This is a genomic window from Methylobacterium sp. J-026, assembly GCF_022829585.1.
Taxonomy (GTDB): Bacteria; Pseudomonadota; Alphaproteobacteria; order Rhizobiales; family Beijerinckiaceae; genus Methylobacterium.
Map to the genome: position 1 here is coordinate 1 of NZ_JAKSYC010000241.1, position 111,394 is coordinate 111,394.

Sequence of the window (111,394 nt, forward strand, 5' to 3'; positions counted from 1 at the left end):
TCTGCCCTTTGCGGGGGAGGGTGGCCGCCGAAGGGGAGCGGGAGAGGGGAGCGACAGTGCAGGATAGGACTGTGCCCGTCATGCCGGTCGCGCCGTTTTCGGAGCCTGAGTTCCCCTCTTGCGGGACTTCGTCCCGGCCCGACCCCTGCTGACGCAGAGGGCGCCCATTGGGCCGCCCTCGCCCGCCGGGGGGGCAGGGCTGCGCCTCCGGCCGGCCCCCTGGTCCGAACCTTGCTGTGGGCGCGGCGTGCGCGCCGTTTGCCGAGGCGCGGTGTCGGGTCTAAGCCTCAACCACCGCGCACGCGGGGCGGCTTGTGCTCAACTTCGACGGTCCTGGAGTTCCGATTGTCCCGTTCAGCCCTGAAGACCCTCGTCCGCGGCGTGTCCGCGGCGGCGGTCGCGACCCTCGCGCTCGCCGCGCTGCCCGCGCAGGCCGCCAACGTCTTCCGCTTCGCCTTCCAGGGTGATCTGAAATCCCTCGACCCGTACTCCCTCAAGGAGAGCTTCACCGAGGGCATGCAGCAGGCGGCCTACGAGTCGCTCGTCACCCTCGACAAGAACCTGAAATTCGCCCCCGGACTCGCCGAATCCTGGGAGACGCCCGAGCCGACCCGCTGGCGCTTCCACCTGCGCAAGGGTGTGAAATTCCACGACGGCTCGCCCTTCACCGCCGACGACGTGCTCTTTTCCGCCCAGCGGGTCCGGGCCCCGGGCTCGAACTTCACCACCAACGTGCCGGCCGACGCCGAATTCGTGAAGGTCGACGACGCGACCGTCGACATGGTGCTGAAGAAGCCGAACCCGATCGCCATCGCCCAGTTCCCGACCTGGCTGATCATGTCGAAGGCGTGGTCGGAGAAGAACGGCGTCGTCCAGCCGACCCCGCCCAACGCCAGCAGCCCGAGCTACGCCACCCTGCACGAGAACGGCACCGGCCCGTTCGTGGTCGCCGAGCACCAGCCCGGCGTGAAGACGGTGTTCAAGAAGTTTCCCGGCTACTGGGGCAAGGTCGAGTCGAACCTCGACGAGGCGGTGCTGACCACCATCGCCAACCCGGCGACCCGCGTCGCCGCGCTGCTCTCCGGCGAGGTCGACTGGATCGATCCCGTGCCGCTGCAGGACCAGCAGCGGGTCAATGCCAGCGGCACCGCCATCGTGATGGCCGGCCCCGAGCTGCGCACGATCTTCCTCGGCATGGATCAGGACCGGGACGAGCTGAAGGATTCCTCCGTCAAGGGCAAGAACCCGTTCAAGGACATCAAGGTGCGCGAGGCCTTCTACCTCGCCATCGACGAGGACACGATCGCCAAGCGGGTGATGCGCGGGCAGGCGGTGCCCTCGGCCCTGATGATCGCCCCGAGCCTCTACGACCGCGGCGCCGAGTTCAAGCGTCCGGCCACCGACCTCAAGAAGGCCAAGGATCTGATGGCCCAGGCGGGCTACCCGGACGGGTTCTCGCTCACCATGGATTGCCCCAACGACCGCTACGTCAACGACGAGGCGATCTGCCAGGCGGTGGTCTCGATGCTCGCCCGCATCAACGTCAAGGTGAACCTCAACGCCCAGCCGAAGGCCAAGTACTTCGCCAAGGTGCTGGCGCCGGCCTACGACACCTCGTTCTACCTGCTCGGCTGGACCCCGTCGTCGCTGGACAGCCACAACATCCTCTACGAGATCGTCGGCTGCCGGAAACCCGGCGACAAGTCGGGCCGCGGCAGCTGGAACCTCGCGGGCTATTGCGATCCGAAGATCGACGCCATCGCCGACAAGGTCGAGGCCGAGACCGATAGACCTAAGCGCGACGCCCTGATCAAGGAGGGGTTCGACGTCCTGAACGCCGACTGGGGCTACATCCCGCTGCACCAGCAGGCCCTGGCCTGGGGCGTCTCCAAGAAGGTCCACCTGACCCAGCGCGCCGACAACCTGCTCCTGCTCTACTGGGTCTCGAAGGATCCCCAGTAGGGGCCGGGCGTGCTCGCCTTCCTGCTGCGCCGGGTGATCCAGGCGGCCGCCGTGCTGGCGGTCGTCGGGCTCATCGCCTTCGCGATGTTCCGGTTTGCGGGCGATCCCGTGAACCAGATCGTCGGGCCCGACACCACCGTGGCCGAGCGGGCCGAGATCCGGACGAGCCTCGGCCTCGACGATCCGGTGCTGGTCCAGTTCGCCCGCTACGCCGGCCGCGTGGCGCGGGGGCAGTTCGGCATCTCCTACCAGTTCCGGCAGCCGGTCTCGCAGCTGCTGGCCGAGCGGATGCCGGCGACCCTGGAACTCGCCTTCTGCGCCACGCTCTTCGCCCTGGTGGTCGGCGTGCTGATGGGCGTGTACTGCGCGCTCTACCGCGAATCCTGGCTCGCCGGGCTGTTCCAGGCGGTCTCGCTGATCGGGATCAGCCTGCCGACCTTTCTGATCGGCATCCTGCTGATCTACCTGTTCTCGGTGACGCTGGGCTGGCTGCCCTCCTACGGACGCGGCGACACGGTGCGGCTGGGCTGGTGGACCACCGGCTTCCTCACGACCTCCGGGCTCAAGGCCCTGATCCTGCCCTCCGTGACGCTGGGCCTGTTCCAGATGACCCTGATCATGCGGCTGGTGCGCGCCGAGATGCTGGAGGTGCTGCGCACCGACTACATCCGCTTCGCCCGGGCCCGCGGCCTCTCCACCCGGGCCGTCAACCTGCGCCACGCCCTCAAGAACACCCTGGTGCCGGTGATCACCATCGCGGGTCTCCAGCTCGGCTCGGTCATCGCCTTCTCGATCATCACCGAGACGGTGTTCCAGTGGCCCGGCATGGGCCTGCTGTTCGTCCAGGCGGTGCAGAACGTCGATATCCCGATCATGTCCGCGTATCTGCTGCTGGTCGCGCTGATCTTCGTGACCATCAACCTCGTGGTCGACATCCTCTACACCGTGGTCGATCCGCGCCTGCGGCTCTCGTCCGCGCGCACCGCGTGAGGGCGGCATGAGCGGATACGACCTCGACGCGGGCGATGCCCCGCCGGTCCCGCTGCCGGAGGCGGCGCCCTCGCGCATCGCGCGCTGGCGCGACTCCGACCTGCTGGCGAGCTTTCTGGGCTCGAAGACCGCCGTCGCGGCGCTGATCGCCACGGTGCTGATGGTCGGCCTCGCCTTCGCGGCGCCGCTGGTCTCGCCGCAGAACCCCTACGACCCCGCCCAGCTCGACCTGATCAACTCCAACCTGCCGCCGATCTGGCAGGCGGACGGCCAGGCGCCCTACTATCTCGGCACCGACGACCAGGGCCGGGACGTGCTCTCGGCGGTGCTGTACGGCCTGCGCCTGTCGCTGATCGTCGGCGTGCTCGGGGTGGTGACCTCCGGCATCCTCGGCATCGCCCTGGGATTGGTTGCCGGCTACGCGGGCGGAGCCGTCGACACCCTGATCATGCGGGTCGCCGACGTGCAGCTCACCTTCCCGGCGATCCTGATCGCCCTGGTGGTGGACGGCGTCGCCAAGGCGAGTTTCGGCAGCGCGCTCGATGTCGGGCCGCTGATCGGGCTGATCGTGGTCTCGATCGGCCTGTCGTTCTGGGTGCAGTACGCCCGGACGGTCCGCTCCTCCGTGATGGTCGAGAAGGGCAAGGACTACGTCCAGGCGGCGCGGCTGATCGGCCTGTCGTCGCCGGTGATCCTGGTCCGCCACGTGCTGCCGAACGTCACCGGCCCGGTCTTCGTGATCGCCACGATCAACCTCGCGCTCGCCATCATCACCGAGGCGACCCTGTCGTTCCTCGGCACCGGCCTCCCCGAGACCATGCCGTCGCTCGGCACCCTGATCCGCACCGGCAACCGGTTCCTGTTCTCCGGGGAGTGGTGGATCGTGGCCTTCCCGGGGGTGGCGCTGGCCGGGCTGGTCATCGCCATCAACCTGCTGGGGGATTGGCTGCGCGACGCGCTCAATCCGAAGCTGCAGTGATGGTGTTGAACCACGGCGTTTCCCGAGCTCATCCCACCCTCCACCTCATCCTGAGGCGCCGCAGCGGAGCGGAGGCCTCGAAGGAGCCCTCCAGGGATCGCGCGCCGTCTGGAGGCCTCCTTCGAGGCTCGCTGCGCTCGCACCTCAGGATGAGGGTGCGGGTGGGAGTAAGCTCGGCTGCCGGACCCGCCGCCTCATGACCGAAACAATCCTCTCCGTGCGCGACCTTTCGGTCACGTTCGACACCCGCCGCGGGCCGCTCACCGCCATCGACCGGGTGTCCTTCGACATCCACCGCGGCGAGATCCTGGGCGTCGTCGGCGAGTCCGGGGCCGGCAAGTCGGTGACCGGCTCGGCGGTGATCGGGCTGATCGACCGGCCCGGCCGGATCGCCGGCGGCGAGATCCTCTTGCGCGGCGAGCGCATCGACACCCTCTCCCCCGAGGCGATGCGGCGGGTGCGGGGCCGCCGGATCGGCATGATCTTCCAGGACCCGCTGACCTCCCTGGACCCGCTGTTCCGGGTCGGCGACCAGATCGTCGAGACTCTCCGCACCCACACGGACCTGTCGGGCCGGGCCGCCCGAACCCGCGCCATCGACCTGCTCGCCGAGGTCGGCATCCCGGCCCCCGAGCGGCGGATCGACGGCTATCCGCACGAATTCTCGGGCGGCATGCGCCAGCGGGTGGTGATCGCCCTCGCGCTCGCCGCCGAGCCGGAGCTGATCATCGCCGACGAGCCGACCACGGCGCTGGACGTCTCGGTCCAGGCTCAGATCATCACGCTGCTGAAGCGCCTGTGCCGGGAGCACGGCACCGCGGTGATGCTGGTGACCCACGACATGGGGGTGATCGCCGAGGCCGCCGACCGGGTCGCGGTGATGTATGCCGGACGGGTCGCCGAGATCGGCCCGGTCGCCGCCGTGATCGCCAAGCCGCACCACCCCTACGCGGTCGGCCTGATGGGCGCGATCCCGACCTTGTCGCAGGAGGCCGACCGGCTGAGCCAGATCCCCGGTTCGATGCCGCGGCTGACCGCGATCCCGAAGGGCTGCGCCTTCAACCCGCGTTGCCCGAAGGTGTTTGCGCGATGCCGCGTCGAGCGGCCGGAGCCGCAGGCCGTGGAGGCGAGCCGGGTGGCCTGTCACCTGTACGATGCGGCCGCCGCTCTCCCCTTCCCCCTGCGGGGAGGAGCCAAGGGTGGTGCAGACGGCACCATCACGCCCGATCCTGCACCACCCCCACCCTCGATCCCTCCCCGCAAGGGGGAGGGAAGGATCGCACGATGACGGCCTATGTCGAGGTCACCGACCTGCGCCGCCGGTTCGACGTGTCGAAGCCCTGGCTCAACCGGGTGCTGGAGCGCGAGCCCCGGAAATTTCTCACGGCTGTCGATCAGGTCGGCTTCGCGATCGAGAAAGGCGAGACCTTCGCGATCGTCGGCGAATCCGGCTCCGGCAAGTCGACGGTGGCCCGGATGGTGGTCGGCCTGCTGCCGCCCTCGGCCGGCGAGGTCCGCATCACCGGCATCTCGATGACCGATCCCCGGGAGGCGGCGGCCCGGCGGCGCCTGCGGTCGCGCATCCAGATGATCTTCCAGGATCCCTACGCCTCGATGAACCCGCGCTGGCGCGTGGGCAAGATCATCGCGGAGCCGATCCGGGCGTTCAACCTGATCCAGGGGGAGGGGGCGATCCGCGCCCGGGTCGGCGAGCTGCTCGGCCTCGTCGGCCTCCACCCGGACGATTCCAAAAAATACCCGCACGAATTCTCCGGCGGCCAGCGGCAGCGGGTCGCCATCGCCCGGGCGCTGGCCAGCCAGGCCGAGTTCCTGGTGGGCGACGAGCCGACCTCGGCGCTCGACGTCTCGGTGCAGGCGCAGATCCTCAACCTGATGCGCGATCTGCAGGACCGGCTCGGGCTGACCTACCTGTTCATCTCCCACAACCTCGCCGTGGTTCGCCACATGGCGACCCGGGTGGGGGTGATGTATCTCGGCCGCCTCGTCGAGGTTGCGGCCGCCCGCGACCTGTTCGCGGCGCCCCGCCACCCCTACACGCGGATGCTCCTCGACGCGGTGCCCGACCTCGCCCATGTCGGCCGGGCCCGGGTGCCGGTCTCCGGCGAGATCCCGAACCCGATCGACCCGCCCCCCGGCTGCACCTTCAACCCGCGCTGCCCGCTGGCGAACGACCGCTGCCGCACCGAGGTGCCGGCGCTCCGCGACGGCGTCGCCTGCCACGCCGTGCAGGAGGGGCGGGCCTAGAGCCTCGTCCCGAAGCGAACCCCCGCCTCCGGATGGGGGGCGGGTTCGCTCCGCCCTGGCGTGCGGTAAACCCGGTCGCGACGGTCACGTCCGGCCGGACAGGAATGCTGTTTCTGAAACCTTGCGCGGTTGCGCGGTACAGAAATCAGGTTCATACGCTGATGTGATGCATAATATCTTCACCACGGATCAAGTACAAGAGGGGGACCGATTCAGACACTGGCGGAATGTCAGTGAAGAGCGTCTGGTTCCGATGGATCAGGTCTACATCGGAGACGGACCGTTCCATGCCAGAGTCGACGCCGCAACGATCGGAAACTTGGAGTTCACCAAATTCTCGATAAGAAACCTGAGATCGAATTCGACGCCGCGTTCGTTTCGACACGAAAACAGTAAAACGGACGTGCTTTTCGTCAGCTTGGTGCTCTCAGGGTCGGTATCGGCGGATCAAAATGATCACGTCAGCACGGAAAATGCTGGCGACTTTAGTATACGAGACCACAGCATGCCCTGGACGATCGAGCACGCTGGATACAGCGAGATGCTGGCGATCCAGATCCCGCGGGATCGGCTGGAGGGCATGCTGGGGACATCCCGCCGCTTCACCGGACTGACCGTGGACGGCACCCTGCCGACCGCGACCCTGACCCGGTCGTTCCTGTGCAACCTCGCGCGCGTGGGCGAGGACCTGGCGCCCCACGCGGCCGAGCGGATGGTCTCGGTGGGCATCGATCTCATCATCGCCTGCTTGGCCGGGCGCATGGCGAAGGAGCCGCCCAAGGCCCTGCACGGGACGCTGACCGTGCAGCGCGCCAAAGCCTACGTGGCGGCGAACCTCGGCGACCCCAACCTCGATCCGTCGCAGGTCGCCGCCGCCATGGGGGTCTCGCTGCGCCACCTGCAGGCGCTGTTTCGCGCGGACGGGCGCAACATCGCCGGCTGGATCTGGCAACGGCGGCTCGAAATGGCCGCGCAGCGCCTGTCCGATCCCGCCTGCCTCAACGTTCAGGTCGGCGAAGTCGCCTATCGTTGCGGTTTCGCCGACCAGGCTCACTTCTCCCGCCGCTTCCGGGACCGCTACGGCGTATGTCCGCGCGAATACCGCCACGCGGCGCTGTCTCAGGCCGCGCCCTGACGCGGGAGGCCAGCCCCGGAACGTCGCCGCTTGGCCGGATCGCCGCGTCGATTGCGGGTGCCGCCGCTGAACCCATCCCGGGGCGACGGCGCGGAAGTCCGGCCCGCGCGACGGATCCGTCATGGCGTACCGGATCCCGATGGGGTGCGCCTGACTCCTTCGGTTCGGATCCGGACGGTCGGGCCGGTCCGCCGCGGCGATTCGGGACAAACGGGCCCGAGCGAATACCCCGAGCCGAGATATGATTTCGTCGCTTAATATTGATCTACACAAATCAAATTTCGATGACCGTTCTTACTACGGCTCGTAAAGTCGATATTCCGGTCGATCTTCTACGAACACAGATTATAGCGCGTATTGATTGAAAGACTTGACGGGCTTGCGCGGATCACGCTATGGCCAGTCTAATATCTCTCCTGTGCGAGATGTGGCGCAGAGGATCTGGAGGCACGATCCGTGATCCTGAAAAAGATCACGCCGGGGTCGGGTTCGATCTTTGCCGAGCGCAATCTTGATGCCTCTTCCACATGGACTTGAGCGGGTCCGGATGGACCGGGTGCCGGCGACGGGGATGCACGTTATCGGCGTCGTGAATTCCGGGCTACGATCAGGGGACGGGGTTCGCGAGTCGCGGCTTCGGGGTCTCGGCTCCGGAACCGGAGCGCGTCCGCTTCTCCCCGTCGGGCAGGGACGGCGGTTTCTCGGTCCCGCGATCGGCGCGGCGGCCGGACCCAGAGCGACAGGTAGGGTGCATGGATCCTGAAGGATCCGGGACTGGGCCGGGGGCCTCGCCCCGACGGGCCGACCGGCCATTGCGGATCCTCGCCGTCGCCGTCCAGAAGGGCGGCACCGGCAAGACCACGCTGGCCGCATCCCTGGCCGTCGCCGCCGCGGAGGCCGGCGAACGCGTGACCGCACTCGACCTCGACCCGCAGAATTCGCTGGCGGGTTGGGGCACCCTTCGGACGAACGGCTCCGTCGCGGTCGACCGGGTCCAGCCCTGGGAGATCGGGCAGCTCACGGCGATTCTGGACCTGCTCGCCGCGCAGGGCACCACGCTCGCCGTCCTCGACACCGCCGGCAGCGCGACCGGGCTCGCCCCGGCCCTGAAGACCGCCGATTTCGTGCTGTTGCCGGTGCGGCCCTCCCGGCTCGACATCGTGGCGGCCCGCCCGACGCTCAAGGCCCTGGTCGGCGTCGGATTGCGCGGCCGGCTGGCCCTGGTGCTGAACCAGTGCCCGCCGCCACCCTCGCCACGCACCACCACCTATGCCGACCAGTTGCGCGCGCTGGGGGTGCTGGCCGAGCCCGGTATCATCCACCGGGTCGACCATCAGGACGCCCTGGCCACGGGGCTGGGCGTGACGGAATACGCCCCCGGTGGCCCGGCCGCGGAGGAGATCCGCGCCCTCTGGGGCTGGATCGACGTGAAGATGCGGGCGACGGCCGCGCGCTGATCCCAGCGCTGGTGATCTCAGCGCTGCTGATCTGAGCCCTGGCCGAGGGCCGCCAGGATCCGCGCCCAGGAGCGCGTGCCCTTGTGGAAGCTCGTCAGGTCGTACTTCTCGTTGGGCGAGTGGATGCGGTCGTCGTCGAGGCCGAAGCCGATCAGCAGGGTGTCGCGGTCGAGGAGCCGCTTGAAGTCCCCGACGATCGGGATCGAGCCGCCGGCGCCCACGGTCACGGCCGGCACGCCCCATTCCTCGGCGAGCGCCGCCTTGGCGGCCCCGAGCTGCGGCATGTCGAAGGGCAGGCTGATCGCCCGCGAACCCTTGTAGGTGATCACCGCGACCGTGCAGTCGGAGGGCACCCGCTCCCGCACGAAGGCCTCGAACGCCTGCGCCAGCACCTTCGGATCCTGGTCGTCCACGAGGCGGAACGAGATCTTGGCCAAGGCCGTGGAGGCGATCACCGTCTTGGTGCCCGCGCCGGTATAGCCGCCGATGATGCCGTTGGCGTCGCAGGACGGGCGCGACTGCACCAGCTCGATCGGCATCCGCCCGCGCTCGCCCGCGGGCTCCTTCAGGCCGATCGGCCCGAGCAGCGCCTCCGGCGTCAGGCCGAGGCCGCGCCACTGCTCCAGCACCTCGGGCGGGCGCTCATGCACGCCCTCGTAGAAGCCCGGGATGGTCACCCGCCCGTCCGAATCGTGCAGGTCGGCGATGATCCGGGCAAGCACATGGATCGGGTTGCGGGCGGCGCCGCCGAAGAACCCCGAATGCAGGTCGCGGTCGGCGCAGGTGACCTTCACCTCGAAATAGGCGAGGCCGCGCAGCGACGCGGTGATCGCCGGCGTCCGCCGGTCCCACATCCCGGTATCACAGACGAGCACCACGTCGCAGCCGAGTTTTTCGCGGTTGGCCGCGACCCATTCCGGAAGCCCCTGCGAGCCGCTCTCCTCGGCGCCCTCGATCAGGATCGTGACGCCGCAGGGCAGCGCGCCGCTCATGGCGATATGGGCCCGGCACGCCTCCACGAAGGTCATGACCTGACCCTTGTCGTCGGAGGCGCCGCGCCCGACGATTTTTTTGCCACCCCGGCCGTCCTCGGCGATGCGCGGCTCGAAGGGCGGCGTCGTCCAGAGGTCGAGCGGGTCGACCGGCTGCACGTCGTAATGGCCGTAGAACAGCACGTGCGGCGCGCCGGGCTTCGGCTTGGTCGCCAGCACCACGGGATGGAGCGACGTCTCCTCCACGGCGGTCTCGAAGCCGAGCGCTGTGAGGTCCTGGGCGAGCCAGGCGGCGGCGGCCCGGCAATCGCTGGCATGGGCGGGCTCGGTGGAGATCGACGGGATCCGCAGGAAGGCGAACAGCCGCTCCAGGGCGTTCTCCAGGTCCGTGTCGATGTCGTTGAGGATCGCGTCGAGCGCGGCCATCGGGATCTCCGGGATGCGGCGGGGATTTCTTCGAGACGAGGGTTACTCGAGGCGAGGCGGGCGCGGCAACGCCCGCCTCGCCGATCGCTGAGACCGATCGTCCTCGGAACAGGCGCAGATTGGAATGGTTATCGACGGATCTGGCTGCCCGGCCCATGCCGCTGCCACCCCGGACTGATCCATTTCCTATCCGGCCCCGCGGCCGGCCCAGATCGTGGACACACCATGCTGTTAGAAAAAAGCCCGCCGGTGCGGGCCGATACCGGCCTCGCCATCACCCTGACGATCAACGGGCAGCGCCGCGAACTCCACGTCGCGCCCTGGACCACGCTCCTCGACCTGCTCCGCGAAAAACTCGACCTCACCGGCACCAAGAAGGGCTGCGACCACGGCCAGTGCGGCGCCTGCACGGTGCTGGTGAACGGTACAAGGGTGAATGCCTGCCTGACGCTGGCGGTGATGAAGGACGGCGCCGAGATCACCACGGTCGAGGGTCTGGCGGGCCTCGGCGCGAGGGCGGGCAGCAACGCCCTCCACCCGATCCAGGAGGCGTTCATCGAGCACGACGCCTTCCAGTGCGGCTACTGCACCCCGGGCCAGCTCTGCTCCTCGGTCGGCCTGCTGAACGAGGGCCATGCCCACACCCGGGACGAGATCCGGGAGGCGATGAGCGGCAACATCTGCCGCTGCGGCGCCTACACCAACATCGTCGACGCCATCGAGGACGTCCTGCAGGGAGCCGGCGCATGAACCGCTTCGACTATGTCCGCGCCGGCACGGTGGCGGAGGCGGTGCAGGCCTATGGGGCGGGCGCGCGGTTCATCGCCGGCGGCACCAACCTGATCGACCTGATGAAGTACGAGGTCGAGAAGCCCGGCCGGCTGATCGACATCACCCGCCTGCCGCTGGACCGGATCGAGGACCACGCGGGCGGCCTGCGGCTCGGGGCGCTGGCTACCAACGCCACGGTCGCCTACGACGAGAGGGTCGCCGAGCGCTATCCGCTCCTGCGCAACGCCATCCTGGCGGGGGCCTCCGCGCAGCTGCGCAACGCCGCCTCCACGGGCGGCAACCTGCTCCAGCGGACCCGCTGCTACTACTTTTACGATACGGCCACGCCCTGCAACAAGCGCGAGCCCGGCTCCGGCTGCCCGGCCATCGGCGGCGTGAACCGCATCCACGCGATCTTCGGGGCGAGCGAGAGCTGCATCGCCACCCATCCCTCCGACATGTGCATCGCGCTCGCCGCCCTGGAGGCGACCGTGCAGGTGAGCGGTCCGCAGGGCGATCGGACGATCCCGTTCGCCGAGTTCCACCGGCTGCCGGGCGACACGCCGGACCGAGACACCACCCTCGCCCCGGGGGAGATCGTGGTCTCGGTCGACCTGCCGGAGAGCCGGTTCCCGCAGCACTACACCTATCTGAAGCTGCGCGACCGGCTGTCCTACGCCTTCGCGTTGGTCTCGGTGGCGGCGGGTCTCGAACTCGATGGCGACACGGTGAAGACCGCCCGGCTGGCGCTCGGCGGCGTCGCCCACAAGCCCTGGCGCAACCGCGAGGCCGAGGCCCTGCTCGCGGGCAAGCCCGCCACCCGCGAGAGCTTCCAGCAGGCGGCCGACCTCATCGTCGCCGAGGCCAAGCCGCAATCGGAGAACGGCTTCAAGATCGATCTCGCCCGGCGGGCCATCGTGCGCGGCCTCGAACAGGCCGCCGCCGGCACGCCCCAGTCGCTCAGCGACAAGCGCATCCAGTAGGCACCCCCCCGATGACCCAGACCTTCAGCTCCACCGGCCGCCACACCTTCGTGGGCAGCCCGCGCAGCCGCATCGACGGACCCGCCAAGGTCACCGGACTCGCCAAATACGCCGGCGAGTTCGCCGCCCCCGATCTCGCCTACGGCTATGTCGTATCGAGCACCATCACCAAGGGCCGGATCACCGCGATCGATGCCAGCGCCGCGGAGGCGGTGCCGGGCGTCCTCAAGGTGATCACCCACGAGAACCGGCCCCGCACCGCCTGGCGCGACAAGAACTTCCAGGACGCGGTGGCGCCCCCCGGCTCGCCGTTCCGTGCCCTCTACGACGACCTGATCGTCTATAGCGGCCAGCCCGTCGCCCTGGTGGTGGCCGAGGATTTCGAGACCGCGCGCTACGCGGCTTCGCTGGTTCATGTCCGCTACGAGGCCCAGGACCACGCCACCGACATCAAGGCCCTGCGCGGCGACGCCTACGATCCGCCGGAGAAGCGCAGCGGCATCAAGCCGCCGCCCGAGCCCTGGGGCGACGCCGACGCCGCCTTCGGCCGCGCGCCGGTCCGCATCCAGGGCGACTACCGGATCGCCAACGAGCACCACAACCCGATGGAGCCCCACGCCTCGACCGTCGTGGTCGAGACGGACGGGACCTACACGGTCTACGACAAGGTCCAGGGCGTCTCGAACAGCCAGCAGTACCTCGCCGGGGTGTTCGGCCTGAAGCCCGATCAGGTGCGGGTTCTCAATCCCTATCTGGGCGGCGGCTTCGGCTCGGGCCTGCGTCCGCAATACCAGCTGTTCCTGGCGATGCTGGCCGCCCAGGAGCTGAAGCGCTCCGTCCGCGTGACCCTGACCCGCGACCAGATGTGGTCCTTCACCTACCGGCCCGAGGCGCTCCAGACCATCGCCCTGGGGGCCGAGCGCGACGGCACCCTGACGGCCCTCCGGCACGGCGCCGTGCAGGGCACCTCGCATTACGAGGACTACCAGGAGGTCGTGGTGAACTGGTCGGGCGTCCTCTATCGCTGCGACAATGTCGCCCTGACCTACGCCCTGGCCAAGCTCGACACCGCGACCCCCGGCGACATGCGTGCGCCGGGCGCGGTGAGCGGGGTCTTCGCCATCGAGACCGCCATGGACGAGCTCGCCTATGCGACCGGGATGGATCCGATCGCCCTGCGGCTCAAGAACTACGCGGACTCGGATGCCACCGCCGGGGGCAAGCCGTTCGGCTCGAAGGAGCTGAAGAGCTGCTTCGCACAGGGCGCCGAGCGCTTCGGCTGGGCCAAGCGCAGCCCTGAGCCCCGCTCCATGCGGGACGGGCGGGAGCTGGTCGGCTGGGGCGTCGCCACCGGCGTCTGGGAATCGATGATGATGCAGTCGAGCGCCATCGCGACCCTGACCCCCGACGGGCGGCTGACGGTGGGCAACTCCACCGGCGATATCGGCACCGGCACCTACACGATCCTCACCCAGATCGCCGCCGACACCCTCGGCCTGCCCATGGAATCGGTGACCACCAAGCTCGGCGACACCCGCCTGCCCGAGGCTCCGGTCGCGGGTGGCTCCTGGACCGCGGCCTCCTCCGGCACCGCCGTGATGAAGGCCTGCCGCAACGTCGGCGAACAGGTGTTCAAGCGCGCCCGGGCCATGGAGAACTCGCCCCTGGCCAACGTCGATTTCGACCGCGCCGTGTTCGCGGACGGCCGTATCTCGGTCGCGGGCGATCCGGGCCGCAGCGTCGCCCTGGTGGAGGTGCTGAAGGCGGCCGGACTCGACAAGGTCGAGGCCGTCGAGGCGGCCGGGCCCGACAAGGACTTCAACAAGACCTACGAGGCCTACACCCACTCGGCGGTCTTCGTGGAGGTGAAGGTCGACGAGGAGCTGGGGCAGGTCCGGGTGACCCGCGTCGTCTCGGCGATCGCGGCCGGCAAGGTGCTGAACCCCAAGACCGCGCGCAGCCAGATTCTCGGCGGCGTGGTGATGGGGATCGGCTCGGCGCTGGAGGAGGAGTCGATGCTCGACCACCGCGTCGGCCGGTTCATGAACCACAATCTCGGCGAGTACCACGTGCCGGTGAACGCCGACATCTACGATATCGACGTGATCTTCGTGGACGAGGAGGACAAGGCCAACCCCCTCGGCGTGAAGGGTCTCGGCGAGATCGGCATCGTCGGCACGGCGGCGGCGATCACCAACGCGGTGTTCCACGCCACCGGCAAGCGGGTCCGTGACCTGCCGATCACGATCGACAAGCTGTTGTGAGGAGGGGCGGCCGATGTTTCACGGGAAACATCGGCCGCCTGTGAGCCTTGCGATTCGGTACGCGAAGGCCATCTTGGGCACCGAGCGGCGATCGTCCCGCACGAGATCCCCGTGAGCCACCTCTTGCAATCCTGGCGCTTCTGGGCGCTCGCCGCCGCGGGCTTCGCGGCGCTCACCGCGATCCTCGCCAAGGTCGGGGTCACGGGCGTCCAGTCCGATGTCGCGACCTTCGTGCGGACCGCGGTGATCCTGGTCTTCGCCGGGGCGATCGTCCTCGGCTCCGGTCAGGCCGGGGGCCTCGCGCAGATCTCCGGCCGCAGCCTCGTCATCCTGGTCCTGTCGGGGCTCGCCACCGGGGCGTCCTGGCTGTGCTACTTCCGGGCGCTGTCGCTCGGCGATGCCGCCCGGGTCGCGCCGATCGACAAGCTCAGCGTCGTTCTGGTGGCGATCCTCGGCACCACCCTGCTCGGCGAGACCCTGAGCCTCGCCGCCTGGGCGGGCGTCACGCTGATCGCGGCGGGCGCCGCCCTCGTCGCCTCGGGCTGGTGAGGCCGCGCACCGATCCGTTAACCCGATCCGCGCATGCTGCAGGTCCCTCGCGAAAGGGGACCATCATGGATTGGGTCTACCGCGGCTTCGAGACCTCGCTCCTCGGTCTCGCCCTGGGCCTCGGCCTCGCCGCCTGCCTGACGCTCGGCACCGGGCGCATGCCGGCCGACACGCCCTCCGTCACCCTGCCGATGCTCACGGTGACCGCCCCCGCGCCCTGAGGCGGGGGGCGGCCGGTCGTCAGGCGGCGCTCGGGACGGCGCGGAACATGAAGCTCCGGGCCTCGGCGTCCATCTCCGCCTTGAACGTATGGCGGCCCTTCAGGGCCTCCGCGGCCTGGGCGGCCGGCCGGGCATTGACGGCGTCGAGGTGGCGCTTGACGTTGGGCAGATCCGCGAAGGCGCTCTCGCCAAGGATGAACGGCACCATCCGGGCCCAGCCCCAGACCGCCATGTCGACGATCGTGTAGGTCTCGCCCAGCATGTAGGCGCGGTCGGCGAGCCGCCGGTCGAGGATGTCCCAGTGGCGGCGCGCCTCGAACGCGTAGCGCTCGGTGGCGTAGGCGCCGCCGTCCTGGGCGAAGTGGCGGAAATGTACGCACTGGCCGGAGAATGGCCCGATGCCGGTGGCCACGAACATCAGCCAGGACAGCATCTCGCTCCGCACCGCCTCGCCCTCGGGCAGGAACCGCCCGGTCTTGCCCGCGAGGTAGAGCAGGATGGCGTTCGAATCGAACACCGTCACGTCGCCATCGGCGATCGTCGGCACCTTCCCGTTCGGGTTGAGCGCCGTGTAGGCGGGCTCGAACTGCTCGCCCCTGCGCGCATCGACCGGAACCGGCTCGTAGGGCAGGCCCATCTCCTCCAGGCAGAGGGCGACCTTCATCGGATTGGGGCTGAGATTGTAATAGAATCGAATCACGGCGCTCTCCCTGAACGACCCCGGCAGGATGTCCGGAGTCGGGTCCCGCACAAGCCGCGGCCGCGCAGGACGGCTATTCCGTCACGATCTTGTAGCTGCGGCCAGGCACCAGCGCGGCGCCCCGCTCCAGGCCGTTGAGGACGAGGAACCGGTCGAGCGCCCGGTCCGGTACCGCCATGCGGCGGGCGAGATCCTCGGCGGCGGTCGAGGTCGCCGGCACCACCTGCAGCCGCAGGGGCCGCAGGATGGCCTCGTCGGGCGAGATCGGGCCGAGGGTCTCGATCCAGCGGCGGAAGGCCGGCTCCGGATCGGCGGCGCCCTTGGCGGCCATGATCATCCGGTAGGTCGAGTCGCCGATCCGGATCGCCGCGAGGCGGAAGGTCCAGTCCTTGCCCCGCGAGAGCGCGAAGGCCGCCGGGTGGCCGGACACCTCCCGGGTCTCGAAGCCGGCCGGATCGAACGCGTCGTTCCAGCTCGCCTTCAGCACCGCGTCGAGGGGCTGACCCTCCTTGGCCTCGATCTGGTCGAACAGCAGGCGCCGGCTGCCGTCCGGGGTCGTGCCGAGCACCGCCGAGCGGGTGTTCTCCAGGGCGAAGCCATCCGGCACCTCGAAGGCGATGCCCAGGCCCGGATGGATGAAGCGGTGGCCCCGCACCGCGCCATCGCGGGGGTTGTCGCCGTAGGCGAGCCCGTCCACCGCGGCGAGATAGGCGGCGCGGTCGTCGGTGCCGATGCCCGGCGCGCCGATGCGGCGGGCCGCCCGGGTCACCTGGGTGACGCGCTCGGCGGTGCCCGGATGGGTCGCCAGCATGTCGGGCTCGTTGGCGCTGCCGGCCGCCTTCAGCCCGGTCGAGCGGTTGAGGGCGGTGAGGAAGCGGCCGGCCGCGAACGGATCGTAGCCGGCCTTGGCCAGGGTGCGCACGCCGGTGGCGTCCGCCTCCAGCTCCTGCTCCCGGGAGAAGCGGGCCAGCGCGAAGCGCGACTGGTTCTGCAGCTGCACCCCGGTGGCCGGGTCGTTCAGCACGTCCGCCACGACCCGGCTGACCAGGGCCGAGCGCAGTTCCAGCTCGCTCCGGGCCGTGGCGTGGTTGAGGGTGACGTGGGCCATCTCGTGCGCCAGCACGGCCGCCACCTCGGAGGTGTCGCTCGCCAGCGCCACCAGCCCGCGGGTGACGTAGAGCCGGCCGTTCGGCAGGGCGAAGGCATTGACCACGGGGGAATCGAGGAGCGTCACCACGTAGGCCTGGTCGGGCCGGTCGCTCGCCTTCACGAGCCGGTCGGTCACCTCGGTGAGCATCCGCGTGACGTTGGGCGCGCGTGCCTCGCCCCCGAAGGAGGCCACCAGCTTGAGGTGGTCGGCATCGGCGACGCGCTCGCGGCCGGTGGTCCGCGGCGCCTCCGCGGGCACCCGGATCACGGCCGGCTGCACGGTCGCGGCGGTCTGGTCGGCCACGCAGGCGCCCAGGGCGAGGCCCAGGACCGCGCACACGGCCAGGGCCCCGGCCCGGGCCGCCGCACCGGGCGGGAACCGTCCCGCCACCCGAAACACCCCCGTGATCCCGCCCATCGCGATCAGCGCCGCAGCCCCCCGTCCGCCTCCGGCCCGGCCTCCGGCCGGTCCGCCTCGCCCAGAACCTCGATGGCGTCGGCACCGGCCTCCAGGGTCGGCCCGCGCCGGACGTCCAGGATGCCGCGCACCCGCACGGGCCGGCCTTCGAGCGAGGCCGCACTCAAACCACGGGCGCGCACCATTCGCCAAGTGCGTTTCGATACCGTGACCGTGAGCCCGTCCGCGCCCCGGGGCGCGAAGTCGAGATAGGTCCGGGCGCCGCGCTCGCCGACATGGCGCAGCCGGCCCTCCACCACCGCGAAGTGCCCGGCGAGGGCCCGCAGCGCCGGACCGTCGGTCGCGGCCGGAACCGGCGCGCCCCACAGGCCGAGCCCGTTCCTCCGCGCGGCGGCCTCGACCAGGCGCAGGGCCGGGCGGCAGAGCGAATCGGCCTCGTTCGCGTCCGCGAAGGCGAGGCCCGCGCCGATCAGGCCGCCCGCGAGGTCCGCGTCGCCCTCCGCGCCCTGGATGTCGGCCCGCCTCCGGTCCCAGCGGTCGGGCGGCCCGCGCGGCGTGACCACGAGGGCGGCACCCCGCCGGGCGTCGAGCCAGGCCCGCGCCGCGGCGGCGGTCTCCGGCGCGTCCGGCCACCGCACCGAATCCAGCACGACCCGGGCGCCCGACGCGAGGCGGATCTCGCCCCGGAGCCCGATCCCCTCGAGGATCTCGGCGCGCGCCGGTTCCGCCAGGCACTCCGATGCCCCGGCCCGCGGCGCCGCCCGGGCCGGCAACCCTGCCAGGAATGCCGCCACGAGGGCCGCCATGAGCGCCGCTATGAGCGCCGCCGCCAGCGTTCCCCCGATCCGCCCCGCCGATCCCGCATGTCCGCGCATCGAACACCCCGGGACATCATGCGCCCTGAACGCGCCCTGTCCACCGGGCGTGTTGGCCTGCGGCGGTGAGGATGCTAAGGAGACGGCGGTTGTCTCCGTAGCTCAGCTGGACAGAGCGCAGGTTTCCTAAACAGGCTCAATTGGGCGTCGCGCCGGGAAACCGCGCGGCGGATCCGCTCAAAGTCGGGGAAAGCTTCCGGCGCCGGCGCTTCGTCGTCCGGCACCCTGCCGATCCCGAGCCAAGCCCGCGCGGCGCGTCCGCGTCCCGCGGGAAGGTGTAGAGACTAGACGGGCGGCACCTACCGGCCGGGCGCGAGCCCGGCCCAGGGTGAAGGGATAGTCCAGGCCACGAACGCGGTCCTCGGGGCGCGGCGGCGAAAGCCGAAGTGGTATGAAACCTGGGGTCGCAGGTTCGAGCCCTGCCGGGGACGCCATCATTCGAATCCGGGGATGCCGCAGGTTCCGGCGGCCCGGGCCGATCGTCATCCGCATCGACGGCGTACCGGTGACAAGATCCCTGGTCCGCGCTAAGCTTCGCTGCCGAGAATCAGGGCAGAGGGGGTGGGCGAGCACTTCATGGCGGGTCAGAAAACCGATCAGCGCGACGTTTATGTCGGACAGCGCATTGCCGAGCAGCGGCGGAAGGCATCCCTGACGCAGCGTCGCGTTGCGCAAAGCTTCGGTATGTCTGCGGCTCAGCTCCAGAAATACGAGAAGGGCACCAACCGGATCAGTGCCGTCCATCTCGATATCTTCTCGCGGATGACCGGAGTACCGATGGATTACTTCTTCAAAGGCATGCCGCGCACGGATGACTTCATCGCGCCGGGTTTCGGCGAGCGGGAGCAGGCGTCCCTGTCCGAAGGCGGCCTGAAGGGATTGGCCGAGGTCGTGGGACGCCACATCACGGAGAACTTCACCGAGGAGACCCGCCGCGACGTCGCCGACGCCATCCGGGCGCTGGAGAGCAAGCTCGGCGGGTAAGTGGTCGACCGCAGGGCGGGCGTTTTTCCACTCATATCGTCCGTTATAGCGGATCCGTTCGGCGATCCGGCTTGACCGGGCTCGGACCGGGTGCGAGAACCGCGGCCCCAAGAAGGGTCAAGCGCCGCGATCGCGCCGGCGTGCTCTGCAGCCGAGGGCGTCCGATGCCGCGTTCCAACTACCTGTTCACCAGCGAGTCCGTTTCCGAGGGGCATCCGGACAAGGTCTGCGACAGGATCTCGGATACTGTGGTCGATGCCTATCTCTCGGCGATGCCCGAGGCGCGGCTCGGCGTCGAGACGCTGGCCACCACCAACCGCATCGTGATCGCCGGCGAGGTCCGCGGGCCGGACTCGGTGACCTTCAAGGATCTCGAGGCCCTGACCCGCGAGGCGGTGAAGGATATCGGCTACGAGCAGTCGGGCTTCCACTGGAAGAACAACGACGTCGCCATCCACCTGCACGCCCAGTCGGCCGACATCGCCCAGGGCGTCGACGCCGCCGGCAACAAGGACGAGGGCGCGGGCGACCAGGGCATCATGTTCGGCTACGCCGCCGACGAGACCCCCGAGCTGATGCCGGCGCCGATCTTCTACGCCCACCGGATCCTCAAGGACCTCGCCGACGCCCGCCGCGCCAAGCAGGGCGATGCCGCCAAGCTCGGCCCCGACGCCAAGAGCCAGGTCACGGTCCGCTACGAGAACGGCCGCCCGGTGGAGGTCACGCAGATCGTGCTCTCGACCCAGCACCTCGACGAGTCCCTGGACTCGGCGGACGTGCGCGCCATCGTCGAGCCCTACATCCGCAAGGCCCTCCCGGAGGGCTGGGTGAACGAGGGCACGGCCTGGCACGTCAACCCGACCGGCAAGTTCGTGATCGGCGGTCCGGACGGCGATGCCGGCCTCACCGGCCGCAAGATCATCGTGGACACCTACGGCGGCGCGGCGCCCCATGGCGGCGGCGCCTTCTCGGGCAAGGATCCGACCAAGGTCGACCGCTCGGCCGCCTATGCGGCCCGCTACCTCGCCAAGAACGTCGTGGCCGCCGGGCTCGCCCGTCGCGCGACGATCCAGCTCGCCTACGCGATCGGCGTCTCGAAGCCCCTGTCGATCTACGTGGACCTGCATGGCACCGGCACGGTGGACGAGGCCAAGCTCGAGGCCGTGCTGATGGACGCCATGGACCTGTCGCCCCGCGGCATCCGCACGGCGCTGGCCCTCAACAAGCCGATCTACGCGCGCACCGCGGCCTACGGCCATTTCGGCCGTGCCCCGGAGGCCGATGGCGGCTTCTCCTGGGAGCGCGTCGACCTCGCCGACAAGCTGAAGTCGGCGCTGGCCTGAGCCTCCGCGCCAAGCCCGCCGGACACCCGGCGGCCTTGGCGCGACCGCCGACGCATCCGCCAGCGCACCGTCCCGGATCGGAGACGGTGCGCTGGCGTTTTTCTGAGGGCTGGTTTCATAAGGTCCGGGACCTTTTGCGGGTGCCGGGCAGAGCCCTGCTTCGAGGCCGCGCGCCCCTTTGAAACCCGTCCTGGCCGGGGCCGGACGACGCGTTGGAAACCGATGTCTGACCTGAACGGAGGGCCCGGTCGCGAGGCCGGAGAGCCGGAGCGTGCCTTCTTCGGGCGCCGCAAGGGCAAGCGCCTGCGCGGTCAGCAGGAGCGGCGGCTCGCCGACCTGCTTCCCGCCCTGCGGGTCGACCTGCCGCCGGAGAACGGGCCGCTCGATCCGCGCACGCTGTTCCCGGCCCTCGGCGGCGACCCGGAGGCGGTCTGGCTGGAGATCGGGTTCGGCGGCGGCGAGCACCTCGCCGCGCAGGCCGAAGCCCATCCCGGCATCGGCATCATCGGGGCCGAGCCCTTCGTCAACGGCGTGGTGAAGCTGCTCGCCGCGATCGAGGCGCGGTCCCTGCGCAACGTCCGCATCCGCGATGCGGACGTGACCGCGCTGCTGGCGCGCCTGCCGGATGCCTGCCTGGATCGGGTCTACCTGCTCTATCCCGATCCCTGGCCGAAGCGCCGCCAGCGCAAGCGCCGCTTCGTCTCGGACGGCTCCCTCGCCGAGATCGGCCGTGTCCTGAAGGATGGCGGCCTGTTCCGCTTCGCCAGCGATATCGACGATTATGCCGGCTGGACCCTGGTCCGGGCCGCGCGCTGCCCGGTCCTGACCTGGACGGCGCGGGCTGCGTCGGACTGGACGCGGCCCTTTCCGGGCTGGCCCGGCACCCGCTACGAGGCCAAGGCGCTGGAAGCGGGCCGGCGGCCGACCTACCTGGAATTTGCCCGCCTGCCGCGCGGCTCTCAGGCGCTCGCCGCCGGAGCGGAGACCGGTTCGGCGTAGGCGAGCGCGGAGAATCAAGGACTTAGGGCCGTTCGCGATGGCAACGCGGTCCGGAACGGCTCTGGGGCATCGTCCCGAAAGAGGGCTGCCGGCTATCGGGAAAAAACGAGATCGTTCAAAAAGTTAGCGCGTCGTGCCGGTTCGGATATCCGGTACGATGTGCTAGGAAACGGCCTGGCGTGCGGTCACGCACCGAACCACCTTCCGCGGCGGCGGGCCCGCGGGGATCGCGCGCCGCATTCCCGGAGGACACCTTGCCACGGCCAGGCTCGGGCGCCATCCTGAAGTGCGGTCGCGGCTCGCGCCAGGCGCGGGGCCTTCCCCCTGCGGGAGCGCGCCAGGGCGCGGTCGAGGATTCGTTCAAGTGAGTGAGCGGGTGGGGCAGGGCTCGGCGGCGGACGACCCGTATCGCATCGGCTTCGAGGAGGCCGCGATCGGCCTCCTCGTGCTGTCGGCGGACGAGACCGTGATCGTCGCCGCCAACCGGACGCTGCACGACCTGGTCGGCTGGGCGCCGGGCACGCTGCCCGGGCAGTCGGCCGCCGCGCTGCTCGGGGAAGGGTCGGGAACCGAGGGGCCCGGGAGTCTTCGGGCCGGCCTCCAGTACTGGCGGCGCGCGGATGACAGCCCCCTCGACGTGCGGGTGCGCCGCACCGGCCATACCCTCGTGGTCGAGGCCGTCGACGTGGACGTGGCCGCCCATTCCGAGGCGAACCGCGAGGCACTGGCCGCGGCCGGCCTCGGGGAATGGCGCTGGGAGCGGGCGACGGGCCTGCTCACCCTGTCGCGCCGGGCCGCGCGGATCCTGGGCCGCCCGCCGGGCCGCTCCGTGTCGTGGGACGCGCTGAAGACCGGCCTGTCCGAGACGGAACTGGTCCGCCTGAGCGCGATCATCGCGGAGGCGAGCGCGGCCGGCGAGCCTTACCAGTTCGACACCCCCACGACGGTGGCGGGGCGCACGGTGATCCTGCGGGTCCGCGGGCAGGCCGTGCCGGGCCCCGACGGCACGCCCGCCAGCATGGTCGGGATCATCCAGGACATCACCACCCGGGTCGAGGCCCGGGACGAGATCCTGTCCCGCGACCAGCGCCTGAGGGTCGCGACCACGATCGCCAAGCTCGGGATCTTCGAGTGGCACATGCTCGAGGATCAGGCGATCTGGGAGAACGAGCACATGTACGAGATCTTCGGGCATGCGCCCGAGGACGGCACCATCGGCAAGGCCGAGTTCCTCAACGACATCCTCCATCCGGAGGACCGCCCGGCGGTGCGCAAGGCGATCTCCCGGGCCCTGCGGGAGGACGGGATCCTGCAGATCGGCGGCCGCATCCGGCGCAAGTCGGACGGCGTGTGGCGCACGATCGACATGGCCGGCCGGTTCGAGCGCGACGCCCCCGGCCGGCTGCCGCGGCGCCTGATCGGCGTGGTCGCCGACGTGACCGACCGGCGCATCGCCGAGGAACGCCAGAGCCTGCTGATCCGCGAACTGCACCACCGGGTGAAGAACACCCTGGCCACCGTCCAGGCCATCGTCGGCTCCACGGCGCGGACGGCGTCGAGCATCGAGAGCTTCTACGAGGCCTTCGTCGGGCGCATCAAATCGCTGGCCCACACCCATTCGGTGCTCACCGAGGACACGTGGCAGACGGCGTCCCTGGCCAACCTCCTGCTCAACGAGCTGAAGCCCTACGCCGAAGTGGCGCAGGAGGACGGCGCCGAGGGCCGCATCAGCCTCGAAGGACCGGCGATCGACCTGCCCTCCGAGGTCGCCGTGCCGATCGGGATGGCGATCCACGAACTGACCACCAACGCCGCCAAGTACGGGGCGCTCTCCAACCGCACCGGGCGGGTCGCTGTGGAATGGTCGCTGGAGCCCGGCGGCCCGGCCGGCATCCTGCGCTTCTCCTGGCGGGAGACCGGCGGTCCCCGGGTCGCGCCGCCGAGCCGCCAGGGCTTCGGGTCGCGCCTGCTGCAGCGGGTGCTGATCACGCAGGTCCAGGCCGAGGTGGTGACCGACTATGCCCCCGGCGGCTTCTCCCTGACCATGCGCGCCCCGATCCCGCCGCGCAACGACAGCCTCAACCCGTTGGTGTGACCCGCCCGCGGCGGCCCCTCAGGCCGCGCCCCGCGTCCCGGACTCGCCGCCATTGTCCACGAAGGCCTTCAGCTCATCGAGGGACGCGAAGGTGAAACGGCCCTGCGGCGTCTCCGCCTCGATCGATCCGTTCTCGAACATCACGTAGGTGTTGCCGCCGGAGGCGTAGCGCCCGACCACGGTGCGCGCGTCCGGCTTCGGGGCGGGCGGCGCGGGTTCGGGCACCGTGTCGAGGCTCGGACGCAGGGACGGCTCCGGTTCGGCAGGAGCCTCGGGCGCGGCGAACAGGTCGTCCTCGGGGGCGGTCACGGGCGCGGGCGGGGGCGTCTCGGATCTGGACACGTCTGGCCTGGGCACATCCGGCCTGGGCACGTCCGGCTTGAGCCCATCGAGCTTGAGCCCGTCAGGCTTGGGCTGGAGGATCGGCGCCCGCGCCAGGGATGGCGGCGCGGCGGGCATCGGCTCGGCCCGGGTCGGCGGCTCGATCGGCGGCGGGGCCGGTGCGGGCTCCGCGTCCGTCCGGACGTCCAGACTCGGCGCGATCCGGGAACGTTCCGGATCGAAGGGCGGCTCGACCACCGACGGCACGATGAAGGCCGGGGCGGTGGGCATGAGCGGCGGCGGCCGGATCCGGCCCTCCTCGGTGGAGGCGGCGGCGGTGTCCCGCACCCCGGATGCCGGGGCCTGCTCGATCGCCCGCGCGACGCGCCGGAAGGCGAGGGCGAGCACGCCGAGCCCCAGCAGGACGGCCCCCGACGAGGCCGCCACCGAGCCCGCGATCACCATCGCGAGGCCGCTCTCCAGACGCACATAGGGGAAGCCCTGGATCACGGCGGCGCAGCCGCCGATGATCATGGCGGCGGCGAGCGCGAACAGCGCAGCGATCATGATACTCTCTGGCACGTGCCGGCTCCCAGCCGGCGCTCAAGGCGTGGCCTACAGTAAGGCCTGGCCGTCATATTGCAAAACCATACGGCGATGTCCCCCGGGATACCGGACTCCGCCGCCGCCCGGCGGTCCGCGATCCCGGAACTTCGCGCCCGCACGACCGCGCCCGGCGTTGCCCTCGCGCGGCCCCCGACTTACCTAGCGGTCTCTCGACTCGGGCGCCCCCGCCGGGACCGAGGCTGCCCCCTGCCAAGCGGAGACAGACGCGATGACCTTCACCCTGCCGGAACTGCCCTACGCCTACGACGCGCTCGGGCCGTACATGTCGAAGGAAACCCTCGAGTTCCACCACGACAAGCACCACAAGGCCTATGTCGACACGGGCAACAAGCTGCTCGAGGGCACCGATCTCCAGGGCAAGAGCGTCGAGGAGATCGTCAAGGCCGCCTACAACACCAATCAGCCGCTCTTCAACAATGCCGGCCAGCACTACAACCACATCCACTTCTGGCAGTGGATGAAGCCCAACGGCGGCGGCGCCATCCCGGGCGCGCTCGCCAAGAAGATCGACGAGGATCTGGGCGGTGCGGAGAAGTTCAAGGCGGACTTCATCCAGGCGGGCATCGGCCAGTTCGGCTCGGGCTGGGCGTGGCTCGCCGTCAAGGACGGCAAGCTCGCGATCATGAAGACCCCCAACGGCGAGAACCCGCTGGTCCACGGCGCCAAGCCGATCCTCGGCGTCGACGTATGGGAGCACTCCTACTACATCGACTACCGCAACCGCCGGCCCGACTATCTCAAGGCGTTCATCGAGAACCTCGTGAACTGGGAGCACGTGGAGAAGATGTACGCCGAGGCGCACGCCTGAGGCGGCTTGGAGCCGTGCCCGATCGCGTCGCAATCGTGCGCGGCTCCAAGCCCTTGGTGTGACGCGCTCTCGTGCGCCGAACCGGTATCCACTTCGGCGGAGAGCGCTTGAGCGGCTGCCGTGGGCCCTGTGTCCGCGGCACCCTTGAGGTGACGGATGAAACCGGCTCTTGATGCGCCCGACGCCGGATGACCCGGTGAAAAAAGGTTCGGCCATTCCTTTGTTGCGCGACGCTTCCGGCTTCACCCCCTCCCCCCTTTGCGGGGGGAGGGAGAGGCACGGAGCCGGTCACTCCTATTCTTCAACGTCGGGTGCTTCCGGCAGTCTGCTACGGCAGCCGTCCCGGCGGCATCCCCGCCCATGATCCGCTCCATCCTCTCGGTCGGCGGCTGGACCCTGGTCTCGCGCGTCACCGGCTTCGCCCGCGACGTGGTGATGGCCGCCGTGATGGGCGCCGGCCCGATGACCGACGCCTTCGTGGTGGCGTTCCGGCTGCCCAATCATTTCCGCGCGATCTTCAGCGAGGGGGCGTTCAACACCGCCTTCGTGCCGGCCTATGCCGGGCTCGCGGAGGCGGGCGCCCCGGGGGAAGCGCATCGCTTCGCCGACCGGGTCTTCACCCTGATGCTGATCGTGCAGCTCGTGCTGCTGAACCTCGCCCTGCCGGCGATGCCCTGGGTGGTGCGCGCCCTGGCGCCGGGCTTCGCGGAGGACGGCGCGCGCTTCCAGCTCGCGGTGGCGCTGACCCGCATCACCTTCCCGTACCTGCTGTTCATGACCCTGGTGACGCTGCTGTCGGGCATCCTCAACGCCCACCGGCATTTCGCCGTGGCGGCCGGGGCGCCGATCCTGCTCAACCTCGCCATGCTGGCCGCCCTGGGGTTGAGCGCTTTGTTCCCGAACGCCGCCTACGCGGCCGCCTGGGGCGTCGCCGTCTCGGGGGTGCTCCAGTTCGGCCTGCTCTGGTGGGGCTGCCGCCGGGCCCGGGTGATGCCCGACCTCGCGGTGCCGCGGGCCGATCCGGCGCTGAAGCGGTTCTTCGCGGTGCTCGGGCCGGCGGTGATCGGCTCCGCCGGCTTCCAGATCGCGGCCTTCGCCGACACGATCATCGCCAGCTGGCTGCCCACCGGGGCGGTCTCGGCGCTCTACTACGCCGACCGGCTCTACCAGCTCCCCTTCGGGGTCATCGCCATCGCGGCCGGCACCGTGCTCCTGCCCGAGATGAGCCGGCGGATCGCCGCCGGGGACGTCGCCGGCGCCCACGCGGCCCAGAACCGGGCGGCGGGGTTCTCCCTGGCCCTGTCGGCGCCGTTCACCGTGGCGTTCCTGACCATCCCGGGCCTGATCATGGCGGCCCTGTTCCAGCGCGGCGCCTTCAGCGCGGAGGATGCCGCCCGGGCCGCCGCGGTGCTCGCCGCCTACGGCTTCGCGCTGCCGGCCGTGGTGCTGGTGCGCAGCGCGGTGGCGAGCTTCTACGCCCGGCAGGACACCAAGACCCCGCTCTGGGCCTCGCTCACGGCGATCCTGGTCAACGTCGCCCTGAAGCTCTGGCTCACCGGCCCCTACGGCGTCACCGGGCTGGCGCTGGCCACCGCGGTCAGCCAATGGGTGAACCTGGTGCTGCTCCTCGTCCTGGCCAGGCGCCGGAACTGGACGGCGCCGGGGCGGACCCTGGGCCTCACCGTCGCCGGGGTCGCGCTCGCCTGCCTGGGCCTGGCGGCCGTCGCGGTCTATGGCGAAGGGCTCGCCCAGACGCTGGTGCCGGCCCTGCCGCACGGGCGTGAGCTCGCCGTCCTGGCGCTGCTGGGGCTGGCCGGGGCCGTCGTCTATGGCGGGCTGCTGGCGGGCCTGCTGCACCTGTTCGGCCTGCGCCTGCGCCGGGCCTGAGCGGACCGCGTCGGGCTCGCCATCGGGCGTCCCGGCCCCAGATCGGGAAAGAGCACCCAGTGAGGACCGCCATGACCGACGCCAAGGACCTGCTCGCGGGCGTGAAGGCCGTCCTGTTCGACGCCTACGGCACGCTGTTCGACGTCAACGCCGCGGTCCAGCGCTACGCCGCCGCGGTGGGACCGGACGCGGCCCACCTCTCCGAGGTCTGGCGCAACAAGCAGCTCGAATACAGCTGGACCCTGTCGCTCATGGGCCGCTACGCGGCCTTCTGGGACCTGACCGTACAGGCCCTCGACCATGCCCTGGCGCTCCATCCCGGGGTCGATCCCGGCCTGCGCGAGCGGCTGCTCGACGCCTACCGCGACCTCGACGCCTATCCGGAGGTGCCGGGCGTCCTGGCGGCCCTGCGCAAGCGCGGGATCCGTACCGCGATCCTCACCAACGGCAACGCCGCGATGGTCGACCGGGCCGTTGCCTCGGCGGGGCTCGCCGACCACCTCGACGCGGTCCTGTCGGTGGACGACGCGCAGGTGTTCAAGACCCATCCCGACGCCTACCGCAGCGCCCTGACGCGCATGGCGGTCGGGGAGGGCGACGTCCTGTTCTGCTCCTCGAACCGGTGGGATGTGGCCGGGGCCCGCGCCTTCGGATTCCGGACGGCCTGGATCAACCGCAAGGGGCTGCCGGACGAGTACGCCGATCTCGCGCCGGCCGTCGTGGTCGAGAGCCTCGACGGGCTGCTCTGACTCCGTCCGGCCGGACCGATCCGTTTCCCTGGCACACGATCGAATTGGGCCGCTTCGGGGATTTTTAATCCTCCCGGTGTTGGATCATCCCCAACACGAACGGGAGATGTTGCGCGTGTCCTTCAACGGTTCCTTCACGATGATCCGCGCCGGGGCCGCCGCCCTTGCCGCGACCCTGGTTCTCGGGGCCGTCGCCCCGGCCACCGCCCGCGACCAGACCGGCGCCATCGTCGGCGGCCTCGCGGCCGGCGTGGTCGGCGGCGTGGTCGGGAGCGCCCTCATCAATGGCGCGAACCCGCCCCCGCCGCCGCCGGAGTACCGCCCGCGCCGCGTCGTGGTCGAGGAGCCCGAGCCCGTCGTGATCCGCGAGCGCCGCGGCCCGATCTGCCACTACGAGCGCCGCAAGGAATGGCTCGGCGACGGCGAGTTCACCTATCGCCGCGTCGAGGTCTGCGAGTAGGTCCCGCCGACCCGGCGTCCTGTCTCTTGCGCAGGGCTGTGGCGGTCACAGATCGCTTCCGGATGCGGGCAACGGCCAGCCCCGGGAGCGTCTCCCTCGCTGAGCTACGGGCGACACAGGTTTGAGGCACCGGCCCTGTTGCAGGCCGCGACCGGTCCCCTCTCCCGCTCCTGAGAGGGGACCTGCGCCTTCTGCGCCCATGGCATGATCACGGCGACGGTCGAACCCTGTGTCGTCCGTCGCCCGCAGGCGGGAGGGCCGTGCGCTTCCGCGCGTCAGGCCGCGGCCTGGCCCTCGGTCCGGTGATCCGCCCCGAGGTAATCCTGCACCGGCTGGGCCGGGCCGCCGCGCATCAGCACGTAGAGGAACGGCACCAGCAGCAGGGTCGCCGGGGTGGCGAAGGCGATGCCGCCCATCACGGCCCGGGCCAGCGCGGCGTTCTGCTCGCCGCCCTCTCCGGTACCGAGCGCCATCGGGATCAATCCCAAGAACATCGCCGAGGCGGTCATCAGCACCGGCCGCAGCCGGGTCTCGCCCGCGGTGATCGCCGCCTCCAGGGCGCTGCAGCCCGTGGCCTCCCGGTGCTCCTTGGCGAAGGTGACGAGCAGGATCGAGTTCGCCGAGGCGATGCCCACCGACATGATCGCCCCGAAGATCGACGGGATCGAGAAGGCGGTGCCGGTGACGAACAGCGCGAAGGTGATGCCGCAGAACGCCATCGGCAGGGCGGCGATGACCACGAACGGGTCACCCCAGGTCTGATAGTTCACCGCCATCAGCAGGTAGACGGCGATCAGCGCGACGCCGAGGCCGAGCTCGAGGCGGAAGAAGGCCGAGCGCATGTTCTCGATCTGGCCGCGGACCGCGATCCTGTCGGGCGCCTCCAGATTTTTCTGCTCGTCCTGGACGACCGCATCGATGTCGCGGGCGACCGAGCCGAGGTCGCGATCCTGGACCGCCGCGTAGATGTCGAAGGTCGGCTGGATGTTGACGTGGCTGATCATGGTCTGCGTCGGCGTCCGGCGCAGGTCCGCGAGGCTGGAGAGCAGCGTCAGCACCCCCGGACCCGAGCTCGAAGTCGCGGCGGCGCGCACGAACATCGGCGTGTTGCGCAGGTCGGTGAGCGAGGCGTTGCGGTATTCGGGCGTCTGCACCCAGAGCTGATACGGGATGCCGGTCTTGGGATCGGGCCAGAAGTTCGGCGTCACCTGGTAGCTGCCCGACAGGGAGATGTTCATGTTCTGCGCCACCTGCTGCTCGGTGAGCCCGAGTTCGGAGGCGAGGCGCCGGTCGACGTCGACGTAGAATTGCGGCTCGTTGACGATCTGCTGCAGATGGACGTCGACGAGGCCCTTGGTGTGCTTCAGCCGCTGGACGATGCGCTGGGCGACCTCCAGGTCCTTCTCCGGGTGCCGGCCGGAGACCTGCACGTCGATCGGGGTGATGACGCCGAAGTTCAGGATCTGGGTGATCATGTCGGCCGGCTGGAAATAGACGGTCACGTCGGGGAAGCGCTTCATCAGCACCTCGCGCAGGCGCTTCGTGTAGCCCGCCACCGAGCCGTGGCCCTCCTTCAGGCTGACCAGCATCTGCCCGTCGTTGTAGGACACGAACGAACCGTCCGAGAAGGCGAAGTTGTAGTTGTTCGACGGCAGGCCGATGTTCTGGAGGATCTGATCGATCTCGTCCGGCGGGATCACCGCCCGGACCGTGTCCTCGACCTGGGCGAAGACCTGCCGGGTGGTCTCGATGCGCATGCCGGTGCGCGTGCGCAGATGCATGGTCATCTGGCTCGCCTCGATCTGCGGGAAGTAATCCTGCCCGACGAAGACGAACAAAGCCCCGGTCATCGCCAGCACGACGCCGACGACGCCCAGCGTGACGATCCGGTGGCCCAGCACCGCGTGCAGCAGGCCGACATAGCCCCGGTGGAACCGCGTGAAGCCGCGCTCGAAGCCGGCATGGATGCCGCCGAACAGCCGCATCAGCGGGGCGCCGACGAGGCCGACGGCCCAGGCGATGCGGCCGCGCCGGGCCGGCGCCTCCCGGTTCTCGTCCCGGTCCTTGTCCCGGTCCTTGGCGTGGTTCTGGCGGTATTCCGGCGCCACGATCACGTCGATCATGAGCGGCACCAGGGTCCGCGACAGCAGGTAGGAGGTCAGCATCGCGAACACCACCGCGAGCGCCTGCGGGGTGAACAGGTATTTCGGCGTGTCGGTGAGGGCGAAGACCGCCGTGAAGGCCGCGCAGATCGACAGGGTCGAGATCAGCGCCGGCTTGGCGATGCCGGCGGCGCCGTGGACCACGCTCTCGCGGAACTCCTCACCCTCCTCGAACAGCCGGTAGGTGTTCTCGATCGCCACCGTGGCGTCGTCCACCAGGATGCCGACCGCGAGCGCGAGCCCGCCCAGGGTCATCACGTTGATGGTCTCGCCGAGGGCGGCCAGCACGGCCAGCGAGGTCATCACGCAGAGCGGGATCGAGATCAGCACGATGATCGTCGAGCGCCAGGAGCCGAGGAACAGCAGGATCGCGAGCCCCGTCAGGGCGGCTGCGGTCAGGGCCTCGTGGAGCACGCCCTCGATGGCGTTCGAGACGAAGACCGACTGGTCGAACAGCTGCTTGACCGAGAGCCCCTCGGGCGCGGCCGCCCGGATCGTCGGCATCGCCGCCTTGACGTTGTTGACGACGTTGAGCGTCGAGGCGTTGCCGTTCTTGATCACCTGCATCAGCACGGCCTGCTGGCCGTCGGCGCTGACCACGTTGACCTGCGGCGGCCCGCCGTCGCGGACGTAGGCGACGTCGCGCATCAGCACGGGCTGGCCGGCCACCACCTTGATCGGCGCGAGGTTGAGGGTCTCGATCGAGGGCGGGGTGGCGTTGAGCTGGACCGGATATTGCTGCTCGCCGATCTTGGTGAGCCCCGACGGGACCGTCAGGTTCTGGGCCGTCATGGCGTTGGTGACGTCGAGCGGCGTCAGGCCGAGCGCCTGGAGGGCGTTGAGGTCGAGATCGACCATGATCTGCCGCGGCGCTCCACCGAACGGCGACGGCAGGGTCGAGCCCGGGACCTGCGCGAGGGTCTGGCGGATCCGGTACTGGGCGTAGTCGTAGACCTCGTTCAGGCTCTGCTTGGCCGAGGTCAAGGCGAGCTGGATCACCGGCACCGAGGAGGCGGAGTAGCGCACGATCACCGGCGGCTGGGTGCCGGTGGGCATCACCGCGCGGATCGAGTTGGTCGAGGAGACCACCTGGGCGATGGCGAGATCGATGCTGACCGAGGGGTCGAAGTAGATCCGCTGCACCGCCGTGCCCTGGAGCGTCGTCGACTCCATGCGGCGGATGTTGTTGACGTTGTTGGAGATGCCGTACTCGGCATAGGTGGTGATGCGCTGTTCCATCTCCGGCGCGGACAGGCCGGTATAGGTCCAGACCACCACGACGACCGGGATATCGACGACCGGCAGCACGTCCTTGGGCGTGACGAGGATCGCGCCGACGCCGCCGAGCATCATCAGCACCGCGAGCACGTAGGTCGTGATCCGGAACTTGAGGGCGTAGAGGACGAGGCCCATGCGGTCTCCGCCGGCCGGCACCGGGCCGGATTCTTCGCATCGCGTGCCGGTACATCGGACACCCGAATTGATTCGCTATCATGTCCGGCCAGGCAAAAAGCGTGCGGCTTCGCCGCAGGGGTGCCTTCCGCATCCGCCCCGCGACCGGGCCCAGCCTAGGCCGCGGAGCGACGCTCCGGCGCCTTCACGGCCCGGCAGATCGCCGTCAGCGCCGATCGGACGGGCCGTCGAGCCCCGGCGCCCGGATCGGGTCCCGCGCCGCCACCGGCACGATCTTGCGGGCCAGGACGCCGGCGAGCGCGTCCGGTGCTTGCGTGCGCGATCGACCAGCGTCGGGCCGAAGGCGATCTCGCCCCTCCGACGAACCGAAACGGCTCACCCGCGCCTGGAAGCCTTCACCGCAGCAGCGCGGACTTGTCGACGTGCAGGGCGGCGGCGATCTCGTCGAGCGACGTGTGCTCGACTGTGCTGATCCCGTCGATATCGGCCACGTCGGCGCCGATCAGGAACACGTCCTGGCGCTGCTCGATCGGCCGCTCGGCGATGGCGGCCACGAGGCGCAGGTTCTCGAGCCGGCCGGCCCGGGTCTTGGCCCGGGCGATCGCCTCGTAGAGTTCCTGCTCGACCCGCAGGGTGTCGTAGGATTTCTCGAGGATCGGGTTGGCGCGGATCCCGGTGATCGCCGACTCGATCTCCTCCTCGGCCACGTCCCCGTCCGCCACGATGACGTTGGCCGCGGAGGAGACCGCGGCCTGCAGGAAGACCGCGTCGCCCGCATACGACATGATCGTGCGGCCGAACCGAAGGATGGCGTCCTGGAAAATGCTCATGCCGACCTCCCGTGGGACCGGAGATGGCGGATATTGTGGCCGCCGAGTCAAGCTCCGGCCGAGCTTGTCCCGGGGATGGGCGCCTCAGATGGCGGGCTCGTGGCCGGGCCAGTCCCGCCCGAGATGGGCCGCCACGCGGGCCGGACCGTCGCCCACCGCCGCCACCGCGGCCTCGACCCGCTCCACCGGCACCATGAACCGGCGCGCCCAATAGGCCCGCTCCCAGGCATGGGCGACGTTCACGGCCCGGGGCTCCGTCTGATCCTGTGCACGCTCGTCGGTCATCGGCCCTTCCGCGTCTCGCGAGGGCCGGCCGGCCCTCCGGCGTGGAGAACGCCGGCCGGGCCGGATCGGGTCCGACGACGGCAGACGCGCGTGTTTCGACCGTTGCGAGCCGCGCCCGCGAAGCCGGCGATCACGCTTACGTCAGCGACCGCGCGGCCGCCCGCAGGGCGTCGTTCATCCGGATCTGCCAGCCCGGTCCCGTGGCCTTGAAGGCCTCGACGGTCTCGGCATCGAGCCGCAGGCTCACGAGCTGCTTGGTCGCCGCCTTCTGCGGTCCGCGGGACCGGCGCAAGGTGGCGGCCAGTTCGGGGAACGCCTCGGCGAAGGGACGCGCGTCACGCGCCTGTTCGGCGGTGACCTCGGGGCTGTCCGGATCGGCGGCGATGCCGGCCTGGATCCGAGCCTCCTCCGCATCGGTGATCGGCGGCAGGTCGAGCTTAGGCATTCTCGTAGATCCTCCGTTCCGCACGGCTCGCCGGACGCAAACTGATGAGCGACAGCGCCTCCGATCCCAGCGGGGCCATCACCGCCGCAACGAGGAGCCCGTCCAGCACGCCTATCGCCACGAAGCGGGCTCTGCCGTCCCGCGCGGGATAAGACGGCACGATCACCGAATCCTCAAACAGAAAGCGGTCGCGGGCATCCGCGAAGTCGAGGCCGTGCTTTGCGAAATTGATCTCCCGCTTCCGCTCATCCCAGACGACGCGCATGCCGAGATCTACGATCCGAACCGCGATTGGTCAATCTGATCGTAGATACAATTTGCGATCGCCTGTTGAGAGATTGCGGCTCTCCGCCGTCTTCAACAGCAGCGGAAGCCGGAGGTATTCCCAACCCCGAAGCGGGCGTTCTCGCGATTGCGAAAAAACTCGACTTCGGTCATCGGCGCCCGGTCCGGATGGGTGCGGCGGAGGTGCTCGGCATAGGCCGCGTAGTCCCCCTGCCCGACCATCAGCCGGGCGCCGTCGCAGACGCATTTGGACAGCGTCCGGAGGCGATCCCGCAGGTTTGGCTGCTGCAGCATGACGCGCCCTACTCCGCCGCGGCCAGGCGCGGCTCGGTCTCGCTGGCGGTCCAGCGGTCGGCGCGCCACGCCTTGAGGCAGGCGGCGATGCCGAACCCCGCGATGGCGACGACGAGGCCGATGAACAGGGCCGCCAGCACCGCGTCGATCCGGTCGTTGAGGATGATCTGGCTCATCTGGTCGGCGGTCTTGGCCGGGGCCAGGATCTTGCCGTCCGCGGCGGCGGCCGCGTAGCGCTCGGCATGGGCCAGGAACCCGATCTTAGGGTCGGCGGACATGATCTTCTGCCAGCCGGCCGTGAGGGTGCACAGGCACAGCCACGCGGTCGGCAGGATGGTCACGAACGCGTAGCGCTCGCGCTTCATCTTGAAGATCACCACGGTGCACAGCGTCAGCGCCACCGCGGCCAGCATCTGGTTCGAGATGCCGAACAGCGGCCACAGGGTGTTGATGCCACCGAGCGGGTCTGTGACCCCCTGGTACAGGAAGTAGCCCCAGGCCCCGACCGAGATGGCGGTGGCCGCGATGCTCGGCCCCCAGGACGTGGTGTTCTTGAACGACGGCACGGCGAGCGCCACGAGATCCTGCACCATGAACCGGCAGGCCCGGGTGCCGGCATCCACGGCCGTGAGGATGAACAGGGCCTCGAACAGGATCGCGAAATGGTACCAGAAGGCCATCATCGCCTTGCCGCCGATCGCCGAGGAGATGATGTGGGCCATGCCGACCGCCAGCGTCGGCGCGCCGCCGGCCCGGGAGATGATCGTGCGCTCGCCGACATCGGCGGCGGTCTGGGTGATGATGTCGGGCATCGTGGTAAAGCCGAGCTTGGTGACGGCGGCCGCCGCGGTCTCTGGGGTGGTGCCGACGAGGGCGGCCGGCGAATTCATGGTGAAGTACACGCCCGGGTCGATCACGCAGGCCGAGACCAGGGCCATGATCGCCACGAAGGATTCCATCAGCATGCCGCCATAGCCGATGAAGCGGGCATCGGCCTCGCTGGCGATCAGCTTCGGGGTGGTGCCCGACGCGATCAGGGCGTGGAAGCCCGAGACCGCGCCGCACGCAATGGTGATGAACAGGAACGGGAACAGGCTGCCCGCCCAGACCGGGCCGGTGCCGTCCACGAACTTGGTCACCGCCGGCATCTGCACGTGCGGCGCCACGACGGCGATGCCGAGCGCCAGACCCACGATGGTGCCGATCTTGAGGAAGGTCGACAGGTAGTCGCGCGGGGCGAGCAGCAGCCAGACCGGCAGGATCGAGGCGACGAAGCCGTAGCCGATCAGCATCCAGCAGAGCTGCGGGCCCGTGAAGGTGAAGGCCGGCCCCCAGACCGGGCTCGCCGCCACGGAGCCGCCGGCCAGGATCGCCAGCATCAAGAGGACGAAGCCGAGGATCGAGACCTCGCCGATCCGGCCGGGGCGGAGATAGCGCGCATAGACCCCCATCAGCATGGCGATCGGGATCGTCGACATCACCGTGAAGGTACCCCACGGGCTCTCGGCCAGCGCCTTGACGACGATCAGCGCCAGCACGGCGAGCAGGATCACCATGATCAGGAAGGTGCCGAACAGGGCGATGATGCCCGGCACGGTGCCGAGCTCGGCCCGGATCAGCTCGCCGAGCGACCGGCCGTCCCGGCGCATCGACACGAACAGGACCATGAAGTCCTGCACGGCGCCGGCCAGCACGACGCCCGCCAGGATCCAGAGCATGCCGGGCAGGTAGCCCATCTGGGCGGCCAGCACCGGACCGACCAGCGGGCCCGCCCCCGCGATCGCCGCGAAATGATGGCCGAACAGCACGCCGCGGTTGGTGGGGACGTAGTCGAGCCCGTCATTGTGGCGCACCGCCGGGGTCACGCGCTTCGGGTCGAGGCGCATCACCTTCTCGGCGATGAACTTGGAATAGTAGCGATAGGCGATCAGATAGACGCAGACCGCGGCGACCACGATCCAGAGGGCGTTGATCGTCTCGCCCCGCTGGGTCGCCACGATCGCCAGAGCCGCGGCACCGAGCGCGCCCACCAGGGCCCAGGGCCCATGGTCGCGGAGTTGCCTGCCGAGCGCCGTACCCATGTCGTTCCTCCCAGAACGCCGCCTCGGGCTCGGGCGGCTCCGGGGAGCCGCCGGCCGGGATTCGTTGATCCCGTGCGACAGGTCCGGTTTATCCTATCGGCCTCCCGTTGACGCAAGCGATCTGAACTGTGATGCAGCGCGTCAGACCGCACGATGACCGCCGCGTGTAACGGCGGATATCCGTCGCCGAGCCGTTTTCCTCGACCGGGCCGAACCATGGAATCCCGACGCCGCTCGCCGCTGATGTGGCTCCTGCTGCTGCCCTTCCTGGGGCTCCTGTGGGTGCCGTTCTACAACCAGCGCGATCCGATGCTGTTCGGCTTCCCGTTCTTCTATTGGTACCAGCTGGCCTGGGTGCCGCTGACCTCCCTGATCCTCTACGTCGTCTACCGGGCCGTGCGCGATGACCGCTGATCTCGATATCCCGGCCCTGTCGGTCTTCCTCTTCTTCTTCGTGCTCGTGACCGTGATGGGCTTCGTCGCCGCCCGCTGGCGCCGGCCCGAGACGCTGGCCCATCTCGACGAATGGGGCCTGGGCGGGCGCAAGTTCGGCACTTGGATCACGTGGTTCCTGATCGGCGGCGACTTCTACACCGCCTATACGGTCATCGCAGTGCCGGCGCTGGTCTATGCTGTCGGCGCCTACGGGTTCTTCGCCCTGCCCTACACGATCATCGTCTACCCGTTCGTGTTCGCGGTGATGCCGGTCCTGTGGCAGGCCGCCAAGGACAAGGGCTACGTCACGGCGGGCGACGTCGTGTACGGCACCTACGGCTCGCGGGCGCTCGAACTGGCGGTCGCCGTCACGGGCGTGGTCGCTACCATGCCCTACATTGCCCTGCAGCTGATCGGCATGGAGGTGGCGATCAAGGCGCTGGGCCTGCACGGCGAGATCCCGCTGATCCTCGCCTTCCTGGTGCTGGCCTTCTACACCTACTCGTCGGGCCTGCGGGCCCCGGCGCTGATCGCCTTCGTCAAGGACATCATGATCTACGTCGTGGTGCTGGTGGCGGTGGCGATCGTGCCGTCGAAGCTCGGCGGCTACGCCGCGGTGTTCGACGCGGCCGACGCCGCCTTCAAGGCCAAGGGCTCGGGCGGCACGCTGCTCAGCCCGGCGCAGATCCTGCCCTACGCCTCCCTGGCGCTCGGCTCGGCGCTCGCCGCCTTCATGTACCCGCACACGCTGACCGGCATCTTCGCCTCCTCGGGCGGCAACACGATCCGCAAGAACGCGGTGCTGCTGCCGGCCTACACGCTGCTCCTCGGGCTGCTGGCGATGCTCGGCTACATGGGCCACGCCGCCGGCATCAAGGTGGCGAGCAACAACGATGTGGTGCCGGTCCTGTTCAAGACCCTGTTCCCGGGCTGGTTCGCGGGCTTCGCCTTCGCGGCCATCGCCATCGGCGCCCTGGTGCCGGCGGCGGTGATGTCGATCGGCGCCGCCAACCTGTTCTCGCGCAACGTCTGGAAGGCCTACGTCAACCCGAACGTGACCCCGTCCGGCGAGGCCCAGGTCGCCAAGATCACCTCGATGCTGGTCAAGATCGGCGCCCTGGTGGCGATCCTGGTCCTGCCGACGCAGTTCGCCCTCGATCTGCAATTGCTCGGCGGCCTGTGGATCCTGCAGACCCTGCCGGCCCTGGTCTTCGGCCTTTACATGTCGTGGTTCCGGGCGCTGGCCCTGCTCGCCGGCTGGGCGGTGGGCTTCGTCGCCGGCAGCGCCATCGCGTGGTCGGACGGGCTGAAGCCCCTGCACACCCTGACCTTCGGCGACGCGAAGCTCACGCTCTATACCGGGCTCCTGGCGCTCGCCGTGAACATCGTGGTGGCTGTCATCGTCAACGCGGCGCTGACCCTCGGGGGCCGGAACCCGGCCGTCGCCGCCGGCCGCTGAGCCACCGTTCGGGATCGCGCCGGAGCGATCCGGCGGACGTTGAGGAGAGCACAATGGCGAAGGTCGCATTCCTGGGCCTCGGCGTGATGGGCGGCCCGATGGCCGGCCACCTCGCCAAAAAGGGTGGCCACGACGTCACCGTCTACAACCGCACGACCCCCAAGGCGGAGGCCTGGGTGAAGACCTATGGCGGCGCCTCCGCGGCCACGCCCCGGGAAGCCGTCGCGGGCGCCGAGATCGTGTTCGCCTGCGTGGGCAACGACGACGACCTGCGCAGCGTCGTGCTGGGCGGTGACGGCGCGCTCGCCGGCATGAAGCCCGGCGCGATCTTCGTCGACCACACCACGGCCTCGGCCGAGGTCGCCCGGGAACTCGCCGCCGCCGCCGAGGCCAAGGGGGTGGGCTTCATCGACGCGCCCGTCTCCGGTGGCCAGGCCGGCGCCGAGAACGGCGTGCTCACCGTGATGTGCGGCGGCGCGCCGGCGACCTACGCCAAGGTCGAGGGGGCGATCGGCGCCTTCGCCCGGGCCTGCCGGCTGATGGGCCCGGTGGGCTCCGGCCAGCTCACCAAGATGGTCAACCAGATCTGCATCGCCGGCCTGGTCCAGGGCCTGTCCGAGGGCGTCCACTTCGCCAAGCGCGCCGGCCTCGACGTCGAGGCGGTGCTCGACGTGATCTCCAAGGGGGCCGCCGGCTCCTGGCAGATGGAGAACCGCGGCAAGACCATGAATCAGGGCCAGTTCGAGTTCGGCTTCGCGGTCGACTGGATGCGCAAGGATCTCGGCATCCTGCTCGACGAGGCCCGCCGCAACGGCGCCAAGCTCCCGGTCTCGGCGCTCGTCGACCAGTTCTACGCCGAGGTGCAATCCATGGGCGGCAACCGCTGGGACACGTCGAGCCTGGTGGCCCGGCTGGAGCGCTGAGCGCTCTTTTCGCGCGTTGCGAAACCGGCCCCCGCTGCGTCTCCCTCTCCCCTCTGCGGGAGAGGGTGGCCCGCGAAGCGGGTCGGGAGAGGGGAGCGACGGCGCAGAACAAAGCTCTGCCCCTCATGAAAGGCGCGCCTTTTCCGGAGCCCGCGCTCCCCTCTCCCGACCCCTGCTGACGCAGAGGGCACTCATTGGGCCACCCTCCCCCGCAAAGGGGGGAGGGAGGGATGCGGTAAGCTCACAGTTCGCTCTGAGCCGCCTCCGGATCCATCCACCGCCAGCCCTCCCCCATCTGGTGGCGAAACCACGTGAACTGGCGCTTGGCGTAGGCACGCGTATCCGCCTGCCCCCGGACGATCGCCGCCTCCAGATCGATCGCCCCGTCGAGATGGGCGATCAGGCCCGGCACGCCATGGGCGCGCATCACCGGCAGCATCGGATCGAGCCTTCGCGACCGCAGGCGGGCGACCTCGTCCAGCGCGCCCTCCGCGATCATTGCCCGGAAGCGGGCGTCGATTCGGGCGCGCAGCACCGCGCGATCGGGCGCCAGGAAGATTTTTTTGAGACTCCAGCCGGCCAGGGGGCCGGGCACCGGGTCGCCGTAGAAGCTGGCGATCGGCCGGCCGGTGGCAGAAAAGATCTCCAGGGCGCGCATCACCCGCATCCGGTCGCTCGGGCGCAGGCGGGCGGCACCCTCGGGGTCGTGCCGGGCGAGGTCGGCGTGCAGCGCCTCGGTGGGGCGCCCCTCGGCCTCCTCCCGCACCCGCGCGCGCACCGCCTCGGGCACGGGCGGCAGCTCCGAAAAGCCCTGCTCCAGCGCCCGGAAGTACAGGCCGGTGCCGCCGACGAAGACCGGCAACCGCCCGTCGAGCGCCGCGAGCAGCGCCGCCGCGTCGCGGGAAAAGTGCCCCACGGAATAGTTCACCGCCCCGTCGACATGGCCGTAGAGGTGGTGGGGCACCCGGGCGGCCTCGTCCGGGTCGGGCCGGGCGGTGAGGCGGCGCAGGTCCGCGTAGACCTGCATGGAATCGGTGTTGATCACCACGCCGCCGTGGCGCAGCGCCAGCCGGGCGGCCAGGGCCGACTTGCCCGAGGCGGTGGGCCCTGCGATGAGGATCGCCGCCGGGCGCCCCCCGTCCCCCCGGTTTGGCAAGGCGAACCTCCACGATGCTGGTCGCGGTCCTGATAGCAAACCCGGATCGGCCGTCCATCACCGACGCGGTCCTGGCCGAGACGCGCGCCGTGCTGTGGACGGAGCACCAGCCCCGGATCCTGCACGGGGAGGTCGCGGCCGAGATCCTGGTCCCGGCCGAGCCCGCCGCGGCCGCGTCCCTCACGGAGCGGCTGCGGACGGCGTTCGCGGGGGAGCCGATCGACCTCGCCGTGCTGCCCGCCGACGCGCACCGCCGCAAGCGCCTGTTCCTGGCCGACATGGACTCGACCATGATCGAGCAGGAATGCATCGACGAACTCGCAGGCACCCTCGGCCTCAAGGACCACGTGGCCGCGATCACCGAGCGGGCGATGCGCGGCGAGATCGCCTTCGAGCCGGCCCTGCGCGAGCGCGTGGCGCTCCTGAAGGATATCCCGGTCGCGGCGGTGGACGGTCTGATCGCCGATCAGCTCAGCCTGACCCCGGGCGGCCCGACGCTGGTGCGGACGATGCGGGCGCACGGCGCCCGGACCTGCCTGGTCTCGGGGGGCTTCACCCTGTTCACCGGCCCGATCGCCGGGATGATCGGGTTCGAGGCGCACCGGGCCAACGTGCTCGGCGTCGCTGACGGGCGCCTCACCGGCACGGTCGAGGACCCGATCGTCGGCAAGGCCGAGAAGCGCGCGGCGCTGATCGAACTGCGCGACGCCCTCGGGCTCGGCCCCGCCGAGACCTTGGCGGTCGGCGACGGCGCCAACGATCTCGACATGCTGGCGGAAGCCGGCCTCGGTGTCGCCTTCCGGGCCAAGCCCGCGGTCGCGGCCGCCGCCCGGGTCCGGATCGAGCATGGCGACCTCACCGCGCTGCTGTACCTGCAGGGGTATGGGGCGGCCGAGTTCGTGGCGTGAGGGGTCAGTGGATGAGGATCCGGGCGAGCGTGACGACGGCACCCAGGAGAGCCACCGTCTGAAAGCCGATCGCACCGAAGATCCAGCGCACCATCTCCACCTTGGCAGAGGCAATCGCGCCTTTCGTCGTTTCGATATCCGCCTTCATCTCGAGGCCGAGAGCCTTGATATCGGCTTTGGTGGAAACGCGGAGATTCTCGCTATCCGCCTGCGTCGTTAGCCGCAGAGCCTCGATATCGGCGCGGGTCTGGATCTTCAGCGCTTCGATATCGCCGCGAACGGCCTGGATTTCAGCCTGAACGTCGCGGATGTCAGCCTTCGTCGCGAGGGTTCCGTCAAAGACATCGACCAGCGCATCCGCCAAGCCCTCGGCCTGCTCGGGTGACAGCTTCGCCTTCTCGCGCAGGGCGCGGGCGAACTTCAGGGTGTCGAAGGCGACGGCCGTCATGGGGTTCGAGAGAGCTCGAGCCGGATCGACTCACGTCCCCAGTGTGCTGCACGGATCCGCCGGGTCAATGCGGCCTCCCAGCTCCTGTCGAACCGCTTCGCGGCGCATCCCGTGCTGGGTCCCGGATCAGGTTCCGCTTCGCTCCACCTGTCCGGGAAAGGGGGGCGGGGCAAGATGAAACGTCAGGCCCTTTCCCGGGCGCATGCAGCGCCAGCGGAATGCGACCCGGGACCCAGCGCAAGACTTGCCGCGAAGCGGCTCTCCCTGAAGGCGCCCAGCCTTGTCCCGAAAACGCGAAGGCCGCCGCATCCTTTCGGAGCGACGGCCTTCGGCCTCTCGATGCGGAGCCGATTTACTCGAGCCCGACCGCCACGAACCGCACGTCGCCGGTGGCGCTGGCCACGAGGAGCAGCACCGACTTGCGCCCGTCCTTCTTGAGGGCGTCGATCCGCTTCGTCACATCCGCCGGGGTATTCACCGATTCCTGGCCGACCTCGACGATCACCTCGCCGGGCTGGATCCGCTTGTCGGCCGCCGTCGAGTTCGGATCGACGCGGGTGACGACCACGCCCTTCACGGTGTCCTTGATGGCGTATTTCTTCCGCAGGTCGTCGGTCATGCCGGACAGGTTGAGCCCGAGCGCCTGACGGGTCGCGCTCTCGGGCTCCGGCTGGCGCAGATTGGCGAGCTGCGGCTTGTCGCTGTCCTCCAGGCGGCCGAGGGTGACGGGCTTGGTCACCTCCTCGCCCTTGCGCACCACCACCACGTCGACCTTCTGGCCCACGGGGGTCGAGGCGACGATCCGCGGCAGGTCGCCCGAGGCCTTCACGGGGGCGCCGTTGAACTTCACGATCACGTCGCCGACGTCGATCCCGGCGGTCTTGGCCGGGCCCTTCTCGTCGACGCCGGCCACGAGGGCGCCCCGGGCACCGCCCTTGAGATTGAGCGCCTCGGCGGTGGTGTCGTCGACGTTCTGGATGCGCACGCCGAGCCAGCCGCGCCGGACCTCGCCGAAGTCGCGCAGCTGGTCGATCACGGGCTTGGCCGTGTCCGACGGGACCGCGAAGCCGATGCCCACCGAGCCGCCGGTGGGCGACAGGATCGCCGTGTTGATGCCGATCACCTCGCCGTCCATGTTGAACAGCGGACCACCGGAATTGCCCTTGTTGATCGCCGCGTCGGTCTGGATGTAGTTGTCGTAGGGACCGGACTCGATGTTCCGGCCGCGCGCCGAGACGATGCCGGCCGAGACCGAGCCGCCGAGCCCGAACGGGTTGCCGATGGCGATGACCCAGTCGCCGGGCCGCATCGTGTCGGAATTGCCGAACGGCACCGCCTTCAACGGATGATCGGCCGGAGGCTTCACCCGCAGCACCGCGAGGTCGATCTTCGAATCCTTGCCGACGATCTCGGCCTTCAGCTTGGTGCCGTCGTGCAGGATGACCTGGATGTCGTTGGCATCGCCGATGACGTGGTTGTTGGTCACCACGATCCCGGACGCGTCGATGATGAAGCCCGAGCCGAGGGAGTTCGACTTGCGCTGCTGACGCGGCGCGTCGTTGTCGCCGCGCTCGCCGCCCTTGCCGCCGCGGCGGTTGAAGAACTCCTCGAACAGGTCCTCGAACGGGGTGCCCGGGGGCACCTGCGGCATGGCGCGCCCGCCCCGGGCCTCGACCGTGGTGGAGGCGGAGATGTTCACCACCGCGTCGGTCACCTGATCGGCGAGGTCGGCCAGCGAGGCCGGCCCCTTGGCGAAGGCCGGGCGCGGCACGGCGGCGCTCGCCACCGAGGCTCCGAACAGGACAGCCGCCACGAGGGCGCGGGTGCGGGAGCGGGGCTGCGCCTTCGCGCGGCCGAAGGGCGCCACGGGGGCGCGCGCGACGGGGTGCATGATCGACCTCTTCAAGACCGCGTTTCCAGCGTCGCGGGCCCCTGATCGATGATCGGGGCCCGCGTATCGACGTGCAAGGTAGTCTTCCGGTGCCCGCGCGCCAACGCGCGTCCGATCAGCGCGCCGTCCCGACGGTGGAGCCGGTGGTGGCGCTCGGATCGGCCGGTCCCCGCGGGGCCCGCGTCGCTGCGGCCGCCGCCCGGCCCTGCGGATCGCTGAAGTAGCGGAAGAAATCCGTGTTCGGGCTGATCACCAGCCGCGTGTCGGACCCCTTCAGGCCGGTCTCGTAGGCCTGCATCGAGCGGTAGAAGCTGAAGAAGTCCGGGTCCTTGCCGAACGCCTCGGCGAGGATGCGGTTCTTGTCGGCATCGCCCTCGCCGCGCAGCTGCTCGGACTTCTGCGTCGCCTCGGCCAGGATCACCGTGACCTCGCGTTCGGCCTTGGCGCGGATCGTGGCGGCGCTCTGGTCGCCGTTGGCACGGATGTCGGCGGCCTCGCGCTCGCGCTCGGTCTTCATCCGCCGGTAGACGGCGGCCGAGTTCTGCGCGGGCAGATCGACGCGGGTCATGCGCAGGTCGACGATCTCGACGCCCAGCGCCTTCGCCTGCCGGTTCACGTCCTCCTGGATGTTGTGCATCAGCTGGCCGCGCTCGGTCTTGACGATGGCGTCGCGGGTCGAGCGGGCGAGCACGTTGCGCAGGCTTGAATTGGTGAAGCTGGCCAGCCGCTGATTGGCCAGCCCGATATTGCCCACCGCCTGGTAGAAGCGCAGCGGATCGAGGATCCGGTAGCGGGCGAAGGCGTCCACCTCCAGGTTCTGCCGGTCGGCGGTGAGCACCGTCTGCACCGGCAGGTCGAGGTCGAGCACGCGCTTGTCGAAGATCACGACGTTCTCGACGAACGGCACCTTGAAGTAGAGGCCGGGCTTCTCCTCGCCGGTGGCGTTGAGCACGGCGCGGACACGGCCGAATTGCAGCACGAGCGCCTGCTGCATCTGGCCGACGGTGAAGATCGAGGCATAGAGCCCGATCGCGACGATCGCGGCGACCGCGATCAGGCCGGTGCGGAGGGCCTGTTTCATCGGGCGGCTCCCGCCTGAGCCGGGGACTGGGCGCGCGCACCGAATTCGGTGAGCGGCAGCACGGGCAGGACCCCGGCCGCGGTGGCGCCGCCCGGCTGCGCGCCGTTCTGATCGATGATCACCTTGTTCACGGAGCCCAGGACCTTCTCCATCGTCTCCAGGAAGATCCGCTCGCGGCTGATCGCCGGGGCGGCCTTGTAGGAGGCGTAGACCTCGCTGAACCGGGCCGCTTGGCCGGTGGCGTCGGCCGTCGCCTTGGTCCGGTAGGCCTCGGCCTGCTGGAAGATCTGGGACGCCTTGCCCCGGGCCTGCGGCACTTCGCGGCTGGCGTAGGTCTTGGCCTCGTTCTGCGCCGTGTCGGCGTCCTGCTGGGCGGCGTTCACGTCGATGAAGGCGGGACGCACCTCCGGCGGCGGGTTGACCGAGACGAGCTGCACCACCTCGATGCGCACGCCGGCGCCGTACTCGTCGAGCGCCTTCTGGACCATCTCCTTCACCTCCTGGGCGATGCTCGACTGCTCGTTGGTGAGGATCGCCTGGATGTTGCGGCGGCCGATCACCTCGCGCATCGCGCTCTCGGAGATCGCCTTGATGGTGCCCTCCGGGTTCTGGAGGTTGAACACGAAGTCGGAGGCCTTGAGCGGGTTGATCCGCCACTGCACCTCGAAGTCGAGGTCGACGATGTTCTCATCACCGGTCAGGATCAGGCTCTCGTCCGGCACGTCGCGGTTGCGGCCCTGGCCGCCGGGACCGGCGCGGAAGCCGATCTGGATCGAGTTCTGGGAGCCGACATCCGGCTTGACCACCCCGCCGATCGGGTAGGGGAAGTTGTAGCGCAGGCCCTCGCCCTTGGTGCCGACGTAGCGGCCGAAGATCGTCTCGATGCCGACCTGACGCGGGTAGACGGTGTAGAAGCCGGTCGCGAGCCAGACCGCGACGGCGAGCGCCGCGATGACCGCCGCGCTGCGGCCGCCGCCGAAGCCGGTCGAGCCGCCGCCGCTATAGCCACCGCCGGTGCCGCCACCCCCCGGGATCAGGCCGCGCAGGCGATCCTGCCCACGGCGGAGCAGGTCCTCGAGGTTCGGCGGAGTCTTGCCGCCGCCGCCCCAGGGGCCGCCGCCGTTGCCGCCGGGTCGGCCCCAGGGACCCCCGCCGCCGCTCTGATTGCTCCAAGGCATCCTAGCCGTCGTCTCCCGCCTGTCCGCGCCCGGCCCGATCCCGGCGGGCGCCCCCCTTGGCCTGAACGGCCACGCTCGCCCGTCTAGTCCCGGATGGCCGGGCGATCCGGCCCCTCGCAGGCCTAGCGCATCGTCCTGGATATCGGAACCAGGACGACGCGTAGGTCTTTGGTTTTGCATCATCTTTTTCCGAAAGCCGGAAACCGCCTCTCGGGATGATGCTCTAAGCGCTTGCACGGGCGCATCGTCCCGCAAGATGTGCAAGCCTGCGGTGAGCGCACGTACCCGATTGGCACCTGCGGGCGCGCCCCCCATGCTGTCAAGGCTGGCAGGTGGGCATGCGCGATGCCAAAGGCAAATGCGGCGGCGCGCCTCAGCGCACCCGCTTCCAATCGACGAACGCGAATGCGTGCGCGTCGCGGGGGCCCGCCGGGTGCTGCTCGCGGAAGGTTTCGCGGAAGCGGGCCCGGTCGAAATCCGGGAATCGCACGTCGCCCTCCGGATCGGCCGCGACCTCGGTGAGGTGGAGCCGATCGGCCCGCGGAAGCGCGATTGCGTAGATCTCGGCGCCGCCCACCACCATCAGCTCCGGCCCGGCGGCAGCCGCCAGCGCGGAATCCCAATCGTGGACGATCTCGGCGCCCTCCGCCCGGAAGGTACGGTCCCGGGTGAGCACCAGCGTGCGGCGGCCCGGGAGTGGCCGGCCGATCGAGTCCCAGGTCCTGCGGCCCATCAGCATCGGCTTGCCCAGGGTCAGGGCCTTGAACCGCTTCAGGTCGCTGGAGAGATGCCAGGCGAGGCCGTTGTCGCGGCCGATGACGCCGTTGCGGGCGATGGCCGCCACCAGCGCGACGATCGGGCTCATACCGCCACCGGGGCGGCGATGGCGGGGTGCGGGTCGTAGCCCGCGACGGAGACATCCTCGTACCGGAAGGCGAACAGGTCGCGGACCTCGGGATTGAGCCGCAGCTGCGGCAGCGGGCGCGGGGCGCGGGCAAGCAGGGTGCGGGTCTGCTCCAGGTGGTTCCGGTAGAGATGCGCGTCGCCGAAGGTGTGGACGAAGTCGCCGACGCCGAGGCCGGTCACCTGGGCGATCATGTGGGTGAGGAGCGCGTAGCTCGCGATGTTGAACGGCACGCCCAGGAAGGCATCGGCCGACCGCTGGTAGAGCTGGCAGGAGAGCCGCCCGTCGCTCACGTAGAACTGGAACAGGCAGTGGCAGGGGGCGAGCGCCATCCGGTCGAGGTCGGCCGGGTTCCAGGCCGAGACGATCAGGCGGCGGGAGTCGGGGTTGCGGCGGATCTCGCCCAGCACCCAGGCGATCTGGTCGACGGTGCCGCCGCCGGGCTTCGCCCAGGAGCGCCACTGCTTGCCGTAGACCGGGCCGAGGTCGCCGGCCTCGTCCGCCCACTCGTCCCAGATCGTCACGCCGTTCGCCCGCAGGGCGGCCACGTTGGTGTCGCCGGTGAGGAACCAGAGCAGCTCGTGGATGATCGAGCGCAGATGCAGACGCTTGGTGGTGACCAGCGGGAAGCCGGCCGACAGGTCGAAGCGCATCTGGTGGCCGAACACCGAGAGCGTGCCGGTGCCGGTGCGATCGTCCTTGGCGGCGCCCGCGTCGAGGATGCGCCGGAGCAGGTCGTGATAAGCGTCCATCGGCCCTTCCTGCGCGCCGGCGCGGCGCCCGGCAAGCGCGGCGCCGACATATGCACCGCTCCGCTCAGGGCGGCCACAGCAGGTAGGTCACGAGGGCGAGGTTCGACCAGCCGTGGAGGGCGATGCCGGGCCAGAGCCGGCCGGTGCGCCAGCGCAGCCAGCCGAGCGCCAGGGCGAGGGGCAGGAGCGAGACGGGCCGGGCGAGCCCCCAGGACGAGACGTGTGCGGCCGCGAAGATCACGGCTGTGACCAGGATCGCCCCCGCCGGCCCCAGGGCCGCATCGGCGCGGGCATAGGCCTCGCCGCGCAGCAGCAGTTCCTCGGCCACCGGGGCCAGGATCGTGAGATAGGCGAGCCATGCCGCCACCGCGGCCTGGCTCATGAACGGCGACAGCCGGACGTGCTGGCCGAAGCTCGCGCCGAACAGCTCCGCGGTGCCGGTCACCCAGGCGATGTGCAGCACCGGCCAGACCAGGAGCAGCCCCAGCAGCGCCACCGGCCGCATCCCGTTCTGGCGTTCCCGGTCGAGGGCGAGGCGGCGGCGCCACCCGGCCCGGTCCCGCCACCACGCGCCGCCGAGCACGAAGGCCGCGAGGAAGACCTGGCGCAGGGCGTCGACCGCGAAGGCCCGGTGGGCGAGTTCCACCGCGCTGAGGAACTGGCGCCGCTCCGGCGGCAGGAACGGGTCGATCCCGTTCCACAGGTCGAACCCGACGCGCACGCTCGCCAGCGAGAGGAGGCTCGCGGCGCCGAGGTAGAGGATAACGAGCCCGATCAGGACGGCGAGGCGCCCCATCGCGGACCAGACGCGCCCCGGCCGGGGGCCGCCGCCCGGGGACTGCGCGCTTCCCGCAACAGCCTCGCCGAGAGACTCGCCCTGAGACAGCGACGCGACACGATCGGGCTTCAAAACCGGACCGATCCCCTCTATATCTTGGGTGCCGGTCGCGAGGCCGGCTATGGCGATAAACGTTCTTCGCAATAAACCTATCGGACCCGGGGGCGGTACCCGGCGCCTCCACCCGAACCCAGGACATGCTGCCGCAAGGCGCGTGACGGGAGCCTGGGCTCCGGCGGGGGCGAAGTGAGGATCGACGAGGGCGTAAAGGTTGGACTTTCGCTCGGCATGGTTCCGCCGTTATCGGGCCTCTGCAACAGTTGCCAACGACAACTTTGCTCCGGTGGCGGTGGCCGCGTAATCGGTCCCCAATATCGATCTGAAGTCCTAGCGGGTAGCACCGCATAGGCGGGGTCCGGAGGCACCTGGCACCAAAAGCCTCCACTTCATTCCTCGGTCCGGCCATCCGCGGCGGGGCGCCGGGCACAGACCGGGCTAGAGCGCGACCGCAGATGGCAGACGACCTGATCCGCTACGATCTCCTGGTACAGGACGCCCTGCGCGGCGTCGTGCGCAAGGTGCTGACCGACGCGGCCCGCGAAGGGCTGATGGGGGAGCACCATTTCTACGTGTCATTCCGGACGGAGGCGCCCGGCGTGCGGATGTCGCAGGCCCTGCGCGAGAAATACCCGCAGGACATGACCATCGTCCTGCAGCACCAGTTCTGGGACCTCAACGTCACCGAGCACGCCTTCGAGGTCGGCCTGTCCTTCTCGGGCGTCCCGGAGCGGCTCCTGGTGCCGTTCGACGCCCTGTCGGGCTTCTTCGACCCCTCCGTGCAGTTCGGCCTGAAGTTTGACCTGAGCGAGGCCGGCGAGACCCCCGAGGAGGCCAACACCGCCCCGGCCAAGTCCGGCCCGCGCGGCGCGGGCTCCGAGCCCGGCGAGGTTCGCCCCAAGGGCTCCGGTCTCGCCACGATCGGCGCGGCCGCGCCGAAGGGCCTGCCGGCCCCCGCTGCCCAGGGCGACAAACCCACCGGCAAGCCGGACGAGAAGGCCCCCCGCCCCGCCGCCAAGAAGGAGGGCGAGGAGGGCAGCGCCGAGGTCGTGAGCCTCGACGCCTTCCGCAAGAAGAGCTGAACTCTTCGGGTCAAATCGACGGCCCGGGGACTCAGGAGTGGACGAGGGGATCGCGCGGTTAGGGCTGTCGGCGAGCGAGCGGAAGCACCGCGCGAAGCGCTTCTAAGCGCTTCAGATTTTGGCCCTCGCCGTAGCCGTGTCGGCCCTCGGCCTCGGCTTCGGCGGTCTCTTCATTGCGTCACGGCTCTACGACCGCAAAACCCGTCAGCTTGACGCGCGTCGGGGCGAGGAGCGTACGTCCGAACGACGGTCTGAAGGCGTACCCGATCGCGGGCATCGATCGTTCAGGACGACCCGCTCGATGATCGCCCGGAGAGCTGGCGCGCGACACCGGCAGGATTTTAGACCGCGCCGACGCCAAGAGGCTTGTCGAGCCCTGTAGCTGATCACGGGCTCAGCGGTTTGACGAAGGCCGCGCCCGCGCCGAAGAAGGCCGCTATGCCGGCAAAAGCCGTGGAGAGCGGGGCCAGGACCCGGTTCCGGCCGAGCTTCAGCGTCTCGGCGCGCAGCTTCGCTGCCACGGCCTGAAGCTTGGTCTGCTCGTCGATGAGCTTACGCTGCTCGGCCACGAACGTTTCCGTTTCGGCATTGGAGCGCAGGACGCGGGCGACCTGCTCGCCGTAGCCCAGCGTGGCGGGAGCCATAGTATCGGGCATCGCGGTTCGTGCCTGAGTCCAGCCTGGACGACTTGCTCGCCCCGGTCGACAATGTGAGAATGCACCGGGAACCCGTCGACCCGCTCAGGCCCGCCCCTCGGCCTCCATGCGCAACCCGTGCTCCGGCCGCAGCGTCACCCGGTGGAGCGGCGTGACCGGTGGGTGATCCGCCGGCAGGTGGAACCGCACCGCCCGCACGATGTGCGCCAAGAGGATCACCGCCTCCTGAACCGAAAAGCTCTGGCCGATGCAGACCCGCGGCCCGGCGCCGAACGGCAGATAGGCGAAGCGCGGGATGCTGTCGCGGTTCTCGGGCAGGAACCGCTCCGGCACGAAGGCCTCCGGATCCTCCCACAGCAGATGGTGCCGGTGGAGCACCCAGGGAGCCACCATCACCAGCGAGCCCCGCGGCACCTTGATCCGCCCGAGCCGGTCGTCCCGGACCGCCTGCCGGCTGAGGAAGGGCACCGGCGGGAACAGCCGCATCGCCTCCTCGATCACCGCCCTGGTGAAGGGCAGCCGCTCCACGGCGAAATCCCCCGGCCCCGCGGCATCGACCTCGGCCTCGATCCGCGCCTGCGCGGCGGGATCCTGCGACAGGCAGTAGAGCGTCCAGGTCAGGGAATTGGCCGTGGTCTCGTGGCCGGCGGCGATGAAGGTGACGATGTTGGCCTTCACGGCGAGATCCGAGAGGCCGGTGCCGGTCTCGGGATCCTGCGCCGCCAGCAGCAGGGTCAGCAGGTCCCGGGGCGCCTCCCCCTGCGCCATCAGCCCCTTGCGCCGGGCGATCAATTCGTCGACCACCTCGGCGAAGAAGCGCCCGGCCGGCCGCGCCCGCAGGCGGCCGATCCGCGGCACGAAATCGGGCACGCCGAACACGTCGAGGGGGTCGATCGGCCCCACCGCCTCCAGGAAGCGCGTGATGGCGCGGCCCAGCGCGTCCGGGTCGCCCGGCAGACCCTGCGTGAAGATCGTCCGTTCCAGCACGTCCAGGGTGACCCGGGTCATCTCCAGGGCGACGTCGACCCGCTTGCCGGCCCGGCGGCCGAGGCGCCGCCCGAGCTTGGCGCCGGCGGCATTCATGGCCTCGGAAAAACCCTGGACGGTGCGGGCGTTGAAGATCGGCGCCAGGGTCCGGCGCTGGAGCCGCCACTCGTCGCCCTCGGCGCTCAGCAGGCCGTTGCCGAGCCCCGGGGCCAGGACCCGCCGCTGGAGGTCGTCCTTGCGGTAGCCGTCGGCGTTCTCGACGAGCAGGTAGCGGATCAGCGCCGGGTCGCTCACCACGGTGATCCGGCCCATCGCGCCCTCGGCCGCCACGACCGGCAGCTTGAAATGCACGTCCATCCAGGTGGTGATCGGGTTCTTCCGCGCCGCCCGCAGGAACTCGAACAGGCCCAGCGGCTCGCGCAGCGGCGGCGGCACGGCGGGGCGGAACCGGGTAACGGGCTCGGGGAGATCGATCGTCGCGCTCATCGGCTCCTTCCGGCGGGAACAGAGCCCCGCCCTTGTCGGTGCGCCGGGGAAAACCGGCATCGCGATTCACCCGCGCCTCATTTAAGTAGGCACCGCACTGCACCAGACGTAGAGGCCACGATGTCGCCCACCGAGACCGCCACCCGCACCGAGTCCGACACCTTCGGTCCGATCGAGGTCCCGGCGCATCGCTATTGGGGCGCGCAGACCCAGCGCTCGATCCAGAACTTCAAGATCGGCACCGACCGGATGCCGGCGCCGCTGGTGCACGCGCTCGGCCTCGTGAAGCAGGCCGCCGCCCTGGTGAACAAGGATCTCGGCGCCCTGGAACCGAAGCTCGCCGACGCCATCGCGGCCTCGGCCGCCGAGGTGGTGGAGGGCCGCTACGACGACGAGTTTCCGCTCGTCATCTACCAGACCGGCTCGGGCACCCAGTCCAACATGAACGCCAACGAGGTGATCGCCAGCCTCGCCAACGAGCGGCTCGGGGCTAAGCGCGGCGGCAAGTCCCCGGTCCACCCGAACGACCATTGCAACCGCGGCCAGTCCTCCAACGACACCTTCCCCACCGCCATGCACATCGCGGTGGCGCGGGAGATCCAGGGCCGCCTCCTGCCGGCCCTGAGCCACCTGCACACGGCCCTCGACGCCAAGGCCCGGGCGTTCGCCTCGATCGTCAAGATCGGCCGCACCCACCTGCAGGACGCGACCCCGGTCTCCCTCGGCCAGGAATTCTCCGGCTATGCCGCGCAGGTGGCTCTGGGCGGGGCGCGCGTCGCAGCGACCCTGCCGGGCGTGCTGGCGCTGGCCCAGGGCGGCACCGCGGTCGGCACCGGCCTCAACGCCCACCCGGAATTCGCCGACCGGTTCGCCGCCAAGGTCGCGGACCTGACCGGGCTGTCCTTCACCTCGGCCGAGAACAAGTTCGAGGCGCTGGCCACCCACGACGCCCTGGTGTTCACGCAGGGCGCGCTCGCCGCCCTCGCCGCCGGCCTGTTCAAGATCGCCCAGGACATCCGCTTCCTCGGCTCCGGCCCACGCTCCGGCCTCGGCGAGCTGTCCCTGCCCGAGAACGAGCCCGGCTCCTCGATCATGCCCGGCAAGGTCAACCCGACCCAGTGCGAGGCGCTGACCATGGTCTGCGCCCAGGTGATCGGCAACGGCACCACGGTGAGCTTCGCCGGCAGCCAGGGCAATTTCGAGCTCAACGTGTTCAAGCCGGTGATCGCCAACGCGGTCCTGCAATCGATCCGGCTGCTCGCCGACGCCGCGGTGAGCTTCACCGACAATTGCGTGGTCGGCATCAAGGCGAACGAGGATAAGATCGCCGACCTGATGAGCCGCTCCCTCATGCTGGTGACGGCGCTCGCCCCCTCGATCGGCTACGACAAGGCCGCCGAGATCGCCAAGACGGCGCACAAGAACGGCACGACCCTCAAGCAGGAGGCCCTGCGCCTCGGCTACGTCACCGAGGCGGAGTTCGAGCGCGTGGTCCGGCCGGAGACCATGCTGGCCCCCAGCGCCGACTGATTTTTTTGGGATCTGGCCGGCGCGTCTCTCATGCGCCGGTCGCCACCATCGGGAGGCGATCCGTGGCTGAGATCATCAACCTGCGTCAGGTCCGCAAGGCGAAGGCCCGCGCCGGGGCCGACGCGAAGGCCGAGGCCAACCGGATCGCCTTCGGGCAGCCGAAGAAGGCCAAGACCCTCCAGCAGCGGCGCAAGTCCCTGGAGATCGAGCGCCACGAGGGCCATCGCCTCGACCGGCGCGAGCCGGATCCCGATTCGGCGGAATGACCGGTCCCTCCGTGGGCGCGGGCGTCACCAAGCGCTCCGTGATGATCGCCGGGCACCGCACCAGCATATCCCTGGAGGAGCCGTTCTGGGCGGCGTTGCGCGAGGTCGCGGCGGCGCGGGGCCAGTCGGTCCAGGCCCTCGTCGGGGCCATCGATGCCGGGCGCGGCGGGCAGAACCTGTCCTCGGCGATCCGGGTGTTCGTGCTGGACGCGGTGCGCCGGCCGCCGCTGCAGCAAACGTGAGCGCCCGCGGGCCGGCTTGGCCTTTCAGGCTGCGGCGTTGTGTGACATCCCCATGACAAGATCACGCAGGAAGCACGACTCATGACCACCCGCGAACCGCTGCTCAAGCCCGTCCCGATCGCCGAGTTGCGGCCGACCCAGATGACCGTGGGCTACCGGGAAGTCGCGGAGAAGCGCCGCCGCTGGCGGGCCTATGACGGCGACAAGAAGCGGGAATTCCTCGGTGCCCACCAGATCCCGACGGTGCTGGGCCCCAAGAAGCGCCACTACGTCGTCGATCACCACCACCTCTCCCGCGCCCTGCAGGAGGAGGGCGTCAAGGATGTGCTGGTGACGGTGATCGCCGACCTGCACCATCTCGAGAAGGACGCGTTCTGGACGGTGTGCGATCACAAGTCCTGGGTCTATCCCTACGATGCCGAGGGGGTGCGCCGCGACTTCAAGGACCTCCCGAAGACGATCGCCGACCTCGCCGACGATCCCTTCCGCAGCCTCGCGGGCGAATTGCGCCGGGCCGGCGGCTTCGCCAAGGATACGACGCCGTTCAGCGAGTTCCTGTGGGCGGATTTCCTCCGGCGCAACATCAAGGAGAAGCGTGTCGAGCACGATTTCTCGGCGGCGATGGAGAAGGCCATGGCGCTGGCCAAGTCCAAGGATGCCGGCTACCTGCCCGGCTGGTGCGGCCCCTCGGAGGGCTGAGGCGCCCTCGGATCCCCCGATAGGGCGCCGCGTCGCCGCGGCGGTGGATCTGTTCCTCCCAGGCGCCGTCCGTGGCCGGATCGGTGTCCTCGGGGCTGCGGGCCGGGGCGGCGCACATCTGGGCCGATCGCCCGGTCGCCGTCATCGGTGCCGCCCGAGCTGTCGTGCGCGTCTGCCCGAAAAACGCCCCTTGCTGGGGCCACGTTCCGGCGCGCGCCCGCGCCCGCCCTCCCGATGACGGACGAACAGCCCCGCATGCCGATGCCGCGCCCTGCCATCCCTCTGGCCAAGAGCCTGATGCTCGCCGCCCTGCTCCTGCCCGCCGCCGCGCACGCCCAGGACCTCGGCAGCGTCAACCCGAAGCCCCTGCCGCCGCTGGAGCATCCGGACGCCCCATCGACCCCCGCCAAGGCCCTGTTCGGGCGCGTCACTCGGGGCTCGTCCGGGCCGGCCCATATCTACGGGTTCTACGCCAAGGGCTGCTTCGCCGGTGGCGAGGCCCTGCCGCTGGACGGGCCGAGCTGGCAGGTCATGCGCCCGTCCCGCAACCGGATGTGGGGCACGCCGTATCTTGTCACCTTCCTGGAGCGGCTGTCGCAGAAGGCCGGCCGGGTGGGCTGGCCGGGGCTGCTCGTCGGCGACATGGCCCAGCCCCGGGGCGGCCCGATGATCACGGGCCACGCCTCGCACCAGATCGGCATCGACGCCGATGTCTGGCTGACGCCGATGCCCGATCACCGCATGAGCCGGGCGGAGCGCGAGGAGACCTCGGCCACCGACATGGTCCGGCCCGACCGGCTCGACATCGATCCGCAGGTCTGGACGCCGACGCATCTGCAATTGATCAAGCTCACCGCCGAGCAGCCGGAGGTGGAGCGCATCTTCGTCAACGCGGCGATCAAGAAAGCGCTCTGCCGCGAGGCCGCGGGCAGTTCCTGGATGTCCAAGGTGCGCCCGATGTACGGGCACAACTACCACTACCATATCCGGCTCTCCTGCCCGGCCGGCCAGGAGGATTGCCAGCCGCAGGCCCCGCCCCCGGGCGGCGACGGCTGCGACGACCTCGGCTACTGGTTCTCGGACGCGGTGCTCCATCCCAAGCCCGCCAAGACGCCGGCCAAGCCGAAGCCCGCCATGACCATGGCGGCCCTGCCGGCCGCCTGCCGGACGGTGCTGAAGGCGCCGTGAGGCGATCGGCGGCGGTTCGCGAACCGGGCATGCCGTGCTAACGCCCCGGAATGCCCCGCTGGCTTTTCCTCATCCTCGCCACCGCCGTCGCCCTCTCGGTCCTGGGCAGCGTGCTGATCGTGCTGCGCAGCCCGAACAGCACGCCGCCCCTGGGGGGCAGCGCCCCCGCGGCGGCAGGCGCACCGCCGCGGCCCGGCGGCAACCCGTGAGGCTCAGGCCGCGACGCCGGTCCCCACCGGGCAGCTGACGCCGGTGCCGCCCAGGCCGCAATAGCCGCTGGGGTTCTTGGCGAGGTACTGCTGATGGTAGCCTTCCGCGAAGTAGAACTGCTCCAGCGGCCGGATCTCGGTGGTCACGTCCGGATAGCCGCGCGCCTGCAGGGCCTCGGCATAGGCCGTCCGCACCGCCCGGGCAGTCGCCTCCTGCGCCGGACCAGTGGTGTAGATCCCCGACCGGTACTGCGTGCCGACATCGTTGCCCTGGCGCATGCCCTGGGTCGGGTTGTGGCTCTCGAAGAAGGTCCGCAGCAGCGCGTCCAGCGGCAGGACCGCCGGGTCGAAGGCGACCAGCACCACCTCGTTGTGGCCGGTCTGGCCGGAGCAGACCTCCTCGTAGGTCGGGTTCGGGGTTAAGCCGCCGGCATAGCCCACGGCCGTCACGAACACGCCCTGCGGCATTTGCCAGAACCGGCGCTCGGCGCCCCAGAAGCAGCCGAGCCCGAGGACGATCGTCTCGGTGCCCGGCGGATAGGGACCCTTGAGCGGGTTGCCGTTGACGTAGTGGGTCTCGGCGGTCGGGAGCGGCGTCGGGCGGCCGGGCAGGGCGTCGGCGGAGCTCGGCATCTCGGGGCGCTTGCGGAACAGGAACATCGGCTTGCCTTCCGGTCACTCGGGTCCCGCCAATATGGGGACGCGCCCGTCGACGAGAAAGCTTCCGGGCTCTTCGAAGCGCGAAACCTAGACGAAGGACTGGACCTCGCTGACGATTTCCGGCTTGTAGCCCGCAGGGGGCGGCCCGGGTGCCGCCATGCGGGGGCGGGGCCGGATGGAGACGGGCGGGAGTGCCACGGGCCACGTGCCGGACAACCTCAAGATGGAGGCGCACCGGGGCGATCCCTTCGCGGCGGCCGTCCGCGCGACCCGGATGCCGATGATCATCACGGACCCGCGGCAGCACGACAATCCGATCGTGTTCGTGAACGACGCCTTCCTGAAGCTCACCGGCTATACCCGGCTCGACGTGACCGGCCGGAACTGCCGCTTCCTCCAGGGGCCGGAGACCGATCCGGCGGCCGTCGACCGGCTCCGCGACGCCATACGGCAGCAGGCGGACATCCGGGTCGATCTGGTCAATTACCGCAAGGACGGCTCGACCTTCCACAACGCGCTCTATGTCGGGCCGGTGCGGGATGCGGCCGGCACGGTCGTCTACTACTTCGCCTCGCAGATCGACGTGAGCGAGCGCTATGCCCTGACCGCCGAGATCGAGCGGCTGAAGGGCGAGCTCGCCGAGGCCAGGGCCCGGCTCGACGGGCGATAGGGGCGCGGCGCGCTCAGGGCTTCGTCAGGAAGCCGATCGGCTCGCGGCCGGGCTGGCCGAGCCAGAGCAGCACCGCCCCGAGCCCCAGCCCGATCAGCGAGGCCGGCGCCAGGGTGAGCGGCAGGCCCAGCACGTGCCACAGCCAGGGTGCCGCCCCCTCGACGCTGCCCTGCAGGGCGCCGGCCCGGTCCTTGAACAGGGTGGCGATCACCTCGGAGAGCGCCGTCACCCGCAGGCTGTTATTGGCGATGGAGCGGGCACCGTCATAGACCAGCGCGACGAAGCCGCCGGCCATCAGCAGGAAGCCCAGGACGCGGACCAGGAAGCGGAGCATCGCGGATTCTTCCGAAGCCTTCTTGCGCGCCCGGCCGGCGCCCGCCCCGGGAGTATGGGGCCGGGCCGCCGGGTGCAAGGGCGGCCACGGGTCGTGGGCACCGCGCGGCGAAGCGTCGACCCCGCGCGGTTGCCGGTCCGGGGAGCCCGTGTCACAGGGGCGGGCGGCGGCGGGCCGTGGGGGAAGAACGGTCGGTCTTGGACGCGCGTGCGAAACAACTCGGCCTCGTGATCTTCGATTGCGACGGCGTCCTGGTCGACAGCGAGCCCCTGAGCCTCGCCTGCCTCACCGCCGGCCTCGTCCGGATCGGCGTGGCGATCGACCTCGCCACCGTGCGGAGGCGCTTCACCGGCATGGCGATGCCCTCGATCATGGCGCAGGTCGCCCAGGATTACGGGGTCACGGCGCCCCCGGATTTCGTCGCAGCGGTCAAGGAAGAGACCCTGGCGCTGTTCGATGCGGAATTGAAGGCGATGCGCGGCGTCGCCGCGGCGGTCGCGGCCCTCGGCCTGCCGTCCTGCGTGGCCTCGAGCAGCGATCCGGTGCGCCTGCGCCATTCCCTGACGCTGACCGGGCTGCTGCCTCTGTTCGGCGCGCACGTCTTCTCCTCGTCCCAGGTGGCCCGCGGCAAGCCCTTCCCGGACCTGTTCCTGTTCGCCGCCGCCCGCATGGGGGTCGCCCCCGAGGCCTGTCTGGTGATCGAGGACAGCGTGCCCGGCGTCACGGCCGCCCGGAGCGCCGGCATGCGGGTCGCCGGGTTCACCGGCGGCGGTCATTGGGGCCACGACCCCGCGGGGGCCGACCTCGTACGCGCGGGCGCCGCCCCGATCTTTTCGGATTTCTCCGATCTCGCCGCCATCGTCGAAGGCGCCTGACGGATCCCGTCTCCCCGGAGCCCGATCGGGGCCGCGCCCCTGCCAGAGGGGCCCCGAAAAACGGAATTCGGTTCCGTTGACGCGGCGCGGCGGCGGCGCCATCTTCGGTGGTGCCGCGGAGGGGTCGTCCCCGCCGCAGCCGCGGTGATTTGAGAAGCGTCGCTTGCGCCGCGTCATCAAACGCTAAAGCACTGCGACGGCCCCAGCGCCGCGCGGTCCTTCAGTCTGGAGGACATCCGATGTCGAGCCGGCTTCACCCCGACGCCCACGCGCTCCCGAACGCGCCCTGCTCCCGCGCTCAAGACCGGCGCTGTCGACGCTAGCGCGCCGACCATCATGCAGCAGTCATCGCGTTCCGGCATGGCTTCACGCCGGCCCAGGGAGTTCCAAGTGCCATGCACAGTCTCTTCACAGAGCCCACGCCCCGCGACCGCCTTACCCCCGCCGACCTGCCGTCGCCGGCTGAGCCGCCGCGGGTGATCGAGATCGGCGAGATCACCGCCGGGATCGCCGTGCCCGAAGGGCGCGGGGTGCGGTTCTTCTCGTCCGCCCGCGATTTCGACGGGCTCGACGGGGCCTTGTTCCGCACCGCCGAGCAGGCGGCCCGCGCGGCCCGGGCGCGGATGCGCCCCCGGGCTCAGGCCGACGCCCGGCAGGCTCAGCCCCGCCTCCGCCGGGCCTGACCCGAGCGACCGGCGCTTCGGCCCCGCCCGGATGATCCGGCCGGGCGGTCTACCGGCCGCACTCGTCGCGGGTGCGCTTCATGGCCTCGGCGAAGCCGCCGAGGGCGTATTCGTCGCTCGTCGGGTTGCCGCGCATCGAGGTGGTCTTGATGACGAGCTTCGGGTTGCGGGCGCTCATCTCGGAGACGACCCGTCCTTCCTCGGCGGGGTTCTGCAGCCACGCGTTCCCGTCCTTCACCACGAGGCCGTAGCGGCTGGCGCCGAGATTGAGGCTCGGATCGGTGGGCGCGGCGGCCGAGCCGGGCTTGAGTTGCGCGGCCGCGGGCTTCGACGGGAAGCCCAGCATCACCGCCACCTCGTTCTGGACGTTCTCGCCCTTGCGCACGCTCACGAACAGGTAGGCGGTGTCGCGCTTCAGGGTCTTGGGCGAGCGCGTCTGCGGCTGCGCGATGGCGTAGCAGAGCTTGCCGCGGCCGTCGCCGTTCACGAACACGTTCCAGTCGCCGAAGATCGCCACCGGCGTGGCCTGCTGCATGCCGGGGGGCGTAGCCGGCTTCCGCTCGGCGCGGCTCGGCCGCTGGCGGCCGCGCCGGCGCCCGCGCGTGGCAGGGGCGGCATCGTCGGCGCTCGTATCGGGGGCGGCCTCCTGCGCCTGGGCCACCGTCGCGGCCAGGCCGGCCGCGCCGACCAGGCCTCCGGGGAGGCCGGTGACGAGCCCGGATGAGAGCAGGATGAGGGCTCCGGCCGGGAGCAGGCGGGGGACGCGGACCATCTTCACTTCCTGACGACGGGCGGCCTCATCAGGAGCCGCACCGGGGACGAGGATTAGTGAAGCTTGCGTAAAACGTCGGCAAGATGGCGAGGCGGCTCAGCCGAGGTCAGATCGCCCGGGCCTCCGCGGCCTGGGCGGCGATCACGACGGCCACCGCGGCGACCGGCTCGACCGCCGCGCCGACAGGGCAGGGCACCGCGTTCGGCTGTGCCGGGGCGGCGCGTTTGCGGGGCGGGTCGTTGTACGGGGTGTTGTATCCCTTCCGCACGGCCGCCCAGTAGCAATCCCGCGCCAGGTCCGAGCCCGTGAGGGCGGCGTCGATCATCGCTGTCGCCCGCGCCGCGAGATCCGGTACCTCGTCCGGCTTCAGCCAACTCTCGACATGCATCCGGCGCACTCCGTTCCACACGGCGAAACTTGTACCTGATCGGACTTAGCCAGATGGTGAACGCGCGGCGCCGGAGATGGTTGCGCTGCACAATTCCGGTTCGTGCCTGTGGGTAAGCGGGATGCTGGCCAACCAGACCGCCCGGGCCACCGACGGGATCGCGGCCCAGATCGGCGGGATCCAGGGGGGCGACCCGGGACGCGGTCCTGGCGATCACCAGGATCGTCACGCGGATCACCGACCGCGATGGCGTGTCGGCCGCCCTCGCGGCATGGGCGCCGTGAACAGGGTCCCGGCGGTCGAGGGTCTGAACGCCATGCGCTTGGCTATCTGAGCGGCTGGTTCCGACCCAACCGAGCCGCCCGGACCGCCGTCGGCGCTTCTCCAAAGCGGCTCTTCGTCAGCCCTCCGGCAACTTCGGCTTGGGGTGGGAAGCGGCGGTTGAAATCGGATCAGTTGATATCGGTTCTCAGCCCTGTAGCCCACAAATTGACGCCAGCCTGGGCCCACTGTTACGTCCCCAGCATCTGAACCTGGACGCCCGTCAAAGGCTGAGCTTGGGCCTTATCGCGTACCTGACAAGGATCATCGTTCTGGCCGTCATGCTGACGGCCGGCGGCGTTGTTGCGTCCGCGCAGGCTCACGAAGGCCATGGCGGAACCCACGCTGTCAGGCACGACCATTCGGGAGACGTCGGCGCCGCTGCGGGGGGTGTCGCGGCCGCGGCTACCATCGGGGTGAGTTCCATCCACCACGGGTGTCCCGACGGGAGGCCTGGTTGCCCGTCCTGCAACCTTGGGTCAGCGTGCTGCTCACCAGCCGTGACCGGTGACGTCGCCGGTCTCGCGGGTCCGAGCGATCGTGGTTGCCGGATCGCCTTCCCAGAGCCGCCGGTCCTGTCCGGGCGCGAGCCCGAGCGTCCGGCCGAGCCCCCGAGACCGCTCGGCGCCTGAGCCGCCGCCGGCGCGGGTCGTCGCGGCGCATCTCCGACCCTCCCAATTCTTCGCCCGGGATCCGCCGTCGAGCGGCCGATGGGGCGTATGCCATAGGACGTACCATGCGATATCTTATTGCCGCAGCCACGCTGCTGGCCGCCACCACGGCTGCGTGGGCCCAGCACCATGGTCACGACGCCAGACCGAAACCGGCCGCAGCGCAGACACCGGCCACGCAAGAGTTCGTGGCGGCCCATCACAGGATGATGGCGGCGATGGAACAGCCGTACACGGGCGATCCGGACGCGGATTTCCGCATCCAGATGATCCCGCACCACCAGGGCGCCATCGACATGGCTCGGGTTGCGCTGAGCCGCGCCAAGGACCCGTGGACGCGTCAGCTCGCCGAGGCAATCATCGTCGAGCAGCAGCGCGAGATCTACGACATGCGCAGCTGGCTGGCCCGGCACGGCTACGCCGCGCCTCCCGGTGGCGAGCCGGTCCATGTGATCGGTTGGAACTCCTACCGGACCCTGCCGCCGAGTGAGGGCTCCCTGGAGGAGACACAGGGCCGGTCGTGGGCTCCTGGGTCGGGGCTGCCTGAACAAGGCCGGTAGCCGAAGATTGTCACGGCGGGACGGTGACGTCCCGCCGTGTTCAGAGGCTGGCCCTGAAACTATAGTCAGATGCGATGAATGAGATATCACACCTTTTCTTTGGGCGATGCACGGGAGCGAAGATGACGTCCGTTTCAAGTCGTTGCTTCTCGCAAGCGGACTGACGGAAATCGACCTGTTGCGGACATCGCCACGGCCAAGCTGATTGAGTTCAGACCTCGGAATGATGCCGTGGCGGTGACAGGCCGGGCTTTGTCCGGGACGATGCCCTAACCGTGGCCCGCGCGGGCGACCAGTTCGCGCAGCGTCCGGCCCGTGGCCGCGCCGGTGACCGGCAACTTGGCGCCGCGCTCGAACGTCTCGATCGCCGCCCGGGTGCCCGGACCCATCGCGCCGTCCGGCTTGACCGGGTAGCCGAGCTTCGACAGGGCCCGCTGGGCCCGCAGCACCGGATCCCCGTCCGGCGCGGGCTTCGTCTTGAGGGCCGGCTTCGCGGCGGTCCGGGCCGGGGCGGCCTTCGGAGTCACCGAAGCGGTGGTCTCGTCGGCGCGGATCAGCGCGCCGATCGCGTCCCGGGGCTCCGGCTTGGCGGGGGCGGGCGGCGCGGAGCGCTCCGGTTCGGTGCGGACCGGCTCCCGCGCGATCTCACGTACCGGCTCCCGAACGGCCTCCCGCGCGGCGGGCGCCTTCTGGGCGAGCTTGGGCAGGATCGGGGCCGGATGGCGCCCGGCCTGGTAGCCGAGGGCGTTGACGCAGATGAATCCCGCCGCGCCCAGGCCCACGAGGCTGCCGAGGACGGTGCCCGGGCTGTTCCGGCAGGTGGTGCCCGTCGCCCGCAGGGCACCGACGAGGACGGACCGCCAGTCGCCGGGGACCGCGGCGCGGCGCAGGGCGGGGCGACGCGCGCGGCCGGCTTCGCCCGGTACGGTGATCTCTCGGTAGCCTGACATCGGGTCTCCTTCCGGGGGATCTGTGGCTCAGCCGGTGCGGCGCAGGACCGAACCCGACGGGGCCGACTCGGGGCCCGGTTCCGCGTCGAACAGGCCGAGCGGCAGGCGCACCACGCGGCGCGGCGGGGGGGCGCCCCGCACGGCGGTGCGGATCGGGGCCGGGCTGCCTTCGGACGCCGGCGTCCGGCACAGGCGGGGCAGGGTCACGGTGACCACGGTGCCGGCCTGCGGCGCGCTCTCGATCAGCACCGCGCCGCCGTGCAGGCCGACTAGGCCCTGGACCACCGAGAGGCCGAGGCCGGTCCCCTCGTGGGGGCGCTTGTAGCCGCCGGCCCCGGCCTGGAAGAACGGCGTCCCGAGCCTGGGCAGGTCCTCGGCGCCGATCCCGAGCCCGGTATCGGCGACGACGATGTCCAGGCCGTCGATGCCGCCGCGCAGGGACAGGTCGACCCGGCCGCCGCGCGGGGTGAACTTCACGGCGTTCGAGATCAGGTTGATCAGGATCTGCCGGCAGGCGCCGGGGTCGGCGGTGATCTCCACCGGGCCGGAGGCGGAGACCGCGAGGGTGAGGCCCGCCGCCTCGGCCTTGAGGCGCATCAGGTCGCAGCAGGACCGCAGGAGCGACGCGATGTCGAAGGTCTCCGGCGCGTAGTCGAAGTTGCCGCTCTGGATCCGGCTCATGTCGAGGAGCGTGTTGACGACGCCGAGGAGGTGGTGGCCGGAGGCGCCGATGATCCCGGCATAGTCCCGCGCCTGGTCGGGGCCGAGGCTGAGGGCGCCTTCCCCCGCCAGCACCTCGGAGAAGCCGATGATCGCGTTGAGCGGCGTGCGCAACTCGTGGGTGACGTTGGCCAGGAACCGGCCCTTGATCGCGTCGGCCCGCTCGGCCTCGGCGCGGGCGCGCTCCAGCTCCTCGGCGTGGCGGTGGTGCTCGGTCATGTCGCGGGTCACCGCCACCACCGCCAGGGCGGCGTCGTGGGACCCGTGCAGGATGCGGTGGGCGCGCATCTCCGCGTGGATCAGGCGCGCCCCGTCGGTCCGGCCGGCGCCGGCCTCCACGTGCAGGCGCAGCGGCAGGGTGGCGGGCCGCCCAGTCGCGGCGACGTCGCTCACCGCCTTGAGGAAGGCCGGCCGGTCCGCCACGTGGACCCGCTCCAGCAGGCCGTGGCCGCACAGCCGCGCCGGCGCGCTGCCGAGCAGCCGGGTCGCCGAGACCGAGGCCTCCAGCACGCGGCCGTTGCGGTCGTGCCAGGTCACGAGATCGTCGATCGCCGAGAGCAGCAGCCGGTCCCGGGCCTCGTTGTCGCGCAGCCGGGCGCGCCACGCCCCCTCGTTGCGCAGGTGCTCGAGCACCTGGGCGGCGACGTGGCCGATCGCCGTGATCGCGAAGGCCGGCAGGGCGAGGCCGGCGGAGATGTCCATGACCGGCAGGGCGCCCGCGACGGCGCCGAGCCCGACCACCGCCAGCACCCCGAGGATCGCCATGGCGGCGGCCGCGACCGTCGCGCGCAGCGACCCGGAGACCAGCGCCTCCACGGGGATCGCCACCAGCCAGACCGCGGCCGGGGAGGCGGTGCCCCCGGTGATGCTCGCCAGCGCCACCACGACCCCGGTCAGCCCCGCCGCGGAGACCGCGTGGGCGAGCCACAGGGATCCGGTGCGGACGAGCAGCACGGCGGCGAAAACCGGCAGCAGCAGGCTCGCGATCGTCAGCACCTCGACGCCCGACGGCACCCCGCGCCAGAGCAGGTAGGGCGGCAGCGCGGCCATCATCACGGCGCCCGTGGCGAGGCGCGACACCAGGAAGCGCTGGTGGCGGGCCCGGGCGGCCGCGTCGTCCGCGACGGTGGCGTGAACCAGCCCCGCGAGACGGTCGTCGATCAAGGAAGTCAGGACTTTTTTAATGGGCAAGGCTGGCACACGCCGCGATGTATGCGTTTCCGCATCCCTCGCGCCTCCGGTTCGACTTCGAACGACTTCCGGACGGTCGCAGAGCCGGCTTAAACGAGTGTTGCGCGACTTGCCCGAACGGTCAGGATGCTTTCCGCGAGGTAACCAAGCGCTCTGGAACAAGCTTCATTCACCATCGCGCGCGAAAGCCCGAACCGGTTGAGGGCCGGTTCACGAAACCCGTCGAATCCTCGCATCCGCGCCCCGTCCCGGAGGCCGGCCTTCGGGCGGAGAGGCGCGCGACACCGAGCGGAGAGACGAATCCATGACCGTCCTGCTGCGCGCCGTTCTGGTGATCGGCGTGCTCTCGTATCTCGCGCTGATGCGGAGCGGCGCCGATCCCGCCGGCGAGGCCCGCAAGCTCGCCGGGGCGGTGCCGGGCGCCGGCGCGGCGCTGCCGGCGGCCCTCGACGCCCTCCCGCCCGAGAGCCGCGACCGGGCCGTCCGCGCCGTGCTCGCCCGGGGCCTGATGGCGGAACTGAGCCGCCGGGCCGGGGAGCCCCCGGCCTCGATCGACACCCTGGAGGAGGCCGACAGGCAGCCCGCCTGGCGGGGCGTCGCCCCCCGCTGACGGCTCTGTCGTCAGCCCGCCTTCGCGCTGGACGCGGCCCCCGCCCGCCCCGGTGCGGGCGCGCGCTGCCCGGCGCCGCGCTCGGCGCCCTGGCGCAGCTTGGCCTCCGGTCCGTGCAGCGGCTGGTGCGGCTCGCTCCGCACGCGCTCGGCGAGCGGCCGGTCGAGGAGCGCCGCGACGAGGTCCCGGGCCGCCGGCCGGCTCACGGTGCGGAACAGGCGGACGAGGTCGGAGACGCGTTCGGCGGAGCGCGCCACCCCCTGGTTGAGGGTGAGGAAGATGTAGACCGCCTCCTCCTCGTGCAGGCCGGCGGCGCGCAGGCCCAGGGTCAGGAGGTCGTAGCGGGCGCTGGCGTCGGCCACCACGGTGAGGAAATCGCGCGGCAGGCCGAGGCCGTCCGCCAGGGCCGCCACGAAGGCGCCGACATCGTGCGCCGCCGAGAGCCCGGTCAGGACCGCGCCGAGGTCGCGGGGCGGCGGCGGGCACGGGCGCAGGGCGGCGGTCGCCTCCACGGCCCGGCCGATCACCGCGCGGCGCATCGGGTCGGCGTGCAGGTAGAGGGGCACGAGATCGGCCGCGGAGACGTCGGGGCGCACCAGGAGCAGCCGGGCGAGGTCGGCGGCGCCGCGGCCCCGGTCCACGAGCCGGGTCAGGGCGGCGCCCCAGAGGGTGATGCCGAGGTTGGCGGCCAGCGCCCGGTCGATCTCGGGCCGGCCCTCCCGGGAGAGGTCGTCCACCGCCTCGCGGCTCAGCCCAGCCCGGGCGGCGATGCGGGCGGCGATGTCGGAGCCGTCGGCGAGGGCGGCCTCGATCAGGCCGCGGCTCAGCACCGGGGCCAGCTCCACCACCGCGTCGCGGGCGCCGCCGCCCCGGAACGCGAGCGCCTGCAGGACCGCCGGCGGCGTCTCGGGGCAGGGGGCGAGCTTCCGGGCGACCACCCGGGCCGTCTCCTCGTCCACCGTGGGGATCAGCCCGCAGGCCAGGGACTCGAAGATCTCGATCGCGTTCCGGTCCCGCACCGATGCCCGCACGAACAGATCGGTCTGCACCCGCAGGATCACGGGCTTGAGATCGAGATTCTCGATGCGTGAGAGTTCGAGGAGCCCGGACAGGTCCGGCGGAGCATCGACGGATGAGGGCATGGAGGATCGGTTTACGCAGGACTGCAGTAAGCTCACGCTAACCGCATCGACGTGAATCGACCTTTAAGGCGGCGCTGACGGGACCGTGCCGTCCTGCACCATCGCGGGCCACGGGCGGCGCATCCGCACCGCCGGCCACCGTCCGGCGCGGGGCCTCAATGCGTCAGCCAGAGCCCCAGCGCGAGCGCCACCGCCACCAGGACGATCACCCCGATGAAGGCGGGCACGACCCAGCTCTGCCGCTGGCGGGCGCGGCCCGCCGCGGCCTTCTCCGAGGGCGCCCGCTCGTTCTGCCGGGCGAGCCGGACCTCCTGCGAACTCGGCGGCGTCCCGCCGGCCTCCTCGCAGGTCCCGAGCGGCGCGGCCCCGACATCCAGGTGCGGGGCCTTGTCGGCGGTGCGGCCGCTGTCGATGTCGGCCTTGAGCTGGGCGGAGGTCGGCGTATCCGAATCCGGCGGGGGATCGGCCGGGAGATTGGCGGGCGGCGGCGGGGTCTCGGCGCGCAACATGGTCGGGGTCTCCTGCGTATCCCGGTCAACGCCCGGACGGGCCGTCGGCTGCGGTCAGGATGTCGCGGGGCTCAAACGTCGCCGGATCCCCGCTTCAGGAGCGGGCGGGCCAGGAGCCCGGCCGCCGCGACGAAGCCCGCCGCGGCGCAGAAAGCCTCCAGCGTGTCCTGGCCGGGCCCGACGCTCAGGAGCAGCCGGTCGCAGCCCGCCTGCCGCGCCGCCCGCCCGGCCGCCTTCAGCAGCACCCGCCCGATGCCGCGGCGCCGGGACTCGGCGGCGACCAAGAGGGTCGTGATCAGGCCGGCGGGCCGGGGGGCGTCGAGGGTTCGGACGGGGGTGAGGGCGATCAGCCCGCTCGGCGGTCCCCATTCCACGGCGACGAGGGCGGTGCCGCCGTCCCGCTGCAGCCCCTCGAGCCGGGCCGCGAGATCGGCGGCGCCGACCGCGAGGCCCGCCTCGCCCAGCAGCGCCGCGAGGCCGGCGGCGTCGGGGCCGGCGGCCGCGCGGATCTCCAGCCCGTATCGATTGCCCAATGCGCGCCCCGCCCGGTCTCAGCCCGATCGATCGTCCGTCAGACCCGGCGCCAGCCCGGCTGCGACGGGTCGACCAGTCTGTAATTGACCGGCGCCATGCCGCAGATGGCGATCACCGCGGGCTCCGGCCCGTCGCGGACCACGCCGTCGTAATGCGGCGTCCCCGCGACCCGGCGCACGAAGCTGCCGGCCTTCACCGGCACGCAGGCGGCGGGATCGAAATCCGCCCCGCTGTTGCACCACCACGTGCCGGACAGGACCATGCAGAACCGGTCGGAGGTGTAGGTGTGCGGCGCGCTCATGTAGCCCGGCCACCAGCGGATCAGCGTATAGTACAGGCCGGTGCCGTTGAGGTCGCCGGTGAGCGTGCACCGGTCGACGCTGCGCTCCGGGTAGTCCTTCGAGGGCTGCCACGGGAGATCGCCGGGGGCACGGATGATGGTCTGGTCGGGGTTCAGCGGGCTGCCCGTCGCCCCGTTCGCCAGGAGCAGCGGTAGCGTCCCGAGGAGCGAGGCCGCCAGCAGGTCGCGCCGGCTCGCCTCCGCTCGAATATGCGTCTCCGTCATCGCAGGATCCGTCCCTGTCACCGGCGGCCAGCCCGCCGGCATCCGCACGGGCAACGCCGACGCCCGGGTTTCTCTCCCGGACCGGGCCCCCGCACGGTTTCAAACGCGCGGCGCTCTCAGCGGATCGGCCGGGCGTGGAACGCGCGGGGCGCCAACGGCATTGCTCCGCAGGATCGGCGGGGATGAGTCCGGCGGGGGTGGGTCATGGCGGATCGGGTGCGGGACCAAGTCCCGGACGAGCCGGACGACGAGGATCCGAAGGCCGGGCCGCCGGAGCGCAGGCCCGGCGACGCGGCCGCGCCCGCCGAGGCCGAGCCCAGCGAGCGCCGGAAGGCCGAGACCGAGATCGCCGCCGGAGACGTGGCCGACGACCTCGCCGATTTCGCGTAAGGGGGACGGCCGGCGTGGCGCGCGCCGACCCCCACGGCGCGGCTTGTCGTCAGGCCGTTTCCTTGGCCTTGCGCGGACGGGCTGCGCGCTTCGGCTTCTCGGCGACTTCCTCCTCGGCGGGCTCCGGGGCCGCCGCGGACTTGCGGCGCTGCTGGCCGAGGCCGAGGCTGCGGGCGAGTTCGGAGCGCTGGGCGGAATAGCTCGCGGCCGTCGACGGATAGTCCCGCGGCAGCCCGAAACGCTCGCGATACTGCTCGATCGTCAGACCGTTGCGCGAGAGATGGCGCTTGAGCGTCTTGTACGGCTTGCCGTCGATGAAGGAGATCAGCGCGTCCGAGGTCACCGACTTGCGGATCTGGGCCGGCGTCGGCTTGTCGGCCGCCTCGGTGACGGCCGCCGCGGGGGCGGACAGCTTCGCCAGAGCGGCGTGGACGCCGGCGAGCAGACCGGGCAACTCGCTGATCGGCACGGAATTGTTTGAGACATACGCTGAGACGATGTCCGAGGCTTGCTCGATAAAGGTCTGCTGCTGCTCAGTGGCGTTGTCGTCCATCGATGATTCCCTCTATCCGGCGGTGGTGAGACAGTTCTAACGTCTGTGCAGCAAAATCAAGTCGTCGTCGAGCATTTCCCTGCACAGCGTGCCGCCCGTTAACACGCATATTATTCAAGCGCGGGGTCGAGCTGAAATCGTTGCCGGTGAAACCCGGTCGGCGGGACGGGCACTTTCACCAGTTCGCGGCCCTCGGCGCTCTGCCCGCGTGCCTCTGACGGGGATCAGGCTGGTCCCTTCGATTGCGAAGATCGGTTGTCGGTCTGACGAGACGCGTGAAATCTCGCGGCCCGTCCTGCAAAGGATCTTGGGCAAAGGATCTTGGGCACAGGATCTTGGGGCCGCGCGGCGCATGCGTCATAACGGGCCGGGCGGGACAGGACCGGGACGGTGGGCGTGGATCAGCAATCGGAGCCGGGCACCGTCTTCGGGGCCCATATCCCGTTCGTGGATTTCTGCGGGATCGAGGCGCTCGACGTGGCGGAGGGCCGGACGCGCCTGCGGCTCGTTTTGCGTCCGGAGCATGCCAACAACCTCGGCATCGCCCATGGCGGCGTGCTCTGCACCCTGCTCGACGTCGCCCTCGGGACGGCCGCCCGCCTCCGGGCCGGGCGGCCGGTGGTGACCCTCGACCTGCAGGCCCGGTTCCTCAATCCCGCCCGGGGCGAACTCGTGGCGGAGGGGCGCGTCACCCGGGCCGGGCGTGCGGTGATCTTCTGCGAGGCCGAGATCCGCGACGCGGCCGGGACGCTGGTGGCGAGCGCCACCGGCCTGCTCAAGCCGGTGGGCGAGGGCGCGCCCCGCTGACGCCCGGTCCGGCGCAGGCCTGCGCCGGACCGGGGCCTCAAAACCGTCCTAGGCAGTCTTGAGATGGTCGAGTTCCGTCAGCCCGCTGCCGCCATCGGCGTAGGCCGCCTTGAAGCTCGCCCGCGCCTGCCAGCGCCGCCACAGGGCGTCGAGCTGCTCGAACCGCTCGTCGAGCGGGGTGGCGCAGACCGGGAATTTCGAGAACGCGATCGCCGTGCAGAGCGTGATGTCGGCGAAGGTCGGCTCGTCGCCGCCGAGCATCCAGGCGCGGCCGTCCGCGAGGTGGCGGTCGACCAGGCCGGCATGCGCCAGCGCCTCCTTGCGGCAATGCTCGCCCCATTGCGGGTTGTGCGTCAGCTCCAGCTTCGGCCCGAGCCCCTGGTTCAGCACGTGGAACATCGTGGTGATCCGGTAGAGGATGTGCACCCAGATCCGGTTGTCCCACATCGTGTCGAGCCCCTGCTCCAGAGGCGTCTCGCCGGTGAGGCGGCGACCCGGATGGGCCGCGTCGAGGTAGCGCACGATCGCGGCCGTCTCGGACAGCACGGTCCCGTCGGCGAGCAGGAGGGTCGGCGTCTCGCCCCAGGGATTCATCTTGAGATGGCGCCATTGCCGCTGCTCGCCCCCCGGCGCCATGTCGTAGACCACCTCGTCGAACAGATGGGCGATGCCCTTCTCGTGCGCGAACAGGCGCAGGCGCTGCGGATTCGGGAAGGCGGAGGGCGAGGTGAAGAGGCGGAGGGTGTCGGCCATGGTCTCGGGCTGTCCTGACGGTTCGAGGGCGCGCCGCACGGGCGCATGACCGGCGGATCTAGGGCGGCGATGCCGTGTCGGCCCGGGACTTCGGCGCAGGGCGATGCGGCGCGCCGATTTGGCGCCCGCCGATTGACGCCCCAGCGGCGCAGTGGGAAAGCCTACCGCATGACGATGCCGGACGACGCCCGCGCAGCCCTGACTGCCCCCCTGTCCGAGGCCGACGTGACGGCCATGAAATCCGAGGCCGCGGCCTGGTTCGCGACCCTGCGCGACCGCATCCTGGCGGCCTTCGAGACCCTGGAGGCCGAGGCCGAGGGACCGTTCCACCCGGATGCGCCCGCAGGCGCCGGGACCTTCGAGAAGACGCCCTGGAACCGCACCGACCATACCGGCCAGCCCGGCGGCGGCGGCGTCATGGCGATGCTGAAGGGCCGGGTCTTCGAGAAGGCGGGGGTCCATATCTCCACGGTCCACGGCGAGTTCGCCCCGGAATTCCGCGCCCAGATGCCCGGGGCGGCCGAGGATCCGCGGTTCTTCGCCACCGGCATCTCGCTGATCGCCCATCCGTGGAACCCGCACGCGCCGACGGTCCACATGAACACCCGCTTCGTCGCGACCACGAAGGCGTGGTTCGGGGGCGGGGCCGACCTCACGCCGGTGCTGATGCGGCGGCGCAACCAGGACGATCCGGACAGCCGCCATTTCCACGCCTGCCTGGCGCGTGCCTGCGCGGCCCACGGCGTCGACCATGCCCGCTACAAGGCGTGGTGCGACGAATACTTCCACCTCAAGCACCGCAACGAGCCCCGCGGCATCGGCGGCATCTTTTATGACTATCGCTGGACCGGCGATGCGCAGGCCGATCTCGCCTTCACCCGCGACGTGGGGGGCGCCTTCCTGGAGGCGTATCCGAAAATCGTCCGCGACAATGTCGGGACCGCCTGGACCGAGGCCGACCGCGAGGAACAGCAGGTCCGGCGCGGACGCTACGTCGAGTTCAACCTGCTCTACGACCGCGGCACGATCTTCGGGCTGAAGACCGGCGGCAACGTCGCCTCGATCCTGTCGTCCCTGCCGCCAACGGTGCGCTGGCCGTGATGGGGGCCCTGTGAGCGCCGGGCTGCCGGCCGCCTACGCCCCGCAGCAGGACGCGGCGCTGAAGGCGATCGCCGCGTGGCGGCGGGAGGGCGGATCCCAGGTGTTCCGGCTGTTCGGCTATGCCGGCACCGGCAAGACCACGCTGGCGCGCCGGATCGCCGAGGATGTCGACGGCACGGTGGTCTACGGCGCCTTCACCGGCAAGGCGGCCTCGGTGATGCGCCAGAAGGGCTGCTACGACGCCGCCACGATCCACTCGCTGATCTACCGCACCAAGGAAGCGGAGGAGGGCGGGCCGACCTTCACGCTGAACCGGTCCGGGCCGGCCGCGAAGGCGGACCTGATCATCATCGACGAATGCTCGATGGTGGATTCCGACCTCGGCAACGACCTGCTGTCGTTCGAGCGGCCGGTGCTGGTCCTGGGCGACCCGGCGCAGCTGCCGCCGGTGCGCGGCGGCGGCTTCTTCACCGAGGCCGAGCCGGACGTGATGCTCACGGAGGTCCATCGGCAGGCCAAGGACGACCCGATCGTCCGCATGGCGATGACCATCCGCGAGGGCGGCCGGCTGGACCTCGGCACCTTCGGCCAGAGCCGGGTGGTGTCGCGCCGCGCCCTGGACCCGGCCGAGGTGCTCGAATGCGACCAGGTGCTGGTCGGCCTCAACAAGACCCGCCGCCTCTACAACGGGCGGCTCCGGGAACTCGCCGGCCACACCGATCCGATGCCGGCGATCGGCGAGAAGCTGGTCTGCCTGCGCAATGACCGGGTGAAGGGCCTGCTCAACGGCTCGACCTGGACGGTGCAAGCCCTGCGCGCGCCGCCGCGGCCGGACCTGATCCGCCTCGACGTGGTGCCGGAGGACGACCCGGGCCTGCGCCGGAAGCCCACCGACATCAAGGTCCTGCGCGCGATGATTTCGGGCTCGGACGAGGAGATCCCGCTGTTCCTGCGCCGGGAGACCGACGAGTTCACCTACGGCTACGCGCTGACGGTCCACAAGGCGCAGGGGTCGCAGTGGGACCGGGTGACGCTGTTCGACGAATCCTACGCCTTCCGCGAGCACCGGGCCCGCTGGCTCTACACCGGGCTGACCCGGGCCGCGCAGGCGATCACCGTGGTGGTCTGATCCGTCGCCGGGGTTTTCCGCGGGACGGCGCCACGCCCGACGCATCGCTCCGGAGACCGCGCGGTTCCGGGCGCGGGCGTGCACGACAACCGAGGCCGCCGGCACGGGGCGGCCTGCTGCGGAGGCAGGCGATCGCGTGACCTGACCCGCCAACCGAGCGGTCACAGCCCGAGACCGCGCAGAGGACGTGGGCCACGAACCAAGTCCATTCCACCCCGCCGATGCAGGCCTATCGAACCCGGGCCGTCGGATCGGGCCCGCTCTCATAAACGATGCGTGCAAGTAACTCATCAACCGCTGAATGTATAGTTGTGGTGACGAGGAGCATTAAATCTAAATATTCCGATGAATATTCATAAAAACACGATTTTGCTTCGGTTCAGAATCGAACGATAGACTCGGGGCCGATCAAGCTGCGGCCGTGATTTCCCATTGCTGACGCCGGTGGGCCTCTCGCACGATGCAGTTTGCTCGACGTTCGGAGGGACATCCATGCGCAGGCTCACCTGTATGGCACTTGTTCTCATCCCAGCCGCCGCTCCGGCCCGCGCACGGGCCTGCGAGGGCGTGAGCGCGCGCAACGCCGGGACGGATATCGCGTCCGCCCAGCGGCAGCAGGCCGAGTTCACCCGCGCGCGGGCTCAGCGTGATCGCGGGCGGGCTTGGCGGGACGAGAATGCCTCCGTCAACGCGGAGCGCGATGCGCGGAGTGCGATGCGCGGAGTGCGCGCCGCTTCGATACGCGCGGATCCATTTCGAAACGCGGATCCATCGCGGGAGGCCGCCGGCATCGGTCACAGGACGAAGAAACCGACGCTGGCGACCGTCATGATGGCGGTGGCCAGCCATCCGCCCACCCGCATCGGCGTCGACAGGCTCAGGCGCCCCATGATGCGGCCGTTGCAGGCGACGAGCATCAGCGCGGCCATGACCGGCGCCGCCAGGATGCCGTTGACGACGGCGGCCCAGTACAGCGCCTTGACCGGATCGAGCGCGGTGAAGTTGAGGCCGACCCCGGCCAGGGTCGCCACCGAGAGCGTCGCGTAGAAGGCCTTGGCCTGCCGAAGGCGTCGGTCGAGGCCCCCGGTCCACCGGAAGGCCTCGGAGAGGGCGTAGGCCGCCGATCCGGCCAGCACCGGCACCGCGAGCAGGCCCGTCCCGAGGATGCCGACGGCGAAGAGCGCGAAGGTGAAGATGCCGGCGATCGGCCGGAGGGCCTCGGCCGCCTGCGCCGAAGTCTGGATGTCGGTGACCCCGTTCGCGTGCAGCGTGGCGGCGGTCGCGTAGATGATGAAGATGGCGATGACGTTCGAGACGCCCATCCCGACCACCGTGTCGGTCCGGATGCGGGCGAATTGCGGGCCCGCGTCCCGCGGCGTGCGCCAGAGGGGTTGGGCGCCGCGCTTGATCCGGTCCTCCACCTCCAGCGCCGACTGCCAGAAGAACAGGTACGGGCTGATCGTGGTGCCGAGGACCGCCACCAGGGCGGTCGCGTGGACGGCGTCGAAGCGCAGGTGCGGCACGAGGGTGGCGAACAAAGCCGCGTCCCACGGGACGTGCACGGTGAACACCACGGCGACGTAGGCGAACAGGGACAGGGTCAGCCATTTGAGCAGGCGCGCATAGGGCGCGTAGGGCACGACGATCTCGGCGACCACGCACAGGATGCCGAATCCCACGGTGTAGAGCCTCGGATTGCCCCCCAGGAGCAGGGTGAGCGCCGCGCCCATGGCCCCGAGATCCGCGCCGAGGTTGATGACGTTGGCCACGAGGAGCACGGTCACGACGGTGCGCACGAGCCACGCCGGATAATGCCGGCGCAGGTTCGCCGCGATGCCGCGGCCGGTCACGCAGCCGATACGTCCGCTGATCTCCTGGATCATCACCATGAAGGGCAGGCTGAACAGCATGGTCCAGGCGAGGCCGTACCCGAACTGCGCGCCGACCTGGGCATAGGTGGCGATCCCGCTGGGATCGTCGTCGGCGGCTCCGGTGATCAGGCCGGGCCCGAGACGTCGGACCATGCCGATGGCGGAGGCCGAGCCGGGATCGGATGCGACGCCCTCGCCCAACCCGGTGGCCCGGATCGGGGGACCGGATCCTCCGTGAGCGATCGAGGCGCGGCGCGGCATTGCGGGCTTCCAGCGGCGCGGTCGGAGGCGAAGGATGGCCCAGCCGGTCCGGCCCGTCCCCGGACGGGGATGCGAGACGTCCGGGCCGCGGGGCCTGCCCCCGCATCCCTCGCATGTAGGGGCCGATCCGAAGCCGGTCCTTGATCCAGCGCAAGGACGCCCTCGGAGTTCCCCCTATGCTGAGCGCCACACCCGCGAGGGTCGGCGCTCGCGTTCGGCCGGGGTGTAAAGGAACCGGTGATGATCTCTCCGCGCGCCGTCTTGGCCTTGGCCAAGCAACAGGACCGCCTCACCGAGTTGCTCCGCCTGATCGACAACGGGCGGTGGTGGACCGGGGACGAAGCCTCCCTGATCGACGAGGACGAGGTCTGCCTGCAGGCCGACAGGATCGGAAGCGCCCTGGACGTGGTCGAGCGTCTCGCGAACGAGATGGCCGCCGAGGACGGCATGGGCACCGGATCGCAGCTCGCGTCCAGGCCGGGGCATGCCCTGCCGCGCCCGACAGGTCTCGCGTCCGGGAACGAGGCCGTTCCGGAAGGTCTGGGTCCGTTCTCTCCGGGCCAGGTCGGGCCCCTCCATGACCTGATCCACGAGTCGGGCGGTTACGAGCAGAGGGCCTGGGGGTTCTCCGGCAGTACCGCGAAGCTGGTCTGACCCGCCGGCGCCGGCCCGGCGATGGGCGCCACGATCACCGGCGCCGATACCGGACCCGCCGGATCCCAACCCCGGGTCGGGATCCGTGAAATTTCGTATGAGAGCCCGTCTGACCGCGCGATTGCAGTCGCGTGACGGTTTTGACCGACGTGTCTCCCGATCGTCTCCGCGCCCTTCGAGGGTTCCGTTCCGCCACGGGTCATATGGTGAAGGTTCTGCACCACCCCGTGCCGGCTGGGGCGGTCACGGCAGGCCCGGGATGGTCCATGTCGCAGCGCTCCGGAGGGAGCCCCACCCTGATCCGGGGTTCAGCGCCATCGCGCCCCGCAGAGCCGCCGCCGTCACGAAGGCCAGGAGGTGGCTCCGGTGGGCATCCTCGCGCCGGATCCGCGGCGATCCTGGCGGCCGTCAGGCAGAGAGTCCACGCAGCCCCGCCCTGCAGACGCCCGGAGCCATCGCTCAAGCAAGCGCTCGGACGCGTCTTCTCGCGCGTCGAGACGAGTCCTTGACCCCGGACGGCACCCGTGGCTTCTGGGGGCGGCTGGTACCCTGACTCCGTAGCTCAGCTGGATAGAGCAGCCGCCTTCTAAGCGGCAGGTCGTTGGTTCGAGCCCAACCGGGGTCGCCAGCAAGCACCGCCGCTCGCACGTCGAAGCGGGCGGCATCCTTGATCACCCCCAGCGCCACGCGGTTGCTCCCGGCCGGCGTTTCGACGGGCGAAGGCGGCCACTCGGACACCGACGGTGGCCGTCCGTGCGGGACGACACGCCCGGCCTGCCTCGGGTTGCTCGAACGATTCGTCGGCCCCGGGTGCGCCGACCCGGTCGATCCGCCCTTGCGTGATCGGGATTGGCCCGATCGTCGGGTCTCGGGGCCCCAATCCGGCGACGAGCCGAGCAGAACAGCCGCGATCCGCGGGGCCACGCCCGTTATTTCTTGTCGGTCCGTCTCACCGACGCCGTCATCGGCGCCCCCCGTTCGGATCCGTCATATCAAATCGGTCGCGAAGAGCTCGTCATCGTGTGTAATATCAAATTCAATTCCGTCTATGTATTCGACAAATTGATATATCGGCACCAGCGATAGATAATACTTGTGCATTGCCGGAAAGCTTGACAATAAGCACGTGATCATATCTACTACATTAGAAGTGGTTTATATCGATTAACACTGTGCTCTGAGCACTGTCGAGACGGTCGGCTCGGTTCGTTCGAACCGGGATGGTGGTTCGAGGCCGTCGCGGGGCGTGCGGGAGGCACGTCGGTCTCGGTGCGACGGGATCCGCGCGGCGTCGCTCGTGCGTCAGCCGCACGCGGGGATGCCCAGGCCCCGATCGCGTCCGGTTCGGTCGCCGTGTTTACGGGTTGAGACAATACTAATTCATCGAATATGAATTTGACTCCAAATATTTAATCCATATCCACCGTAAAAATATCTCAAATCCCGTCGGAATATCGCCGCTTCGACAGAAGAAAGACTGATATGAATTTGTCGACCATCGTCGAAGTCCGGCGTCCGGCGTCCTTCGCCGACCTGCGGGACTGGCATGCGGGGTGCTCCTGGCTCGCCGGAGGCACGTGGCTGTTCTCCGAGCCGCAGGTTGCGGTCGATACGCTGATCGACCTCGACGCCCTGGGCTGGACACCCCTGACGGTGACCGAGGCCGGGCTCGAGATCGCCGCGACCTGTCGCGTTGCGGAGCTTCACGCCTTCGCGGGTCCGCCGGAATGGCGGGCGGTGCCGCTGTTCCGGCACTGCATCGACGCGTTCCTGATGTCGTTCAAGATCTGGAACGCCGCCACGATCGGCGGCAACCTCTGCATGTCGCTGCCCGCCGGCGCGATGATCTCGCTGACCGCGGCGCTCGAGGGCGTCTGCACCCTGTGGCCCCGCGCGGGCGCGCCGCGGACGGTCCCGGTCGTCGACTTCGTGACCGGCAACCACGCCAACATCCTCCAGCCGGGGGAACTGCTGCGCAGCATCCACCTGCCGGCCTCCGCCCTGGCGAAGCGCACGGCCATGCGGCAGGTCTCGCTGACCAAGCTCGGCCGCTCGGCCGCCCTGATCGTCGCCACGGTCGGCGCGGACGGCTCGGATTTCCTGCTGACCGTCTCGGCCGCCACCCCCCGGCCGGTGCAGCTGCGCTTCCCCGCCTGCCCCTCGGCCGAGGCCCTGCGCGGAGCCCTCGATGCGCGCCTGCCGCGGGACGCCTATTTCGACGACGTGCACGGCTCGGCCCCCTACAAGCAGCACGTCACGCGATACCTCGCCGAACAGATCCGCTCGGAGCTCGCATGACCCGCTACGCGATCGACGGCCGGGGCTACGAGGCCGAACCGGCCCCGGGCCAGTGCCTGCGGACCTTCCTGCGCGATCTCGGCGTGTTCGGCGTCAAGAAGGGCTGCGACGCGGGCGATTGCGGCGCCTGCACGGTCCATATCGACGGCACGCCGTTCCATTCCTGCCTCGTCCCGGCCTTCCGGGCCGCGGGCCGCACGGTCACCACGATCGAGGGCCTGTCCGCCTGCGGCGACGATCTGCATCCCATGCAGCAGGCGTTCCGTGACGCGCAGGCGTTCCAGTGCGGCTTCTGCGCGGCCGGCATGATCATGACGGCCGTGACCCTGACCGAGGCGCAGAAGGCCGACCTGCCGCACGCGCTCAAGGGCAATCTCTGCCGTTGCACCGGCTACCGGGCGATCGACGACGCCCTGCACGGCCGCTGCAACATCGCGGCGGACCTGCCCGGCCAGGCCCTCGGCGCCAGCCTGCCCAATCCCTTCACCGACGCGATCCTCACCGGGCGCGCCCGCTACACGATGGATGTCGCGGTCCCGGATCTACTGCACCTGAATGTCCTGCGCTCGCCCCACGCGCATGCGCGCCTCGTCGCGGTCGACAGGGCGGCGGCGCTCGCCGTGCCGGGGGTCGTGGCGGTCTACACCTGGGAGGACGTGCCCAGGCGCCGCTTCACCTCGGCGCTGCACGAGGATCATCTCGTCGATCCGGACGACATCCTGCTCCTCGACAATATCGCGCGCTTCGCCGGCCAGCGGATCGCGGCGGTCGTCGCCGAGTCCGAGGGGGCGGCCGAGGCCGGCTGCCGGGCCCTGCAGGTGACCTACGACATTCTGCCGGCGGTGTTCGATCCGGTCGCCGCGATGGCGCCCGACGCGCCCCTCCTCCACGACAAGGACCACGTCGAGGCCAGCAGCAACATCTACTGCACGCTCCAGGGCGAGATCGGCGACGTGGCGCAGGGCTTCGCCCAGGCCGACGCGGTCTACGAGCAGACCTATGCCACCACCCGCGTCCAGCATGCGCATCTGGAGACGCACGGCTCGATCGCCTGGAAGGGCGAGGACGGCCGCTGGCACGTCCGGACGAGTTCGCAGGCGCCGTTCGTGGTGCGGACCAAGCTTGCCTACGTGATGGGCCTGTCGCCCCGGGACATCCACGTCTTCACCGAGCGGGTCGGCGGCGGCTTCGGCGGCAAGCAGGAGATGATCTCGGAGGATCTCGTCCTGTTCGCCACGATGAAGCTCGGGCGCCCGGTGAAGTGGGAATGGACCCGGGAGGAGGAGTTCATCGGCGCCACGACGCGCCACCCGATGACCACCCGGGTGAAGATCGGCGCCCGCCGGGACGGCACGCTGACGGCCCTCGACGTCGAGGTCGTCTCCAACACCGGCGCCTATGGCGGCCACGGCGGCGAGACCCTGGCGGCCGCGATGGCGAGCCCGCTCGCCGCCTACCGCTGCCCGAACAAGAAGGGCATCGGCCACGCCGTCTACACCAACATGGTGCCGGCGGGGGGCTTCCGCGGCTACGGCGCCTCGCAGACCACCTTCGCCATCGAGTGCGCGATCGATTCCCTCGCCCGGCAGCTCGGCATCGATCCCTTCGCGATCCGGCGCCGGAACGTCGTGCAGCCCGGGGACACCGTCGAGTCGATCTGGAAGGAGCCGAGCGACGCGAGCTTCGGCAGCCACGGCATCGGCGAATGCCTCGACATCGTCGAGCGCGAACTCGCCACCGGCAACGGCCTCGCCAAGCCCGAGGGGGCGGACTGGGCCGAGGGCCGGGGCGTGGCGCTGGCCATGCTCGAATGCGGGCCCCCCACCGAGCACCGCTCCGGTGCCGACATGCGCCTGCTGCCGGACGGGACCTACCACCTCGCCTGCGGCTCCACCGAGATGGGCAACGGCATCACCACGGCGCACAAGCAGATCGCGGCCTCGGTCCTGGGGACCCGGGCGGACGCGGTCGCCATCATCAACGCCGACACGGACCGTACCCCCTACGACACCGGCACCTTCGCCAGCACCGGCACCGTGGTCGGCGGCAAGGCGGTGCATCTGGCCGCGCAGGCCATGGAAGAGGACATCCTGGACTTCGCCAGCCGGCATACCGGCGTGCCGCGGGATCAGTGCCGGCTGGAGGAGAGCGGGGTCCTTTGCGGCAACCGGCGCATCGCCCTCGCCGACCTCCACGCCGAGGGGACCAAGGTCGATCACCGGTTCATGGTGACCCGGCGGGCCTATCTCTCGCCGCGGACCATCGCCTTCAACGTGCAGGGCGTGCGCCTCGCGGTGCATCGGGTGACCGGCGAGATCCGGGTGCTGCACAGCGTCCACGCCGCCGATATCGGCCGGCCGATCAACCCGATGCAGTGCCGCGGCCAGCTCGATGGCGCCGTCGCCATGGGCTACGGCTGGGCGCTGGTCGAGACCATGGTGCATGACGGGGCGGGCCGCATGGTCAACCCGCAGCTGCGCAATTGCCGCATCCCGACCTTCGCCGACACGCCGCGCACCGAGATCCACTTCGCCGACACGACCGACCGCATCGGGCCGCTCGGCGCGAAGTCGCAGGGCGAGTGCGGCATCAATCCCGTGGCGCCGGCGGTCGCGAACGCCCTGGAGGACGCCATCGGGGTGCGCTTCACCCACCTGCCGTTCACGCCCGACCGCCTGTTCGCGACTTTGTCGGCGGCATGAGCGGGTCCGCATCCAGCGTCAGCATCGTGACGCAGACCTCGGTGCGGCCGGATTGCGCCGACGCCTTCGCCCAGTGGCAGGGCGGGACCAGCGCGGTGATCGCGTCGTTTCCCGGCTTCATCGAGCAGCGCCTGATGCCCCCGCATCCGCCCCTGCAGGTGGATTGGGTGATCCTCCAGCGGTTCAGGAGCGTGGACCAGGCGAAGGCCTGGCTCGGCTCCCCGGAGCGGCAGGCCCGGATCGAGGGCGCCGTCCCGATGCTCCTGGGCCGCGACGACGTCCACATCGTCCGGGACGATGCCAGCGCGGCCCGGACCGCCCCGGCCAGCGCGGTGATCAGCACCCGCGTGAAGCCCGGCCTGGAGGCCGAATACCTCCGGTGGGAGCAGAAGATCGCCGCGGCGCAGTCGAAGGCCCCCGGCCTGCAGGGCTACCGCTTCGAGCCGGCCATGCCGGGGGTGCAGGAGGACTTCGTCGCGATCCTGCGCTTCGACAGCGAGGCGAACCTGCGCGCCTGGATGGACTCGCCCGCGCGGCAGGCCCTGGTCGCGGAGGCGGCGCCGCTCACCGCCGAGTTCCACGCCCGGACGGTGCAGAGCGGCTTCGAGCAATGGTTCCGCGACGCCACGCCGGCCGGGGCGCCGGCGCCCGCGGCGTGGAAGATGAACATGATCGTCCTGCTGACGCTCTACCCGACCGTGTTCCTGTGGGGGCTCCTGGTCGGCACCCCGATCCTCAACCGGACCCTGGGGCTGGATTTCCCGATCGCCCTGTTCATCGGCAACCTGTTCAGCGTGCTGCTCACCGCGCAGCTGGTGCCGTGGACGGCCAAGCGGCTCGGCTGGTGGCTGTCCCCCCCTCCGGAGCGGCGCGCCCGCGCCGATCTCCAGGGCGCCGGTCTGCTGATCGCCGCCCTCGCGGCCATGATCCTCGTCTTCCGGATGCTGTCTTGACCGGCGCCCTCGCTGGGACGGGGGCCACTGCGGCGCCGCCGCGGCGCCCAGGACGGCTTCGCTGAGCCGGTCCGCGTCGGGCGCGCGCGTTGCGTCCGGGTTTCCGTGATGGGTGCGCTCACCCACCCGATCGGGCGCGGTCCGGTGCGGTTGACCTTCCGGGTGCCGAACGCCATCACGGCCTACCCGGTGACGGCGTGGCCGGTGCCGGACCCAGCCTTCGGCCGGTTCCCGGCCACGGTGATGGGGATGTCGTTCCTGCGCGGGAGCAATCGGCATGGTCAGATTCACCGTGATGGCCGGCTCCATCGCCCGGGAGCAGTCCCGGACGGGCCCGGCCTTCCGGGACGCTGGGGGCGCCACGATGATCACGGTCTACCGCGCCCCGATCGAGGAGCCAGGGGCGAGGGCCATCGCGGCCTATCTCGGGGCGACCGGCCGAGTGGCGGCGGCGGACCAGGGGGCCATGCCATGACAGCCAGGAGCGCCGGACGCATCGGGGCCGGGACAGGGCCCGCCGGCCGCGACCGCGGATTCGCCCGGGTCGGGGCGGCCGGCAGCCTGCTGCCGGGGCTGCTCCTGTGCCTGGCCATCACCGGGGTGGCGCAGGCGCTGCAGGCCGGCGAAGAGAGCCTGACCGGCCATCCCTATGTCGAGGCCCTGGTGCTGGCCATCCTCCTGGGCACGGCGCTGCGCACCGCCTGGGTGCCGGGGGCGCGCTTCAAGGCCGGGATCGCCTTCTCGGCCAAGCAGGTGCTGGAGGTGGCCGTGACCCTGCTCGGCGCCTCGGTGAGCCTGGGGGCGATCGTCGCCTCGGGTCCGGCGCTGCTCGCCGGCATCGTCGGGGCGGTGGCCCTCACCATCCTGGGGAGCTGCGCCATCTGCCGCGGCCTCGGCCTGCCCGTGCGCATGGCGCTGCTGATCGCCTGCGGCAACGCCATCTGCGGCAACTCGGCCATCGCCGCGGTGGCACCGGTCATCGGCGCCGACAGCCGGGACGTGGCGGCGGCCATCGCGTTCACGGCCGTGCTCGGCGTGCTGATGGTGCTCGGCCTGCCGCTGTTCGTGCCGCTGGCCGGCTTCGGCGAGCATCAGTACGGCGTACTGGCGGGACTCACCGTCTACGCGGTGCCGCAGGTGCTGGCCGCGACCGTGCCGGTGGGCCCGCTCGCCACGCAGGTCGGCACGCTGGTCAAGCTCGTGCGCGTGCTGATGCTCGGCCCCGTGGTGGTGGCCCTGTCGCTGATCGCGCCGCGCCTGCCCGCGGAGGGCACCGGGGGGGCTGCCGCCCCGGGCCGGCTCGGCTTCTTCAAGCTGGTGCCGTGGTTCATCCTGGGCTTCCTGGCGCTGGCCACCCTGCGCTCGCTCGGGCTGATCCCGGACGGCTGGGTCGCGCCGCTGTCGCGGATCGCCGGCTTCCTCACGATCGTGTCGATGGCCGCGCTGGGCCTGGGCGTCGACGTGCGCGTCCTCGCGCAGGTCGGCGGCCGGGTGACGCTGGCGGTCACCGCCTCGCTGCTCGTGCTCCTGGCCATCGCGGTCCTGCTCATCCGCGGCCTCGGGATCGGTTGAGGGCGCGGCGCGCGGTCAGTCGGCCGGCGTGTAGCGCAGCGTCCCGGCGCGGCGCGTGGGCTGGCCGGTATCGTTCGTGTGGTTGACGCCGTCCATCACCGGCACCGCGCGGAAATCGAACGGACTGACACCCTCCAGGCAGGCGACGTTGACGGCGTACAGGGTGATGTCGGAGCGCCGTTGATGGTGCGTGTAGATCCCGCAGCGGGAGCAGAAGAAGTGCTGCGCCGCGCCGGTGTGGAAGCGATAGGCGGTCAGCACGTCCGCGCCCGCCCGGATCCGGATCCCGCCCACCTCCGCCATGGCGACGACGGCACCGCGCATGCGGCAGTAGGAGCACGTGCAGCGTCGGACCGACCGGAAGCCGTCGCTGAGCGCCACCTCGAAACGCACCGCGCCGCAATGGCACTGGCCAGCGCGCAGGCGCGTCTCGGCGTCCGTATCGGCGTCCATGTCGCCCGGGCCTCCTGTGCGGTTCGCGGGGCCAGGGTATCGCCGAAGCGCGGGCGGGACAATCGCGGGCTCGTCACGCATCGCGTGAGATCCCCTCACACGGGACGGCGGCGCAATGCCGGAGCCGCTCCCCCGGCGGTCCGGGGCCGGGTTCAGGCCGTCCGGTGGCCGAGCTGGATCGCTTTCGCGATCTCCGAGCGTTGCGCGGCGTAGCCGGGGGCCGTCATCGGGTAATCGTTCGGCAGGCCGTAATGCGCGCGATACCGCTCGGGCGTCAGGCCGTGGGCGGTGAGGTGGCGCTTCAGGGTCTTGTAGGAGCGGCCGTCGATGAAGCTGATCAGGCCGTCGGACTGGATCGACTTGCGGATCTCGGCCGGTGTCGGCGGCTCGGGGCTGGGACCGGCCTCGGACCTGGCCGCGGCCGGCCTTGCGACCGCGGCCAGCGCCGCGTGGACGTTGGCCAGGAGCGCCGGCAGCTCGGTCGGTGGCACGGCATTGTTGGACAGATAGGCCGCGACGATGCGCACCACGAAGGCGCGAATCGTCGATCGAAAATCGTCCTCAAACCCGTCAATGTCGACCAGTTCCATGCCGAGCTTCCTCTAAAACCCATACAATTCTGGATTACTCCTACATTACTGGATGTCAACGCCGAAGCGCGCCCGGCGCAGCGCCGATCCGCGCATGCAACGGGTCCGCGGCGCCCCCGGGCTCGGCCCCCCCCCGGCGATCGTGGCCCGCAGCCCGCGCGGCGGGTGCCGCACGGCGAACCGGGCCTCCGCCCTCCAGGCGGCGCGATACCCGCCGGGCCGGATCGGACGCAGCTGGATCGGGCCGGACGGGAGCGGGACAGGCGGCGCATGCCGCTTTCGCCGAACCGGTCTTCGTGATCCAATACAGGTCCCGCGTAGCGCGAAGCCTCTCCAGGGAGACGATCCGCTGTCCTCGTGTCCCCAGGTCGAAGGTCCGGCCCTCACGCGGGCACCGCGCCGCGCCGTCGCGGGCACCGGGCGCGCCGGCGTGAGGGTCGCGCCGCTGGTGGTGCTCCTGCTCGCGCCGCCCGTCCTCCACGGACAGGAGGCGCTCGGGCTGATCGCCCCGGGCCCGCCCGGTTTCGGCGCGCCGCCCGAGGCGGAGATGCGGGCCAGGGTCGCCGCAGAGTTCCCGGACGCGCCCCTCGTCCGGTTCCGCAAGGTCAGGCCGATGGCGGGCGAAACCGGCGATGCCGTGGCGTTCTGCGGCCAGGTCAGCGCGACGGCGCCGGACCAGCGGGAGCAGAACTTCCACCTGTTCCTGTACGGCCGCACCGCCGGAGCCGAGACCGTTCACATTCTCGGATCCGAATCCCTGAACGGCTACCGGATCGGCCGCAAGCTGATCGGCGCCCTGCGGCGCATCGGCTGTCTTTAGCGCGCCGTGATTCCGCGTAAGACGGCCCTCAGCAGTCGGGGGCAGTCCGTGCGGCGGCCGATCCACTGGGACTTCGGTATCGCCCGGCATGGGGCAATCACGAAGACTGTAACCGTTGCCTCCGGACCGATCGTTCCCGGTTGCCACAGGCCGTGCCATGCTGTCCGAAACATCCGGGAGGACGCCATGGACCGCCGCCGCATTCTCGCCCGGGGATACCGGGCTTGGGTCCCGCTGGGCGCGGCGGGCGCCCTGGTCCTCGCGGGGGCGGCCGCGGCCCAGGAGGTCAAGCGGACCGAACTCGGCCGCCAGCCGGTCTCGGGCGACGAGAGCCGGGAGATCGTCATGCAGCTCGTCGAGATCCCGCCGGGCGCGACCTCGCGGCGGCACTTTCACAACGGCGAGGAGGCCTTCTACGTGCTCGAGGGCGGCCTCGCCCAGATGCCGGGTCAGCCGTCGAAGGAGCGGCCCGCGGGCGAGCGCGGCATCAACCGGCGCGGCGTCCCCCATGCCGGCTACACGGTGGTCGGCGACAGGACCGTGAGGATCCTGTCGGTCTACGTCGTCGACAAGGGCAAGCCGCTCCAGGAGGCCGCCGACTGACCCGCCTGCCCCACACGTGGCGAGATTGCGGCAGAAACTTGACTGTTGTGAACGAATCAGTATACAGCTTGACCGTTGCGTTGCAGATACACCCCCAAAGCGTCTGGAGGTTTCGATGTGCGCGCGGAAGACCTTCTATATCTTCGCCAAGGCGTCCGATGCCCAGCAGTTCTGCGCCGTTCGGCAGGATCAACCGATCCCGCCGATGATCGACGGCGTGAACTGGCGTTATGTGAGCTGCATCGACACGTCACGGGACAGGCCGTTCGGCTTCGACATCGACGCTGCGCATCGCGCGATGCGGCGTTGCGGCGTGTACGTCTACAGGCGCGAGTTCATCTTCTCCCAGCCCGGAGTCCTGCTGGAGGCTGCCTGAGTATCCGTCCGGGCGCCGGATCTCCGTCCGGACCGTCCCGGCATCGGCGTCGCGGCGTTCCGCGCCGTTCCAGAACGACGAAACCCGTCTGGTCCGGCCGCCTCCCGACGACGCGGTGGCGCGGGCCAGGGACGCGGCGCCCGTGCCGGCACCGTTCGGCCGCGGAGGCACCGTCGGAGATGGCCAGATTCAAGTCTGGGACACGCCTCCTCGCCGTCATCGCGGGCGGGCAGCGTGTCGCGATCCTGCACGGTGGCCGGCATGACGGCGAGCGCCAGGACGTGGCCTTCGGCATCGACCAGGGCCGCGCCGTCAGGGTGCGCCTGTCGAACCATGGCGCCCGACCGGCGTCACCGGCCGAGCGGCCCTGAGATCGCGGTCCGGACGGGGCCTGTCGTCATCGCGGCCGATCGTCCGGACGCGCGGGCGCCTGGGCCCGCCGGATCCGCGCCATTAGGGCCAGGCTCCGGCGCCGGTGGCGGCGCAGCTCCGCCGCGAGGCTGCGCGCGTCCGGCAGGCCCACGGCCTTGGCGATCTGCCGGGACGCGGTCTCGGACGGGTCCGCGGCGGGATCGGCCATCACCAGCCGCTGCCATTGAAAGACCGCGTCGAGGAACCCGTAGGTCTCGGCGAGGGCGTCGGCCGCCTCGGCCGGCAGCAGGCCGCGGGCCGCCGCCCCGCGGAAGACCGCCTCCGCGCCGAGGCCGATGCAGCCCGGCCAGGCGCGGGCATGGCTCAGCACGATCGCCTGGGCCAGGAAATCGAGATCGAACAGGGCCCCGGGGGCGAGCTTCAGGTCGTAGGGCCCGGCATGGCCGCGCTCCCGGGCGACGAGCGCCCGCATCGCCCCCGCCTCGGCGCAGACGGACGCCGGATCGCGCGGGCGGGCGAGGATCGCGGCGATCTCGGTCAGGACGGCTGCCCCGAGGGCGGCGTCGCCGGCCACGACCCGGGCGCGGACGAGGGCCATGTGCTCCCACGGCTCCGCCGCCTCGTGGTGATAGGCCGTGAAGCCGGTGCGCTGCACGGCGGGGGGGCTGTGGCTGCCGTAGGGCCGCAGCCGCAGATCGACCGCGTAGAGCCGGCCGCGCCGGGTTGCCGCGGTGAGCGCCGCGTAGAGGCGCTGCGCCAGCCGGTTGTAGGCCACGACCGCGTCGAGGGGGCGCGGGCCGTCGCTGATGCGGTCCTCCGGATCGAAATCGTAGAGGAACACGAGGTCGAGGTCGGATTCGGCGCTGAGCTGCCGGGAGCCGAGCCGGCCGAGCGCCAGGACGCAGCACCGCCCCTTCGGCACGGCGCCGTGGTCCCGCGCGAAGCGGCGTTCCTCCGCCTCCAGGCTCAGCGCCACCGCGGCCTCGGCGATGGCGGTGTAGGCCTCGCCGGCCTGGCGCGGCGTCAGGATGCCCGACAGCAGGCGGGCGCCGGTCACGAAGCTCAGCTGCCGCGTGGCGTCCCGGCAGCGGTCCAAGAACTCCTCGTGGCTCGCCGGCCGGCCGACCAGGGCCCGGTACTGGGCGCGTACCGCGTCGGCATCCGGGGGCGGCGCCACGAAATCCGAATCCAGCACGGTGTCGAGGACGTGCGGGCTCAGGCCCACCGTGTCGGCGAGGCGTGGCGCGGTCCCCAGGATGTCGGCGAACAGCAGGCGCAGGCGCTCGTGCGCCCGCAGGATCGCCAGCAGCTCCGCCACGGCCGGCATCCGCGCGAAGGCCCGATCGAGGGTGAGCAGCGCCGCGTCCGGGTCGGCGGTGCCGCCCAGCGCCCGCAGCAGCGCCGGGAGCGTCTCGGCCAGGATCTCCCGGGCTCGGGCCGTGCGCAGCGCCGCGCGGCGCCCGCGGTGCCAGCCCTCCACGGTCTCCCAGGCCCGGGCTGCGTCCCGGAACCCGAAGGCGGCGAGCCGCGCCAGGGTCTCCGGCTCCGGTGCCTCGCCCGCGCCGAACACGAGGCCCGCCTCGGCGGCGGGGTCGTCGGCCTCGAACAGCAGGGCGTAATGGGCCTGGACCCGGCCGGCATGGTGGCGAAGCGCCGCCTCGAACGCCGCGAGGTCGGGGAAGCCCGCGAACAGGGCGAGGCCGGTCAGCGCCGCCGTGCCGGTGGGCAGGCGCTGGGTCTGCTCGTCGCGGATCATCTGGAGGCGGTGCTCCAGGGTGCGCAGGAAGCCGTAGGCGGCGGTCAGCTCGTCCCGGGCTTGCCCGTCGATCCAGCCCGAAGCGGCGAGGCCGTCGAGCATCGCCACGGTGCCGCGGCCCCGCAGGGCCGGCTTGCGGCCGCCGAACACGAGCTGCTGGGTCTGGACGAAGAACTCGATCTCCCGGATCCCGCCGCGGCCGATCTTGATGTCGTGGCCGGCGACCGCGACGGTCTCGTGGCCGCGGACCAGGTGGATCTGCCGCTTGAGCGCGTGGATCTCGGCGATCGCCGGGAAGTCGAAGTGCCGCCGCCAGATGAACGGCGCCAGCTCCGCGAGGAACGCCGCGCCGGCCGGGATGTCGCCCGCGATCGGCCGCGCCTTGATGAAGGCGGCGCGCTCCCAGTTCTGGCCGAGGGTCTGGTAGTAGTCGAAGGCGAAGACCGTCGAGAGGGCCACCGCGGTGGAGCCCGGGTCCGGCCGCAGGCGGTAATCGATGCGGTGGACGTAGCCCTCCGCGGTCCGGTCGGACAGGAGCTTCACCAGCCCCTGCGCGAGCTTGACGAGGAACGGTTTGGGATCGCCCCCGGTCGCGGCCGCGGCCACCGCGGAATCGTAGAAGACCACCAGGTCGATGTCGCTCGAATAGTTCAGCTCGCCGCCGCCGAGCTTGCCGAGGCCCAGCACGATCAGCCCCGACCCGTCCTGCGGCGCCGCCGGATCCGGCGGCCGGAACCGCCCGGCCGCGATCCCCTTCCGGAGCAGCGCCTCGGTGGCCGCGCTCACCGAGGCGTCGGCGAAGTCCGACAGCGCCCGGGTGACCGTGGCGAGGTCCCAGCCGCCGCCGAGATCGGCGAGCGCCACGAGGAGCGCGTGCGCCGCCCGGTTGGCGCGCAGCCGCCGGCCGACCTCGGCGAGGTCGGGATCCGCCCCGCAGGCGGCGCCGACCGCGCGCTGGCGGGCGACGAGATCCCGGTTCGCCGCGTCCGGCGGCTGATCGAGCAGGGCGACGAGGCGGTCCGGCGCGCGCAGGCACGCCTGCCAGAGGAAGGGGGAATGGTCGGCGAGCCCCAGGAGCAGGTCGCGGCACGGCGGCGTCAGGAACCCCGCCGGGAGGGACGGCGCGATCTCGGCGAGCCGGGCCCGCGCCGCCCCGGGATCCGCGAGCCGGAGGCGGGGGCGCAGGCGCGCGTGCAGGGAATCTTTCCGCATCGGGCGGCTTAGAGCGGCCGGCGGCCGGAACCGCATTGTCCGGTGTCGCGTGTCATGCCGCATCCTCCCCGGGGCGGCGGGCCCGGTACCGCACCGGTCCCGGGCGCCTTCGTCCGGCCGCCGATTCGAGGGCCCGCCCGCCGGTCCGTCAATCCCGGTAACGCTTTTCAAAGGCGGGCGTGGCGTTTATCCGTGCGGACCGGTCGTCGCCCGGGTCCGGCCAGCCGGCCGTGCGGATTCCTGCGGGCGACTCGAACGCCGGACGCGGCGGCCGAAAACCGGCAGCCAGTCGGGGCCCCGGCCCGTAGACGCCCGAATCAGATCCGCCCGGAGCGCACCATGTCGTCCCCGAACTCGCCGACCCTGACCCTCGACGGTCTCGACCTCGCCGCCCTGCTCTGCTCCCGCGTCTGCCACGACGTGATCAGCCCCGTGGGCGCGATCGTGAACGGGCTCGAGGTCCTGGAGGATGATCAGGACGAATCGATGCGCACCTTCGCGCTGGAACTGATCGGGAAGAGCGCCCGGCAGGCCTCCGCGCGGTTGAAGTTCGCCCGGATCGCCTTCGGGGCCGCGGGATCGGCCGGCGCCTCGATCGACCTCGCCGATGCCGAGGGCGTGGCCAAGGGGATGTTCTCCGACGACAAGACCAAGCTGACCTGGAGCGCCCCGCAGGCCCTGTTCCCCAAGAACAAGGTCAAGCTGCTGCTCAACCTCGTGATGATCGCCACGACCGCGATCCCGCGGGGCGGCGCGATCGACGTCGTGGTCTCCGGCGACGGCGCGGCGCCCACCTTCGTGTTCAAGGCCAAGGGCTCGCATGCCCGCATTCCCCCGCACGTGGAGGAACTGATGGCCGGCAGCCCCGAGAGCGGCACCGTCGATGCCCACGGCATCCTGCCGTTCTATGCCGGCCTCGTCGCGCGGGCCGCCGCCATGGATGTTCGATTCGCCATTCAGGATGACGAGGTGACGATCACGGCCGGGCCGACAGTGATCGAAGCATCCGAGGACGCCGCTGAAGAGGCTTCGGGCGCGGAGCAGGGGTGAAACTTTGGAAAGCCGGGGCGCGGGGAGGAATCGAAACACTTCCCTAACCGCGCCCGAGTAAGTACGATACGTGAGACATTCTCCCCGTTACGAGTAGCGCCTATGGACGACCTGCTTCGCGAGTTCCTGACCGAGAGCGGGGAGCATCTCGACACGGTCGATGCAGAGCTCGTCCGATTCGAGCAGGACCCTAACAACGAGACGATTCTTCGGAACATCTTTCGGCTCGTCCATACGATCAAGGGAACCTGCGGATTCCTCGGCCTGCCGCGCCTCGAAGCCTTGGCGCATGCCGCAGAGACCTTGATGGGGCGGTTCCGGGACGGGCTGCCCGCCACCTCCGCCTCCGTCACGCTGATCCTCCTGACCCTGGACCGGCTGAAGGAGATCCTGGCCGACCTGGAAGCCACCGGCACGGAGCCGGCGGGATCCGATGACGACCTCATCTCCGCCCTGGAGCGCATGGCCACGGGCCCGGCCGCGGTTGCTCCGCCGCCCCCGCCCGAGCCGGTGCTGCCCGAGCCGGTGTCCCGGGAGCTGAAGCCCGGCGAGGTATCCCTGGACGATCTAGAGGCCGCGTTCCTGTCGGCCCCGGGCCCGGACGAAGCCGATTTCGCCCCGCCTCCGGTCATGGCCGCCGCGCCGGCGCCCGCCGCCGCCCCGGCGGTGCGCCCGGTGCCGAAGGCGGCGCCGCAGATCGAAGCGGTGCAGGCCGAACCGGCGGAGGCCGAGCCGGCGCGCGTCGAGAAGGCCGAGGGCGCCGAGGGGGAGACGGCCGCGGCGTCCAAGAACCAGACCATCCGGGTGAGCGTCGACACGCTCGAGCACCTGATGACGATGGTCTCGGAGCTGGTGCTGACCCGCAACCAGCTCCTGGAGATCGCCCGCCGCCACGAGGATTCGAGCTACAAGGTGCCGCTGCAGCGCCTGTCCCACGTCACGGCCGAGCTGCAGGACGGCGTGATGAAGACGCGCATGCAGCCGATCGGCAACGCGTGGCAGAAGCTGCCGCGGGTGGTGCGCGATCTCTCGGGCGAACTCGGCAAGCAGATCGAGCTCGTCATGGTCGGCGCCGAGACCGAGCTGGACCGGCAGGTCCTCGAGGTGATCAAGGATCCGCTGACCCACATGGTCCGCAATTCGGCGGATCACGGCCTCGAATCGACCGCCGAGCGCGTGGCGGCGGGCAAGCCCGCCCGCGGCACGATCCGGCTGGCCGCCTACCATGAGGGCGGCACGATCACGATCGAGATCGCCGACGACGGCAAGGGCCTGAACCTGGCGGCGATCCGCAAGAAGGCGGTGGAGCGCGGGCTCGCCTCCCAGGCCGACGTCGACCGGATGACCGACGCGCAGGTCGCCAAATTCATCTTCGACGCCGGGTTCTCGACGGCGGCGGCGGTCACCTCGGTGTCGGGCCGCGGCGTCGGCATGGACGTCGTCAAGACCAACATCGAGACCATCGGCGGCCTGATCGACATCGCCACCACGGCGGGCCGGGGCACCACCTTCACCATCAAGATCCCGCTGACGCTGGCCATCGTGGCGGCGCTGATCGTGCGGGCCGGCGAGCACCGTTTCGCCCTGCCGCAGGTGGCGGTGCTGGAGCTGGTGCGGGTCGATGCCGGGGCCCAGCGGGTCGAGCGCATCAACGGCGCGCCGGTGCTGCGCCTGCGCGAGCGGCTGCTGCCGATCGTCTCGCTGACCGGGCTGCTCGGCCAGGCGGCGGCCGGCGCGGAGACCGAGCAGGCCGGCTTCGTGGTGGTGGCCCAGGTCGGGCGGGAGCGCTTCGGGATCCTGGTGGACGAGGTCTTCCACACGGAGGAGATCGTCGTGAAGCCGATGTCGGTGAAGCTCCGGCACATCCCGATGTTTGCCGGCAACACGATCCTGGGCGACGGCGCCGTGGTGCTGATCGTCGATCCCAACGGCGTGGCCCGTCAGGTGGCTCAGGGCAGTCAGGGCACCGGCGGACACGCGGATTCGGATGCCGACGAGTCGATCGAGGTCACTGACAGCAAGACCACGCTCCTGGTGTTCAAGGGCGGCCATGACAGCTTCAAGGCGGTGCCGCTCTCGCTGGTCACCCGTCTCGAGGAAATCGAGTGCGCGAAGGTCGAGTGGCTCGGCGGCCGTGCGCTGATCCAGTACCGCGGGCGCCTGATGCCCCTGGTCCCGGCCGACCCGGCGATCACGATCAAATCGGAGGGGACCCAGGCCCTGGTGGTGTTCTCCGACGGCGAGCGCGCCATGGGTCTCGTGGTCAACGAGATCGTCGACATCGTCGAGGAACGCCTCGACATCGAGATCGCGGCGGATCGCTCCGACCTGATCGGCTCGGCGGTGCTGCGGGGCCGGGCGACCGACATCATCAACATCGCCCATTTCCTACCGCTGGCCTACGACGACTGGGCGCGCGGCCTGAAGCGGCCCGAGCAGCTCTCGACGGTCCTGCTGGTCGACGATTCGGACTTCTTCCGCGACATGCTGAGCCCGGTGCTGAAGGCGGCGGGCTACCAGGTGATCACGGCGGCGAGCGCCGACGCCGCGCTGGGGATCCTCCACGCCGAACCGCAGATCGCCGTGGTGGTCACCGACCTGGAGATGCCGGGCCGCAGCGGCTTCGATCTCGTCGCCGCGATGCGCCGCGCCGACTCGCGGATCGCCGGCCTCCCGGTGATCGGCCTCACCGGGGCGATCGGCGCCGACGCGGTGGAGCGGGCCCGGGCTCTCGCGATCAGCGACCTCGTGGCGAAGTTCGACCGCGCCGGACTGATCGCGGCACTCGCCGAGATCGGCCCCGCGGCGGTCTCGAAAGCCGCCTGATCCCCGCCGCCGGCCCCGAAACGATCGAATCCGGAGAGTTGTGATGCAGGCTGCCAACGCCAACGGCACCGAGACCGGTGCCACCGACGACTTCGTCACGGTCTATGTCGGCGAGACCCTGTTCGGGCTGGCGATCGAGCGGGTCCACGACGTGTTCGTCCCCTCGGGGGTGACCCCGGTGCCCCTGGCGCCGGCCGAGATCGTCGGCCTCCTGAACCTGCGCGGCCGCGTGGTCACGGCCATGAGCCTGCGCCGGCGCCTGGGGCTGCCCGACGCCGAGCCCGAGGCGGACGGCAAGGCCAGTCCGAAGATGGCGATCGGCCTGGAGCAGGGCGGCGAGACCTTCGCCCTCGTGGTCGACGGCGTCGGCGAGGTGCTCAAGCTCGGCGCCGACAGCCGCGAGGCGGTGCCGATCAACCTGGATCCGCGCTTCCGCAACCTCGCCATCTGCGTCCACCGTCTCGACGGGCGCCTCCTGGTGATTCTCGACGTGGACGCGCTCCTCGGCTTCACGGCTGCCGGCGCCAAGGCGGCTTGAGGGAGGGGGCAATGAAGGCGCCGCACGAGACCACCTGCCTGGTCGTGGACGATTCCGCGGTGATCCGGAAGGTCGCCCGGCGGATCATCGAGGATCTCGGCATGAACGTCAGCGAGGCCGAGGACGGCAACGCCGCCCTGGTATCCTGCGCGGCCCACATGCCCGACGCGATCCTGCTCGATTGGAACATGCCGAACATGGACGGCTACACCTTCCTCCAGGCCCTGCGCCGGAGCGAGGGGGGCGGGGTGCCGAAGGTCCTGTTCTGCACGACGGAGAACGATGTCGGTGCGATCGCCCGGGCCCTTCGGGCGGGGGCGGACGAGTACATCATGAAGCCCTTCGACCGCGACATCCTGACGGCCAAACTCGAACAGGTCGGGCTCTTCGCCGACGCGGCCTGAGCCCGCCCCGCACGTCCCCGCATCCGCGACCCTGTACCCGAGGCAAGCATCATGGCCCTGAGCCCCGCGGTCGCACCGCTGCGCACGCCGCCAACCCAGAGTACCTCCGGGTCCGCCGCGGCGATCCGGGTTCTGGTGGCCGACGATTCTGCCGTGGTCCGGGGCCTGGTGGCCCGCTGGATCGGCGAGGCCGGGTTCACCCTCGTGGGAACGGCCTCCAACGGGCGCATCGCCCTGGAGATGATGGCCAAGCACGACCCGGACGTGGTGCTGCTCGACATCGAGATGCCCGAACTCGACGGCACCACGGCGCTGCCCCGCATGCTCACCATGAGCCCGAGCGTGCAGGTCGTGATGATGTCGACCCTGACGACCCGCAATGCCGACATCTCGCTGAAATGCCTCGCCCTCGGGGCGGTGGACTACATCGCCAAGCCCGAGAGCAGCCGCGGCGTCACCACCTCGGACACGTTCCGGGCGGAGCTGATCGAGCGCGTGCGCGTCTTCGGCGCCGCCCGGGCCCGGACCCGGCGTCCGGCCTCCGCCCCCGCGGCGGCGCCCGCAGCCCCGGCGCCGACAGCCCATGCGGCCGCGCCCGCACCGCGCCCCGCGACGCCCTTCACCCTGCGGCCGAAGGTCCGCAGCCGCACCGCGCCCCGCGCCCTCCTGATCGGCTCGTCGACGGGCGGGCCGCGGGCGGTGGGCGAGATGCTGGAGGGGATCGGCGCGGCCACCCTGCGCCGCCTGCCGGTGCTGATCGTGCAGCACATGCCGCCGATCTTCACGGCGGTGTTCGCCGAGCACCTCACCACCCGCACGGGCGTCCAGGCGGCGGAGGGCAAGGCTGACGAGCGGATCGAGCCGGGGCGCATCTACGTGGCCCCGGGGGGGCGCCACATGGGTCTCGCCGCGGGACCGAACGGCCCGGTCATCAAGCTCACGGACGGGCCGCCGGTGAATTTCTGCCGCCCGGCGGTGGACGTGCTGTTCAAGGACGCGGCGGTCGTGTTCGGGGCCGCCACCGCGACCGTGATCCTCACCGGCATGGGTTCGGACGGCACCAACGGCGCCCGGGCCCTCACCGAGGCCGGCGGCCCGGTCCTGGCTCAGGACGAGGCCACCAGCACCGTCTGGGGCATGCCGGGCAGTGTCGCCCGGGCCGGCCTCGCCGAGGCCGTGCTGCCGCTATCCGACCTCGCGGCGGCGCTGCGCACCCTGATCACGGGTCAGTCGGCATGACCGAGCTCGAATTCGAATTCCTGCGCGGCTTCCTCAAGCAGCGCTCCGGCCTCGCGCTCACCGCCGAGAAGCGTTACCTCGTGGAGAGCCGGCTGACCCCGGTCTGTCGCCGCTACGGGCTCGGGAGCCTCGGCGAGCTGATCGGCACGCTCAAGCTCGGCCGGGACGGCGCGATGGAGCGGGACGTGGTCGAGGCGATGACCACGAACGAGACCTTCTTCTTCCGCGACCGGATCCCGTTCGACCTGTTCCGCGACACGCTGCTTCCGGGGGTGCTGGCGCGCAACGCCAGCCGGCGCCGGCTGCGGATCTGGTGCGCGGCCTCGTCCACCGGGCAGGAGCCGTACTCGCTCGCCATGCTGCTGCAGGAGGCCGCGCCCCGGATGCCCGGATGGCAGGTCGAGATCGTGGCCACCGACCTCTCCACCGAGGTGATCGAGAAGGCCAAGCTCGGACTCTACAGTCATTTCGAGGTCCAGCGCGGCCTGCCGGTCCAGTGGCTGATCAAGTACTTCACGCAGGTCGGCGAGCAGTGGCAGATCGCCCAGAGCCTGCGGTCCATGGTCGATTACCGCCAGCTCAACCTGCTGCACAGCTTCGCGTCGCTCGGCCAGTTCGACGTGATCTACTGCCGCAACGTGCTGATCTACTTCGACGCGCCGACCAAGTCGGATGTCCTGGCGCGGCTGGCCGCGCAGCTCGCCCCGGAGGGCGCGCTCCTGCTCGGGGCCGCGGAGACGGTGATCGGACTGACCGACCGGCTCTCCCCGCATCCGAAGCATCGCGGCCTCTACAGTCACGCCGCGCCCGCTTCGCGCCCGGGCGAGATCGTACCGCCGCTGCGGGTGGCCGCGGGCGTCTGACGGACCGCGACGGCCGGGCACCCCACGCGGGGCAGGGCCCGGCCGCCGATCCGGCGCAATGCGGGCAGGACGGAAACGCGGTCTTAAGGGACGCGTGGGTATTTTGCACACGGACCCGCAGCCGGGCGATTCCGGCAGATCCGTGCCCCCGAGCGTTTCCATGAGCACCGTCTCCGCCACCACGACCGCGCAGCTCTACGCGCAGCGAAGGTCGACGCAGGACAGTCCCAAGACGCGGATGTCCGATACGATCAGCAGCGAGCTGTCGGCCGGCACCCTCAGCAGCACCGACGCGACCGCCCTGACGAGCGCCCTGTCGTCGATCGATTCGAGCCTGTCGGCCGACCGCACCAGCGCGAGCGCCAGCGGCACCCAGGCCAAGCTCGACCCGTCCTCGATGAAGGACCGGATCGACGGCCTGATCTCTGACCAGGTCAGCAGCGGCAGCCTGACCAGCGATCAGGCCACCGAGCTGAAGACCCTGTTCGCCAGCCACGGGCAGAGCACCCAGGCCTCCGACGCCACCGCGGATGACGGCAGTGTGTCCGGCGCCGGCGGCCCACCCCCCGGTCCCCCGCCCGGCCCGCCGCCCGGCGACGCCACGTCGGGCAGCGGCGCGTCCAGCGCGTCCAGCACGTCGAGCAGTTCCAGCACCGCGTCGGCGAGCGACCTGCTGTCCAGTTTCCTCCAGCAGCTCCAGAGCAGCCAGTCGTCCAGCGTCGGCTACGGGGCGAGCGGCACGAACAGCAGCACCAACATCTCGGCCCTGCTGTTCGACTTCAAGAGCTGACACCGGCGCGTTCGTGGCCCCGTCGCCGGGCGCATCGCCCGCCTGCGCCCGGCGGGGTCGACCCCGGCCGCGCGCCGGGGCATCGTCCGGCCCACGCATTCGCGGGGCCGGGAGACGGGGCATGGCGGCAGGAACGGCGGCGGCGCACGGGGCCGGGTTGCCCAAGGTCGCGTTCATCGGCACCGGCGGCACGATCGCGTCGCTGGGGCGCGACGCCCTCGACATCCTCGATTATTCCGCCACCGACCGGCGCCTGGAAGCGGGGGCGATCCTGGAGGCGGTGCCGGAACTGGCGGCGGTCGCCACGATGGTGCCGGTCCCGTTCCGGGCGGTGCCGAGCCCGGCGATCGGGTTCTCGGAGTGGCGCGACCTCGTCCTGCTGTGCGCGCAGACCGCCGCGGCGCATCCGGGCCTCGCCGGCCTCGTCATCGGGCACGGCACCGCCACCCTGGAGGAGACCGCCTACGCCCTCAGCCTGACCCTGACGGTGGACCTGCCGGTGGTGCTGGTCGGCTCCCAGCGGCCCATGAGCGCGCTCTCCACCGATGCCAAGCTCAACCTGATCGCCGCCGTGCGCACCGCGGCGGCGCCCGAATCCCGCGGGCGCGGCGTGCTCGTGGTGCTCAACGACGAGATCCAGGCCGCCCGGGAGGTGACCAAGACTTCGGTGGCCCGGCTCCAGACCTTCCGGAGCCCGGATTTCGGGGTGCTCGGCCAGGTCGACGGCGCGCATGTCCGCTACTATCGCCGCTCCGAGCGGGCGCATGCGCCGGGCACGCCCTTCGACATCCGCAGCCTCGCCGCGCTGCCGCGGGTCGACGTGTCCTACGGCTACGCCGATGCCGACGGCACGGCCGTGCGCGCGTTCGTGGCCGCGGGGGCGCGGGGCCTCGTCTCGGCGGGGCTCGCCCCGGGCATGACCCCGCCCGGGGAGGCCGAGGCCCTGGAGGCGGCGGCCGCCGCCGGGCTCGTGGTGGTGATGTCGACCCGGGCCGGGAGCGGCGTGGTGCCCCTCACCACCCGCCTGCGCAGCCGCGGTATCCTCAGCGCCGACAACCTGACGCCGCAGAAGGCCCGGATCCTGCTCGCCCTGGCGCTGACCGTCACGCGCGAGCCGGACGCGGTCGCGCGTTTCTTCGCCACTTACTGACGCCGATGGCGCTGATCGATCCGACCCGCGCGCTCCTGCTGATCATCGACGTCCAGGTCCGGCTCATGCCGGCCATCGCCGGAGGCGCCGGGGTGATCGCCAATGCCGGCCGCCTCGCCGCGGCGGCGCGGCTCCTCGACGTGCCGGTCCTGATCACCGAGCAGAATGCCGGCGGCCTCGGGCCGACCGTGCCGGACCTCGCCCCGGAAGCCGGCACGGCCTTCCCCAAGATGCGTTTTGGCGCCGCGCAGGCCCCGGGCTTTCTCGACCGGATCGGGGACCGCGACTGCGTGGTGACCGGCTGCGAGGCGCATATCTGCGTGCTGCAGACGGTTCTCGGGCTACGCGAGGCGGGGCGGCGCGTTCACGTGGTCGGCGATGCCGTCGGCGCGCGCCGGGTCGAGAGCCGGGACGCGGCGCTTGCCCGGATGGCGGCCCACGGCGCCGACATCGTCACCACCGAGATGGTGGTGTTCGAGTGGCTGGGCACCGCCCGCCACCCCCGGTTCCGCGACGTGGTCAAGCTGATCAAGTAGGGGGCGCCGCGGCCGGTCAGGGGCCGTTCAGGGCCGCGCGGGTCTGCGCGTCGGGGCCGATATCATCGGTCCCGCTCATGCCCAGCACCGCGATGAGGCGCATCCGGGCGCGGCTGACCCGGCTCTTGATCGTGCCGACGGCCACACCGCAGATCGCCGCGGCCTCCTCGTAGGTGAAGCTCTGGGCCCCGACCAGGACCAGCGCCTCGCGCTGGGCGGCCGGCAGGGTGTTCAGGGCGCTCTGGAACTGCGCCATCTCCATCCGGATCTCCTGCTCCGGCAGGGCGGTCAGCCGGCCGGCATGGACCCCGTCGGCATCCTCGACCTCGCGCTTGCGCTTGCGCTGCTCGGAGTAGAACAGGTTGCGCAGGATCGTGAACAGCCACGCGGTGAGGTTGGTCCCCCGCCGGAAGCTCGCGGCGTTGATCCAGGCCCGGACCAGGGTGTCCTGCACGAGGTCGTCCGAGCGGTCGAGATCGTAGGTCAGGGAGAACGCGAAGGCCCGCAGTGCCGGGATCGAGCCGAGCAGGAGGTCGCGCATCTCGGCGTCGGCGCCCGATGGGGCCGGGCCGGCGCCGCACCCCGCGGGGGCCGCTTTGAGCATCAGGGTCATGGCTGGGCCTCCGTGTCGGAGCAGGCGGCGAGGGCGTCGAGGAGCGTCCGGAGCCGGTCCGGGACCGGCAGGGCCAGGACGCCGGCGTAGTGCACGCGCAGGCCGCGCCCGATCCGGTCCCGGACCGCCGCGTCGATCGCGCGGCGCGATGCGCGCGCCGCCCTCTGCGGGATCGCGACGCCCGGCCCGTCCGCCATTGCGGCGCCGGGGATCGCCCGCTCGTCCTTGGTCCCCGTCATGGCCGCGCCCCGTGCCGTGCGCGATGCGGCCCCGCGGGGCCCTGCATTCCACCGCGCCGGTCCCGTGACCGGCCGCCGCGGAGACGCGTCTCATCGCCTTCCGACAGCGCTGATAGGCGCCACGGATTTAATCGGCTCTGAATTACGCATTCAGGGAATTTTAATCTTCCGACAGCCCAGCTTGACTGTGGTCGACAAGAATATATCTGCAGTTACAATTCAGAAATACTGGTCTATAGCTTGGCCGTGGCGAATATCGACCTTCCAGTCTGAACGCCGGATGAGCGCCGGGGCCGGGCGCGATCGGCCCCGGCTTCGCGCGTCTCCGTCCCCTGCGACGATGGGCACAGATCGGCCTGGACGGGCCGCGACTCACTTTCGTCAACGCCGTAGCCGCAAGGGGGAGGGGCCAGGGGTGGGGGTGGCTCAGAAGGCACCGCACCGTTCGATCCTGCACGACCCCCACCTCCAACTCCTCCCCGCAAGGGCTACGGGCGGCACAGGTTTGAGGCACCCGGCTCAAGACGCGCAGCGCGACAGGCCCCCTCTCCCGCACGGGAGAGGGGACCCGAGCCCCATCCTGAGGCCACGTCGCCAAAGCCGATCCGTGAATCCGGTAGCCTGCGGGGGGAGGGAGGGCGCGTGGGTTGCCGGCTAGCCGTCCCGGCAAACCGCCGGGATCAGGGGCCCGTCAGCGGCCAACATCCGGCCGGGGATCCGCGACGAAGCCGTCGCGGTTCGGCATCCGGATCGCCGCCAGGCCGGGGGCGTCGAGCACGGCCCCGTCCGGGACGAGCCCGTTCAGGTTCAGGATGTAGGCCGAGACCGCGTAGACGTCGTCGGGGCTGAGCGATCCCGGGGCGTTCATCGGCATGGCCCGGCGGATGTAGTCGAACAGGGTCGGCGCGTAGGGCCAGAAGCTGCCCACCGTCTTGACCGGCTTGGCCGTGGCCAGGGTGCCCTGGCCGCCGACCAGCGGATCGCCGATCCCGCCCTCGCCGTGGGCGCCGTGGCAGGCGGCGCAGTGCGCCTCGAACACCGCCCGGCCCTGGGCGACGCTGCCGCGGCCCGGCGGCAGCTTCCGGCCCTCGCGGTCGATGTCGATGTTCCAGGCCGCGATCTCGGCCGGCGTCGCCGCCCGGCCGATGCCGTAGCGCTCCGCGGCCCGCGCCGCGCCGGCCGCGCCGAGCAGGAGGAAGGCGGCCGCGAGCGCGCGGGTGCTACGCGTAGCCATTGGCCACCTCGCCGGTCTCCGCGACGCGCCAGGGGACGATCGCGTTGTTGTGGTAGAAGGACTTGAGCCCGCGCACCGCCGTCAGATCCGAAAAACTCGGCTGGACGTAGCCGGTCTCGTCGATCGCCCGGCTCATGATGGTCGTCGGCGTGCCGTCCCAGCTCCAGGGCAGGCGGAACCGCGTCAGCGCCCGGGTCAGGACCGGCGCCTGCAGGGCCGCGTCCGCCCAGGTCCTTCCGTCATCGACCGAGACCTCGACGCGCTGGATCCGCCCGCGTCCGCTCCAGGCGATCCCGGTGATCTCGTTGAAGCCGCGGACGATCCGCTGGGTGCCGGAGGGCCGGGTGATGATCGACTTCGCCTCCATCACGAAGGTGAATTGCCGGGCCGTGCCGTCCGGCATGGAATCCGTGTACTTGGCGGTCTCCTCGCGGGAATAGGCCGGCTCCGCCGTCACGTTGAGGCGGCGCAGCCACTTCACGTTCATGTTGCCCTCGAAGCCGGGCAGGAGCACCCGCAGCGGGTAGCCCTGCTGCGGGCGCAGCCGCTCGCCGTTCTGGCTGTAGACCAGCAGGGCGTCGTCGAGGCACTTCTCGACCGGGATGCTGCGGGTGAGGGCGGCGGCGTCCGCGCCCTCCGCGACCACCCACTTGGCCTCCGGCTTGAGCCCGGCCTCGCGCAGCACCGTCGCGAGCCGCACGCCGGTCCACTCGGCGCAGCTGACCAGCCCGACGAGGTCCGAGGCCGTCTGGCCCTTGATCGCCTCGAAGCTCGGGTTGCCCGAGCATTCGAGGAAATGGATGTGGGATTCCGACGGGAAGCGCCGGATGTCGTCCATGGTCAGGACCAGGGGCGTCTCCACGAGCCCGTGGATCATCAGGCGGTGCCGGGCGGGGTCGATGTCGGGGATGCCGCCGTGGTGGCGCTCGTAGAACAGACCGTTGGGCGTGAGGATGCCGTCGAGATCTTGGAGCGGCGTGCGGCTCGACGCCGAGATGTACTGCTTGAGGCCCTTGGGCACGTTGCGGATCACGTCCGCCTCGAAGCGCGAGGGCGTCCCGTAGGTCTGGCTGCCGACATCGGCGCCCGGCACGGTCATCCATTCCGGGGTGCCGGGGGGCATCGCCTCCTCCGCCCGGGCGGCGCCGGCCAGCGCGCCCACGGCCGCGGCCGCGCCCTGGACGAGGAAGCGCCGCCGCGCCGGCGGACCGTCAGGGTCTCGGGTCATCGCATCGCGCTCCAGCCTGGGGGTCGAAGATCACCCTCGTGCCGGCAAAGCCTACAGGAAAACCGGCCTCCTGCCAGGCAGCAGGGCCTCGGCCTCCGCGAGGGTCAGCGTTCCGTGAGGTGGCGGCGCACGGCCCGCGCCGTGACGGCCGAGACGCGCACGTTCGATTCCCGGGTCACCCCGGCGATGTGCGGCGTCAGGATCAGGTTGGGCACGTCGGTGAACACCGCGCCGGCCTCCGCATCGAGGGGCTCGCGGTCGAACACGTCGAGGGCCGCGCCGCCGAGATGGCCCGCGCGCAGGGATGCCGCCACGGCGGCCGCGTCCACGATCCCGCCCCGGGCGGCATTGATCAGCACGGCGCCCGGCGGCATCCGGGCGAGGGCGTCGGCGCCGATCAGGCCGCTTGTGGCATCGGTGAGCGGCACGTGCAGGGAGAGGACGTCGCTCCCGGCGATCAGCGCGTCGAGATCCCGGCGCGCCACCGGGCCGGACGGCGGCGTCCAGGCCGGGTCCCCGGGGGCGAGGAACGGGTCGTGGGCCGCGACCGTCATGCCGAGGGCGGCAGCCCGGCGGGCGGTCTCCCGGGCGATGGCCCCGAAGCCCAGGAGGCCGAGGCGCTTGCCGCCGATCTCGCGCCCCATCAGGGCGGTGCGCGGCCAGGTCCCGGCGGCGACCCGGGGGGTGGCCCCGTAGGCGCCGCGCAGCAGCAGCAGCGCGGTGGCCACGACGTATTCCGCCACCGCGCCGTCATTGGCGCCGGTCGCCGGGTAGACCGCGATGCCGCGGTCCCGGCAGGCCGCCACGTCGATGTTGTCGAGCCCGACGCCGAGGCGGCCCACTACCTTGAGTTCCCGCGCCGCGTCCAGCAGGGCGCCGCGCACCTGGGTCCGGTTGCGCACGATCAGGGCATCGGCACCGGCGAGGGCCGCCGCCAGCGCCGCGGGGCGGTCGACGAGGCCGGGATCGTACAGGGTGTCGAAGTCGGCGAGTTCGTCGGCGATCGCCGCCTCGTCCATGAACTCGCTGATGACGACCTTGCGCATGGGATGTCCTTCTCAGGTCGCCGGCACGGCGGCCGGCAGGGGGCTGCGTGCGCCTCTTCGCCCGGGCCGTCCACTGCGAGGGGGCGGGCCCGCGCCAACGCGTTCCCCGCGTGATCCGGGCCCGCCGGCACCGGACGGGCGCGTCAGGCACCGCGGTCGAGCTTCGTCTTCGCGAAGTCCCGGGGGGCCCGATCGACTTGGCGGTGCGCATCGCCAGGGCGATGATAATCCGCTGCGCCGGCATTCGGTGCTCCGATACCGCTCCCCCGTCGTCCACGCACAGGAGATCCGGGCCGACCCGTCGCCGGCGGCTCTGTGCCGCCAAGTCCCGTCACCGTCCACGGAGCCGCGGCCATCCCACCGCCGGGGCGCCGCGTTTTTCGGACCCGCCCGGCGTCCCGCTGCCGGCGGCTGACGGCAGGCGCCGCGGCCCAGGCGCCTCACGCCGGCTGGCGCTGCACCGGGGCGAGGCCGAAGCGGATGATCTCGTGGGGCAGGCGGTCCAGCGGCAGGACCTTGACGGCGGCGTCGCGCTCGATCGCCTCCTTGGGCATGCCGAACACCACACAGCTCTCCTCGTCCTGCGCCACCGTGAGCGCGCCGGCCCGGCGCATCTCCAGGAGGCCGTTGGCGCCGTCGTCGCCCATGCCGGTCATGAGGATGCCGAGCGCGTTGGCGCCGGCGCATTGCGCGGCCCCGCGGAACAGCACGTCCACCGAGGGGCGGTGGCGCGAGACCAGCGGGCCGTCCTTCACCGCAACGGTGTAGCGCGTGCCGCTGCGCTGGAGCAGCAGGTGCCGCCCGCCCGGCGCGATCAGGGCCTGGCCGGGGCCGACCGCGTCACCGTCCTCGGCCTCCTTCACCGCGATGGCGCAGAGCCCGTCGAGCCGCTTGGCGAAGGCCGCCGTGAAATGCTCGGGCATGTGCTGGACGATGACCAGGCCCGGGCAATCGAGCGGCAGCACCTCGAGCACGTCGCGCAAGGATTCCGTGCCGCCCGTGGAGGCGCCGATGCAGACGATCGGCTCGGTCCCGGCCAGGGTCCGGGGGCGGCCCGAGGGCGGCAGCACGGCGTCGGCGGTGAGCTTGGCCTCGATCGGCCGGAAGGCCGGACGGCTCGCGCGCAGCTTCGCCCGGGCGGCGGCCCGGACCGCGTCGCAGACCCGCACCGAGGATTCCGTCAGGAACTGGCGGGTGTCGACGCGGGGCTTCGGGAGGACGTCGACGGCGCCCGCCTCCAGCACCTCGAACAGGGTCCGCGAGCCGTCGTCGGTGAGCGTCGAGCAGATGATCACCGGGATCGGCCGCTGGGCCATGATCTTGCGCAGGAAGGTCAGCCCGTCCATCCGGGGCATCTCGAGGTCGAGGATGATGACGTCCGGGACCTCGTCGTGGATGCGCCGGGCCGCGATGAACGGGTCCGCCGCCGTGCCCAGCACCGCGATGTCGGGGGCCGCCTCGAGGATGCCCACCAGGGTCTGCCGCACCGAGGCGGAATCGTCCACGATCAGGACGCGGATCGGAGGGATGCGGCTCACGCGACCGCGCCCTTCACCGCACCGAAGATCGTCGAGGAGACCTGCTCCAGGCCCGGCACCCCGGCCCCGGCCATCGATTCCGAATGCCCGACCACAAGGAAGCCGCCGGGCCGCAGATGCGTGGCGAGCCGGGACAGTACTGCCCGCTGGGTGTCCTTGTCGAAGTAGATCAGGACGTTGCGGCAGAAGATGATGTCGATGTCGTGATCGACCGGGTACTGGGCGTTCATCAGGTTCAAGTGCTTGAAGCGCACGCGGGCCCGCAGCTCCGGGACGATCCGCCCGACCTTCCAGGTCGGGTCCCGGGCCTCCATCACGTAGCGCCTGCGGAAATGCGGCGGCACCGCCTGGAGGACGTCCTCCGGATAGATGCCGTCGGCGGCGACCCGCAGGACCTCGGTGGAGACGTCGGTGCCGAGGATCGCGTAATCGAGGGCATGCCCGGCCATTGCCATGTCGTGCAGCACCATCGCCAGGGTGTAGGCCTCGGCCCCCGTGGAGGCGGCGGCACTCCACAGCTTGAGGCGCGCCTGGGTGGCGCCGTTCCGGCGCAGCATCGGTACCAGCTCGTCCCGGAGCTGGTCGAAATGCGCCGGCTCGCGGAAGAAATCGGTCTTGTTGGTGGTGACGCAATCGATGATGTGGACGAGTTCCTGGGCGAGGTGGCCCTCCTCGAAGACGTGCCGCCCGTAGGCCGACAGGGATTCGATATCGAGGGCGCGCAGGCGCTTGCGCAGCCGTCCCTCCACCATGGTGCGCTTGGCCGCCGGGATCTGGATCCCGACCCGGTCCTGGATCAGGTCGGCGACGCTCTCGAAATGTCGGTCGCTCAGCTGCGGCATGGCATCGATCCTCGTCCGGCGTTCAGGCTGCGAGCGCCGGGACCAGGAGGGCCGGGTCGTCGCCCGCCATCAGCGCCTTGAGGTCGAACACGACCACGAAGGCCTCGCCCCGCCGGCCGATGCCGGCGATGTAGGTCGAGCGCCAGCGGCCGCCGACATCGGGGGCGGGCTCCAGATCGGCGCTGTCGAGCTCGGTGACCTCGATCACCCGGTCGGCCACGAAGCCGACCCGCATCTCGCGCGTCCCCATGGGGATGTTGAGCAGGATGATCCGGGTCGCCGGGGTCACGCCGGTCGCCGGGAGGCCGAGCTTCGTGCGCAGGTCGATCACCGGGTAGCTCTGCCCGCGCACGTCGATCATGCCGACCAGGAACGGCGGCGCCTGCGGCAGGGCCGCCGGCGCGCGGTAATCGAGAATCTCGTGCACGGATTCGATGGCGATCCCGAAGATCTCGCGATCGAGGCCGAGGGTCAGGTATTGCCACACGCTGGACATGCTCTGGTCTCCGGCTGGGCCGCTGCCGGCCGGGTCCTGCCCGATCTGGGGGACACGGGCCTTCACCGCGGCACTCTGGGGTCGGTCGTTTCAGGGAGGGGCACCGCGCGAAAGACGCCCGCGCGGTGCCGGGGCCGCTCAGGCGGCGCGGATGAAGTCGGCGTCCCGGGCGTCGCCGTCGCCCATGTCGAAGTCGAAGCCGCTCCCCGAAGCCAGGGTCGGCCGGCCGGCGCGGGCCTTGCCGCCGGCCTTCACGCCGGCCTTGGCCTTGGCCGGCGCGCCCATCCGGGCCGCCGTCGCCCGCAGCCGCGTCGCCGCCGCGGTCACGTCCGCCCCCGCCGCATCGACGCGGAAATACGCGATCGTCGCCTGCAGCCGCTCGGCCTGAGTGGCCAATTCGTCCGAGGTCGCCGAGACCTGTTCGGACGCGCTGGCGTTCTGCTGGGTGACCTTGTCGAGCTGCTGGATCGCCTGGTTGATCTGCGCCGAGCCGACATCCTGCTCCCGGCACGCCGCCGAGATCTCTTCCACCAGGATCGCGGTCTTGCGGATATCCGGGACCAGCCGCCCGAGCATCTCGCCGGCCTGCTGGGCCGCCTTCACCGTGTCGGCCGAGAGCGTGCCGATCTCGGCCGCCGCCGCCTGGCTGCGCTCGGCGAGCTTGCGCACCTCGGACGCCACCACCGCAAAACCCCGGCCGTGTTCGCCGGCGCGCGCCGCCTCGACGGCGGCGTTGAGCGCCAAAAGATCGGTCTGTCGGGCGATCTCCTGCACGATGGTGATCTTCTGGGCGATGGTCTGCATGGCATCGACCGCGCGTCCCACCGCGACGCCGCTGGCCTCGGCGTCCTGGGCCGACTGGCGCGCGATGGCCTCGGTCTGGCTGGCGTTCTGGGCGTTCTGCTTGACGTTGGCAGCCATCTCCTCGACCGAGGCGGAGGCTTCCTCGGTGGAGGCGGCCTGCTCGGTCGAGCCCTGCGACAGCTGCTCGGCCGAGGACGACAGCTCCTGAGAACCCGCCGACACGTTGGTGGTGGCGGCGATGACCTGGGTCACGACCTCGCGCAGCTTCAGGTTCATCGCCTGGACGGCGTGCAGCAGATCGGTGATCTCGTCGCGGCCGGACCCGACCACGTCCCGGGTCAGGTCGCCCGCGGCGACGCGGGTCGCGGCATCGACCGCCCGCTGCAGGCCCCGGGAGATCGCGATCGACAGCCAGACGGCCATGGCGAACCCGATCGCCACCGCACCGGCGATGACGCCGCCGAGCATCAGGCGCGTGGATTCATAGGCGGCCTGGGTGTCGCGGACGTAGCTTTGGGCCACGTCCTCCTCGTAGGCGCGCAGCTTCGCGGCCTCGCCGGTGACCGCCGCCCGGGCCTGGGTGAACGGGCCCACGATGATCTGTAGCGCCTTGGCGTCGGTGTTGGCGAGACCGAGAGCGAAGATCCGCTCGCCGATCGGCTCCCAGGTCTTGACCGCGGCCGAGATCGCCCGGACCGCGTCGAGGAAGCCGTTGGCGCGGCCGGCCTCGGTGAGCCGGGCGAGATCCTGATCGAGCTGGCGGCGATGCTCCTGATACTCGCCGGCGAACGTCGCGAGCTGCGCCTCGTCGCTGATCATCACCTCGCGGTAGATCTCAGCCACGAGGCGGGTCACCCGCAGCTCGATGGCGTCGACGAGGCGGCGGTTCTCCACCGACAGGTCCGGGCGGGAGGCCAGTTCCTCGATCCGGGCCATCACGGCTCCGTAGGCGGCCATCTGCTCATTGCCGGCGATACCGATGGCGGTGTTGTTGCCGTTCTTGGTCGACAATTCCATGCCCTTGGCCGCGACCTCGTTCAGCTGGTTCCAATGGTCCTGCAGGGGCCTGATCCGGGCACGCTCCTCCGGCGTGGCCCGCTCCGTGAGCTCAGCCAGGAGTGCGCGGAACCGGCCGTCCTGGGCCTTGAAGTCGAGGGTGAGCTGCGCCCGCCCGGCATCGGTCGGCTCCAGCAGCGTGCGGTTCATGATGCGCGCCGCCTCGACCGAGAGGGTCTCGACGCGCAGGATGCGCTGGACCTGCGCGAACGGGCCGGACGCGAAGGCCTGCATCCGCTCGTTCGAGGCGCTGAGGCTCGCGATGGCCAGGTAGCCGGCCCCGCCCAGGAGGACCAGGATCTCCAGGGCGACCGCGGTCACCTCGAACACCTTGTCGGCCACCAGCGCGACCAGGGTCGGATCGCCGTCGAGATCGAGCTCGACGACCACGAAGCGCGTGTCCGGCGTGGCCGCTGCCATCGGCATGCCGAAGCGCTCCCGGATGTCGGCCAGCGGCACGACGTTGCCGCGCACGTTGACCACGTGGCCGAGATGCGGGCGCGCCCCGGCGACCCGGGTGGTCGGGATCGGGTCGATGATCTCGCGCACCATCCCGGCCCCGAGCGCGAAGGTCTCGGTGCCGATGCGCATCATCACGACCTGCAGGGCGCGGCCCTGCTCGATGGCCTCGACGAAATCGGTCATCACGCCACCTCGCGGTATTCGCGCAGCCCGTCCGGGGCGGCGCCGATCTGTCCGCCGGCCATCAGCTGGGCCGGGTCGATGATGAGCGCCGCGGTGCCGTCGCCCAGGATCGTGGCGCCCGAGAAGGTCGTCACGTCGGCGTGCAGCTTTGACAGCGACTTGATCACCGTCTGGTGGTTGCCGAGGATCTGGTCGGCCACGAGCCCGAACCGGGTCTCGCCCACCGAGACGACGATCACCTTCTGGTACGGGTCGGGCTCGCCGGTCGCCGCGAACAGGCTGCGCAGGCGCAGGAACGGCACGAGGTCGCCGCGGATGTCGAGGAAGTCCCGGCCGCGCTCGCTGCGCCCGCCCTCGGGCAGCTCGACGCATTCCTCCACGGCCGCCAGCGGCAGCACGTAGCGGCCGTCGCCGACCCGGATCAGCAGGCCCTCGATGATCGCCAGCGTCAGCGGCAGGCGCAGCACGATGGCGGTGCCCGCTCCCGGCTCGGTGGTGATGTCGATCGAGCCGCGCAGGGCCTCGATCGTCTTCTTGACGACATCCATCCCGACGCCGCGGCCGGACAGCGCCGAGATCTGCTGCGCGGTGGAGAAGCCGGGGGCGAACAGGAACTGGTAGACCTGCTGGTCGGTGAGCGGGGTGCCGGGGGCGACGAGCCCGCGCTCCTCGGCCTTGGCGCGAATGCGCGCCACGTCGAGGCCGGCGCCGTCGTCGCGCACGGTGACGTGGACCTGGGCGCCGACATGCTCGGCGGCGAGCGAGATGCGCCCGGTGGCGTCCTTGCCGGAGGCGCCCCGGCGGGCGGGGTCCTCGATGCCGTGATCGATGGCGTTGCGGATCAGGTGCACCAGCGGATCGGCCAGGCGCTCGATCACGGTCTTGTCGAGCTCGGTCTCCTCGCCCTCGGTGACGAAGGTCACGGGCTTGCCGAGATCCCCCGACAGGTCGTGGACCAGGCGCCGGAACCGGCCGAACAGGGCGCCGATCGGCACCATCCGGATGCTCATGGTGGTGTCGCGCAGCTGCGCCGAGAGCCGCTCGATCTCCTCCGCGATGGTCTGGAGCCCGGCATCGGCATGGTGGCCGGCCAGCTGGCTGAGCCGGGCCTGGGCGATTACCAGCTCGCCGACCCGGTCGAGCAACTCGTCCAGCCGCTCGGCCTCGACCCGCATGGTGCTGGCCACGCGCGGCTCGGTGCCGCGGGCCGGGCCCCGGCGCTCGGCCTCGGCGGGGGTGGCGGGCGGCCTGGCCGACGGTCGGGCAGGCACCGGCGCAGGCACTTGGACAGGCACCGGCGCAGGCACTTGGACCGGCACCTGGACCAGCACCGGGGCAACGGGCTCGGCGACCGGCGCCGGCACGGCTTGCCTGGGCACGGGGACCGGCGCGTCGGGAGCCGGCGCGACGTCGTCCAGCGGCGTCAGGGTCAGGACCATGTCGTCCCGCACGAACAGGAAGACGTCCTCGATCGCCTCCCGGGTCGCGGACCCGCGCAGCGTCACGTCCCAGCCGAGCGCCAGGCTCTCCGGCTCGAGGGCGGCGAGGGCGGGCAGGTCGCCCAGGCGCGGCACGACCGTGCAGGCCCCCAGCTCGCGCAGCTCGTCGAGCAGCGCCAGCGGGTTGGTGCCGTTGCGCAAAACCTCCGGGGCGAAGGCGATCCCGATCCGCCACCCGGCGGTCCCGGCATCCGGTATCTCCGGGTCCGGCGCCCCGGGACCCGGCTGCGCGGCCGGCTGGGCCTGGGCCCGGCCCACCAGCCGCTCGAGTTCCGCCAGGATCGCCTCGCCGATCACCGGGGCGGTGGAATCCGGATCCTCGATCAGGGTGCGGATGTAGTCCTTGGCCGAGAGCGAGATGTTGACCAGATCGGCGCTGATCGGAACCTCGCCGCGCCGGACCAGGTCGAACGCGGTCTCGAAATCGTGCGTGAAGGCCGCGACCCGGTCGAAGCCGAACATCGCCCCCGACCCCTTGATCGTGTGCAGGGCCCGGAACGCCGTGTCGACCAGCGCCGAGTCGCCGGGCCGGTCGCCGAGGTCGAGCAGCGTGGTCTCCAGCCGGTCGAGAAGCTCGTTGGCCTCCGCCAGAAACACCTCGCGTGGATCGTGATCAGTCATCGTCGAGCGGATCCAGTTGCGCCGTCTTCGGAGGCATCGGGACGATCACGCGCCAATTTGGCGCAAGCCGAAGGCTAGATCGCGCGATCAACCCAAGACTCGGGCCATCGATCAGGAGCCATCCTAATTTAAGGGTGTTAAAAAAAGAAGATGGAACCTCCTTAAAAAACCTTCTAAGTCCGATTTTTTCCTCAGAAAATGCGTTTTTTGAATGAAACAAGTTTGGTATTTTGGTCAAAAACCAATCTACTAGGATAGAAAGTCTTGATTTGTACAATTTTGCGCAATATATGTACTGTGTAATCGCGCTCCGATGCGCAAATAAATGCAAGAATACACATTGCTACAGTCGAGATGCATCGAAATCAGTCGTGGATCAGAACAGGTCGATGCCCGCGAGCGGATCGTCCTCGCGCCCGCGCGTCGGCGCCGCGGTGCCGAGCAGGCGGCGGGACATCCGCTCCCGGACCTCCCCGAGGGTGCAATCGGCGATCATCGCCGCCGCCCAGTCCCGCTCCGCGTCGGCGCCGTCCGCCGGGGCCGTCCGGAGGGCGCGCAGGATCGCCTGGAGGTTTTGCATGCGCTGCTTGGCGAGATCCTGGAACTGCATCGCCACGATGGCGCCCGAGACGTCCTGCGTGATCGCCTCGGTGGTCTGCACGGTCTGGCCGAGCACACCGGCAAACCGCGAGCTCTGCTCGACCAGGGCCTGCATCACCACGCGCACCCGGGCGTCGGCATTCCGGCTCTCCTCCGACATGTCGATGGTGGCGATGTCGTGCAGCAGCGCGTGGCTGCTGCGCAGAACGAGCGTGCCTTGCAGCGGTTGAAGGCTCAACGCGGCAGAGCCTAACGGGCAGGGGTTCGGATGAGCGATGTCGTGGCCGCTCTCCTTTTGGCCTCAGCGGCTGAGGATCGAGCGGGATGCGTGGCGCGAGGAGGCCGAGCGGCTGCAGGCGCGCCGGACGCGGATGGCCTAACATCTACAGGACAACTCCGTCGAACCAACTATCCGACTATGCTCCTAATCCACCTTAATCACCGCCGTTAACCAATTCATAACAATTGTTAACAGATCGTTGGCGTATAGCCCTGATTTGTGAGGAAATACGTAGGCGGGTCGGTGCCCGTTGCGTTTCCGAGGTCATCATGGTTCGGGTTCCAGCCCCCAGGCTCT

Annotated in this window: 107 protein-coding genes, 2 tRNA genes, 1 other RNA gene and 3 pseudogenes (1 of these 113 cut by a window edge); 63 read left to right on the top strand and 50 right to left on the bottom strand. The window is 70.8% G+C overall.

The window, feature by feature from the left end; genetic code table 11:
• Positions 1–345 precede the first annotated feature (345 nt).
• The 7 genes and pseudogenes from MKK69_RS20915 (at position 346) to MKK69_RS20945 (ending at position 8,788) form a co-directional block, all read left to right on the top strand.
• A complete protein-coding gene (locus MKK69_RS20915) occupies positions 346–1,962 on the top strand; it encodes an ABC transporter substrate-binding protein (RefSeq protein WP_243971058.1) in 1,617 nt (538 codons plus the stop codon).
• A gap of 9 nt (positions 1,963–1,971) precedes the next feature.
• Complete coding sequence (locus MKK69_RS20920; RefSeq protein WP_243971060.1) at positions 1,972–2,952, top strand: ABC transporter permease; 981 nt, start codon at positions 1,972–1,974, stop codon at positions 2,950–2,952.
• Positions 2,953–2,959: 7 nt separating this feature from the next.
• Entirely contained in the window at positions 2,960–3,931 is a 972-nt protein-coding gene (locus MKK69_RS20925) for an ABC transporter permease (RefSeq protein WP_243971062.1), read from the top strand.
• Between the two features lie 196 nt (positions 3,932–4,127).
• Positions 4,128–5,093: pseudogene (locus MKK69_RS20930) on the top strand (ABC transporter ATP-binding protein); the annotation flags it as partial.
• 122 nt (positions 5,094–5,215) lie between these two features.
• Positions 5,216–6,196 (top strand): ABC transporter ATP-binding protein, encoded by a 981-nt coding sequence (locus MKK69_RS20935; RefSeq protein ID WP_243971065.1) that lies wholly within the window; start codon positions 5,216–5,218, stop codon positions 6,194–6,196.
• 166 nt (positions 6,197–6,362) lie between these two features.
• Entirely contained in the window at positions 6,363–7,331 is a 969-nt protein-coding gene (locus MKK69_RS20940; protein ID WP_279598535.1) for a helix-turn-helix domain-containing protein, read from the top strand.
• 752 nt (positions 7,332–8,083) lie between these two features.
• On the top strand, positions 8,084–8,788 hold the full coding sequence (locus tag MKK69_RS20945; protein ID WP_243971069.1) for a ParA family protein: 705 nt from the start codon (positions 8,084–8,086) through the stop codon (positions 8,786–8,788).
• Between the two features lie 17 nt (positions 8,789–8,805).
• Here MKK69_RS20945 and MKK69_RS20950 read toward each other — a convergent pair whose 3' ends face one another.
• Positions 8,806–10,206, bottom strand: coding sequence for a M20/M25/M40 family metallo-hydrolase (locus MKK69_RS20950; protein ID WP_243971071.1), 1,401 nt, complete (start codon positions 10,204–10,206; stop codon positions 8,806–8,808).
• Between the two features lie 225 nt (positions 10,207–10,431).
• On the opposite strand from MKK69_RS20950, the gene MKK69_RS20955 reads away from it, so the two are divergent.
• The 5 genes from MKK69_RS20955 (at position 10,432) to MKK69_RS20975 (ending at position 14,994) form a co-directional block, all read left to right on the top strand.
• Complete coding sequence (locus MKK69_RS20955) at positions 10,432–10,956, top strand: (2Fe-2S)-binding protein (RefSeq protein ID WP_243971072.1); 525 nt, start codon at positions 10,432–10,434, stop codon at positions 10,954–10,956.
• Positions 10,953–11,960 (top strand): FAD binding domain-containing protein, encoded by a 1,008-nt coding sequence (locus MKK69_RS20960; protein ID WP_243971074.1) that lies wholly within the window; start codon positions 10,953–10,955, stop codon positions 11,958–11,960. Before MKK69_RS20955 ends, MKK69_RS20960 begins: the two co-directional genes overlap by 4 nt.
• 11 nt (positions 11,961–11,971) lie before the next feature.
• Positions 11,972–14,224 (top strand): xanthine dehydrogenase family protein molybdopterin-binding subunit, encoded by a 2,253-nt coding sequence (locus MKK69_RS20965; protein ID WP_243971076.1) that lies wholly within the window; start codon positions 11,972–11,974, stop codon positions 14,222–14,224.
• Between the two features lie 111 nt (positions 14,225–14,335).
• The gene (locus MKK69_RS20970) at positions 14,336–14,773 is read left to right on the top strand and encodes an EamA family transporter (RefSeq protein WP_243971078.1); all 438 of its coding nucleotides are present in this window, start codon (positions 14,336–14,338) and stop codon (positions 14,771–14,773) included.
• Positions 14,774–14,838: 65 nt separating this feature from the next.
• The gene (locus tag MKK69_RS20975; RefSeq protein ID WP_243971080.1) at positions 14,839–14,994 is read left to right on the top strand and encodes a hypothetical protein; all 156 of its coding nucleotides are present in this window, start codon (positions 14,839–14,841) and stop codon (positions 14,992–14,994) included.
• Between the two features lie 19 nt (positions 14,995–15,013).
• Here the strand turns inward: MKK69_RS20975 and MKK69_RS20980 are convergent, their stop codons facing one another.
• From MKK69_RS20980 to MKK69_RS20990, 3 genes are all read right to left on the bottom strand, one after another.
• Entirely contained in the window at positions 15,014–15,694 is a 681-nt protein-coding gene (locus tag MKK69_RS20980) for a glutathione S-transferase family protein (RefSeq protein ID WP_243971081.1), read from the bottom strand.
• A gap of 73 nt (positions 15,695–15,767) precedes the next feature.
• A complete protein-coding gene (locus tag MKK69_RS20985; RefSeq protein ID WP_243971083.1) occupies positions 15,768–17,261 on the bottom strand; it encodes a M48 family metalloprotease in 1,494 nt (497 codons plus the stop codon).
• A gap of 5 nt (positions 17,262–17,266) precedes the next feature.
• Positions 17,267–18,136 (bottom strand): pentapeptide repeat-containing protein, encoded by an 870-nt coding sequence (locus tag MKK69_RS20990; protein WP_243971084.1) that lies wholly within the window; start codon positions 18,134–18,136, stop codon positions 17,267–17,269.
• A gap of 357 nt (positions 18,137–18,493) precedes the next feature.
• Here MKK69_RS20990 and MKK69_RS20995 point away from each other — a divergent pair.
• From MKK69_RS20995 to MKK69_RS21015, 5 genes are all read left to right on the top strand, one after another.
• Positions 18,494–18,570, top strand: a tRNA-OTHER gene (locus MKK69_RS20995).
• A gap of 142 nt (positions 18,571–18,712) precedes the next feature.
• Entirely contained in the window at positions 18,713–19,120 is a 408-nt protein-coding gene (locus MKK69_RS21000) for a helix-turn-helix domain-containing protein (RefSeq protein ID WP_243971253.1), read from the top strand.
• A 164-nt stretch (positions 19,121–19,284) separates the two neighbouring features.
• Positions 19,285–20,463, top strand: coding sequence for a methionine adenosyltransferase (metK, locus tag MKK69_RS21005; RefSeq protein ID WP_243971086.1), 1,179 nt, complete (start codon positions 19,285–19,287; stop codon positions 20,461–20,463).
• A gap of 222 nt (positions 20,464–20,685) precedes the next feature.
• Positions 20,686–21,462: a tRNA (guanine(46)-N(7))-methyltransferase TrmB gene (locus MKK69_RS21010; RefSeq protein WP_243971088.1), complete on the top strand. Its 777-nt coding sequence runs from the start codon at positions 20,686–20,688 to the stop codon at positions 21,460–21,462.
• Positions 21,463–21,826: 364 nt separating this feature from the next.
• Complete coding sequence (locus tag MKK69_RS21015; protein ID WP_243971090.1) at positions 21,827–23,557, top strand: sensor histidine kinase; 1,731 nt, start codon at positions 21,827–21,829, stop codon at positions 23,555–23,557.
• Between the two features lie 18 nt (positions 23,558–23,575).
• Here MKK69_RS21015 and MKK69_RS21020 read toward each other — a convergent pair whose 3' ends face one another.
• Positions 23,576–24,445 (bottom strand): hypothetical protein, encoded by an 870-nt coding sequence (locus MKK69_RS21020; protein ID WP_243971092.1) that lies wholly within the window; start codon positions 24,443–24,445, stop codon positions 23,576–23,578.
• Between the two features lie 268 nt (positions 24,446–24,713).
• Between MKK69_RS21020 and MKK69_RS21025 the strand changes: the two genes are divergently transcribed.
• The 4 genes from MKK69_RS21025 to MKK69_RS21040 all read left to right on the top strand — a co-directional run bounded on the left by MKK69_RS21025 (position 24,714) and on the right by MKK69_RS21040 (position 28,409).
• A complete protein-coding gene (locus MKK69_RS21025) occupies positions 24,714–25,313 on the top strand; it encodes a superoxide dismutase (RefSeq protein WP_243971094.1) in 600 nt (199 codons plus the stop codon).
• Positions 25,314–25,673: 360 nt separating this feature from the next.
• Positions 25,674–27,200 carry a murein biosynthesis integral membrane protein MurJ gene (gene murJ, locus MKK69_RS21030; RefSeq protein WP_243971096.1) on the top strand — a complete coding sequence of 509 codons (1,527 nt, stop codon included), beginning with the start codon at positions 25,674–25,676 and terminating at the stop codon, positions 27,198–27,200.
• Between the two features lie 71 nt (positions 27,201–27,271).
• Positions 27,272–27,949: a haloacid dehalogenase type II gene (locus MKK69_RS21035; RefSeq protein WP_243971098.1), complete on the top strand. Its 678-nt coding sequence runs from the start codon at positions 27,272–27,274 to the stop codon at positions 27,947–27,949.
• Between the two features lie 106 nt (positions 27,950–28,055).
• Positions 28,056–28,409: a hypothetical protein gene (locus MKK69_RS21040; protein WP_409564856.1), complete on the top strand. Its 354-nt coding sequence runs from the start codon at positions 28,056–28,058 to the stop codon at positions 28,407–28,409.
• A 275-nt stretch (positions 28,410–28,684) separates the two neighbouring features.
• Here the strand turns inward: MKK69_RS21040 and MKK69_RS21045 are convergent, their stop codons facing one another.
• The 7 genes from MKK69_RS21045 to MKK69_RS21075 form a co-directional block, all read right to left on the bottom strand.
• Complete coding sequence (locus tag MKK69_RS21045; RefSeq protein ID WP_243971100.1) at positions 28,685–31,984, bottom strand: efflux RND transporter permease subunit; 3,300 nt, start codon at positions 31,982–31,984, stop codon at positions 28,685–28,687.
• Between the two features lie 395 nt (positions 31,985–32,379).
• Complete coding sequence (locus MKK69_RS21050; RefSeq protein WP_243971102.1) at positions 32,380–32,814, bottom strand: tellurite resistance TerB family protein; 435 nt, start codon at positions 32,812–32,814, stop codon at positions 32,380–32,382.
• 84 nt (positions 32,815–32,898) lie between these two features.
• Entirely contained in the window at positions 32,899–33,099 is a 201-nt protein-coding gene (locus MKK69_RS21055) for a DUF3606 domain-containing protein (protein ID WP_243971104.1), read from the bottom strand.
• Positions 33,100–33,235: 136 nt separating this feature from the next.
• A complete protein-coding gene (locus MKK69_RS21060) occupies positions 33,236–33,544 on the bottom strand; it encodes a BrnA antitoxin family protein (protein ID WP_243971105.1) in 309 nt (102 codons plus the stop codon).
• Positions 33,537–33,809, bottom strand: a complete 273-nt coding sequence (locus tag MKK69_RS21065) for a BrnT family toxin (RefSeq protein WP_243971107.1) — start codon at positions 33,807–33,809, stop codon at positions 33,537–33,539. The genes MKK69_RS21060 and MKK69_RS21065 overlap by 8 nt, the downstream gene beginning before the upstream one ends.
• Before the next feature lie 92 nt (positions 33,810–33,901).
• A complete protein-coding gene (locus tag MKK69_RS21070) occupies positions 33,902–34,123 on the bottom strand; it encodes a YbdD/YjiX family protein (RefSeq protein ID WP_243971109.1) in 222 nt (73 codons plus the stop codon).
• A gap of 8 nt (positions 34,124–34,131) precedes the next feature.
• Positions 34,132–36,204 carry a carbon starvation CstA family protein gene (locus MKK69_RS21075; protein WP_243971111.1) on the bottom strand — a complete coding sequence of 691 codons (2,073 nt, stop codon included), beginning with the start codon at positions 36,202–36,204 and terminating at the stop codon, positions 34,132–34,134.
• A gap of 216 nt (positions 36,205–36,420) precedes the next feature.
• Here MKK69_RS21075 and MKK69_RS21080 point away from each other — a divergent pair, with 216 nt between their 5' ends.
• The 3 genes from MKK69_RS21080 to MKK69_RS21090 are packed head-to-tail and all read left to right on the top strand — an operon-like array spanning position 36,421 to position 39,021.
• Positions 36,421–36,618, top strand: a complete 198-nt coding sequence (locus MKK69_RS21080; protein ID WP_243971113.1) for a DUF3311 domain-containing protein — start codon at positions 36,421–36,423, stop codon at positions 36,616–36,618.
• Positions 36,608–38,098, top strand: a complete 1,491-nt coding sequence (mctP, locus tag MKK69_RS21085; RefSeq protein WP_243971115.1) for a monocarboxylate uptake permease MctP — start codon at positions 36,608–36,610, stop codon at positions 38,096–38,098. Before MKK69_RS21080 ends, mctP begins: the two co-directional genes overlap by 11 nt.
• Before the next feature lie 53 nt (positions 38,099–38,151).
• Positions 38,152–39,021: an NAD(P)-dependent oxidoreductase gene (locus MKK69_RS21090; protein WP_243971117.1), complete on the top strand. Its 870-nt coding sequence runs from the start codon at positions 38,152–38,154 to the stop codon at positions 39,019–39,021.
• 241 nt (positions 39,022–39,262) lie between these two features.
• Here the strand turns inward: MKK69_RS21090 and miaA are convergent, their stop codons facing one another.
• A complete protein-coding gene (miaA, locus tag MKK69_RS21095; protein WP_243971119.1) occupies positions 39,263–40,177 on the bottom strand; it encodes a tRNA (adenosine(37)-N6)-dimethylallyltransferase MiaA in 915 nt (304 codons plus the stop codon).
• 14 nt (positions 40,178–40,191) lie between these two features.
• On the opposite strand from miaA, the gene serB reads away from it, so the two are divergent.
• Entirely contained in the window at positions 40,192–41,085 is an 894-nt protein-coding gene (serB, locus tag MKK69_RS21100; RefSeq protein WP_243971121.1) for a phosphoserine phosphatase SerB, read from the top strand.
• A gap of 4 nt (positions 41,086–41,089) precedes the next feature.
• Here serB and MKK69_RS21105 read toward each other — a convergent pair whose 3' ends face one another.
• From MKK69_RS21105 to MKK69_RS21135, 7 genes are all read right to left on the bottom strand, one after another.
• Positions 41,090–41,533 (bottom strand): DUF1640 domain-containing protein, encoded by a 444-nt coding sequence (locus MKK69_RS21105; RefSeq protein WP_243971123.1) that lies wholly within the window; start codon positions 41,531–41,533, stop codon positions 41,090–41,092.
• A 352-nt stretch (positions 41,534–41,885) separates the two neighbouring features.
• Positions 41,886–43,424, bottom strand: a complete 1,539-nt coding sequence (locus tag MKK69_RS21110; protein ID WP_243971124.1) for a Do family serine endopeptidase — start codon at positions 43,422–43,424, stop codon at positions 41,886–41,888.
• A gap of 115 nt (positions 43,425–43,539) precedes the next feature.
• Positions 43,540–44,505 carry a protease modulator HflC gene (gene hflC / locus MKK69_RS21115; protein WP_243971126.1) on the bottom strand — a complete coding sequence of 322 codons (966 nt, stop codon included), beginning with the start codon at positions 44,503–44,505 and terminating at the stop codon, positions 43,540–43,542.
• Positions 44,502–45,683: an FtsH protease activity modulator HflK gene (gene hflK / locus MKK69_RS21120; protein ID WP_243971128.1), complete on the bottom strand. Its 1,182-nt coding sequence runs from the start codon at positions 45,681–45,683 to the stop codon at positions 44,502–44,504. Before hflK ends, hflC begins: the two co-directional genes overlap by 4 nt.
• Positions 45,684–46,056: 373 nt before the next feature.
• Complete coding sequence (locus tag MKK69_RS21125) at positions 46,057–46,548, bottom strand: dihydrofolate reductase (RefSeq protein WP_243971129.1); 492 nt, start codon at positions 46,546–46,548, stop codon at positions 46,057–46,059.
• Positions 46,545–47,339: a thymidylate synthase gene (locus MKK69_RS21130; protein WP_243971131.1), complete on the bottom strand. Its 795-nt coding sequence runs from the start codon at positions 47,337–47,339 to the stop codon at positions 46,545–46,547. Before MKK69_RS21130 ends, MKK69_RS21125 begins: the two co-directional genes overlap by 4 nt.
• Positions 47,340–47,403: 64 nt before the next feature.
• Positions 47,404–48,249, bottom strand: coding sequence for a CPBP family intramembrane glutamic endopeptidase (locus MKK69_RS21135; RefSeq protein WP_409564857.1), 846 nt, complete (start codon positions 48,247–48,249; stop codon positions 47,404–47,406).
• On the opposite strand from MKK69_RS21135, the gene ssrA reads away from it, so the two are divergent.
• Together ssrA and MKK69_RS21145 are read left to right on the top strand one after the other, a co-directional pair.
• Positions 48,241–48,623: a transfer-messenger RNA gene (gene ssrA, locus MKK69_RS21140) on the top strand. The genes MKK69_RS21135 and ssrA overlap by 9 nt on opposite strands.
• Before the next feature lie 66 nt (positions 48,624–48,689).
• Entirely contained in the window at positions 48,690–49,316 is a 627-nt protein-coding gene (locus MKK69_RS21145) for an SspB family protein (protein ID WP_243971135.1), read from the top strand.
• Positions 49,317–49,702: 386 nt separating this feature from the next.
• On the opposite strand, the gene MKK69_RS21150 is transcribed toward MKK69_RS21145, so the two are convergent.
• Positions 49,703–49,972: a hypothetical protein gene (locus MKK69_RS21150; RefSeq protein WP_243971138.1), complete on the bottom strand. Its 270-nt coding sequence runs from the start codon at positions 49,970–49,972 to the stop codon at positions 49,703–49,705.
• A gap of 84 nt (positions 49,973–50,056) precedes the next feature.
• Positions 50,057–51,445: a cytochrome P450 gene (locus tag MKK69_RS21155; protein WP_243971139.1), complete on the bottom strand. Its 1,389-nt coding sequence runs from the start codon at positions 51,443–51,445 to the stop codon at positions 50,057–50,059.
• 120 nt (positions 51,446–51,565) lie between these two features.
• Here MKK69_RS21155 and fumC point away from each other — a divergent pair, with 120 nt between their 5' ends.
• The 6 genes from fumC to MKK69_RS21185 all read left to right on the top strand — a co-directional run bounded on the left by fumC (position 51,566) and on the right by MKK69_RS21185 (position 55,579).
• Positions 51,566–52,975 (top strand): class II fumarate hydratase, encoded by a 1,410-nt coding sequence (fumC, locus tag MKK69_RS21160; protein ID WP_243971141.1) that lies wholly within the window; start codon positions 51,566–51,568, stop codon positions 52,973–52,975.
• Positions 52,976–53,037: 62 nt separating this feature from the next.
• Positions 53,038–53,241 (top strand): DUF4169 family protein, encoded by a 204-nt coding sequence (locus MKK69_RS21165; RefSeq protein WP_243971143.1) that lies wholly within the window; start codon positions 53,038–53,040, stop codon positions 53,239–53,241.
• Positions 53,238–53,483 carry a ribbon-helix-helix domain-containing protein gene (locus tag MKK69_RS21170; RefSeq protein ID WP_243971144.1) on the top strand — a complete coding sequence of 82 codons (246 nt, stop codon included), beginning with the start codon at positions 53,238–53,240 and terminating at the stop codon, positions 53,481–53,483. The genes MKK69_RS21165 and MKK69_RS21170 overlap by 4 nt, the downstream gene beginning before the upstream one ends.
• Positions 53,484–53,564: 81 nt before the next feature.
• The gene (locus MKK69_RS21175) at positions 53,565–54,182 is read left to right on the top strand and encodes a ParB-like protein (protein ID WP_243971146.1); all 618 of its coding nucleotides are present in this window, start codon (positions 53,565–53,567) and stop codon (positions 54,180–54,182) included.
• 255 nt (positions 54,183–54,437) lie between these two features.
• Positions 54,438–55,370 (top strand): penicillin-insensitive murein endopeptidase, encoded by a 933-nt coding sequence (mepA, locus tag MKK69_RS21180; protein WP_243971148.1) that lies wholly within the window; start codon positions 54,438–54,440, stop codon positions 55,368–55,370.
• 50 nt (positions 55,371–55,420) lie between these two features.
• A complete protein-coding gene (locus MKK69_RS21185; protein ID WP_243971150.1) occupies positions 55,421–55,579 on the top strand; it encodes a hypothetical protein in 159 nt (52 codons plus the stop codon).
• Between the two features lie 3 nt (positions 55,580–55,582).
• On the opposite strand, the gene msrA is transcribed toward MKK69_RS21185, so the two are convergent.
• Complete coding sequence (gene msrA / locus MKK69_RS21190) at positions 55,583–56,239, bottom strand: peptide-methionine (S)-S-oxide reductase MsrA (protein WP_243971152.1); 657 nt, start codon at positions 56,237–56,239, stop codon at positions 55,583–55,585.
• Between the two features lie 205 nt (positions 56,240–56,444).
• Here msrA and MKK69_RS21195 point away from each other — a divergent pair, with 205 nt between their 5' ends.
• A complete protein-coding gene (locus MKK69_RS21195; RefSeq protein WP_409564858.1) occupies positions 56,445–56,909 on the top strand; it encodes a PAS domain-containing protein in 465 nt (154 codons plus the stop codon).
• A gap of 13 nt (positions 56,910–56,922) precedes the next feature.
• Here the strand turns inward: MKK69_RS21195 and MKK69_RS21200 are convergent, their stop codons facing one another.
• Positions 56,923–57,243 carry a PetM family of cytochrome b6f complex subunit 7 gene (locus MKK69_RS21200; RefSeq protein ID WP_243971154.1) on the bottom strand — a complete coding sequence of 107 codons (321 nt, stop codon included), beginning with the start codon at positions 57,241–57,243 and terminating at the stop codon, positions 56,923–56,925.
• A 197-nt stretch (positions 57,244–57,440) separates the two neighbouring features.
• On the opposite strand from MKK69_RS21200, the gene MKK69_RS21205 reads away from it, so the two are divergent.
• Together MKK69_RS21205 and MKK69_RS21210 are read left to right on the top strand one after the other, a co-directional pair.
• A complete protein-coding gene (locus tag MKK69_RS21205; RefSeq protein ID WP_243971156.1) occupies positions 57,441–58,118 on the top strand; it encodes an HAD family hydrolase in 678 nt (225 codons plus the stop codon).
• A gap of 395 nt (positions 58,119–58,513) precedes the next feature.
• A complete protein-coding gene (locus tag MKK69_RS21210) occupies positions 58,514–58,801 on the top strand; it encodes a hypothetical protein (RefSeq protein WP_243971158.1) in 288 nt (95 codons plus the stop codon).
• Positions 58,802–58,850: 49 nt separating this feature from the next.
• Here MKK69_RS21210 and MKK69_RS21215 read toward each other — a convergent pair whose 3' ends face one another.
• Both MKK69_RS21215 and MKK69_RS21220 read right to left on the bottom strand, forming a co-directional pair.
• Complete coding sequence (locus MKK69_RS21215; protein ID WP_243971160.1) at positions 58,851–59,573, bottom strand: invasion associated locus b family protein; 723 nt, start codon at positions 59,571–59,573, stop codon at positions 58,851–58,853.
• 106 nt (positions 59,574–59,679) lie between these two features.
• Positions 59,680–59,961 (bottom strand): hypothetical protein, encoded by a 282-nt coding sequence (locus tag MKK69_RS21220; protein ID WP_243971161.1) that lies wholly within the window; start codon positions 59,959–59,961, stop codon positions 59,680–59,682.
• 1,057 nt (positions 59,962–61,018) lie between these two features.
• On the opposite strand from MKK69_RS21220, the gene MKK69_RS21225 reads away from it, so the two are divergent.
• On the top strand, positions 61,019–61,513 hold the full coding sequence (locus MKK69_RS21225) for a DUF305 domain-containing protein (protein ID WP_243971163.1): 495 nt from the start codon (positions 61,019–61,021) through the stop codon (positions 61,511–61,513).
• Positions 61,514–61,782: 269 nt separating this feature from the next.
• Here the strand turns inward: MKK69_RS21225 and MKK69_RS21230 are convergent, their stop codons facing one another.
• Both MKK69_RS21230 and MKK69_RS21235 read right to left on the bottom strand, forming a co-directional pair.
• Positions 61,783–62,463: a peptidoglycan-binding domain-containing protein gene (locus MKK69_RS21230; protein ID WP_243971164.1), complete on the bottom strand. Its 681-nt coding sequence runs from the start codon at positions 62,461–62,463 to the stop codon at positions 61,783–61,785.
• Positions 62,464–62,490: 27 nt separating this feature from the next.
• A complete protein-coding gene (locus tag MKK69_RS21235; RefSeq protein ID WP_243971166.1) occupies positions 62,491–64,383 on the bottom strand; it encodes a PAS domain-containing sensor histidine kinase in 1,893 nt (630 codons plus the stop codon).
• 295 nt (positions 64,384–64,678) lie between these two features.
• On the opposite strand from MKK69_RS21235, the gene MKK69_RS21240 reads away from it, so the two are divergent.
• On the top strand, positions 64,679–64,984 hold the full coding sequence (locus MKK69_RS21240) for a hypothetical protein (RefSeq protein ID WP_243971168.1): 306 nt from the start codon (positions 64,679–64,681) through the stop codon (positions 64,982–64,984).
• Between the two features lie 11 nt (positions 64,985–64,995).
• On the opposite strand, the gene MKK69_RS21245 is transcribed toward MKK69_RS21240, so the two are convergent.
• The 4 genes from MKK69_RS21245 to MKK69_RS21260 form a co-directional block, all read right to left on the bottom strand.
• Positions 64,996–66,126: a DUF2336 domain-containing protein gene (locus tag MKK69_RS21245; RefSeq protein WP_243971170.1), complete on the bottom strand. Its 1,131-nt coding sequence runs from the start codon at positions 66,124–66,126 to the stop codon at positions 64,996–64,998.
• Between the two features lie 155 nt (positions 66,127–66,281).
• Positions 66,282–66,635 (bottom strand): hypothetical protein, encoded by a 354-nt coding sequence (locus MKK69_RS21250; RefSeq protein ID WP_243971172.1) that lies wholly within the window; start codon positions 66,633–66,635, stop codon positions 66,282–66,284.
• A gap of 71 nt (positions 66,636–66,706) precedes the next feature.
• Entirely contained in the window at positions 66,707–67,168 is a 462-nt protein-coding gene (locus MKK69_RS21255) for a GNAT family N-acetyltransferase (protein WP_243971174.1), read from the bottom strand.
• Between the two features lie 38 nt (positions 67,169–67,206).
• Positions 67,207–67,734, bottom strand: a complete 528-nt coding sequence (locus MKK69_RS21260) for a hypothetical protein (RefSeq protein WP_243971176.1) — start codon at positions 67,732–67,734, stop codon at positions 67,207–67,209.
• Positions 67,735–67,938: 204 nt separating this feature from the next.
• Between MKK69_RS21260 and MKK69_RS21265 the strand changes: the two genes are divergently transcribed.
• Complete coding sequence (locus tag MKK69_RS21265) at positions 67,939–68,124, top strand: hypothetical protein (RefSeq protein ID WP_243971178.1); 186 nt, start codon at positions 67,939–67,941, stop codon at positions 68,122–68,124.
• Between the two features lie 49 nt (positions 68,125–68,173).
• Here MKK69_RS21265 and MKK69_RS21270 read toward each other — a convergent pair whose 3' ends face one another.
• Positions 68,174–68,677, bottom strand: a complete 504-nt coding sequence (locus tag MKK69_RS21270; RefSeq protein ID WP_243971180.1) for a MucR family transcriptional regulator — start codon at positions 68,675–68,677, stop codon at positions 68,174–68,176.
• A gap of 396 nt (positions 68,678–69,073) precedes the next feature.
• Here MKK69_RS21270 and MKK69_RS21275 point away from each other — a divergent pair, with 396 nt between their 5' ends.
• Positions 69,074–69,484 carry a PaaI family thioesterase gene (locus tag MKK69_RS21275; protein WP_243971182.1) on the top strand — a complete coding sequence of 137 codons (411 nt, stop codon included), beginning with the start codon at positions 69,074–69,076 and terminating at the stop codon, positions 69,482–69,484.
• Positions 69,485–69,532: 48 nt separating this feature from the next.
• Here MKK69_RS21275 and MKK69_RS21280 read toward each other — a convergent pair whose 3' ends face one another.
• Positions 69,533–70,237, bottom strand: a complete 705-nt coding sequence (locus MKK69_RS21280; RefSeq protein WP_243971184.1) for a glutathione S-transferase family protein — start codon at positions 70,235–70,237, stop codon at positions 69,533–69,535.
• Positions 70,238–70,405: 168 nt separating this feature from the next.
• On the opposite strand from MKK69_RS21280, the gene hemF reads away from it, so the two are divergent.
• Both hemF and MKK69_RS21290 read left to right on the top strand, forming a co-directional pair.
• Complete coding sequence (hemF, locus tag MKK69_RS21285) at positions 70,406–71,338, top strand: oxygen-dependent coproporphyrinogen oxidase (RefSeq protein WP_243971186.1); 933 nt, start codon at positions 70,406–70,408, stop codon at positions 71,336–71,338.
• A gap of 10 nt (positions 71,339–71,348) precedes the next feature.
• Entirely contained in the window at positions 71,349–72,467 is a 1,119-nt protein-coding gene (locus tag MKK69_RS21290) for an ATP-dependent RecD-like DNA helicase (protein ID WP_243971188.1), read from the top strand.
• A 794-nt stretch (positions 72,468–73,261) separates the two neighbouring features.
• Here MKK69_RS21290 and MKK69_RS21295 read toward each other — a convergent pair.
• On the bottom strand, positions 73,262–74,599 hold the full coding sequence (locus MKK69_RS21295; protein ID WP_243971189.1) for an NRAMP family divalent metal transporter: 1,338 nt from the start codon (positions 74,597–74,599) through the stop codon (positions 73,262–73,264).
• A 240-nt stretch (positions 74,600–74,839) separates the two neighbouring features.
• On the opposite strand from MKK69_RS21295, the gene MKK69_RS21300 reads away from it, so the two are divergent.
• The 7 genes from MKK69_RS21300 (at position 74,840) to MKK69_RS21330 (ending at position 82,778) form a co-directional block, all read left to right on the top strand.
• Positions 74,840–75,253, top strand: coding sequence for a hypothetical protein (locus MKK69_RS21300; protein ID WP_243971191.1), 414 nt, complete (start codon positions 74,840–74,842; stop codon positions 75,251–75,253).
• A gap of 551 nt (positions 75,254–75,804) precedes the next feature.
• Positions 75,805–75,881, top strand: a tRNA-Arg gene (locus tag MKK69_RS21305).
• A gap of 854 nt (positions 75,882–76,735) precedes the next feature.
• Entirely contained in the window at positions 76,736–77,551 is an 816-nt protein-coding gene (locus tag MKK69_RS21310; RefSeq protein ID WP_243971193.1) for an FAD binding domain-containing protein, read from the top strand.
• Positions 77,548–80,253, top strand: a complete 2,706-nt coding sequence (locus tag MKK69_RS21315) for a molybdopterin-dependent oxidoreductase (RefSeq protein WP_243971195.1) — start codon at positions 77,548–77,550, stop codon at positions 80,251–80,253. The genes MKK69_RS21310 and MKK69_RS21315 overlap by 4 nt, the downstream gene beginning before the upstream one ends.
• Positions 80,250–81,206, top strand: coding sequence for an antibiotic biosynthesis monooxygenase (locus tag MKK69_RS21320; RefSeq protein ID WP_243971197.1), 957 nt, complete (start codon positions 80,250–80,252; stop codon positions 81,204–81,206). Before MKK69_RS21315 ends, MKK69_RS21320 begins: the two co-directional genes overlap by 4 nt.
• Before the next feature lie 277 nt (positions 81,207–81,483).
• The gene (locus MKK69_RS21325; protein WP_243971199.1) at positions 81,484–81,681 is read left to right on the top strand and encodes a hypothetical protein; all 198 of its coding nucleotides are present in this window, start codon (positions 81,484–81,486) and stop codon (positions 81,679–81,681) included.
• Complete coding sequence (locus tag MKK69_RS21330; protein WP_243971201.1) at positions 81,678–82,778, top strand: YeiH family protein; 1,101 nt, start codon at positions 81,678–81,680, stop codon at positions 82,776–82,778. Before MKK69_RS21325 ends, MKK69_RS21330 begins: the two co-directional genes overlap by 4 nt.
• Before the next feature lie 15 nt (positions 82,779–82,793).
• Here MKK69_RS21330 and MKK69_RS21335 read toward each other — a convergent pair whose 3' ends face one another.
• Together MKK69_RS21335 and MKK69_RS21340 are read right to left on the bottom strand one after the other, a co-directional pair.
• The gene (locus MKK69_RS21335; RefSeq protein ID WP_243971203.1) at positions 82,794–83,231 is read right to left on the bottom strand and encodes a GFA family protein; all 438 of its coding nucleotides are present in this window, start codon (positions 83,229–83,231) and stop codon (positions 82,794–82,796) included.
• A gap of 152 nt (positions 83,232–83,383) precedes the next feature.
• Positions 83,384–83,821, bottom strand: coding sequence for a MucR family transcriptional regulator (locus tag MKK69_RS21340; RefSeq protein WP_243971205.1), 438 nt, complete (start codon positions 83,819–83,821; stop codon positions 83,384–83,386).
• Between the two features lie 430 nt (positions 83,822–84,251).
• On the opposite strand from MKK69_RS21340, the gene MKK69_RS21345 reads away from it, so the two are divergent.
• The 4 genes from MKK69_RS21345 to MKK69_RS21360 all read left to right on the top strand — a co-directional run bounded on the left by MKK69_RS21345 (position 84,252) and on the right by MKK69_RS21360 (position 85,991).
• Positions 84,252–84,641: a hypothetical protein gene (locus MKK69_RS21345; RefSeq protein ID WP_243971207.1), complete on the top strand. Its 390-nt coding sequence runs from the start codon at positions 84,252–84,254 to the stop codon at positions 84,639–84,641.
• A gap of 186 nt (positions 84,642–84,827) precedes the next feature.
• Positions 84,828–85,244 (top strand): cupin domain-containing protein, encoded by a 417-nt coding sequence (locus tag MKK69_RS21350; protein ID WP_243971209.1) that lies wholly within the window; start codon positions 84,828–84,830, stop codon positions 85,242–85,244.
• Between the two features lie 115 nt (positions 85,245–85,359).
• The gene (locus MKK69_RS21355) at positions 85,360–85,620 is read left to right on the top strand and encodes a hypothetical protein (RefSeq protein ID WP_243971211.1); all 261 of its coding nucleotides are present in this window, start codon (positions 85,360–85,362) and stop codon (positions 85,618–85,620) included.
• Between the two features lie 179 nt (positions 85,621–85,799).
• Positions 85,800–85,991: a hypothetical protein gene (locus MKK69_RS21360; protein WP_243971213.1), complete on the top strand. Its 192-nt coding sequence runs from the start codon at positions 85,800–85,802 to the stop codon at positions 85,989–85,991.
• A gap of 26 nt (positions 85,992–86,017) precedes the next feature.
• Here the strand turns inward: MKK69_RS21360 and MKK69_RS21365 are convergent, their stop codons facing one another.
• On the bottom strand, positions 86,018–88,960 hold the full coding sequence (locus MKK69_RS21365) for a bifunctional [glutamine synthetase] adenylyltransferase/[glutamine synthetase]-adenylyl-L-tyrosine phosphorylase (protein ID WP_243971214.1): 2,943 nt from the start codon (positions 88,958–88,960) through the stop codon (positions 86,018–86,020).
• Between the two features lie 339 nt (positions 88,961–89,299).
• Between MKK69_RS21365 and chpT the strand changes: the two genes are divergently transcribed.
• The 9 genes from chpT (at position 89,300) to MKK69_RS21410 (ending at position 98,356) form a co-directional block, all read left to right on the top strand.
• Complete coding sequence (gene chpT, locus MKK69_RS21370) at positions 89,300–90,010, top strand: histidine phosphotransferase ChpT (protein ID WP_243971216.1); 711 nt, start codon at positions 89,300–89,302, stop codon at positions 90,008–90,010.
• 102 nt (positions 90,011–90,112) lie between these two features.
• Complete coding sequence (locus MKK69_RS21375; RefSeq protein ID WP_243971218.1) at positions 90,113–92,836, top strand: hybrid sensor histidine kinase/response regulator; 2,724 nt, start codon at positions 90,113–90,115, stop codon at positions 92,834–92,836.
• A gap of 43 nt (positions 92,837–92,879) precedes the next feature.
• Positions 92,880–93,374: a chemotaxis protein CheW gene (locus tag MKK69_RS21380; protein WP_243971220.1), complete on the top strand. Its 495-nt coding sequence runs from the start codon at positions 92,880–92,882 to the stop codon at positions 93,372–93,374.
• Between the two features lie 11 nt (positions 93,375–93,385).
• A complete protein-coding gene (locus MKK69_RS21385; RefSeq protein WP_243971222.1) occupies positions 93,386–93,778 on the top strand; it encodes a response regulator in 393 nt (130 codons plus the stop codon).
• Between the two features lie 51 nt (positions 93,779–93,829).
• Entirely contained in the window at positions 93,830–95,017 is a 1,188-nt protein-coding gene (gene cheB, locus MKK69_RS21390) for a chemotaxis-specific protein-glutamate methyltransferase CheB (RefSeq protein WP_243971224.1), read from the top strand.
• The gene (locus MKK69_RS21395) at positions 95,014–95,880 is read left to right on the top strand and encodes a CheR family methyltransferase (protein ID WP_243971226.1); all 867 of its coding nucleotides are present in this window, start codon (positions 95,014–95,016) and stop codon (positions 95,878–95,880) included. The genes cheB and MKK69_RS21395 overlap by 4 nt, the downstream gene beginning before the upstream one ends.
• 160 nt (positions 95,881–96,040) lie before the next feature.
• On the top strand, positions 96,041–96,670 hold the full coding sequence (locus MKK69_RS21400; RefSeq protein WP_243971228.1) for a hypothetical protein: 630 nt from the start codon (positions 96,041–96,043) through the stop codon (positions 96,668–96,670).
• Between the two features lie 121 nt (positions 96,671–96,791).
• Positions 96,792–97,820, top strand: coding sequence for an asparaginase (locus tag MKK69_RS21405; protein ID WP_243971230.1), 1,029 nt, complete (start codon positions 96,792–96,794; stop codon positions 97,818–97,820).
• Positions 97,821–97,825: 5 nt separating this feature from the next.
• On the top strand, positions 97,826–98,356 hold the full coding sequence (locus MKK69_RS21410; RefSeq protein WP_243971232.1) for an isochorismatase family protein: 531 nt from the start codon (positions 97,826–97,828) through the stop codon (positions 98,354–98,356).
• 16 nt (positions 98,357–98,372) lie between these two features.
• On the opposite strand, the gene MKK69_RS21415 is transcribed toward MKK69_RS21410, so the two are convergent.
• From MKK69_RS21415 to MKK69_RS21470, 12 genes and pseudogenes are all read right to left on the bottom strand, one after another.
• Positions 98,373–98,969, bottom strand: coding sequence for a sigma-70 family RNA polymerase sigma factor (locus MKK69_RS21415; RefSeq protein ID WP_243971233.1), 597 nt, complete (start codon positions 98,967–98,969; stop codon positions 98,373–98,375).
• Positions 98,966–99,208, bottom strand: a complete 243-nt coding sequence (locus tag MKK69_RS21420) for a NepR family anti-sigma factor (RefSeq protein ID WP_243971235.1) — start codon at positions 99,206–99,208, stop codon at positions 98,966–98,968. Before MKK69_RS21420 ends, MKK69_RS21415 begins: the two co-directional genes overlap by 4 nt.
• A gap of 691 nt (positions 99,209–99,899) precedes the next feature.
• Entirely contained in the window at positions 99,900–100,442 is a 543-nt protein-coding gene (locus tag MKK69_RS21425; RefSeq protein ID WP_243971237.1) for a c-type cytochrome, read from the bottom strand.
• A complete protein-coding gene (gene soxC / locus MKK69_RS21430; RefSeq protein WP_243971239.1) occupies positions 100,429–101,670 on the bottom strand; it encodes a sulfite dehydrogenase in 1,242 nt (413 codons plus the stop codon). The genes MKK69_RS21425 and soxC overlap by 14 nt, the downstream gene beginning before the upstream one ends.
• A gap of 104 nt (positions 101,671–101,774) precedes the next feature.
• Positions 101,775–102,716: an NAD(P)-dependent oxidoreductase gene (locus MKK69_RS21435; protein WP_243971241.1), complete on the bottom strand. Its 942-nt coding sequence runs from the start codon at positions 102,714–102,716 to the stop codon at positions 101,775–101,777.
• Between the two features lie 440 nt (positions 102,717–103,156).
• Positions 103,157–104,254: a chemotaxis response regulator protein-glutamate methylesterase gene (locus MKK69_RS21440; protein WP_243971243.1), complete on the bottom strand. Its 1,098-nt coding sequence runs from the start codon at positions 104,252–104,254 to the stop codon at positions 103,157–103,159.
• Positions 104,251–105,096, bottom strand: a complete 846-nt coding sequence (locus MKK69_RS21445) for a CheR family methyltransferase (protein WP_243971245.1) — start codon at positions 105,094–105,096, stop codon at positions 104,251–104,253. The genes MKK69_RS21440 and MKK69_RS21445 overlap by 4 nt, the downstream gene beginning before the upstream one ends.
• A gap of 22 nt (positions 105,097–105,118) precedes the next feature.
• Positions 105,119–105,592 carry a chemotaxis protein CheW gene (locus MKK69_RS21450; protein WP_243971247.1) on the bottom strand — a complete coding sequence of 158 codons (474 nt, stop codon included), beginning with the start codon at positions 105,590–105,592 and terminating at the stop codon, positions 105,119–105,121.
• A 138-nt stretch (positions 105,593–105,730) separates the two neighbouring features.
• Positions 105,731–107,686, bottom strand: a complete 1,956-nt coding sequence (locus tag MKK69_RS21455; RefSeq protein WP_243971257.1) for a methyl-accepting chemotaxis protein — start codon at positions 107,684–107,686, stop codon at positions 105,731–105,733.
• Between the two features lie 87 nt (positions 107,687–107,773).
• Positions 107,774–108,097: pseudogene (locus MKK69_RS21460) on the bottom strand (chemotaxis protein CheW); the annotation flags it as partial.
• The gene (locus MKK69_RS21465) at positions 108,097–110,217 is read right to left on the bottom strand and encodes a chemotaxis protein CheA (protein WP_243971249.1); all 2,121 of its coding nucleotides are present in this window, start codon (positions 110,215–110,217) and stop codon (positions 108,097–108,099) included. The pseudogene MKK69_RS21460 and the gene MKK69_RS21465, both read right to left, overlap by 1 nt.
• Before the next feature lie 376 nt (positions 110,218–110,593).
• A complete protein-coding gene (locus MKK69_RS21470; protein ID WP_243971251.1) occupies positions 110,594–111,055 on the bottom strand; it encodes a hypothetical protein in 462 nt (153 codons plus the stop codon).
• 311 nt (positions 111,056–111,366) lie between these two features.
• Between MKK69_RS21470 and MKK69_RS21475 the strand changes: the two are divergent.
• Positions 111,367–111,394 (top strand): annotated as a pseudogene (locus MKK69_RS21475) (hypothetical protein); its annotated part runs 407 nt beyond the window's last position; the annotation flags it as partial.

Excerpts from the sequence above, each read along its gene's own strand:
- MKK69_RS20925 (WP_243971062.1), top strand. The coding sequence starts at position 2,960 with ATGAGCGGATACGACCTCGACGCGGGCGATGCCCCGCCGGTCCCGCTG.
- MKK69_RS20935 (WP_243971065.1), top strand. The coding sequence starts at position 5,216 with ATGACGGCCTATGTCGAGGTCACCGACCTGCGCCGCCGGTTCGACGTG.
- MKK69_RS20940 (WP_279598535.1), top strand. The coding sequence starts at position 6,363 with ATGCATAATATCTTCACCACGGATCAAGTACAAGAGGGGGACCGATTC.
- MKK69_RS20945 (WP_243971069.1), top strand. The coding sequence starts at position 8,084 with ATGGATCCTGAAGGATCCGGGACTGGGCCGGGGGCCTCGCCCCGACGG.
- MKK69_RS20950 (WP_243971071.1), bottom strand. The coding sequence starts at position 10,206 with ATGGCCGCGCTCGACGCGATCCTCAACGACATCGACACGGACCTGGAG.
- MKK69_RS20955 (WP_243971072.1), top strand. The coding sequence starts at position 10,432 with ATGCTGTTAGAAAAAAGCCCGCCGGTGCGGGCCGATACCGGCCTCGCC.
- MKK69_RS20960 (WP_243971074.1), top strand. The coding sequence starts at position 10,953 with ATGAACCGCTTCGACTATGTCCGCGCCGGCACGGTGGCGGAGGCGGTG.
- MKK69_RS20965 (WP_243971076.1), top strand. The coding sequence starts at position 11,972 with ATGACCCAGACCTTCAGCTCCACCGGCCGCCACACCTTCGTGGGCAGC.
- MKK69_RS20975 (WP_243971080.1), top strand. The coding sequence starts at position 14,839 with ATGGATTGGGTCTACCGCGGCTTCGAGACCTCGCTCCTCGGTCTCGCC.
- MKK69_RS20985 (WP_243971083.1), bottom strand. The coding sequence starts at position 17,261 with ATGGGCGGGATCACGGGGGTGTTTCGGGTGGCGGGACGGTTCCCGCCC.
- MKK69_RS20990 (WP_243971084.1), bottom strand. The coding sequence starts at position 18,136 with ATGCGCGGACATGCGGGATCGGCGGGGCGGATCGGGGGAACGCTGGCG.
- MKK69_RS21000 (WP_243971253.1), top strand. The coding sequence starts at position 18,713 with ATGGCGGGTCAGAAAACCGATCAGCGCGACGTTTATGTCGGACAGCGC.
- metK (WP_243971086.1), top strand. The coding sequence starts at position 19,285 with ATGCCGCGTTCCAACTACCTGTTCACCAGCGAGTCCGTTTCCGAGGGG.
- MKK69_RS21010 (WP_243971088.1), top strand. The coding sequence starts at position 20,686 with ATGTCTGACCTGAACGGAGGGCCCGGTCGCGAGGCCGGAGAGCCGGAG.
- MKK69_RS21020 (WP_243971092.1), bottom strand. The coding sequence starts at position 24,445 with ATGATCGCTGCGCTGTTCGCGCTCGCCGCCGCCATGATCATCGGCGGC.
- MKK69_RS21025 (WP_243971094.1), top strand. The coding sequence starts at position 24,714 with ATGACCTTCACCCTGCCGGAACTGCCCTACGCCTACGACGCGCTCGGG.
- murJ (WP_243971096.1), top strand. The coding sequence starts at position 25,674 with ATGATCCGCTCCATCCTCTCGGTCGGCGGCTGGACCCTGGTCTCGCGC.
- MKK69_RS21035 (WP_243971098.1), top strand. The coding sequence starts at position 27,272 with ATGACCGACGCCAAGGACCTGCTCGCGGGCGTGAAGGCCGTCCTGTTC.
- MKK69_RS21040 (WP_409564856.1), top strand. The coding sequence starts at position 28,056 with ATGTTGCGCGTGTCCTTCAACGGTTCCTTCACGATGATCCGCGCCGGG.
- MKK69_RS21045 (WP_243971100.1), bottom strand. The coding sequence starts at position 31,984 with ATGGGCCTCGTCCTCTACGCCCTCAAGTTCCGGATCACGACCTACGTG.
- MKK69_RS21050 (WP_243971102.1), bottom strand. The coding sequence starts at position 32,814 with ATGAGCATTTTCCAGGACGCCATCCTTCGGTTCGGCCGCACGATCATG.
- MKK69_RS21055 (WP_243971104.1), bottom strand. The coding sequence starts at position 33,099 with ATGACCGACGAGCGTGCACAGGATCAGACGGAGCCCCGGGCCGTGAAC.
- MKK69_RS21060 (WP_243971105.1), bottom strand. The coding sequence starts at position 33,544 with ATGCCTAAGCTCGACCTGCCGCCGATCACCGATGCGGAGGAGGCTCGG.
- MKK69_RS21065 (WP_243971107.1), bottom strand. The coding sequence starts at position 33,809 with ATGCGCGTCGTCTGGGATGAGCGGAAGCGGGAGATCAATTTCGCAAAG.
- MKK69_RS21070 (WP_243971109.1), bottom strand. The coding sequence starts at position 34,123 with ATGCTGCAGCAGCCAAACCTGCGGGATCGCCTCCGGACGCTGTCCAAA.
- MKK69_RS21075 (WP_243971111.1), bottom strand. The coding sequence starts at position 36,204 with ATGGGTACGGCGCTCGGCAGGCAACTCCGCGACCATGGGCCCTGGGCC.
- MKK69_RS21080 (WP_243971113.1), top strand. The coding sequence starts at position 36,421 with ATGGAATCCCGACGCCGCTCGCCGCTGATGTGGCTCCTGCTGCTGCCC.
- mctP (WP_243971115.1), top strand. The coding sequence starts at position 36,608 with ATGACCGCTGATCTCGATATCCCGGCCCTGTCGGTCTTCCTCTTCTTC.
- MKK69_RS21090 (WP_243971117.1), top strand. The coding sequence starts at position 38,152 with ATGGCGAAGGTCGCATTCCTGGGCCTCGGCGTGATGGGCGGCCCGATG.
- serB (WP_243971121.1), top strand. The coding sequence starts at position 40,192 with ATGCTGGTCGCGGTCCTGATAGCAAACCCGGATCGGCCGTCCATCACC.
- MKK69_RS21105 (WP_243971123.1), bottom strand. The coding sequence starts at position 41,533 with ATGACGGCCGTCGCCTTCGACACCCTGAAGTTCGCCCGCGCCCTGCGC.
- MKK69_RS21110 (WP_243971124.1), bottom strand. The coding sequence starts at position 43,424 with ATGCACCCCGTCGCGCGCGCCCCCGTGGCGCCCTTCGGCCGCGCGAAG.
- hflC (WP_243971126.1), bottom strand. The coding sequence starts at position 44,505 with ATGAAACAGGCCCTCCGCACCGGCCTGATCGCGGTCGCCGCGATCGTC.
- hflK (WP_243971128.1), bottom strand. The coding sequence starts at position 45,683 with ATGCCTTGGAGCAATCAGAGCGGCGGCGGGGGTCCCTGGGGCCGACCC.
- MKK69_RS21125 (WP_243971129.1), bottom strand. The coding sequence starts at position 46,548 with ATGAGCCCGATCGTCGCGCTGGTGGCGGCCATCGCCCGCAACGGCGTC.
- MKK69_RS21130 (WP_243971131.1), bottom strand. The coding sequence starts at position 47,339 with ATGGACGCTTATCACGACCTGCTCCGGCGCATCCTCGACGCGGGCGCC.
- MKK69_RS21145 (WP_243971135.1), top strand. The coding sequence starts at position 48,690 with ATGGCAGACGACCTGATCCGCTACGATCTCCTGGTACAGGACGCCCTG.
- MKK69_RS21150 (WP_243971138.1), bottom strand. The coding sequence starts at position 49,972 with ATGCCCGATACTATGGCTCCCGCCACGCTGGGCTACGGCGAGCAGGTC.
- MKK69_RS21155 (WP_243971139.1), bottom strand. The coding sequence starts at position 51,445 with ATGAGCGCGACGATCGATCTCCCCGAGCCCGTTACCCGGTTCCGCCCC.
- fumC (WP_243971141.1), top strand. The coding sequence starts at position 51,566 with ATGTCGCCCACCGAGACCGCCACCCGCACCGAGTCCGACACCTTCGGT.
- MKK69_RS21170 (WP_243971144.1), top strand. The coding sequence starts at position 53,238 with ATGACCGGTCCCTCCGTGGGCGCGGGCGTCACCAAGCGCTCCGTGATG.
- MKK69_RS21175 (WP_243971146.1), top strand. The coding sequence starts at position 53,565 with ATGACCACCCGCGAACCGCTGCTCAAGCCCGTCCCGATCGCCGAGTTG.
- mepA (WP_243971148.1), top strand. The coding sequence starts at position 54,438 with ATGCCGATGCCGCGCCCTGCCATCCCTCTGGCCAAGAGCCTGATGCTC.
- MKK69_RS21185 (WP_243971150.1), top strand. The coding sequence starts at position 55,421 with ATGCCCCGCTGGCTTTTCCTCATCCTCGCCACCGCCGTCGCCCTCTCG.
- msrA (WP_243971152.1), bottom strand. The coding sequence starts at position 56,239 with ATGTTCCTGTTCCGCAAGCGCCCCGAGATGCCGAGCTCCGCCGACGCC.
- MKK69_RS21200 (WP_243971154.1), bottom strand. The coding sequence starts at position 57,243 with ATGCTCCGCTTCCTGGTCCGCGTCCTGGGCTTCCTGCTGATGGCCGGC.
- MKK69_RS21210 (WP_243971158.1), top strand. The coding sequence starts at position 58,514 with ATGCACAGTCTCTTCACAGAGCCCACGCCCCGCGACCGCCTTACCCCC.
- MKK69_RS21215 (WP_243971160.1), bottom strand. The coding sequence starts at position 59,573 with ATGGTCCGCGTCCCCCGCCTGCTCCCGGCCGGAGCCCTCATCCTGCTC.
- MKK69_RS21220 (WP_243971161.1), bottom strand. The coding sequence starts at position 59,961 with ATGCATGTCGAGAGTTGGCTGAAGCCGGACGAGGTACCGGATCTCGCG.
- MKK69_RS21225 (WP_243971163.1), top strand. The coding sequence starts at position 61,019 with ATGCGATATCTTATTGCCGCAGCCACGCTGCTGGCCGCCACCACGGCT.
- MKK69_RS21230 (WP_243971164.1), bottom strand. The coding sequence starts at position 62,463 with ATGTCAGGCTACCGAGAGATCACCGTACCGGGCGAAGCCGGCCGCGCG.
- MKK69_RS21240 (WP_243971168.1), top strand. The coding sequence starts at position 64,679 with ATGACCGTCCTGCTGCGCGCCGTTCTGGTGATCGGCGTGCTCTCGTAT.
- MKK69_RS21245 (WP_243971170.1), bottom strand. The coding sequence starts at position 66,126 with ATGCCCTCATCCGTCGATGCTCCGCCGGACCTGTCCGGGCTCCTCGAA.
- MKK69_RS21250 (WP_243971172.1), bottom strand. The coding sequence starts at position 66,635 with ATGTTGCGCGCCGAGACCCCGCCGCCGCCCGCCAATCTCCCGGCCGAT.
- MKK69_RS21260 (WP_243971176.1), bottom strand. The coding sequence starts at position 67,734 with ATGACGGAGACGCATATTCGAGCGGAGGCGAGCCGGCGCGACCTGCTG.
- MKK69_RS21265 (WP_243971178.1), top strand. The coding sequence starts at position 67,939 with ATGGCGGATCGGGTGCGGGACCAAGTCCCGGACGAGCCGGACGACGAG.
- MKK69_RS21270 (WP_243971180.1), bottom strand. The coding sequence starts at position 68,677 with ATGGACGACAACGCCACTGAGCAGCAGCAGACCTTTATCGAGCAAGCC.
- MKK69_RS21280 (WP_243971184.1), bottom strand. The coding sequence starts at position 70,237 with ATGGCCGACACCCTCCGCCTCTTCACCTCGCCCTCCGCCTTCCCGAAT.
- hemF (WP_243971186.1), top strand. The coding sequence starts at position 70,406 with ATGACGATGCCGGACGACGCCCGCGCAGCCCTGACTGCCCCCCTGTCC.
- MKK69_RS21295 (WP_243971189.1), bottom strand. The coding sequence starts at position 74,599 with ATGCCGCGCCGCGCCTCGATCGCTCACGGAGGATCCGGTCCCCCGATC.
- MKK69_RS21300 (WP_243971191.1), top strand. The coding sequence starts at position 74,840 with ATGATCTCTCCGCGCGCCGTCTTGGCCTTGGCCAAGCAACAGGACCGC.
- MKK69_RS21310 (WP_243971193.1), top strand. The coding sequence starts at position 76,736 with ATGAATTTGTCGACCATCGTCGAAGTCCGGCGTCCGGCGTCCTTCGCC.
- MKK69_RS21315 (WP_243971195.1), top strand. The coding sequence starts at position 77,548 with ATGACCCGCTACGCGATCGACGGCCGGGGCTACGAGGCCGAACCGGCC.
- MKK69_RS21320 (WP_243971197.1), top strand. The coding sequence starts at position 80,250 with ATGAGCGGGTCCGCATCCAGCGTCAGCATCGTGACGCAGACCTCGGTG.
- MKK69_RS21325 (WP_243971199.1), top strand. The coding sequence starts at position 81,484 with ATGGTCAGATTCACCGTGATGGCCGGCTCCATCGCCCGGGAGCAGTCC.
- MKK69_RS21330 (WP_243971201.1), top strand. The coding sequence starts at position 81,678 with ATGACAGCCAGGAGCGCCGGACGCATCGGGGCCGGGACAGGGCCCGCC.
- MKK69_RS21335 (WP_243971203.1), bottom strand. The coding sequence starts at position 83,231 with ATGGACGCCGATACGGACGCCGAGACGCGCCTGCGCGCTGGCCAGTGC.
- MKK69_RS21340 (WP_243971205.1), bottom strand. The coding sequence starts at position 83,821 with ATGGAACTGGTCGACATTGACGGGTTTGAGGACGATTTTCGATCGACG.
- MKK69_RS21350 (WP_243971209.1), top strand. The coding sequence starts at position 84,828 with ATGGACCGCCGCCGCATTCTCGCCCGGGGATACCGGGCTTGGGTCCCG.
- MKK69_RS21355 (WP_243971211.1), top strand. The coding sequence starts at position 85,360 with ATGTGCGCGCGGAAGACCTTCTATATCTTCGCCAAGGCGTCCGATGCC.
- MKK69_RS21360 (WP_243971213.1), top strand. The coding sequence starts at position 85,800 with ATGGCCAGATTCAAGTCTGGGACACGCCTCCTCGCCGTCATCGCGGGC.
- MKK69_RS21365 (WP_243971214.1), bottom strand. The coding sequence starts at position 88,960 with ATGCGGAAAGATTCCCTGCACGCGCGCCTGCGCCCCCGCCTCCGGCTC.
- chpT (WP_243971216.1), top strand. The coding sequence starts at position 89,300 with ATGTCGTCCCCGAACTCGCCGACCCTGACCCTCGACGGTCTCGACCTC.
- MKK69_RS21375 (WP_243971218.1), top strand. The coding sequence starts at position 90,113 with ATGGACGACCTGCTTCGCGAGTTCCTGACCGAGAGCGGGGAGCATCTC.
- MKK69_RS21380 (WP_243971220.1), top strand. The coding sequence starts at position 92,880 with ATGCAGGCTGCCAACGCCAACGGCACCGAGACCGGTGCCACCGACGAC.
- MKK69_RS21385 (WP_243971222.1), top strand. The coding sequence starts at position 93,386 with ATGAAGGCGCCGCACGAGACCACCTGCCTGGTCGTGGACGATTCCGCG.
- cheB (WP_243971224.1), top strand. The coding sequence starts at position 93,830 with ATGGCCCTGAGCCCCGCGGTCGCACCGCTGCGCACGCCGCCAACCCAG.
- MKK69_RS21395 (WP_243971226.1), top strand. The coding sequence starts at position 95,014 with ATGACCGAGCTCGAATTCGAATTCCTGCGCGGCTTCCTCAAGCAGCGC.
- MKK69_RS21400 (WP_243971228.1), top strand. The coding sequence starts at position 96,041 with ATGAGCACCGTCTCCGCCACCACGACCGCGCAGCTCTACGCGCAGCGA.
- MKK69_RS21405 (WP_243971230.1), top strand. The coding sequence starts at position 96,792 with ATGGCGGCAGGAACGGCGGCGGCGCACGGGGCCGGGTTGCCCAAGGTC.
- MKK69_RS21410 (WP_243971232.1), top strand. The coding sequence starts at position 97,826 with ATGGCGCTGATCGATCCGACCCGCGCGCTCCTGCTGATCATCGACGTC.
- MKK69_RS21415 (WP_243971233.1), bottom strand. The coding sequence starts at position 98,969 with ATGACCCTGATGCTCAAAGCGGCCCCCGCGGGGTGCGGCGCCGGCCCG.
- MKK69_RS21420 (WP_243971235.1), bottom strand. The coding sequence starts at position 99,208 with ATGACGGGGACCAAGGACGAGCGGGCGATCCCCGGCGCCGCAATGGCG.
- MKK69_RS21425 (WP_243971237.1), bottom strand. The coding sequence starts at position 100,442 with ATGGCTACGCGTAGCACCCGCGCGCTCGCGGCCGCCTTCCTCCTGCTC.
- soxC (WP_243971239.1), bottom strand. The coding sequence starts at position 101,670 with ATGACCCGAGACCCTGACGGTCCGCCGGCGCGGCGGCGCTTCCTCGTC.
- MKK69_RS21435 (WP_243971241.1), bottom strand. The coding sequence starts at position 102,716 with ATGCGCAAGGTCGTCATCAGCGAGTTCATGGACGAGGCGGCGATCGCC.
- MKK69_RS21445 (WP_243971245.1), bottom strand. The coding sequence starts at position 105,096 with ATGCCGCAGCTGAGCGACCGACATTTCGAGAGCGTCGCCGACCTGATC.
- MKK69_RS21450 (WP_243971247.1), bottom strand. The coding sequence starts at position 105,592 with ATGTCCAGCGTGTGGCAATACCTGACCCTCGGCCTCGATCGCGAGATC.
- MKK69_RS21455 (WP_243971257.1), bottom strand. The coding sequence starts at position 107,686 with ATGCAGGCCTTCGCGTCCGGCCCGTTCGCGCAGGTCCAGCGCATCCTG.
- MKK69_RS21465 (WP_243971249.1), bottom strand. The coding sequence starts at position 110,217 with ATGACTGATCACGATCCACGCGAGGTGTTTCTGGCGGAGGCCAACGAG.